Raw genomic sequence first — 113,672 nt, forward strand, 5'->3', positions numbered from 1 at the left:
GAATATCGCGGACTACTTCGCGGCCCTTGCTCACTGTTTTCAGTGCGGCGGCGGTCAGCGGGATTTCGCGCTTGAGCTGATCCGGTGTGATCAGTGTCTCGTTGGAGGAAACGTTGAGGTCGTCAATCGGTAAATCAGCCATCGTGCTACTCATCAGGTCGCGTATGCCGGCCGCCAACGAACCCCGTGGGGCGAAGCCAGGCATGATTGAGCGAAACGGGGGACCGAACCTTAGCGCGTTAGGCCTTGCCGATACAATGGGCAAACGCCGCTTTATCGAGCCCTGGAGGTGGTTTTTAGTCAGTTTGGCCAGCCGGGCGTGGAATGCCACTATTTGCACCGCATCGGGCAGGCAAGGATAGTGTCCATCTTGATCCGGGAGGCTATGTTGAATCAGCTAGAACTCAGCGACTTTGATGTCGACCAGCAATTACTGCAGTTACCTGGCACTTCGTTGCTGATATTCACCAGCGTCGGTTGCGCGAGTTGTCGTTATGCCCGGCAGCAGTTACCGACTCTGGATCTTGCTCTGGAGCGAATATGCTGGATCGACGCGGCCGAAAGCGGCGGGGCGGTCACGCGTTATGAAGTGTTTCATTTGCCCGCGTTATTCGTCATTCGTGACGGGCAATTTTATGGGGCATTGCGTGCGTCATTGACCGAGGCCAGCCTGCGCCAGGCAATAGTGGAAGCCTTGGCGCGGCAGCCTGATGAATTGCCCTGAACGGTTTTGAACAGGAGAGTCATATGAGTCATGAGCTGAAGCGGCCACGGATCGGCATTATCGGCACGGGTGCTATCGGAGGCTTTTACGGTGTCATGCTGGCAAAGGCAGGGTTCGATGTGCACTTTCTGCTGCGCAGTGAATTCGATGCGGTGGTGCGGGATGGGCTGTGTGTAAAGAGCGCAGTGCATGGAGAGCTGGTGCTCAATCCGGTTCAGGCCTATTCCTCTGCAGCTGATATGCCGCCATGCGATTGGTTGCTGATCGGCGCCAAATCCACCAGCAATGCGGCGCTGACACCCGCGATCCTTCAGGCTGCCGCCCCGGGAGCCAGGGTGCTGGTCCTGCAGAATGGTCTCGCGGTGGAAGACAGCCTGCGAGCCGGGCTTCCTGATTCGCTGCACCTGCTGGGCGGTTTGTGTTTCATCTGTGTACATCGCTCTGGCCCTGGCAAGGTGGTTCATCAGGCGCTGGGTGGCGTCAATCTGGGGTATCACAGCGGGCCGGCTGCCGACGCGGCCGCTCGCCAGGCCATCGTCGAGCAAGGTGCGGGGTTGTTTCATGCAGCGGGTCTGGATTCCCAGGCCATGGTCAATCTTCAGCAGGCGCGCTGGCAGAAGCTGGTCTGGAATATTCCGTACAACGGTTTATCCGCGTTGTTGCAGGCCGGGACTGAAGCACTGATGACGGACTCGCATACCCGGGCGTTGATCCTGACATTAATGGATGAGGTCGTGCGGGGGGCCGAGGCCTGCGGTTATGTGTTGCCTGAGGGCTATGCCCATCATCTGTTCGCCATGACCGAGAAGATGCCGGATTATCAACCCAGCATGTATCTGGACTACAAAGAACAACGTCCGCTGGAGCTCGACGCCATCTATATCCAGCCTTTAAGGGCTGCAACGCAGGCGGGATGTGATATGCCGCATGTGCGAATGCTGTACCAGGCGCTTGCGTTTCTCGACGCGCGTAACAACCGGATCACATAGGGCTCGCGGCGTCCGCCGCCAGTGAAGCCTATGACCTAAACGGCTCGCAGGTAATTGCCGCCACACTCCTTGGGGCGCTGCTAAGCTGATTCCATCTCCGCCATTCTGGCTGTCCGGGAGGTCGTACATGATTCGTTCGATGCTTTATGCCACAGACCTCGGTCTGTACGCGCCTTATGTTATGCAGCACGCGCTGGCACTGGCTCGAACATTCAAGGCCGAGCTCTATGTGGTGCATGTGGTGGAGCCCTTCGGGTCGTTTGCCGAATCGGTACTACAGAGCTATCTGGATGAGGACGCGTTGAAGGATCTGCGCAGTCAGGGGTTGAGTTCAGTCATGGAAGGTATTGAGCAGAGAGTGCTTGATGGTTTTCGTGAAGAGTTGGGCGAAGATCATCAGGATCTGGCGCTGATCAGCACCGTGCGGGTGGTTCAGGGTGATCCGTGCGATGTGATTCTGGGACAGGCTGAAGAGCTCAAGGTCGATCTGGTGATCGTCGGCAGCCATTGTCGTGGGGCAGAGCCCACCACGCCGATCGGTCGCACTGCAGCGCGGGTTCTGCAGCTTTCGCAGGTGCCGGTGTATATGGTGCCGGGTTGTACTCAAAGCGTGCGCAGATTGAATGGTCCGGTCGAATAAAATCGAGCGTGCCTTTATCGCGCAAAGGTGATAAAAAGTTCTAGCTTTGTCGTTACTACCATTAATCCAGTTATATACCGTCGCTGATGCCCTTGGCGTCTTCCTGCTTTGAGGGATTCATATGAAGCTTCAACAACTGCGCTACATCTGGGAAGTGGCGCACCACGACCTCAACGTTTCAGCGACGGCTCAGAGTCTGTATACCTCTCAGCCTGGTATCAGCAAGCAGATCCGCTTGCTCGAAGATGAGCTGGGCGTAGAAGTTTTCGCTCGCAGTGGCAAGCATTTGACCCGTGTAACTCCGGCCGGCGAGCGCATTATCACCACCGCAGGCGAGATCCTGCGCAAGGTTGAAAGCATCAAGCAGATTGCCCAGGAATTCTCCAATGAGAAGAAAGGCACGCTGTCCATTGCAACAACTCACACTCAGGCACGTTATGCGCTGCCGCCGGTGATCAGCAATTTCATCAAGCAATACCCGGACGTGTCGCTGCACATGCATCAGGGGTCGCCAATGCAGATCGCGGAAATGGCCGCTGACGGCACCGTCGATTTCGCCATCGCCACTGAGGCGCTGGAGTTGTTCGGTGATCTGGTGATGATGCCTTGCTACCGCTGGAACCGTTGCGTCGTGGTGCCTCATGGTCACCCGCTGACCAAAGTGCCGAAGCTGACCCTTGAAGTGCTGGCTGAGTATCCGATAGTGACGTACGTGTTCGGTTTCACCGGTCGTTCAAAACTGGATGAAGCGTTCAGCCATCGCGGCCTGACGCCAAAGGTGGTGTTCACCGCTGCCGACGCCGACGTGATCAAGACTTACGTACGTCTGGGGCTGGGTGTAGGCATCGTTGCGAAAATGGCGGTCGACACCAAGCTGGACAGCGATCTGGTGATGCTGGATGCCAGCGATCTGTTTGAGTCGAGCGTGACCAAGATCGGTTTCCGTCGCGGCACCTTCCTGCGTGGCTTCATGTGCGACTTCATCGAGAAGTTCGCGCCGCACCTGACCCGCGAAGTCATGGCGAAAGCGATCCAGTGCCACAACAAGCAGGAGCTGGAGGAGCTGTTTGACGGCGTTGAATTGCCGGTGCATTGATCGGTAAGCTTTGAGGGATGAATGATCCTTGTGGGAGCGAATTTATTCGCGAAGACGGTGGCCCCGATGACGGATCTTCATCTGGAGCATTGGCCTCTTCGCGAATGAATTCGCTCCCACACAGACTGTGTGAAAACTACTGCGCTCGGCAATACTGCGTTAAAAACAGGCGAAAAATGCTCATTTAGAACACCTAGACTCCGCTTTTTCGCCTGTTTTTGCCTTGTCTTGCCGTCGCTCGCTACGTTTTCACACAGTCTGCACAGGTTATGTAATTACCCGACGGATTATCGTCACACCTTCGCGATCAGATTCCCCGAGTGCAGCCCGCATTCCTTCTGCGTGGCTTCCTCCCACCACCAGCGACCTTCGCGCTCGTGCTGGTTCGGCAGTACCGGACGCGTGCACGGTTCGCAGCCAATACTGATGAAACCACGCTCGTGCAGGCTGTTGTATGGCAGTTCCAGCATGCGGATATAACCCCAGATTTCTTCACTGCTCATCTGTGCCAACGGGTTGAACTTGTACAGGGTGCGCTCCGGGGTGGAGAACGCGCTGTCGATTTCCAGTGCTGCAACCTGGCTGCGAGTGCCAGGGCTCTGGTCGCGACGTTGACCGGTGGCCCAGGCTTTCACGCCCGACAGTTTGCGGCGCAGTGGTTCGATCTTGCGCACGCCGCAGCATTCGCCGTGACCGTCCCGATAAAAGCTGAACAAGCCTTTCTCTTTGACGAAAGGTTCGAGCTTTTGCTGATCAGGGGTCATGATTTCGATATCGATCTTGTAGTGCTCACGGACCTGTTCGATGAAGCGATAGGTTTCCGGGTGCAGGCGACCGGTGTCCAGGCTGAAGACTTTGACGTTCTTGTTCAGTTTCCAGGCCATGTCCACCAGCACCACATCCTCGGCGCCGCTGAACGAAATCCACAGCTCGTCACCGAAATGCTGGAAGGCCAGTTTGAGGATGTCCTGTGCCGACTTGTTGGCGTAGGTCGCGGCGAGTTCGGCGACATCGAAGGGTGTGCTCATCAGGCGGTTTCCTAAATATGGCGCTTAGGCGCTCGTAATGACGCGAATGTTAACAAAATCTTTCGACGGGTTGGCCGGTTCATCTCGCCGTTTACGGCATCGAACGGAGAATTCATCGTGGCGTCGAATCGCGATTTACACGTGTAGATGCATTTCGTAGGAGCTGCCGAAGGCTGCGAAGCATTCATCCTGACATACCTCCATCGCAGCCTTCGGCAGCTCCTACAGGATTAACGAGGCATCATTTTTTCCAGCGTATCCAGCAAAACCCGGACCTTGGTAAACGACTCCTGATACTCGGCCTCGCAATCGGAATCCGCAACGATTCCGCCACCGGCCCAGCAGGATATCTTGCCGTCCCTTGCCAGCAGACTGCGAATCGCGATGGAGCTGTCCATCTCGCCACGCACGTCGAGATACAGCAATGAACCGCAGTACAGGCCGCGGCGGGTAGGTTCCAGTTCATCAATGATCTGCATGGCGCGAATTTTTGGCGCGCCGGTGATGGAGCCACCAGGAAAGCTGCCTGCGATCAAGTCCAGCGCGTCGTGATGGTCTGCCAGCTCACCCACCACGCTGCTGACCAAGTGGTGCACGTTGGGGTAGCTCTCCAGGCTGAACAGTTCCGGCACTTTCACTGAGCCAATACGGCAGCTGCGCCCCAGATCGTTGCGTAGCAGGTCGACAATCATCAGGTTTTCCGCACGATCCTTGGTGCTGGACAGGAGTTCCTGCGCATAGGCCTGGTCTTCGGCAGTATTTGTGCTCCGGGGGCGGGTGCCTTTAATGGGCCGGGTCTCGACGTGGCCCTGGCTGACCTTGACGAAGCGTTCAGGCGAAAGGCTCAGTACCGCGTCGCCATCTGGCAGTGCCTGATAACCGGAAAACGGGGTAGGGCAGGCCTGCCGCAACGCGCAGTAAGCCGCCCACGGGTCGCCTTCGTAGCGGGCCTGGAAGCGCTGAGTCAGATTCACCTGATAGCAGTCGCCTGCGTGGATGTAGGCCTGGATGCGTTCAAAGGCTTCACGGTAAGCGCTGGCACTGATTGAGGTCTCGAACTGGCCGACGAGGGCGAAGAGGTTCGGCTCGGATGCGTGCTGAGCGCTGAACAGCGCAATCAGCCGTTGTCGCTCGGCGTCTGCAAGCGACGGGTGAAACACCAGTTGGCTGGTCTGCTGTTGATGATCGCTGATCAATGCCCAGGCATAGAGCCCCAGTCGTGCGTCGGGAAGTAGCAGGTCATCAAGCGCAGCGCCGGATTGTGTTTCCAGGCGGCGACCGAAGTCATAACTGAGGTAACCGATCAAACCGCCTGCGAATGGCAACTCACAGTCGGCTGGCAACTGCGCCTGGCCGAGGGCGTTCAAGCCATCACGCAAGCGCTGGAAAAATCCGCTGCCGGTTTCTGCGCTGTCCGGCACGAATGTTTGCACGGGCCAGGCGCTGAGCAGGTCGTAGCGGCCGCGGTCGGCAGTCGGCCTGCCGCTGTCGAGAAGAATGGCGCCCGGGGCGTGAAGGATGCGTTGGAAATAATCCGCTGGGTCGGCGCGATAAGGCAGCGAATAAAGTAAGCAGTCAGGCATTCGAGGGTGTCAGTTCGGAGCGCGGGACGGGGATTGTAGTCCTCCGTCGGGATCGCTCCTAGGGGGGGCGTCGTAATTGGGCTGTTACGAGTGTCGTTACGGAGTGGCTGAGTGCTCAGGGCACCTGCACGTGACCAAACAGCTCCTGAACAAACTGTACGCGCTGCTCCGGTGTTTCCTGTTCGCCATTGAGAGCCAATTGCTCCAGTCGCGCTTCAACTGCCTGGGTCCGGTGCGTCAGGCCGCAGTCGTTGGCGATCTGGATATTCAGGCCTGGGCGGGCGTTGAGTTCGAGAATCAGTGGTCCTTGCTCCTGATCCAGCACCATGTCGACGCCGATGTAGCCCAGGCCGCACAGCTCGTAGCACTCGGCGGCCAGCTTCATGAAGCCGTCCCAATTGGGCAATTGAACGCCATCCACGGCATTGGTGGTGTCCGGGTGTTTGGTAATGATGTTGTTCAGCCAGGTGCCACGCAGGGTTATTCCTGTAGCCAGATCGACACCGACGCCAATCGCGCCCTGGTGCAGGTTGGCCTTGCCCCCGGACTGCCGGGTGGGCAGGCGCAGCATGGCCATGACCGGATAGCCCATCAGCACGATGATGCGTATATCCGGCACGCCCTCGTAGCTGATGCTTTTGAAAATCTGATCCGGAGTGACGCGGTATTCGATCAGCGCCCGATCCCGATGGCCGCCCAGCGAGTAGAGCCCGGTAAGGATGCTCGACACCTGATGCTCGATCTCCGAGTGGCTGACGATGCGCCCGGAGACAGTGCGGTAGCGACCCTCGAAACGATCGGCGATCACCAGAATGCCATCGCCGCCAGCGCCCTGGGCAGGCTTGATCACAAAGTCGCTGCGGCCGCCAATGATCTCGTCGAGTTTTTCGATTTCCTTCTCGGTGGAAATAACCCCGTACATTTCGGGCACGTTGATGCCCGCGGCAATGGCTCGTTCCTTGGTGATGATTTTGTCATCGACAATCGGATACAGACTGCGCTTGTTGTACTTGAGCACGTAGTCGGCGTTGCGTCGGTTGATGCCCATGATGCCCCGGGCTTCCAGCGCCTTCCAGGTTTTCCACCAGCCGATCATTTGGCTTCTTCTTGCTTGGATTCTTCCTTGAGGAAGGCTTTGAAGCGAACCAGTTCAGTCAGGCGATAACCGCGATAGCGACCCATGGCCAGCATGAAACCCACCAGAATCAGCAGCACTGCCGGGAAGGTGAAGACGAAATAGATCAGCGCTGGCACGCTCATGATGATGTGCGCCAGGGAGGCCGCGAACAGCGTGCCGATAGCAACTTTCATGGCATGGCCGCCACCGCGCTCTTCCCAGGTGATCGACAGGCGTTCAATGGTCATGGTCAGAATCACCATCGGGAACAGTGCCACTGAAAGGCCGCGCTCCAGACCCAGTTTGTGGCTGAGCACGCTGATGGCTGCAATCAGCACCACCACGAATGTCAGGACCACTGACAGGCGGGGCAGCATTTGCAGCTTCAAATGTTCCAGATAAGAGCGTAACGACAGGCCGAGCGCGGTGATTACCGTGAACAGGATGATGCCGAAGCCAAGCTGGGTTTCCCTGAACGCCAGAGCGATCAGTACCGGGGTAAATGTACCGAGGGTCTGCAGGCCGATGAGGTTGCGCAGGACCAGAATGACCAGCACGCCGATCGGGATCATGACCATGATCATGAAGGTCTGCTGGGTTTCCAGCGGCAGGCCATACAACGAGTATTCGAGGAAGTCGGCGTCAGTGCTGGCATCGGTCAGCTGTGCCAGGCGAATCGCGTTCATCTCGCTGTTGTTGAGGCTGAACGTGACCAGGGCCTTTTTGCCACCCTCGACGCTGATCAGATTGTCGTCGCCGGTCCACCACAGCAGACGGTCATCAGGCAGGCCTTTTTCGCCGGTGTCCGGGTTGAAATACAGCCAGTCCTTGCCGTTGAAGCTGCGCAGCCAGAGTTCCGGGCTTTGCGGCTGGTCAGCCACGAGGCGAATGGTGTGGACCTTTTCCATCGGTACGTGGGCAATGGACAGCAGCAATTCGGTAATGCGTGCTTTGTTGGTGCTGGAGGTATCACCCGCCAGCAGCAGCTTGACGTTGTCATCCTTCAGGTTGTTGACCCGCTTGATGGCTTCAGTGATGAAGGTTTCAACGTCGGCCGAGTGTTGGCGGATGGGCGCGAGCAGTGCTTCGGCAGCGATTTTTTCCGGACCTTCGACAGGAATGCTGTCACGGAAGATCGGACCTTTGGTCTTTAGCCTTTCGCCGCTATAGCGCTTGGTCAGCACCAGGCGGTAATAGAGTGTCTGGTTGCCAGTGGCGCGACGTGCTGACCAGGTGACTTTGCGATTGCCATCGACCCGGTTGACGCTGACGCCGTAATTATTGGAAATGAAGCTTTCGTTGAGGCTGATGAAGTCACGCGCCAGTGGCGGTACGAACATCTGGACCTTCACCGAGTCCTTATTGTTGTTGGCTACGAATTCGACCTTGGCGTCGATATTCCACAAATCGTCGGTTTCATCCTCAGTCATGGGGATGCCGAGCGCCAGAATCTGATAGGCCGTGATCGCGATTCCCAGGGTCACCAGGACGCCGATCAGGATTTTCAGATGCAAAGTCAAAGAACGCATGGGTTTACTCGGTGGTTTGAGCAGTAATTTCACAGCCAGGCTTGCCCGCTGCGTACTTAAGGCTTGGGTCGACCAGCGCATCAAAGCGTTTTAGAGCCTCGGAGCCGATCAAAAGCGGATATTGGAAAGCACTTCTGTCCGTCAAGTTCACTTCAATGGTGCGTAAAGATGCACCCATGCACACATCAAGGCTGATCACCGGGCGCGCCGTGTACTTTTTTTCCTCATCCGCATCGTAATCATCGGCTCGTCGCTTGATCTTGCTGACCCTTGCCAGCGGCCGCTCGATGGGGTGCGCATGGGCATCATCGATCGCCAGATAGAAGCGCACCCAGGTCTCGCCATTGCGTTTGAAATGTTTAATGTCCCGAGCGCTCAGTGAAGCAGTCTTGGCGCCGGTGTCGAGTTTGGCGGCAACTTGCAGGTCGATATCGTTGAGCTGAGCGTATTCGTTCAGACCATAAACGGTCTTGTCGGCTGCCATGCCGTTGATTGATAGCAGAAGAAGGCAGAGCAGGGCGGGGAGGGCTTTGAGTGTCATAAATCCTGGCACATTGAGGGCTGTCATCCGGACATCGCCCTTGAGTCGTTTGTTGGCTGGCGCAGTGCTATTACTGACGATCAGTCGGGGCGGCATTCTAGCATGAAGGTGCGTCTCGCTCACTGCGATGATCCTGTGGGAGCCTGGCTTGCCCGCGATAAGGCAACCGCAATACCTGGATCTTTTGGTGCCCTTATCGCGGGCAAGCCCAGCTCCCACAAACTAGTGTGCTGTAAAGATATTGTCGACACTCTCAAGGTTTTCTTTGACTGGTGGATGATCTATAGCTACTTTTAGCTGAAATAATTCATATGGTGTCGACAATGTTGGATTCGGCCGCAAGCGCTGCTCCAGTGAGCGAAGACTCGGAAACCCTTTCCGAAAACGTCTTCCGTCGCATTCAGTCCGCCATCATCAAAGGTGAGATCGCCCCCGGCAGCAAGATTTCCGAGCCTGAACTGGCGCGCACTTACGGCATCAGTCGTGGCCCTTTGCGTGAGGCCATTCATCGTCTGGAAGGTCAACGGCTGCTGGTGCGGGTGCCGCATGTGGGTGCCCGTGTGGTTTCCCTCAGTCATGCCGAACTGATCGAACTTTACGAAATCCGCGAATCCCTCGAGGGCATGGCCTGCCGTCTGGCGGCCGAGCGCATGACTGCGGAGGAAATCGATGACTTGCGCCGCGTGCTTGAAACCCATGAGCGTGATGCCGCGTTTCAGGCCGGAGTCGGTTATTACCAGCAGGAAGGGGATTTCGATTTCCATTACCGGATCATCCAGGGCAGCGGCAATAAAACCCTGACGCAAATGCTCTGCGGCGATCTTTATCAACTGGTGCGTATGTACCGCATCCAGTTCTCCGCAACGCCCAACCGGCCTCGTCAAGCCTTCGCCGAACACCATCGCATTCTCGACGCCATCGCCGACCGTGACGGCGAGCTGGCCGAACTGTTGATGCGCCGCCACATCGGCGCCTCCAAACGCAATATCGAGCGGCACTATCTAGAGCAGTGTTCCCTGCAACAGCCTGCCCCAACCCGAGGTGAATAATGAATTCCAATAAAACCACTCCTGGTCAACGTTTTCGTGATGCGGTTGCCAGCGAGCATCCGCTGCAAGTGGTCGGCGCGATCAATGCCAACCATGCGTTGCTGGCCAAGCGCGCCGGGTTCAAGGCGATCTACCTGTCGGGTGGCGGTGTGGCGGCGGGCTCTCTGGGCATTCCTGATCTGGGTATCACCGGCCTGGATGACGTCCTGACTGACGTACGCCGTATCACCGATGTCTGCGATTTGCCTTTGCTGGTAGACGTGGATACCGGTTTTGGTTCGTCGGCCTTCAACGTGGCCCGCACCGTGCGCTCGATGATCAAGTTCGGCGCGGCGGCGATTCACATTGAGGATCAGGTGGGTGCCAAGCGCTGCGGCCATCGTCCGAATAAAGAAATCGTGACCCAGCAGGAAATGGTCGATCGCATCAGAGCGGCCGTGGATGCCCGCACCGATGACAGCTTCGTGATCATGGCCCGCACAGACGCGCTGGCGGTTGAAGGCCTGGAATCGGCCCTTGAGCGTGCGGCTGCGTGCATCGAAGCGGGTGCCGACATGGTCTTCCCCGAAGCCATCACCGAGCTGGACATGTACAAGCTGTTCGCCTCGCGGGTCAAAGCACCGATTCTGGCCAACATCACCGAGTTTGGCGCCACGCCGCTGTTCACCGTGGAAGAGCTGCGCAGCGCTGATGTGTCCCTGGTGCTCTATCCTTTATCGGCATTCCGCGCCATGAACAAGGCGGCGGAAAATGTCTACGGCGCGATTCGCCGGGATGGCAGCCAGAAAAATGTGGTCGACACCATGCAGACCCGCATGGAGCTTTACGACGCAATTGATTACCACACCTTCGAGCAGAAGCTGGATGCGCTGTTTGCGCAGAAGAAAGGGTAAGGCGCGACCACCCGGTAGGAGCCAACTTGTTGGCGAAGCGTCGGGTCTGACACCGCCTCGCCAACAAGTTGGCTCCTACCGGGAGCTCTGAGTTCTCAACGAATTGCCAAATCCCTAAAAAATCCAAAATTGGAGAGAGCAATGGCTGAAGCAAAAGTATTAAGCGGCGCGGGCCTGCGTGGTCAGGTTGCCGGGCAGACTGCTTTGTCTACCGTGGGCCAGACCGGTGCCGGTTTGACCTACCGGGGCTATGACGTAAAAGAGCTGGCTGCCGAAGCGCGTTTTGAAGAAGTTGCCTATCTGTTGTTGTATGGCGAGCTACCGACTCAGGCGCAACTGGAGGTTTATCTGGCGAAGCTGAAAAAGCTCCGTGACCTGCCGCCAGCGTTGAAAGAGGTCCTCGAGCGGATCCCCGCAGATACCCACCCAATGGACGTCATGCGCACTGGCGCGTCGATGCTGGGCACGCTGGAGCCGGAAACCGGCTTCGAGCATCAGCGCCATTCAACCGACCGCCTGCTCGCTGCTTTCCCGGCGATCATGTGTTACTGGTATCGCTTCAGTCACGACGGCAAACGCATCGATTGCGTGACCGACGAGGACTCCATTGGCGCGCATTTCCTGCATCTGTTGCTGGACAAGAAACCCAGTGACCTGCATCAAAAGGTCATGGATGTTTCGCTGATCCTCTATGCAGAGCATGAATTCAATGCGTCGACCTTCACGGCGCGGGTCTGTGCCTCGACCCTGTCCGATCTTTTCTCGTGCATCACGGCGGCGATTGGCACGTTGCGCGGTCCGTTGCACGGCGGCGCCAATGAAGCGGCCATGGAGATGATTCAGCGTTTTGACTCTGCCGAAGACGCCATCAAAGGCACCCTTGGCATGCTGGAGCGCAAAGACAAAATCATGGGCTTTGGTCACGCGATCTATAAAGAGTCGGATCCGCGTAATGAAGTGATCAAGGGTTGGGCGAAAAAGCTCGCCGATGAAGCGGGCGACACCGTGTTGTACCCAGTGTCTGAAGCCATCGACAAAACCATGTGGGAGCAGAAAAAACTGTTTCCCAACGCCGACTTCTACCATGCCTCGGCGTACCACTTCATGGGCATCCCGACCAAACTGTTTACGCCGATTTTCGTCTGCTCACGCCTGACTGGCTGGGCGGCGCACGTGTTCGAACAGCGAGCCAACAACCGCATCATCCGACCCAGCGCCGAGTATGTCGGCGTGGAGCAGCGCAGTTTTGTGAGCATCGAAAAACGCTGACCAGAACCCTTTTGTTGCTGACACAAACATTGAACCTGTAGGAGCTCACCGAGGTTACGAGGCCAGCGATGGCGATTTGTCTGACACACCGCTATCGCTGGCCTCGTAACCTCGGTGAGCTCCTACAGGATCGGGTTCAATTTGAATTTTGCATTTGTTTGAAAGAGCTTCTACAGAGCGGGATGTGTGTGCTGCCACTTACACGCTACCCGCCATTTTCTTGAATTTCCCGTGATTGAGGCCCAGCGCCATGAATTCAGAACACCGCAAACCCTTGCCCGGCACCTCACTGGACTACTTCGATGCCCGTGAAGCAGTCGATGCCATCAAACCCGGCGCTTACGACGGCTTACCCTATACCTCGCGAGTGCTGGCGGAAAATCTGGTGCGGCGCTGCGATCCGGCAACCCTGAGCGCATCTCTGGAACAGTTGATCGAGCGCAAGCGTGACCTGGACTTCCCGTGGTTTCCGGCCCGTGTGGTGTGTCATGACATACTTGGCCAGACGGCGCTGGTTGACCTGGCCGGCCTGCGCGACGCCATCGCTCTACAAGGTGGCGATCCAGCACTGGTCAATCCGGTGGTGCCGACGCAGTTGATTGTCGACCATTCTCTGGCGGTTGAGCATGGCGGTTTCGAGCCTGACGCCTTCGAACGTAACCGGGCGATTGAAGATCGCCGCAACGAAGACCGTTTTCACTTCATCAACTGGACCAAAAAAGCCTTCAAGAATGTCGATGTGATCCCGCCTGGCAACGGCATCATGCACCAGATCAATCTGGAGCGAATGTCGCCTGTGGTGCATGCACTGGAGGGCGTGGCATTTCCGGACACATTAGTCGGTACCGACAGTCATACGCCTCATGTGGACGCGCTGGGTGTGATCGCCATTGGCGTCGGCGGGCTTGAAGCCGAGAGCGTCATGCTCGGCCGGGCGTCGTGGATGCGCCTGCCAGACATCATTGGCGTTGAACTGGTGGGCAAACGTCAGCCCGGCATTACCGCAACCGACATCGTGCTGGCCGTGACCGAGTTTCTGCGGGCCGAAAAAGTCGTGTCTTCTTACCTGGAGTTTTTCGGCGACGGCGCTAATGCGCTGACCTTGGGCGATCGGGCGACTATCTCCAATATGACGCCTGAATTCGGCGCGACTGCGGCGATGTTCTACATCGATCAGCAAACCCTGGAATACCTGACCCTGACCGGGCGCGATCCCGAGCAAGTCAGGCTGGTCGAAATCTACGCTAAACAGACTGGTCTGTGGGCCGACAGTCTGAAAACCGCCGAGTACGAGCGGGTGCTGAAATTCGACCTGTCCAGCGTCGTACGCAATATCGCTGGACCCTCCAATCCTCATCGCCGGGTGCCAACTTCCGAATTGGCCGCGCTGGGAATTTCTGGCGTCGTAGAAAACGAGCCGGGCCTGATGCCCGACGGCGCGGTGATCATCGCGGCAATCACCAGTTGCACCAACACCAGCAACCCACGCAACGTGATCGCTGCGGGCTTGTTGGCGCGTAACGCCAATGCCGCTGGCCTGACCCGCAAGCCCTGGGTCAAATCGTCTCTGGCGCCAGGCTCGAAGGCGGTGCAGTTGTACCTTGAAGAAGCCAATCTGCTGCCGGAGCTGGAAGCCTTGGGCTTTGGCATCGTCGGTTTTGCCTGCACCACCTGCAACGGCATGAGCGGCGCGCTGGATCCGGTCATTCAGCAGGAAGTCATCGACCGGGATCTGTACGCCACGGCGGTATTGTCCGGTAACCGCAACTTTGACGGGCGCATTCATCCTTATGCCAAGCAGGCCTTCCTGGCGTCACCGCCCTTGGTGGTGGCCTACGCGATTGCTGGCACCATTCGTTTCGATATCGAGAAGGATGTTCTGGGCATCGACAAGGCAGGTAATCCGGTCACGTTGAAAGACATCTGGCCGACTGACGAGGAAATCGACGCGGTGGTCAAAGCCAGCGTCAAGCCGGATCAGTTTCGCCAGGTTTACATCCCGATGTTCGAGATCAAGGCCGACGACGGTGAGCGGGTCAAACCGCTTTATGACTGGCGTGCGCCAAGCACTTATATTCGTCGTCCGCCTTATTGGGAGGGCGCGCTGGCGGGGGCTCGTCCATTGAAAGGCATGCGTCCGCTGGCCGTGCTCGGCGACAACATCACCACTGATCACTTGTCACCGTCCAACGCGATCATGCTCGACAGCGCTGCCGGGGAATATCTGGCGAAAATGGGCCTGCCGGAAGAGGACTTCAACTCGTACGCGACGCATAGGGGCGACCATTTGACCGCGCAGCGTGCGACCTTCGCCAACCCCAAGCTGATCAACGAAATGGTGCTGATCGACGGCAAGGTCAAGCAGGGCTCGCTGGCACGTATCGAGCCGGAAGGTCAGGTCACGCGAATGTGGGAGGCGATTGAAACCTACATGGAGCGCAAGCAGCCGCTGATTATTATTGCGGGCGCAGATTACGGCCAGGGCTCCTCTCGTGACTGGGCGGCCAAAGGTGTGCGGCTGGCCGGTGTCGAGGCCATCGCCGCCGAAGGTTTCGAGCGCATACACCGCACCAATCTGGTGGGTATGGGCGTTCTGCCGCTGGAGTTCAAGCCGGGTGTCGATCGCCATACGCTGAGCATTGATGGCAGCGAAACCTACGACGTGATCGGTGAGCGCATTCCCCGCAGCACATTGACGCTGGTGATCCACCGCAAGAATGGTGAGCGAGTGGAGGTGCCGGTGACCTGCCGTCTTGATACCGCTGAAGAGGTGTCGATCTACGAAGCGGGCGGCGTGTTGCAGCGTTTTGCGCAGGATTTTCTCGAGGCGGCTACAGCCTGAAGATCGTGCATATCTTGATTTGGAATCAGATCAATTGTGGGAGCTGAGCTTGGTCTGGGCGGCATTCCGACGATCAGGCAGGACGCGATTCACTTTAGACCGCATATACCTTATCGCGGACAAGCCTCGCTCCCACAGGTTGGTTGCTCGCCTCGCGATTGCATGGAGACAAATTTTTATGGCAAGCGCACCACAAATAAAAATCCCCGCCACCTACATGCGCGGCGGTACCAGTAAAGGCGTGTTCTTCACGCTGGCTGACCTGCCCGAAGGCGCACAGGTGCCAGGTGCGGCTCGCGATGCGTTGCTGCTGCGGGTCATCGGCAGCCCCGATCCGTACGAAAAGCAGATTGACGGGATGGGCGCGGCGACTTCCAGTACCAGCAAGACGGTTATCGTGTCGCGCAGCACTCGCGCGGATCACGACGTGGATTATCTGTTCGGGCAGGTCTCCATCGACAAGCCCTTCGTGGACTGGAGCGGCAATTGCGGGAATCTCTCGGCAGCCGTCGGCCCGTTCGCCATCAGCAGCGGTCTGCTGGACGCCTCGCGGGTTCCCCAAAACGGCGTTGTCGTGGTGCGGATATGGCAGGCAAATATTGGCAAGACGATTATTGCCCATGTGCCCATTACTGACGGAGCGGTTCAGGAAACCGGCGATTTTGAACTGGACGGCGTGACGTTTCCTGCCGCCGAAGTGCAGCTGGAATTCCTCGATCCGGCGGCCGACGAAGAGGGCGGTGGTGGTTCGATGTTTCCTACCGGCAATCTGGTGGATGAGTTGGAGGTGCCAGGTGTTGGCACGTTCAAGGCCACGCTGATCAATGCCGGTATCCCGACCATTTTTGTTAACGCTCGAGACATCGGCTACAGCGGTTGTGAATTGCAAGGCGATATCAATGGCGACCCTAAAGCGCTGGCCATGTTTGAAGCGATCCGTGCCCACGGAGCGCTGCGCATGGGCTTGATCAAGCATCTGGAAGAAGCTGCAACCCGGCAGCACACGCCGAAAGTCGCATTCGTGGCAGAAGCTGCTGACTACATCGCCTCCAGCGGCAAGCCGGTAGCTGCCAGCAATATCGACCTGCTGGTGCGTGCCATGTCCATGGGCAAGTTGCATCACGCCATGATGGGGACGGCTGCGGTGGCCATCGGTACCGCAGCGGCGATCCCGGGCACGCTGGTCAATCTGGCAGCGGGTGGCATTGAACGTGAGGCGGTGCGTTTCGGACATCCGTCCGGCACCTTGCGGGTCGGGGCTCAGGCGCTGCAGAGCAACGGCGAATGGAAGGTCACCAAAGCCATCATGAGCCGTAGCGCGAGGGTGTTGATGGAGGGCTGGGTGAGGGTGCCGGGTTAGGCGAATGAGGTGCTGCAGGAGCGCGCTTGCCCGCGATGGCGTCAGATCAGTCAATTGATTTTTTGCTGACACACCGCCTCGCGTGCAAGCTCCTGCAGGCGGGCGGCGCGGGCCTACTTAAACCTGCGCTCAACCCCTTTCTCCACCAGCACTTTGGCCGAGATTTCTTCGACCGAGAAATGAGTGGAGTTGATGTGCGGGATGTTTTCCCGGCGGAACAGGCTTTCCACTTCACGAACTTCGAACTCGCACTGGGCATAGCTGGAATAGCGGCTGTTGGGTTTGCGTTCGTGGCGAATGGCGGTCAGACGATCTGGATCAATAGTCAGGCCGAATAATTTGCTACGGTGCTCCTTCAGCGCATTTGGCAGTTGCAGGCGCTCCATATCGTCTTCGGTGAGCGGGTAGTTGGCAGCGCGGATGCCGAATTGCATGGCCATGTACAGGCAAGTCGGAGTTTTGCCGCAGCGCGACACGCCCACCAGAATGATGTCTGCCTTGTCGTAGTAGTGCGTACGGGCACCGTCGTCGTTGTCCAGCGCGAAGTTCACCGCCTCGATCCGCTCCATGTAATTGGAGTTGTGGCCGATGGAGTGCGATTTGCCCACCGAGTAGGAGGAGTGTGAACTAAGCTCTTGCTCCAGCGGGGCCAGAAAGGTCGAAAAGATGTCGATCATGAAGCCGTTGGACGTCGCCAGGATCTCGCGGATGTCCTGATTGACGATGGTGTCGAAGATGATCGGGCGGACATCGTCCTTGTCGGCGGCATTGTTGATTTGTTGTACCATCGCCCGCGCTTTCTCGACGCTGTCGATATAGGGCCTGGTGAACTTGTTGAACGTAATGTTCTCAAATTGCGCTAACAGGCTTTGGCCAAGGGTTTCAGCGGTAATCCCGGTGCCGTCGGAGATAAAAAAAGCAGATCGTTTCATTTGCGCCTTTGGCCTTAAGCTGGTGACGATTGTTGGATATCATAGGCGCGCTTGCGGGCCCGAGTGGTTGGCATTCACAACTTTTTTCCAGGTTTCGGCTTGAGGCCAGGCCAGAACGCGTTCGGGGCCACGCGGTAGCGGGGCGACCCAGACTGAGCTTTTCCCAACAACAACACAGTTAGTGGAGAGATCACCTTGGTAGAGTACGTAGTTTCCCTCGATAAGCTCGGCGTCCATGATGTGGAGCATGTGGGAGGCAAGAACGCATCCCTCGGCGAAATGATCAGCAACCTTGCAGGTGCTGGCGTTTCGGTGCCCGGTGGCTTCGCCACTACGGCCCAGGCCTACCGTGATTTCCTTGAGCTGAGTGGTCTGAATGATCAGATCCACGCAGCCCTGGACGCTCTGGATGTCGACGATGTCAACGCGCTGGCCAAAACCGGTGCGCAGATTCGTCAGTGGATCATGGAAGCCGAGTTCCCCGAAAAGCTCAACGCCGAAATCCGCACTGCCTTTGCCGAACTGTCGGCAGGCAACCCGAATCTCGCCGTTGCCGTGCGTTCTTCCGCCACTGCTGAAGACCTTCCCGATGCGTCCTTTGCCGGGCAGCAGGAAACCTTCCTTAATATCCGCGGCGTTGAAAACGTCATCCGTGCGGCCAAGGAAGTGTTTGCCTCGTTGTTCAACGACCGGGCCATTTCCTACCGTGTTCACCAGGGCTTTGATCACAAGCTCGTAGCCTTGTCGGCGGGCGTGCAGCGCATGGTGCGCTCCGAAACCGGTACGGCAGGCGTGATGTTCACCCTGGACACCGAATCCGGCTTCCGCGACGTGGTGTTCATCACCGGCGCTTACGGCCTGGGTGAAACGGTGGTGCAGGGCGCGGTCAACCCTGACGAATTCTACGTACACAAGGGCACCCTCGCAGCGGGTCGCCCGGCCATCCTGCGGCGCAATCTGGGCAGCAAGGCCATCAAGATGATCTATGGCGAAGAAGCCAAGGCGGGGCGTTCGGTGAAAACCGTGGACGTCGAGCCTGCTGATCGCGCGCGTTTCTGCCTGACTGACGAGGAAGTCGCAGAGCTGGCCAAGCAGGCGATGATCATCGAGAAGCACTACAAGGCACCGATGGATATCGAGTGGGCCAAAGACGGTGATGACGGCAAGCTGTACATCGTCCAGGCGCGTCCTGAAACCGTGAAAAGCCGCGCCCAGGCGAATGTCATGGAGCGCTACCTGCTGAAGGAAACCGGCACGGTGCTGGTGGAAGGTCGAGCCATTGGTCAGCGAATCGGCGCAGGCAAGGTCCGCATCATCAGAGACGTGTCCGAAATGGACAAGGTCCAGCCCGGCGATGTACTGGTTTCCGACATGACCGATCCGGACTGGGAACCGGTCATGAAGCGCGCCAGCGCCATCGTCACCAACCGGGGCGGTCGTACCTGCCACGCGGCGATCATTGCCCGAGAGTTGGGCATTCCGGCGGTCGTGGGTTGTGGCAATGCCACGCAACTGTTGCAGGACGGTCAGGGCGTCACGGTTTCCTGCGCGGAAGGCGATACCGGTTACATCTTCGAAGGCGAGCTGGGCTTCGACATCAAGACCAACTCGGTCGATGCCATGCCTGAGCTGCCGTTCAAGATCATGATGAACGTCGGCAACCCGGATCGTGCATTTGACTTCGCTCAATTGCCTAACGCCGGTGTCGGTCTGGCGCGTCTGGAATTCATCATCAACCGCATGATCGGCGTGCACCCCAAGGCGCTGCTCAACTACGACAGCCTGCCTCAGGACATCAAAGACAGCGTCGACAAGCGCATCGCCGGTTACGACGACCCGGTTGGCTTCTATGTCGAGAAACTGGTCGAAGGCATCAGTACCCTGGCCGCAGCGTTTACTCCGAAAAAGGTTATCGTGCGCCTCTCGGACTTCAAGTCCAACGAGTATGCCAACCTGATCGGCGGCAAGATGTACGAGCCGGAAGAAGAAAACCCGATGCTGGGTTTCCGTGGCGCTTCCCGCTACATCAGCGAAAATTTCCGCGACTGTTTCGAGCTGGAATGCCGCGCCCTCAAGCGTGTGCGTGAGGAAATGGGGCTGACCAATGTCGAGATCATGGTGCCGTTCGTGCGCACGCTTGGCGAAGCCAGTCAGGTCATTGATCTGCTGGCCGAGAACGGTCTGAAGCGCGGCGAAAACGGCCTGCGCGTGATCATGATGTGTGAGCTGCCGTCGAACGCTATCCTCGCTGAAGAGTTCCTCGAGTACTTTGACGGTTTCTCCATCGGTTCCAACGATTTGACTCAGCTGACGCTGGGGCTGGACCGTGACTCCGGGGTTATCGCGCATCTGTTTGACGAGCGTAACCCAGCAGTCAAGAAGCTGCTGTCCAATGCCATTCAGGCCTGTAACAAGGCTGGCAAGTACATCGGCATCTGCGGTCAGGGCCCATCGGACCATCCAGACCTGGCCCGCTGGTTGATGGATCAGGGCATTGAAAGCGTTTCGTTGAACCCGGATTCCGTTCTGGAAACCTGGTTCTTCCTGGCTGAGGCTCAGGCCCCGGTCTGATGTGATTGAGTGGAGCCCCGGTTCATCTCAGTGAGCCGGGGCTTTTTTACGTTTACCACGGACGGTTTTCACACCGACCTTTGATTGTTTGAGCAATATGCAAAGCAGCAGCACTCTTTTTCCTGTGGCTTTGATCAGCGCAGAACGTTGTGGCGATTTGATCGAAGACGTTTACCGCCTCAAGCCCGCCAACAGTCCCGATTACAGCGTCGAAATTGCGGTGACCCGGCTGGGTCTGGTCGCGCAGCCTGATGTTCGCGGTGTGCCGGTCATTCTGATGCACGGCAGCTTTTCCAACCGGCGCTTCTGGTATTCCCCTAAAGGCATTGGCCTGGGTGCCTATCTGGCGCGAGCCGGTTTCGATGTATGGATCCCGGAAATGCGTGGTCACGGTCTGTCGGCGCGTAACCAGGCGTACCGTTCCAATCGTGTCGCTGATTACGCCCGCTATGACGTACCCGCCATTGCGGCATTCGTGCGGGAGCAGAGCGGGCAGATTCCGCACTGGATCGGCCATTCCCTGGGCGGCACCACTCTGGCGGCTGCGCTGGGCGGGCAGTATCTTGGCCCACCTGGTGCAGCCTCCGTTGCCTTGTTCGGCAGCCAGGTCAGTCGTGATTACTGGCCGCTGAAGATTCCGCCAGTGCAGTGGGCGGGGCGCATGCTGTTGAAGCCGTTCGAGCACATTTCGGGCCCGCGTTTCAAGCGGGGTCCAGAGGATGAGCCCATCGGTCTGGTGCTGGAAAGTATGCGTTGGCATGGAATGTTCGGCCGCTTCGGTGACCGCGAGACGGACTGGTGGGCAGGTTTGCCGGGCGTTGAAGTGCCGGTGCTTGCGGTTGCCGCCTTTGGCGACCATCAAGACCCGGTCTGGGCGTGCCGCAAACTCTTTGATCAGATTGGTTCGCAACAGCGCAAATTCCTCTGCCTTGGGCGTGAGCAGGGTTTCTCGCAGGATTTCGATCACGTACAGATGTTGGTCAGTAAAGCCGCCCAGCGCGAGGTCTGGCCACTGGTTACGCAATGGCTGAACGAAGGCTGCGTGCCTGTACAGGAGCTGTCACAAACGCCGATGGCCGTTGGCGAGTGACTTCGGCGTATTACACTGGGCGCAGATTGCGATTCCACAGGATGCGAAATGCAGTTCAGCTAAAGGTCGCTACGCTGGATACGTTTTGATCTTATGAGCTACGGTTCATAGGCAGACACATCATAAGACGCTGATCTTTCACTGACAGGAGTACCACCATGCATTACCTCACTCCCGACCTGTGCGACGCTTACCCGGACCTGGTTCAGGTTCTTGAGCCGATGTTCAGCAATTTTGGTGGCCGTGATTCATTCGGCGGCGAAATCGTGACCGTCAAATGCTTTGAGGACAACTCCCTGGTCAAGGAGCAGGCCGAGCTGGACGGGAAGGGCAAGGTACTGGTGGTCGACGGCGGCGGTTCGCTGCGTTGCGCGCTACTCGGTGACATGATTGCCGAGAAGGCCGCGCGCAACGGCTGGCAAGGTATGGTGATCTATGGCTGCATCCGCGACGTGGATGTTCTGGCGCAAACAGATCTGGGTGTACAGGCTCTGGCCAGTCATCCCCTGAGAACCAACAAGCGCGGTATCGGTGACCTGAATGTGGTGGTGACCTTTGCCGGGGTCACGTTCCGTCCAGGGGAATACGTATATGCCGACAACAATGGTGTGATCGTTTCACCGTCACCTCTGACAATGCCCGAATAAGCGAAGTATTAATGTTTGACGAAACAAACGCGCAGTGGGGGCTGGTTCATGCCCTCGTTTTGGATGGTAAAGGCGGGGCACGTTTCATCGCTCGGACCGAGCTGGATTGCCTGCAATTGCAGCCGCACGAAAGTGTCTGGCTGCATTGGGACCGCGGTCATCCGCAAACTCACACATGGCTGCGTACGGCCAGCGGTCTGAGCGAGTTCGCCTGCGACCTTTTGCTCGAGGAAAATACCCGGCCGCGCTTGCTGCCGCTGCCGGACGAAAAGCTGCTGCTGTTTCTACGCGGGGTCAATCTCAATCCCGGCGCTGAGCCGGAAGACATGGTCTCGGTACGTATCTTTGCCGCAGCTCAGCAAGTCATTTCCTTGCGCTTGCGACCACTGCGCGCCACGGACGAGCTGATTGAACAACTGAACGAAGGCAAAGGCCCTAAAACCGCGTCCGAACTGATCCTGTATCTCGCTCAATACCTGACCGACAAGGTTCAGGCGCTAGTGGGAGACCTCACCGAATCGGTGGATGAAGAGGAAGAAAAGATAGATGCCGACGAACGGTATACCCCTGATCATGGCAAAATGCTGCATATTCGTCGCCGGGCTGCGGGACTGCGGCGTTTCCTCTCTCCACAGAGGGAAATTTACGGGCAGTTAAGTCGCAGCAAGCTGCCGTGGTTCGTTGACGATGATGCTGATTACTGGAACGAGCTGAACAACAGCCTGACGCGTTATCTGGAAGAGCTTGAATTGACCCGCGAGCGAGTGGGGCTGGTGCTGGAGTCCGAAGACCGGCGTTTGCGGGAACGGATGAACCACACGATGTACCGCTTTGGCATCATCACAGCAATTTTTCTACCCATGAGCTTCCTGACAGGCTTGCTGGGTATCAACGTTGGCGGGATACCCGGCTCTGACAGCCCATACGGATTTCTGGTGGCCTGCGCATTGATCGTCGCGCTGGCTTTAGGGCAGTGGTGGTTGTTCCGGCGCTTGCGCTGGGTTTAGTGTTAAGTTTTTAAGGTGCGTCCAGGGACTGATTTGTGACTCGTCCGAATCAGCATGCGTCTTCACTGGACGTTACGAGAGGTGCCTATGCACGATCCGTTTGAAGAATCATTGCGCGACATGCTCAAGTCTTCATCCTCCAGCCGGGATGATGATGCATGCCTTGGTCGCGTACTGAAGACCGCCAATCGCCAGGTCGGCGCAGGTGTGTTGTTCAGTCTGCTGGGCCGCTGGACGGAAGCGATGATGATCGCTTTGAACAACGGCTCGGCCCATGTTGCACCGGTTTCACGTAAAAAGAATTCTACCGCTCGTCCTGTCGATAAGGCTGATTGAACATGGAATTGGATGTCTGGACCCAGAGTCTGGTTGCCGCAATGACCGCATTGTGGACCAAGGTTGCAATTTTCATCCCGAACCTGTTGGGCGCAGTTGTCGTCGTTTTGCTCGGTTTTGTTGTCGCCAAGCTGCTCGAAACCTTGCTGTCGAAGCTGCTCGCTAAAATCGGTCTTGATCGCTTGATGGCAGGCACTGGCCTGACCAAGCTGATCAGCCGTGCCGGCGTTCAGGTGCCAATTTCCACCCTGATCGGCAAGATCGTTTACTGGTTCGTGTTATTGACCTTTCTGGTAACGGCGGCTGGATCGCTTGGGCTGGAGCGGGTTTCCGCGACGCTGGACATGTTGACAGGGTATTTGCCGAAGGTATTTGGTGCTGCACTGGTGCTTCTGGTTGGGGTGCTACTGGCGCAACTGGTCAACGGCCTGGTGCGAGGCGGTGCCGAGGGAGTAGGGCTTGATTACGCTGCAGGCCTGGGTAGAGTCGCCCAGGGTCTGGTCATCATTATCAGTATTTCGGTGGCGATCAGTCAGTTGGAGGTCAAAACTGACCTGCTCAACCACGTGATTGTGATCGTTTTGATTACCGTTGGTCTGGCAATTGCGCTGGCCTTGGGGTTGGGAAGTCGTGAGCTTGCTGGCCAAATACTGGCAGGGATTTATGTGCGGGAGTTGTATCAGGTAGGGCAAGAGGTGCGGATTGGCGATGTTGAAGGGCAGATCGAAGAGATCGGTACGGTGAAAACCACGCTGCTGACAGACGACGGGGAGTTGGTTTCATTGTCCAACCGCGTTCTTCTGGAGCAGCGAGTGAGCAGCCGTTAAGCGGCTAACCTGCTACTCTATGCCGCCACAAATTGCCGTTTCAAAGGCAGTGGCGGCCATTGACCTGACTGTCGGCACGATTTGTTTTGAATAACCCTCAACCGCTATCGATGCGCTACGACCCGAGCGAGCTCTCTGATGAGGAGCTGGTCGCGCGCGCCCACGTCGAACTTTTCCATGTGACGCGGGCATACGAAGAGTTGATGCGTCGCTATCAACGGACACTTTTTAACGTCTGTGCACGTTATTTAGGGAACGATCGCGATGCAGATGATGTCTGTCAGGAAGTGATGCTTAAGGTGTTGTATGGCTTGAAGAATTTTGAGGGTAAATCGAAATTCAAAACATGGCTGTACAGCATCACTTACAACGAATGCATCACGCAGTACAGGAAGGAACGGCGTAAGCGTCGCTTGATGGACGCTTTGAGTCTGGATCCACTTGAGGAAGCGTCGGAAGAAAAGACGCCAAAACCTGAAGAACGGGGCGGACTTGATCGCTGGCTTGTGCATGTGAACCCGATTGATCGGGAGATTCTGGTCCTGCGTTTTGTTGCAGAACTTGAATTCCAGGAGATCGCAGACATCATGCACATGGGCTTGAGTGCAACGAAAATGCGCTACAAGCGGGCTTTAGATAAATTACGTGAGAAATTTGCAGGCATTACCGAAACTTAAGGCGATGCAAATATCTCTAACAACCAGGCAAGTTCTGATAGACTTGCCGACGAGTTGTCCCCTTATTGCGGGACTGCTTTACAATCACCAGATGGGGATTTAACGGATGAAACTGAAAAACACCTTGGGCTTGGCCATTGGTACTATTGTTGCCGCGGCATCTTTCGGCGCTCTGGCACAAGGCCAAGGCGCAGTCGAAATCGAAGGCTTCGCCAAGAAAGAGTACTACGACAGCGCCCGTAACTTCAAAAACGACGGCAACCTGTTCGGCGGCTCGATTGGTTACTTCCTGACCGACGACGTAGAAGTACGTCTGGGTTACGACGAAGTTCACAACGTTCGCAGCGATAGCGGCAAGAACATCAAAGGCTCCAACACTGCCCTTGACGCTCTGTACCACTTCAACAACCCGGGCGACATGCTGCGTCCGTACGTTTCGGCTGGTTTCTCTGATCAAAGCATCGGTCAAGACGCTCGCGGCGGCCGTAACGGTTCGACCTTCGCCAACATCGGCGGCGGCGCCAAGCTTTACTTCACTGACAACTTCTATGCCCGTGCTGGCGTTGAAGCTCAGTACAACATCGACCAAGGCGACACCGAGTGGGCTCCTAGCGTCGGTATCGGCGTAAACTTCGGTGGCGGCTCCAAGAAAGTTGAAGCAGCACCAGCTCCAGTAGCTGAAGTGTGCTCCGACAGCGACAACGACGGCGTGTGCGACAACGTCGACAAGTGCCCGGACACCCCAGCCAACGTTACTGTTGACGCTGATGGCTGCCCAGCAGTTGCCGAAGTGGTTCGTGTTGAGCTGGACGTGAAGTTCGATTTCGACAAATCCGTAGTCAAGCCTAACAGCTACGGCGACATCAAGAACCTCGCTGACTTCATGCAACAGTACCCACAAACCACCACCACTGTTGAAGGTCACACTGACTCCGTCGGTCCTGACGCTTACAACCAAAAACTGTCCGAGCGTCGTGCAAACGCCGTTAAACAGGTTCTGGTTAACCAGTACGGTGTTGGCGCTAGCCGCGTAAACTCGGTTGGTTATGGCGAATCCCGTCCAGTTGCTGACAACGCAACTGACGCTGGCCGCGCTGTTAACCGTCGCGTAGAAGCTGAAGTTGAAGCACAAGCTAAGTAATTAGCCTGCTTTACTCGCTTCAATAGAGAAGCCCGGCTTAGGCCGGGCTTTTCTTTGCCTGCGATTTGAGGGAAAAGATCAGGCCGTTTTGCTTGCTGCCAGATGCAGTAAATCCATCTCCGTTCCCGCCGCGACCGTACCAATCACCAGAATGGCCGGACTCTTCAATTCGAATAGCGCAGCATCCCGTTGCATCTCTGCCAGTGAGCTACGGCATTCCCGTTGTTGAGGCAGTGAAGCGTTTTCGATCATTGCCACCGGCATGTTCAGCGACATGCCGCCGCTGATCAGGCTGTCACGTATCTCTGCCAGTTTTGCTACGCCCATGTACACGACCAACGTTGTTCCCCCTTGAGCCAATGCTTGCCAGTTCAGGGTGCTGTCATCCTGAGTGTGAGCCGTCACCAGTGTTACGCCGCGACTGACGCCGCGCAGCGTCAGCGAGATACCGCATTGCGTCGCACCCGCCAGGCCTGCGGTTATGCCATTGACCAGTTCCACCTCAACCCCATGGGCCCTCAGCCAGTCGGCTTCTTCGCCGCCACGGCCAAATATGCAGGGGTCTCCACCTTTGAGTCGAACCACGCATTTGCCCTGGCGCACATAGCGAAGCATCAGCCGATGGATGAACGCCTGTGGTGTCGAGCGGCAACCGCCGCGTTTGCCGACTGCAATCACTCGGGCGGCTGGGCAGTGCTCCAAAACGGCGCTGTTGACCAGGTCGTCGATCAGTACCACATCCGCTTCTCGCAAAGCGCGTACAGCTTTGAGGGTCAGTAGCTCCGGATCACCTGGGCCTGCGCCGACCAGCCAGACTTTTGCACTCATGCCGTACACCTCATTAATTGACCGCGACGGCCGTCAGCAGTCGTTTGATTTCCGGCACACAGGAGCCGCACATCGTGCCGCAGCCCAGTTGTGCCTTCAGTTGACCCAGATCCAGACCTTTTTCGATGGCGTCGCACACCGCGTTTTCACTGACGTTCATGCAGTTGCACAACGTCTTGGTGCCGATTGCCTGGGTAGTGCTCGAACCGGGAGCGCTGCTGATCGGGGCAAGCAGCCAGCGGTGTAGCTCGTCATCGATCTCCTTTCCATCGAGCCACAAGCTTTGCAACCAGTCCCTGGCGAGCGTTTCCCCGCCTAGACGGATCGCGGTGACTCGACCTTGATCCAGACGAATGCGTTTGCTGATACCGCGATGGGCATCGTCATAAGCCAGCACCGGGCCGTGATCCAGCCCCAGTAAATGGTCAATCCGATCAAGCAGTTCTTGAGCAGGTGCTTCACCGCTGGCTGCACGCAGGGTAAGGGCAGAGCGCTCACGTCCGGCGAGACTCAAGCTGGTGTAAGGAAACTCGTCACACAGTGAGCGCAGGGCATCCAGTCGAAGTTGCACATCACCTTCTATCAGTACAAACAGTCGCCATGGCAGGTCGATCTTGTCGACGCGCACGCCAGAATGCTTCAGCTCAGGCTGTTTGGAGATGGGGTCAAAGGCTGGCTGTGTCAGGAGATTCACGCCGCCCTTGAGAAAACGATCACCCCAGTGCATCGGCATGAAGGCATGACCCGCCCGCAAGCCGTCATCGCTGCCTACCGGCACAATCACGCTGCCGCGTCGGCTTTTCAGGGTGACCAGATCACCGGATTGCAGTCGATAGCGATGCAGGTCTTCAGGGTGCAGACTCACTACCGCTTCGCTGACGTGACCGAACAGGCGCGCAGCGGTGCCGGTGCGACTCATGCCATGCCATTGATCGCGCAGACGGCCAGTATTCAGCGTCAACGGGAAGCGGCTGTCGCGCAGTTCTTTTGGCGCGCTGTACGGTTCGCTGATGAATCTGGCTCTGCCTGTTGGCGTCGGAAATTGGCCGTTCAGATAAAGCCGCGCCGTACCGCAGGTTGCTCCTGCGGGGAATGGCCATTGTTGTGGGCCATGCTGGTCGATAATGTCGTAGCTGATCCCGGACAGATCCAGGTCACGGCCTTGGGTCAGGAGCTTGTATTCGTCGAACAGCGCCTGGGGCGTCTGGAAATCAAAAAGCGCCTTCGCGTCAGGTTGCAGCCGAGCCTGGAGGCGTTGGGCGAAATCAACGGTGATCGCCCAGTCCGGCCTCGTCTCGCCGGGTGCGGCGATCGCTTTGCGTACGTGAGAAATACGTCGTTCGGAGTTGGTGACCGAGCCTTCTTTTTCGCCCCAGCTCGCGGCGGGTAGCAGCAGGTCGGCGAAGCGTGCAGTTTCTGTTGTTCGGAACGCTTCCTGCAGGACCACGAATGGACAGGTATTCAAGGCTTCGCGAACTCGAGTCTGATCAGGCAGCGATTGAGCCGGGTTGGTACAAGCGATCCATACCGCCTTGATTTTGCCGCTTTGCATCTGCTCGAACAGTTCGATGGCTGATAAGCCCGGGGTTTCCGGAAGTTTGTCGATCCCCCAGTACTGCGCCACTTCAGCTCGATGCTCGGCGTTGGCGGCTTCCCGATGGCCGGGTAGCAGATTGGACAGGCTGCCAGTCTCGCGGCCGCCCATGGCGTTGGGTTGGCCCGTAAGGGAAAAAGGCCCGGCACCCGGACGTCCAATTTGCCCAGTAGCCAGATGCAGATTGATCAATGCGCTGTTCTTGGCGCTGCCTGCAGTGGACTGATTCAGGCCCATGCACCATAGCGACAGAAAGCTCGGGGCCTGACCGATCCATTGCGCGCAGTCGTGCAGTTGTTGGCGCGAGATACCGCAGGTCTGCGCGACCATTTGCGGCGTGTAATGGTGCACCAGACTTTTCAGTTCGGCGTAGCCTTCGGTGTGCTGATCAATGAAATCCTGATCGACCCAGCCTTCCCACAGCAACAGATGCAGGATCCCGTGAAACAGCGCCACGTCTGTGCCGGGATTGATCGCCAGATGCATGTCCGCCAGATCGCACGTATCGGTTCGGCGTGGATCGATGACGATAATTTTCATGTCCGGGCGTTGGCTTTTCGCTTCTTCCAGGCGGCGAAATAAGATCGGGTGCGCGTAAGCCATGTTGCTTCCGACGATCATCACGCAATCGCTCAGCTCGATATCTTCATAGCTGCAGGGTGGAGCGTCTGCGCCCAGGCTGCGCTTGTACCCCACCACGGCGGAAGACATGCAAAGGCGGGAGTTGCTGTCGATATTGTTGGTGCCTACCAGCGCTCGGGCCAGCTTGTTGAACGCGTAGTAGTCCTCGGTCAGCAGTTGCCCCGAGATATAGAACGCAACGCTGTCAGGTCCGTGCTTGCGGATAGTTTCGGCAAATACATTAGCAGCGTGATCCAGAGCTGTGTCCCAATCCGTGACCGCTCGCGCAAGACTTTTGCTCAGGCGCAATTCCGGGTACAGCGCCCTGGCATTGAGGTCGCCCGTCAGGTGCAAGGTCGAACCCTTGCTGCACAGCTTGCCGAAGTTAGCCGGGTGCACGGGATCTCCGCTGACGCCGATGATGTTGCGTCCGTCATGTTCGATCAGTACGCCGCAGCCGACCCCGCAATAGCAGCAGGTGGATGCGGTGGTTTGCGTCGCGGGCGCCGGGATGCTGGTCAGGCGCATAGCGCGATGTCCTTTTGCGGCGTGGTGGCTTCGCCGAACATCAGTTGGTCACGTAGTCCGCTGATTGATTGCCGGCTGCGGATCAGGCGCAGATACCAGCCGCCGTCCATGGTATCGCCGTACAAGCAAGCGCCCACTAGCACGTTGTCTTTGATTACCAGTTTTTTATAGCGCCCGCTGATGGGGTCCAGCAAAGTGATGGTTTCGGTGCCTTCGCCACCCATGAAGTCCCCGGCAGAAAAAAGGTCAATGCCGGTCACTTTCAATTTGGTCGAAGTGACCGAACCTTTGTAGCGAGCGAAGCCCAGTTGCGCGAGATGATTGGCGCAGACTTTGGCTTGCTCGAACAGCGGTGCTACCAGGCCGTAGGCCGTACCGCGATGACTTGCGCACTCGCCGATGGCATAAATACGCGGGTCGTAGGTTTGCAGGGTGTCATTGACCAGAATCCCGCGATTGCAGGGCAGTCCAGCCAGTTCTGCCAGCTCGGTTGCCGGGCGAATGCCTGCTGCCATGACCACCAGGTCGGCAGGGATCACGTCACCATTTTTGAATTGCACGGCTTTCACCGCGCCTTTGCCGTTATCCAGCAACGCTTCGGTCTGCTCGTTCAGGCGAAAGTGCAGGCCACGGGATTCCAGTGCGGTTTGCAGCAATTGCCCGGCGGTTTTGTCCAGTTGGCGCTCCAGCAGCCATTTGCCGATGTGGACGACGGTCACGCCCATGCCGCGTATCTTCAAGCCGTTTGCCGCTTCCAGGCCGAGCAGGCCGCCGCCGATCACCACCGCATGTTTCCGCGTCTTGGCGGTATGAATCATGATTCGTGTGTCAGCGATATCGCGATAGCCGATCACACCGCTGAGGCCGCTGCCAGGCATGGGCGGCATGAAGGGCGTCGAGCCTGTGGCGATCAGCAGGCGGTCGTAATGCGCGACGGTGCCGTCGTCGGCAATCACCTGGCGTTTCGCGCGGTCGATTTTCACGACCCTGCGGTTGAGCAGCAGCCGAATGTTGTTGCTCAAGTACCATTCCAGATCGTTGAGCACGATGTCTTCGAACTTCTGTTCACCGGCCAGCACCGGAGACAGCATGATGCGGTTGTAATTGGGATGCGGCTCGGCACCGAACACCGTGATGTCGTAGAGCTCGTCGCTGAGTTTGAGCAGCTCTTCAAGCGTTCGAACTCCGGCCATGCCGTTGCCAATCATCACCAGCTTGAGTTTTTTCATTTTGCCTCCGAGAAGCCCGCGAGAGGGTGCTCGACAAATTCTGCACAAACAAAAAAGGCGTCCCGCTAGATAACTAGCGAGGACGCCTTTGTCCGGTCCCGTTCTCTCGGGAAGCTCAGCCTTCGTCTTTGAAGGCTGTAGCGATGTGAGTTGCTTGAGGATAGATATGCAGGGGTTGTGCCAGATAGAGCATGATGTGATGGCTAAACTGTGGGAGCAGGGCTTGCCCGCGATAGGGTTGGACTTTGTTCACTTTAGGCCGCTGCGACCTTATCGCGGGCAAGCCCTGCTCCCACAGGATGTATATCAACGAGTTGCTCACTTTGGTGCGAATTGCACCGTTGCAGGGCAATCACTGCTCAATGACGCATCAACCAGATAACCCCCACCAGATTCACCAGCAGTGAAACCAGTGCAACCGTGCGCCAGACTTTCAGCGGCTCACGCTCCAGCAGCGGCTGTGCGCGTTTCACCATTGGCCGGTGTTCGGCTTGTTCAAGCTCCAGCAACCATTGCTCTGCGGTTTCATAGCGCAGTTGCGGATCAGCTTGCAGTGCCTTGCTCAGATTGTGATCCAGCCAGTCGGGCAGGTCCGGGCGGTACCGGCTGGCTGGCGTGGGCGTACCGAAGCGTCGATGCTGGAATGCTTCGATTTCGCCGTACGGGTAATGCCCGGTCAGCAGGTAATAAAGGGTGACGCCCGCCGCGTAAATATCCTGCTGTGGAGTGGGTTCGTCGCCCTTGAACGCTTCAGGTGCAATGAAGCTTGGCGTGCCTGGCAACTCGCCCGGCATCAGTGTGGAGAGGCCGGGACAGTAAGCGAGACCAAAATCCAGCAGGCGCAACTCGCCGTTATCGTCGAGCAGCAGGTTTTCCGGTTTGATGTCCCGGTGGATGATATTGCGCCGATGCAGCAAGCCCACGGCACGCAGCAGTTGCGTGGCATGACCCAGCCATTGCGCCACGGAGACCGGGCCGTGCTCTTTGAATGATTGAGACAAACTGCGTCCCGGATGCTCACGCATCACGTAATACAGGTGTTGGCGATCTGGTACTGAATGGGTTTCAGGAAAGAAGCGTCCCGCAACCCGGCGCAAAAACCACTCTTCCAGCAGCAATCCCTGGCCCGCACCGGGTTCGTCATGGCGATTGCCTGGAAGTGTTTTCAGCAGCCAGTGCTGGCTTTGCGCATCGCTGACCCGATACAGCAGCGACTGTCGAGACTCGGCCAGCAGACTGTTTATCTGCCAGCCTTCGAAAGGTTGTCCGGGCTTTAGTACTGGCGGCAGCGGCCATTGTTGAAGCTGAATCAGCGCGTCGCCAAGGTCGTCCTGACCCAGCGCATCGACGCGAATCAGCACGGCGCTGGCGTTGTCCTGACTGCCAGCCAGATGCGCGGCGCTGACCAGCGTCTGCACGGCACGATCCAGATCCTCCTGTTCGGCGAGAATCGAGCGAATGCTGGCGTCCCCCAGCGTCGCCCAGACACCATCGCTGAGCAGCAGCAGGCGTTCGCCCTCACGCAGCTCGCCGTCCAGATAATCCATGACCACGTATTGATCCAGGCCCAGTGCGCGTTTGAGCACGTGCTGCATGTCGGGCTGTTCCCAGACGTGGTCTTCACTGATGCGTTGCAGCACTCCGTCGTGCCAACGGTAGGCGCGACAGTCGCCGACGTGGGCCAGCGTGAAGCGCCTGCCACGTAGCACCAGAGCGCTGAGTGTGGTTAGCAAGCCATTGGCCTGCAACCAGCGATTCTGCGCCAGCAGTAGCCGGTCAAGGGATTGGGCGACGCCCCAGGTTTCCGGCGTCGAGTAGTAATCCAGCGCCAGCGCTTGCAAGGTTGATTGCGCGGCGAGGGCGCCATCAACGCATTGACTGACGCCATCAGCAAGGGCAAACAAATAGCCCTTGCTGGCGGCAAGGGCCGGGGCCGGAGTCACCAGGCGCATCGCGTCCTGATTCTCCGCCCGCGGCCCACTGGCGCTGAATTGAGCCAGGCTCAGTTGCAAGCTCATCAAGCGACTCAGACGCGAGCAGCGGTTACTGCTGCCGAACCCCAGGTGGTTCTCCAGCGACGCTTGACGTTAAGCAGGCCGAACCACGCCAGTACGCCAAGAAACGCGAACAACCACAAGCCCATCTGATAATCACCGGTGTGTTGCTTGATCGAGCCCAGACCGGCTGCGAGCAGGAAACCACCGATGCCGCCAGCCATGCCGATCAAGCCGGTCATGACGCCGATTTCCTTGCGGAAACGTTGTGGCACCAGTTGGAACACTGCGCCATTACCGGCACCCAGACCGAGCATCGCTGCAACAAACAACGCCAGTGCCGCCCAGGAACTTGGCAAGTTGAAACCAACGGCCGCGATGCAGATAGCAGCCACCGCGTACATGCCCGCCAGGGTGCGGATACCGCCGAATCGGTCAGCCAGTGCACCGCCCAGTGGGCGCATCAGGCTGCCACCAAAGACGCAGGCTGCGGTGTAGTAACCGGCAGTGACTGGGCTCAGGCCGTATTGGTCGTTGAAGTAGCCGGGCAGGGCGCTGGCCAGGCCAATGAAACCGCCGAAGGTGACGCTGTAGAAAAACATGAACCACCAGCTGTCACGATCACCCAGCGCCTTGAGGTAGTCGCCCATGGACTTGGGTTTCGCCCGCTCCGGCGCATTACGTGCCATCAGCGAAAAAGCGATCAGGGTCAGGACCAGCGGGATGACCGCAAAGCCGAACACGTTGCTCCAGCCAAACGCCGCAGCCAGTACCGGAGCAATCAACGCGGCCAGCACGGTGCCCGAATTACCTGCACCGGCAATGCCCATCGCTTTGCCTTGATGCTCTGCTGGATACCACTGGGAAGCCAGCGGCAGCGCGACGGCGAACGATGCACCGGCAACGCCGAGGAACACGCCCAGCAACAGCGCCTGCTCATAGGTGTGAACGCCCAGATTCCAGGCAGTGAACAGTGCAAGTATTACGATGACCTGACCGATGATCCCGGCGGTTTTCGGCGACAGTTGATCTGCCACGATACCCATCACAAAGCGCAGCAGGGCGCCTGCCAGGATAGGCGTGGCCACCATCAGGCCGCGTTGTTGAGTAGTCAGTTGCAGGTCTGTCGCAATTTGAACGGCCATCGGGCCGAGCAGGTACCAGACCATGAAGCTCAGATCGAAATACAGAAAGGCGGCGAACAGGGTCGGTTTATGGCCGGCCTTCCAGAAGCTTGTATTCATTGAACACCTCATCTGCAAAAAGGAAGATCTGTTGTCTCGGGCACGGACCCGAAACGTAAGGGCTTGAAGCTGGAGAGACTTGCAGGTGGGGCGTCCATAACCTCGGCAGCACCACCGACCCCGATCACTGGGACCAAAACGCAAAAAACGCCGCAACCCGATTCGCGTTGGCGAAAGAGGTGTGCGACGTCTTTGTCGTAAAGTGGGGCAACCGCCGTTGGTTACCTGTGTTGATTAACTAGCAAAAGCTGGGCCAGATGGAAAAAACCTACCCTTCAACTCATTTTGGAATGCATTCCCTTGTGGGAGCCGGGCTTGCCCGCGATAAGGTTCACGCGATCTAAAGTGATTTTGCGTCCAGCCTTATCGCCGGGATGCCGCCCAGACCAATCTACGCTCCCTCAAATCCACAAAACTACGACTCACCCCAACAACTCACTCATCGCAATGATCTGCTCCGCCACCTGAATCAGTTTCTGCTGTTTGCTCATGGCCTGGCGGCGCATCAAGGTATAGGCCTCTTCCTCTTTGCACTCCTTCATTTTCATCAGCAACCCCTTGGCCAGCTCGATGCGTTTGCGCTCGGCCAGTTGCTGGTCCCGTGCCTGAAGTTGTGCACGCAAGGCCTGATCGCTCTCAAAACGGGCCATGGCCACATCGAGAATCGGCTGCAGCCGCTGGGCATGAATACCCTCGACGATGTACGCGCTGACACCGGACTTGATGGCCTGACGCATCACCCCCGGATCATGTTCGTCGGTGAACATCACGATAGGGCGAGGCTGGTCGCGACTGACCATCACCACCTGTTCCATTACATCGCGGCCGGGGGATTCAGTGTCGATCAGGATGACATCCGGGCGAAGCGCTTCAACCCGGGCGGGCAAGTCAATAATCAGCCCGGACTCGTCGATTACTTCAAAGCCCGCTTCACTCAGCGCGGCTTTCAGACGTCCGACTTTTTTTGCCGTGTCATTGATCAAGAGGATACGCAGCATAATCGTCAACTCCTCATTGAGTCACGGCGGCGGCCGCGTCGGCCATGGCGTGAAGCTTGAAGCTGCGGGCATAGCCAGCCGGGTCTGAACCATCCCAGACCTTGCCGTCGATCAGTTGGCTGCTGCGCATCGTTGCCGTCGGAACTGTTATGTCCAGTGCCTCCGCGGCCTGACGATAAAGCGCCAGTTGGTGAACGCCTTTGGCGACATTGAGGTAGTCCGGATCTTCACGCAGCAAACCCCAGCGGCGGAACTGCGTCATGAACCACATGCCGTCGGACAGGTATGGCAGATTGACTTCGCCATTGCCGTGAAAGCGCAGAGCGTGATGGTCTTGCCATTGGTTACCCAAGCCGTCGCGGTAATCACCCAGCAAGCGGGGTTCGATATAACTGGCGGGAGCGTCCAGATAGTCCGCGCCGCTAAGCAATTGCGAGGCGCTGCGACGGTTTTCGTCGCTGGATTCGATGAAGCGACTGGCTTCGAGTACGGCCATGACCAATGCCCGTGCGGTGTTGGGGTTCTGCTCGACAAATTCCCGGGTGCAGCCAAGCACTTTTTCCGGGTGGTTGGGCCAGATAGCCTGGGTGGTGGCGAAGGTGAAGCCCAGTTGCTGATCCACTGCACTGGCGCCCCAGGGTTCACCGACACAGAAACCATCGATACGACCGGCTTGCAGATGTTCGACCATGCGCGGCGGCGGAACAACCACGCTGGTCACGTCCTGCAAGGGATGAATGCCCTGGCTCGCCAGCCAGTAATAAAGCCACATGGCATGATTGCCGGTAGGGAAGGTCTGCGCGAAGGTCAGCTTTGTGCCGCTTTGGTGCACTTGCTGATCCAGCGCCTCAGGAGTGATCACGCCAGCTTCCTGTAGCGGACGCGATAAGTTGATGCTCTGACCGTTCTGGTTCAGTCCCATGAGCACGGCCATGTCGGTGGCTGCGCTGCCGCCAATGCCTAACTGCACGGCATAGATCAAACCGTAAAGACTGTGGGCCGCGTGCAGTTCGCCACTGACCAGCTTGTCCCGCAGGCTTGCCCATGAAGGCTGGCGCTTGAGGTTCAGGCTCAGGCCATAAGGCTGGGCGAAGCCTTGCGTAGCGGCAACGACTATGGAGGCGCTGTCTGACAGCGGCATGAAGCCGATATCCAGGCTGTTTATCTCTGGCGCATCGCTGCCAGCTACCCAGGCCAACGGGTTTCGTGTGGGTTCGTTCATAAGTGTCATCTGTCCTCTGCCACGACAACTGCGGGTGGAGCGGGCGTGCCCGAGCCAGGCTGGCAGAAATCTTTCATAAAAAAAGCGTCGTTCAATCCTTTGCCAAAAAGCAAAGACGGAACGACGCCATTGTCGATGCATCGGGCCCTCATTGGCACGCTGCTATTAGCTTAAGCCAAGCAAGCGATATGCCAGTGTCATGCTCACTTTGTCGTGGTGCAGTGGATCAGTTCCTGCAAAAGCATAGGTAATCTACATATCTTTTATGTGGGAGTTTGGTGTACATATCCATTACAGCTTTCACTGCTTCTATTGGTTGCGCTTTTACAGCGCCTCACTTTTGAAAGGAGCCGGAAGCCGGCCCAGCCAAAAGTAAGCAAAAGGCTCTTGCCCCACCACTAGGTGCCTCGCCTAGGCTCGGCATGCCCGTAATCCGACATTGCTGCGTGGGGCCGCCGCCACCGGCCATCCATGGCCTGAGGCGGCTAAACCGGCATCCTTGCCGGTTTGCCCCACGCAGCAATATCGAATTCCGGCCGTCGTGGTTTAACGGGGCGCCTAAGATCAAAATCAAAAGCAGATCAAAAGCAAAGCGATACAGAGGTAACACCCCGTACCGGTAGGAGCGAACTTGTTCGCGAGACGTCAGCACGGCCAACGCATTCGATGTCTGACACACCGCATCGCAGCCTTCGGCAGCTCCTACAGAAGCCCGGAAAGTTCACAAATCAGGACGGCTGTCAGGCCGCCGCGCTGTTGATTTTGATCTTAAGCGCCCCGTTAAACCACGCTGGCCGCCCGCAGATTCTGAACCGTGGGCAACCCGGCAGGACGCCGGGTTAGCCGCATTGGGCCATGGATGGCCCGTTGCGGCGGCCCACGGTTCAGGATCTGCGGGCGGGTACACCGAGTGACAGCGAGGTGCCGAGTGGTGGGGCAAAAACGTTTTGCTTACTTTTGCGTTTTTCAAAAGTGAGGCGCTGTAAAAGCGCAACCAATAGAAGCCATGACCGCGGTAACGGATATGTACACAAAGAATCGCTGCATGAATGACGTGCATATACCTATGCCAATCACAGCATCCCAATCAATCAGTTCATGCAAAAGCCTGCAGGCATGCCTCGCACGCAATCGCACAGACGTCTATAATCGCCGCCCTGAATTCAGCTTCTTACGAGCCGCGCCCGCCCATGTATAACCTGGCCCGCCAGTTACTGTTCAAACTTTCCCCGGAAACCTCCCACGACCTGTCGCTTGATCTGATTGGCGCTGGTGGCAGATTGGGCATCAATGGCTTGTTGAGCAAGGCGCCGGCGCGTCTGCCGGTGAACGTCATGGGCCTGGATTTTCCCAATCCGGTCGGGCTCGCTGCCGGTCTGGACAAAAATGGCGCAGCCATCGACGGGTTTGCCCAACTGGGTTTCGGCTTCGTTGAAATCGGCACCGTGACGCCGCGTCCTCAGCCGGGTAATCCCAAGCCACGGATTTTCCGTTTGCCGCAGGCTGAAGCGATCATCAACCGCATGGGCTTCAATAACCTGGGCGTTGATAACCTGGTGGCCCGGGTTCAGGCCGCCAGCTACAAAGGCATTCTGGGTATCAACATTGGCAAGAACTTCGACACGCCGGTCGAGCGGGCAGTGGACGACTACCTGATCTGTCTGGACAAGGTGTACGCCCATGCCAGCTACGTAACGGTCAACGTAAGTTCCCCCAACACCCCAGGCCTGCGTAGTCTTCAGTTTGGTGACTCGCTCAAGCAGTTGCTCGAAGCGTTGCGGGTTCGTCAGGACGCGCTGACCCAATTGCATGGCAAGCGTGTGCCGCTGGCTATCAAGATCGCGCCGGACATGACCGACGAAGAAACCGTCCTGGTTGCCGCTGCGTTGATCGAGTCAGGAATGGATGCGGTGATTGCCACCAACACCACCCTGAGCCGCGTGGGCGTCGAAGGCTTGCCCCATGGTGACGAGGCGGGCGGTCTGTCCGGTGCTCCAGTGCGTGAGAAGAGCACCCATACCGTGAAGGTACTGGCTGGCGAACTTTCCGGGCGGATGCCAATCATTGCGGCAGGCGGGATCACCGAAGGCAAACACGCGGCTGAGAAAATCGCTGCTGGCGCGAGCCTTGTCCAGATCTACTCCGGCTTCATCTATAAAGGCCCGGCGTTGATTCGCCAGTCGGTGGATGCTATCGCCGCGATGCGCAAATACTGAGGGCAAAAAAAGGGGCTCCTTCAAGGAACCCCTTGGGCTTGCGCCCGGCGCCCGGATGGGACGCTTCTGGTTTTGACACGATTTCAGAGATTTGATGGACTGATCGGAAGTTACCTGGTTATCCGACCGCGTGAAGTTCGTTGAGTCTGTGGATTCCCGCAGTGCCGGTCATACCGTCCCAGTTGTCGCCACGTCCTTCTCGCCAGCCATTGATCCAGGCTTGGCGTACCGACGGTAGAGTAAAAGGGCAAAGCTCACGGGATTTACCATGAACGCCGTACTGATATCCGCGTAAAAATGCTCTTTCCAACGGATCACGCTTAAGTCTTCTCATAGGGTGTTGCCCTCGTTTGTTGACTGTTATGTCCCTGAGACCTCATGTCGAGGTCGGGCAGAAAATTTTCTGCCGTTGGTACCCGCTGCCGGCGTCGCGGGCTTTGGTGTTCTCACCGTTGCGGTGACAACCTGTGGTGATTTCTAACCAATGGATCGAGTGCTGTGAATGATCGTTTTGTCATAAGCACGTCATATTTGTAATAACTGGAACATAAGCAAGCTTGTGTTTCAAAGTTGATTATTTCGGCAGCCCTGAACTGGCAAGGCTTGCAAGAAATGTTGCGACTGTTTCGCAACCGCAGATGATGGCCTGTTGCAAGTAGGCCTAAATCGACGAAGGGTCGCGATGTGACTTTTTATTGCGAAGGTCGTCGTGCTGAATAGTGGTTTTTAAATCTCCCTTGGCCATGATGGTCCAGGGATGACTGCCTTGATGACGTATAGGTTCATGAGGTGGTCTGGCACAAATTGTGTGCCGCGCAGGCGTTCTCCAAGAAAGACGCCTGTTTTAAATCTGGTCGGGCAATGCGTTGCCCGCCGCTTATGGCTAAAGCCCTGGAATACTCATGTCGGACCGTTACGAACTTTTCCTCACTTGTCCTAAAGGCCTGGAAGGGCTGCTTGCAGAGGAAGCCACTGCGCTTGGCCTCGAGGAAACCCGCGAACATACATCAGCCATTCGCGGCAGTGCCGACATGGAGACCGCTTACCGGCTATGCCTATGGTCGCGTTTAGCCAACCGCGTGTTGCTGGTGCTCAAGCGTTTTCCGATGAAGGACGCCGAAGACCTGTACAACGGCGTGTTGCACGTCGACTGGCACGATCACCTGGAACCGGACGGTTCGCTGGCGGTTGAGTTCAGCGGTCATGGTTCGGGCATCGACAACACCCATTTCGGCGCCCTGAAGGTCAAGGACGCCATCGTCGACAAACTGCGCATGCCTGACGGTTCGCGGCCTTCAGTGGACAAGCTGAACCCTGATCTGCGCGTGCATTTGCGTCTGGACCGTGGCGAAGCGATTCTGTCCCTGGACCTGTCCGGCCACAGCCTGCACCAGCGCGGTTATCGCTTGCAGCAGGGCGCTGCACCTTTGAAGGAAAACCTGGCCGCCGCAATTCTGATTCGTGCAGGCTGGCCACGCATTGCTGCTGAAGGCGGCGCGCTGGCTGACCCGATGTGCGGCGTGGGCACATTCCTGGTTGAAGCGGCGATGATTGCTGCCGACATTGCACCAAACCTCAAGCGTGAGCGTTGGGGGTTCTCGGCATGGCTCGGCCACGTGCCTGCCCTGTGGCGCAAGCTGCACGACGAGGCACAGGAACGCGCCGAAGCTGGTCTGGCCAAGCCTCCTCTATGGATTCGTGGTTACGAAGCGGATCCGCGCTTGATTCAGCCGGGGCGCAACAACGTCGAGCGTGCCGGTCTCAGCGAATGGATCAAGATTTACCAAGGCGAAGTGGCGACATTCGAGCCGCGTCCTGACCAGAATCAGAAAGGTCTGGTGATCTGTAACCCTCCGTACGGCGAGCGACTGGGCGACGAAGCCAGTCTGCTTTATCTCTACCAGAACCTTGGTGAGCGTTTGCGTCAGGCCTGCCTGAACTGGGAAGCCGCGGTATTTACCGGCGCTCCGGATCTGGGCAAGCGAATGGGTATTCGCAGCCACAAGCAATACGCTTTCTGGAACGGTGCCTTGCCGTGCAAACTGCTGCTGATCAAGGTGTTGCCTGACCAGTTCGTGACCGGCGAACGCCGGACTGCCGAGCAGCGTCAGGTTGAGCGTGAACACGTCGAGCCGGAAGACACCAGCCCGCTGGTGACCCCAGGCAAATACGAGAAGTACAACAAGAACGGTAACCCGATCAAACCGGCTCCAGTGGTGGTCGAGCAGCCGCGCTTGAGCGAAGGCGGGCAGATGTTTGCCAACCGCCTGCAGAAGAACCTCAAGTTGCTGGGCAAGTGGGTACGTCGCGAGGGCATTGATTGCTATCGCGTGTATGACGCCGACATGCCTGAATACTCGCTGGCCATCGATCTGTATCAGGATTGGGTACACGTTCAGGAATATGCTGCGCCCAAGTCCATCGATCCGGAAAAGGCCTCGGCTCGCCTGTTCGATGCATTGGCGGCTATCCCTCAGGCGCTGAATGTTGACAAGAACCGAGTGGTCATCAAGCGTCGCGAGCGCCAGAGCGGCACCAAACAGTACGAGCGTCAAAGTGCTCAAGGGCAGTTTGTCGAAGTCAACGAAGGCGGTGTCAAGCTGCTGGTCAACCTGACGGATTATCTGGACACGGGGCTGTTCCTGGATCACCGCGCCATGCGCATGCGTATTCAGCGCGAGGCTCAGGGCAAACGTTTCCTCAACCTGTTCTCGTACACGGCGACGGCCAGCGTACATGCCGCCAAAGGCGGCGCGCGCAGTACCACCAGTGTCGACTTGTCCCGGACGTATCTGGACTGGGCGCGGCGCAACCTGTCGCTGAACGGTTTCTCAGACAAGAACCGTCTGGAGCAGGGTGACGTCATGGCTTGGCTGGACGCCTGTCGTGAAGAGTACGACCTGATCTTCATCGATCCGCCGACCTTCTCCAACTCCAAGCGCATGGAAGGGATTTTCGACGTGCAACGTGATCAGGTGCAATTGCTGGATCTGGCCATGGCCCGTCTTGCGCCGGGGGGCGTGCTGTATTTCTCGAATAACTTCCGCAAGTTTGTTCTCGATGAAAATCTTGCACAGCGTTATGCCGTGGAAGACATCACCGCCCAGACCATTGATCCTGACTTCGCCCGCAACAGCAAAATCCATAAGGCGTGGAAAATCACAGCCAGATAATCGACCCGCACATCGATCCGTTCGCATTTGTGATGGATCGATGTGCAATCGGTACCGAGTCAGGCTAGGCAAAATACTGGCTAATAGCTATAAGTGAGCTACAGCCAGCGCGACGCTTCTCTATGCTGTGGCGTTGCGAGTGTCGAGTGATGCCTACAAGTCAGATTCGTCCCAGAATTCTCGGCTTTATCAATGAGCAGGCTTCTGCGTGGGTCGTTGCGGCATTCGCCTTTCTGGTGGGCGCCGCACTGACTGCAGTGTTGGCATTCGCCAACTCCGAATTTTATGAACGTCAATTGCGTCAGCGTTTCGACCTGTTGGCCAATGAGCGCTTCAGTCGCATTCAGGAACGGCTCGACGGCCAGGTTTATCGCCTGGACAGCTTGCGTCGTTTCTTCATGTTCTCCACGGCCGTTACCCGAGCTGAATTCAACGGTTTCGCCGATCCTCTATTGATCGGTACCGAGGCTTACTCGTGGGCGCCAAAGGTAACGAATGCCCAGCGTCGCCAGTTTGAACGGCAGACCGTCGCGGAGGGATTCCCGGGCTTTTCGATACGTGAAGTGACTCAAGAAGGCGTGCTTGAGCCAGCAAAATCAAGGTCTGATTACTTTCCGGTTCTGTTTACGCGTTCGCGCAGCACCGAGCCTTTACCACTGGGTTTTGATATCGGCTCCGAAAGCGTTCGCCGTAGCGCTGTTGATCTGGCGGGCAAGCTGGGCGCCATGGTCGCGACGCCGCGAATGAGTCTGGTAGGGCTGGAACCGGGCAACTCCAGCGGGGTACTGCTGCTGGCACCGGTGATGTCTTCCAGCGCCAGTCCGGTGGGAGAGGCTGCAGATGTCAGCGGTTACGTCATGGCACTCATCAGCCTCAGCAAGCTGATGACTGAGGGGCTACCGTCTCAGGACAACCTGACCTTGACCATGAGCGATCTCGCCTCGCCAGCCGAACCACAACTGCTTTATCAGTCGTCCATCCCCGCTGCATCCGGCGAGATACGCGTCAGTACCTTGCTGGGGCTGGCCAATCGTGACTACCTGCTGGAGATTCGGCCGACCGCGGCGTTCATGACAAGCAACCAGTCGCTGGTGGGAAGTGTGATTCTCATGGGCGGGCTGCTGAGCCTGCTGTTGAGTGCGTTGCTGTACAACCTGATTAGTCAGCGCCAGCGTGCCTTGCGTCTGGTGGACGAGCGCACTTCTGAACTGCGGCTGCGCGAGCGGCAATTGCGCGGTGCTCACGGACAACTCAGTAGCGTGCTGAACGCCGCTACCGACGTTGCGATTATTGCAACGGATCTTAACGGCGTTATCAGCACCTTCAATGTCGGTGCCCAGAAGATGTTGGGTTATCAAGAGGAAGAGGTGCTGGGTCAGCTTCAGCTCAAGGACCTGCAGATGCCGGCCGAGCTGGAAGCGCATGCTCAACATCTGAGTCAGGCTTATGGCTATCGGGTGACGGCCAGTCAGGCGATTTTCGTTGAGGCCGACGATGACGCCCCTCACAAGTCTCACGAGTGGACGTTTATCCGGCATGACGGAAGTTCGCTCGTGGTCAATATGCTTTTGACCGCGGTGCGCAACGAGCATGAGCAGTGGGTGGGGTATCTGGCTGTTTGTATCGATGTCACTGAGCGCAAACTGGTTTACGAAGCTCTGGCCGCACGTGACATGTTACTGAAGAAAATCAGCGCACACGTGCCCGGGGGGATTTTCCAGTTTCAGATCGATGCCAGCGGTGAGTCACGATTCAATTACATCAACGATGGCATGTGCGAACTGCATGGTATGACCCGTGAGCAAATGCTGCTTGATTTCAAGTCGGTGTTTGCCCGTGTTGATCCGCTGGATGTAAGACGTGTGAAAGACTCCATGCACGCTTCGGCGCAACACATGACGCCCTGGCAAGACGAGTATCGACTCAATGTTCCCGGGCATGGACTGCGGTGGGTACACAGCCACGCCATGCCGGAAGCACAGGCTGGCGGGGGCGTGGTCTGGCATGGATTCCTTTCCGAGATCACGGACATGAAACGCGTGGAGGAAGAGCTGCGCGCGATGTCAGTCACCGACGTGCTGACCGGCGCTTACAACCGGCGCTATTTCCAGGAACGCTTGAGCGCTGAGTTGGCGAGGGTCAATCGTCATGGTGGAGCCTTGTCATTGATCATGCTGGACATTGATCACTTCAAACGCGTCAATGATCAGCACGGTCATGCGGTTGGCGATACGGTGCTGCAGGTCATTTGCCAACGAATCACCACTCGCTTGCGCCGTAGTGACGTGTTCTGCCGTCTGGGTGGTGAAGAGTTCATGGTGCTTTGCCCGGGGAGTACTGCATTTGCGGCGCATGAACTGGCGATCCAGCTCTGGAACGTTCTGCGCAGCCAGCCGGTGGATGGCGTCGGTCTTGTCACCGCCAGTTTTGGCGTGGCGAGCTGGCGTGAAGGTGAGGATGCCGATGCGCTGCTGCTACGTGCCGACTCCGGTGTCTATGCCGCCAAACAGGCGGGACGGGATCGAGTGGAGGGTGAGAAGCAGGGGGAGGCGAGTGTGTGATTGGAAGGAGCAGGCTTACAGGTGCCAGCACATCGATATCTGAGCTGAAATGCATTTCCCTGTAGGCGCTAGCGAGCACCGCGAGGCAGCGATAGCGATCTGCCTGATGCACCGCCATCTCGGACTCGCGGTGCTCGTGCGCTCCTACAAAGTCATTTACTGCAATTCTTCACTGCTGCCGTATCGACACGGTGTTATCACCCAGCTTTGGCTGGCGATACAACTCGACCAGTACTTCATCGAGCACCGAAGACGCGCCCCACGGGCGTGGGTCGTTGAGGATGGCGACCACAGCCCAAGTGTTGCCGTTGCTGTCGCGACTGAAGCCGGCAATAGCGCGGACGTTGTTCAGGGTGCCGGTCTTGATGTGGGCTTCACCCAGTAGCGGGGTGCGTTTGAGGCGTTTGCGCATCGTGCCGTCCATGCCTGCCAGTGGCATCGAACTCATGAACTCTGCAGCGTAGGGGCTTTTCCACGCCGCCTGCAGGAGGATGGCCATTTCGCGGGCGCTGACCCTCTCATCCCTGGACAACCCCGAGCCGTTCTCCATCACCAGATGCGGTGCGGTGATGCCTTTCTTGGCCAGCCACTGGCGAATGACCCGCTGTGCTGCCTTGGCATCGTCACCGTCTGCATCATTGCGGAACTCTGAACCGAGGCTCAGGAATAACTGCTGGGCCATGGTGTTGTTACTGAATTTGTTGATATCACGAATGACTTCAACCAGATCCGGCGAAAAAGCCCTTGCCAGCAGCTTGGCGCTGCCCGGTACGACGTCTACCCGGTCTTTGCCCTGGATGGTGCCGCCCAGTTCCTGCCAGATAGCGCGCACTGCGCCTGCTGCGTAAGTCGGATGGTCGAGCAGCGACAGGTAAGTCTGCGAATTGCAGCCGTCACCGAGTTGGCCCGTAACGGTCACATTGACGGTGCCATCTGGCTGCGTGACCGGGTTGTAACGAACGTCACCGCACTGTTTGGACGCGATGGCTTTGACCTGATTATCGACGCGAATGGTCGCAATAGGCGGTTCCACCGAAACCATGACCTTGCCGCCGTCGTTACGCGTGATGAAGCGTAGCGCCTTGAGGTTGACCATCAGCGAGTCCGGTTTGACCAGAAACGGCTTGTTTCTATCGTTGCCGTCATCATCGAACACCGGCAATTGCGGTTGTACAAAGTGGCTGCGATCCAGTACCAGGTCACCGGTTACCTGTTGTACGCCATTGGCCCGCAGGTCGCGCATCAACAGCCAGAGCTTCTCCATGTTCAGTTTGGGGTCGCCGCCGCCCTTGAGGTAAAGGTTGCCGCGCAGTACGCCATTATTGAGCGTGCCATCGGTAAAGAATTCGGTTTTCCACTGGTGGGTTGGGCCCAGTATTTCCAGCGCTGCGTACGTCGTGACCAGCTTCATGGTCGATGCCGGGTTTACGGAGACGTCGGCATTGAATACGGTCGGGGTGCCTTGACCGTTGAGGGGTAGCATTACCAGCGACAAGGCGTCATTGCCCAGCTTGCTGGCTTTGAGTGCTTGCTGGACCTTGGGGGGGAGCGAAGTGTTGACGGGCGCGGCGTGAGCCGGCAAGGCCAGTGGCAATAGAAGGGTGGCAAAAAACAGTGGACGCAATGATTTGATCATTCAGTAACCCCTACAACAAAGACGGGACACGAGAGGGCATAGATGGATTCCCTCGACAAAAATAAAGATGACGTGAATACCAGTGGCTTCAAACAGTTTCGCGAACAATATGTAATACGTCTGAATTGAGCGGCATTATGCCCCAATCGTGGGCGACTTGGGTCCCGCCCAGGCCTCTGAATAAAGTATTTTTGTCATCGCAATGCATAATCAGCCCGCTATTGATGTCGCAGGCATTATCGCGCTGTGCCGGTTTTATGGGCATTTGCCTTTCCAAACTGATAAAGTGCGCCCCGATATTACTCAAGAGGATTGTTCCAATGGCCACTAATCGTTCCCGTCGTCTGCGCAAAAAACTCTGCGTGGATGAATTCCAGGAGTTGGGTTTTGAGCTGAACCTGGACTTCAAGGAAGACCTGGATGAAGAGGCGATCGACGCATTCCTCAACGCTTTTCTGACTGAAGCCATGGACGCCAACGGTCTTGACTACGTTGGCGGTGATGACTTCGGTCTGGTTTGCCTGGCAAAACGTGGTTCCGTCAATGAAGAGCAGCGCGCAGTCGTTGAAGCATGGCTCAAGGGCCGCAGCGAACTGACCAAGGTTGAAGTCAGCCCGTTGATGGATGCCTGGCATCCGGAAACACCGATCAATTCGGTAGCTTGATGTTCCCGCGGCGGGCTTCCGGCCCGCCGCTTTATTTCCCTCGTCACACGGCTCTGTTCAGAGCGTCTCGCAAAGCCTGCTCCAGATCGAGCATGGCGACCTCCATTGCTTGTTGAACATCCCTGATCTCCTGCTCTGCCGATGTCTCCTGGCATGCATCCTCTAATGCATCGCACGTTTCAATCACTCTGGTTGCCCGAATGATTCGCGCCGCACCTTTGATCCTGTGGGCAAGCTGGCACAACTCGTATTGATCTCCTGGCGCTTGCAGAGCCGTCAACTGATGCCGATCCTCCTCGGTGCTGCGCAGGAGTTGTTTGAGCAGGCGCTGAATCATTTCCGGACGTTCACCGGTAAGGGCACTGATACTGGCCATGTTGAATGGCGGTTGCGGTTTAACGGGTGGAGTCTGCTCGCTCTCGGTCAATGCGTCTCCCCGTGGATGAACGCTGCCTAGCCGTTCGCTCAGGGATGTGAGGCTGATTGGTTTGAACAGACAATCGTCCATACCCGCTTCACGACAGCGTTGTGTTTCTTCCGGTTGCGCATTGGCGGTAAAACCCCATATCGCACAGCGCTGTTGCCCGGTTTCATGCTCCTGGAGGCGGATGGCCCGTGTCAGGTCGTAACCATTCATGATGGGCATATTGCAGTCGGTCACGACCACATCGAAGTAACCCTCCAGCCAAAGCTGTAGCCCTTGCTCGCCCTGTTCTGCCACTGCACAGCGATGCCCGAGAAATTCCAGTTGCTGGCAAAGCAACAAGGAGTTGGCCGGATGATCATCCACCACCAGAATATTCAGCGTGGCGTTTGCCATGACAGGGTTATCAGGTTGCTCGCTCAGCGTCGCCAAAGGCTCCAGCGTGGTCAGGTTGAAAGTCATGTGAACCTGCGTGCCTTTACCCTGCTCACTGTTCAACTCAAGTGTGCCGCCCATCATTTCGCACAGGCTGCGGCAGATCACCAGCCCCAGACCTGCTCCGGTGCGCGCCTGTTGACCATTGTCGTCAGCCTGCGCAAAAGGTTCGAACAAGCGTTGCAGATCCTTCTCGCTGATACCTATGCCTGTGTCCTGAATACTGACGTGCAGCTGCAACTGTCGCGGATCTGTGTCGGTCTCGGTCTGCAAGGTGATTCTGATCTGGCCCTTTTCCGTGAACTTGATTGCATTACTGATCAGGTTCGAAAGGATTTGCTTGAAGCGTAACGGATCAATCAGCACGTCGGCGTTGATGCCACTGTCCAGATCGAGCAACAGGCTGAGGCTTTTTTGCCGGGCCAGTCCGTCGAATACTCGTACAACGGACTCGACCAGTTGGCGCAGGTTGGCGCGTTCCGGGCTCAAGGTCAGCCGACCGGATTCAATGCGTGCGATGTCGAGAATATCGCCAATCAGTTCAAGCAAATCCTTGGCCGAGCTGTAGGCAACCTCTACGGCAGGGCGGTCCATGTGGCCTTGATCGGCACGTTTGAGCGCCAGTTCGAGCATGCCAATCACAGCATTCATCGGCGTGCGTATTTCGTGACTCATGGTGGCCAGGAAGGTGCTTTTCGCACGGTTGGCGTTATCGGCCTGATCCTTGGCCGAGCGCAGGTCTTCGATCAGTTGTCGGCGTTCACTGATATCGATCCAGCCGCCAATAATGCCCTTTACTTCTCCCAGTGAGTCCCGAAAAGGCAAAATCCAGTGATAGATCGTCAGTTGCCGCTCTCCGATCTGCAACGTGCGGTCAAGAATCATGGGGTTGTTTGTCGCCATGACCAGTTGATAGTCGCTGGCGAATTCCCTGGCCTCGAAAACATTACTCAGAACGCCCTCAGTAACCCCTTTGTCGAGTACATCTTCACGTTGCGCGTCAAATGCCTTCAGGTAGCTGTCATTGCACATGCGCAGAAGGCCTTCACGGTCACGCACGTAGATAGGGTGCGGGCTGCCATTGACCAGTGCTCTCATGAATTCGAACTGATCGTTCAAAGCCCGCTCGGCCTGCTCGCGTTGTTTGATCTGGCGGCGCATGTAAGCGTTCCAGGCCAGCGAACCGAGTAATAACAGGCCAGCCCCCAGTACGATCTGATAAATCTGCCGCTGGTAATCCTGCCAGTTGCCGCCAGAAGGAGTGAAGGAGCGCCAGCGGTTGTTAATCGCTGCGAGTTCCTGCGGTGCGATGCTGGACAGCGCCTTGTCGAGAATACTGATCAACTCCGTGGCTTTTCGGGAAGTGGCCATAGCGATCAGCGCAGGTTTGTCGCCAACGGTCGTGGTTATTTGTAACCGGTTTTCAAATATTCCTGAGCTCAGGAAATAGTTGGCGCTCACCAGGGAGGTGATCGCCGCTTCGACCCTGCCTTGGGCAAGCATTTCCAGGGTCTGAAAGGGGTTATCGACTTCGATGGGGACTACCGTGGGGAACTCCCGCCGCAGGAAAGGCAGGATAGGGCTGCCCAAAGTGATTGCGACCCGCTTGCCACTCAATTGCTCAAGATTGATCGAATTCTCAGGCCATTTGCGCGTGATCAGTACGAATGAGTTGTCCAGGTAAGGCCGACTGAAACTGAATTGATCTTCCCGTTCTTCACTGGGAATCAGGGCGCTGATCAGGTCCGCCTGGCCCTGACTGACCTGACTCATCATATCGGCCATGGTGGGCGCCCGGGTAATCTCGAAACGCAAACCGGTGCGCAGGCGCACCAGTTCAAGCAAGTCGGCGGTTATTCCACGAAAGTTGCCGCTGGCATCAAAGAACGTCAGCGGCGCGTATGATTCGTTGATCACGACTCTGACGTTCGGGTGCTGTTCGATCCAGCGCTCCTCCCGGTGAGTCAATTGCAGCTTCTGGTCAGTCAGCATCAGGTCGCTGGCACCCCAGCGCCTGGAAATCGCGATGCGCTCTTCAACCGGAATGGCCTTGAGCGTGCGGTTGATGATATCCAGCAACTGATTGTTTTCACCATCGACCGCAAAACTGAAGCCGTCGGGTTCGTGTCTGCCGAAATTGGCCATCTGGATGTTGTTGAGGTACCCCTTGTTGATCATGTATTGGGTAGAAATAGTGTCTCCAAGAAAGACGTCTGCCTGATTGAAGGCAACGGCATTGATCGCGCTTTGAAATGACGGATAGGTTTTCAGCGCTGCGTTGGGATAAAGCTTCTGGATTTCCTCCGGTGGCAGGTAGTGGTAGACCATGCTCAGGCGCATTTCTGCCAGGCCATCGGTGAGCGAGCGTGTTTCACCGGTGCGGGTGACCAGCACCGGCTGATCCACCGCGTAGGGGGTAGAGAGCTTGATCTTCTGGTCTATCGCTTCGAACCCGTTCGCGCTGCCCAGCAAGTCGATCTGCCCGGTGCCAAGGGCAGCGATGGCCGCCTGCCTGGATTCAAAGCGAAGCACCTTGACCGGCAGATCCAGCGCTCTGGAAATGATGTTTGCGTAGTCGGCGGTGAACCCTTCGTAGTCGCGCCCGGTCAGCGTCATGTCAAATGGCGGATAGTCGGGAGCCGAAGTCCCCAGAATCAGCTCACGCTTATTGCGTATCCACTGCCATTGGGTCTTGTCCAGTTGCAGCTCCATATGCCCGATGCTGGAGCGGCCCAGCAGGGTGTAGAGTTCGGCTGCAGCGAAAGCGGCCTGACACCCCAGACTCAGGCAAAAGCTCATGGTCAGGATCAAATAGTACTTAAAGCGCCTGGACATCCTGTTCCTCACACTAGCGCGTTGCGTTTTGCCATTTCGATTAGTTCTACCAGGGTTTTGACCCTGAGTTTCTGCATCAGGCGTGTTTTGTAAGTACTGACTGTCTTGTTGCTGAGAAACATGCCCTTGGCAATTTCCTTGTTCGTTCTACCTTGGGCAAATAATTGCAGTACCATCAATTCGCGATCATTGACTAACTTGAACAGCTCTATTTCGCTGGGTTGACCGTTTTCTCCACTGGGTGGAGTGAGTGCCTGGCTTGGGAAGTAATTGTAGCCGGATAATACCGCTTTCACCGAACTGAGTAATTCGCTGAGATCTTCCTGTTTACACACATATCCCGCCGCGCCTGACTGCATGCAGCGAATCGCAAAAAGACTCGGTGTCTGAGAGGTCAGGACCAGAATTTTCGAATCAAGCCCCATCGAGTTGAAGCGGGCCAGTACCTCCAGGCCATCCAGCTTGGGGATGCTGATGTCGAGGATGATCAGGTCCGGCATGCATTCGCGGACCATTTGCATCGCATCCACACCGTTATCGGTTTCGCCTACGACTTCGTAGTTTTCATTTTCCAGAAGCATTCTAACGGCAAGGCGAATAACAGGATGGTCGTCGATGATAAAAACTGAGTTCATAATTCTATCCATAACAAGATGCGAGGAAAGGGCGCACCTTAGCTCAGATGTTCGGGCAGGCACATGAAGAGACCCTGCTATAGGTGATATATAGGAAAGTTCCTACAGTAATTAGAGTATTGGAGCACGTAGGAGCCTGTTTTTCTGATGCGTGATGTTTAATTCAGCGGTGGATTACTCTGATGAACGGAGGGCGATGTGTATGTTGTTTATTTCGCGCGGGAATTACCCTACACGTTGTTTATACGCTTTCGGTAGTTGTACTAGCGTAGTTCACTACAGCGTTAGAGTCTGCGTAGACGGGTAATGGCTTTCATCCCGCCATGCTTCAGCGGTTCAGCTTGCCGGAAAGCAGGGCTCCAGCAGTTGGGCAAGGTCAGCACCGTGCAGGGGTTTGCCAAGACAACCCAGCAGAGGCAGCCCGCGCTGAACCGCCAGGTGTTCGATGGCACGCAGTTGGGCGTTATCCAGCCCGCTGAGGACGATGGCGTAACGGGCCATGCCTTGCTGAAACGCCTGCTCTATGATGTCGAGTCCTGCGCCATCTGGCAGGCGCTGGTCGCAAATCAGCAGGTCATAAGGCTCGGCGGCTCGTTCTATGGCTTGCATGGCCTCGGTAGCAGTCAGGGCAGGAGTCAGTAAAAAGTAGCCCTGATTGTTCAGAATGATCTGTGTGGCAATCAGTTGGAAGGGATGATCTTCCACCAGCAGAATGCGTAATTTATGTTTAAACATCAGGAAATCCGGCAAGAGTTGTTGGCGGCCCGGATGCTGAGCCGACGCAAGGCTGCGACGACGGGCAGCATCGACAAGGCCTCGTGGGCGGGTAATGTAGAGGCGCCAGCGATGGCGGCTAAAGGGGCGGGAGTATCTGGCAGGTATTGAGCGCTTGCGATAAGACGATTCCTAAAAGGCTGTAGGAGACGTCCGAAGCTTTAAGTCGTATCAGGTAGATCCATCGTAGTAAATCAGCACCGTCGGCACCGCTGCGGCGATGACGGGCACACAGCACTGCTGCCGTCTGCTCCCTTGCAGGCGAGCGACGGCAACTGTTGACCTTTACATCGGGCTGGAGCGGCCGGTCATCTCCCGCGCCATTTCACTCGCGTAGCTGTCGGTCATACCGGCGATGAAGTCGATCATGCGCAGGAAGGAGGCGTGCAGAGGTGCCTTGGGATCCGGAGCGCTGTTGCCGAGCAGGTCCAGAATACGACGATGCTTGAAAGACGGCGTACGTCCGCCGAACTGCTCCAGAGCAGCACCACAGAACGCATTAAGCAGTATTTCAAGTGTTGTGTAGGCGCCGATTTCATGCAGCGTCTTGCGCTTGTCCTGGAATATTTTCTTGCGCGCCATGTCTTTGGCGCTCAGCACGCAGCGCTTGGCCGGGCCATGCATATGCTCGACCAGGTCACCACTCAGGGTGCCAGCCAGCAATGCGTCCTGTTGTTCGACGAAGGCCCGCGCCGCCGCGTTGGTCAAATGCTCGATGGCTTTGCCACGCAGGATTGCCAGTTTGCGTCGACGCGAGTCATCAGGCCCAAGTTGGCGGTAGGTATCAGGCAAATCATCGCCGACCAGCCCCAGAAGCAGCGCTTCGACCTCCGCATACTCCAGCAGCTCCATTTCCAGGCCATCTTCCAGATCGATCAGCGCGTAGCAGATGTCGTCCGCAGCTTCCATCAGGTACACCAATGGATGCCGAGCCCAGCGTTGCTCTTCAAGTTGCGGCAAGCCCAGTTTCTGGGCGATTTGCTCCAAAATAGGCAGTTCGCTCTGATAGCAGCCAAATTTGTGTTTCTTGTAGCCCAGAGAGTCGGCGTGGCGCGCCGTCCATGGATATTTAAGATAAGTGCCAAGGGTTGCATAGGTCAGCCGTGTACCGCCGTCGAACTGGTGATATTCCAGTTGAGTCAGAACGCGAAAGCCTTGGGCATTGCCTTCGAAATTGAGGAAGTCATTACGTTCGACCTCGCTCATTGCATCCAGCCAGCCACGGCCTGCAGCCTGATTGAACCAGTTGCGAATCGCGTCTTCGCCGGAGTGACCGAAAGGCGGATTGCCAATGTCGTGGGCCAGGCAGGCTGATTGCACGACCATGCCCAGATCACTGGGATCGCACCAGTCGGGGAGGGCGCTGCGCAGGGTTTCACCGACACGCATGCCCAATGAACGGCCCACGCAGCTGACTTCCAGTGAGTGGGTCAGGCGCGTATGGATGTGGTCATTGCTCGAAACCGGGTGCACTTGTGTCTTGCGCCCGAGGCGTCGAAAAGCGCCGGAAAAGATGATCCGGTCGTGGTCCTTGTGAAAAGGACTGCGTCCCAGTTCTTCCGGGCTGTGCAGGGTTTTGCCAAGTCGTTCGCGGTTGAGCAGGGTTTGCCAATCCAAGGCGTTCACTCCGTCGGTAAAGACTGCCTAGCTTCCTGATTCGGTGTCCCGGCTGCAAGGCTTTAAAAGCCAATCGCATCGACATCGATCAGGAGTATGCGTTGGTCGTTGTCGAAAAACTGCCCGGCGGTCAGGCAGTACTGGTTGGTCGTGGCGTCGCGATAGGTGTTGGACAGTATCAGGCGGCGTTCATGCCAGCCTTCTGCAAGCAAATGATAGAAATAGGGACGCCATGACCAGTTATGGCCTATGTAAGTCGCATCGGAATGCCATTCGCCGTTGCGCCACTCCAGATTGGGCGTGAGCTGGGTGCCATGCCGGTCGCATTGGTAGAAACGTAGCAACCAGGGGTAATCGTGCAGTTGCGGCAGTTGGTCGAGGGAACGCTGATCCCAACGCTGCAGAGCGGCCATCAACGAAGTCAGTTGCTGGCGAAGATCCATCACCCGTGCCCGCTCTGCGAGCTTTTTCTGCACATAGCAGTCGCGCAGTCGGGCGAATTGTTCGACGAACGCATCCTCATCGAAAAAAGCCTGCTCGCCTCTTGCAAACAGGAAGCCCTGTACATACCGCGCACCGCATTCGAGAGCGAAATGCAGTTCTGCCTCGGTTTCGACACCTTCAGCAATAATCCAGCAACCGGTTTTCTCTGCCATCTGGGCCAGTGCCTTCACGATATCGCTGCTGGGGCCGCCTTTAGCAGCAGCCTGAAACAAGCGCATGTCCAGCTTGAGAATGTCAGGTTGCAGCGCAAGCACCCGATCCAGTTGGGAGTAGCCCGCGCCGAAATCATCAATGGCAATTCGGGCGCCTGCGTCGCGATAGCGGCTCACGACTTCCGCAAGACGCTGGCTGTTGCCTTCCAGTTCAGTGATTTCAAAAACGATACGGCGTGGATCTACACCATTTCGTTGCAACTGCTTGAGGCTGGGCAGCGGCTGGCCAGGGCGCAGGAGAGAGATCCAGCGTGGTGAAATATTCAGGCTCAGAAACCAGTCATCAGGAGCCTGGTGAAGTCGACTCAGTGCGTCGTCCCGGATAATACGATCCAGGCGACGCAATGCAGCAGCAGGTACTCGCGGATCAGCGAACAACGGCCCGACAGATTTGAGTTGGCCGTCATCCTGAAGAACACGGCCCAATGCTTCAACACCAGCAATACGGCCAGTAGCGGTATCAATGAACGGCTGAAAGCAGGCAAGGGGTTGCCCATCAATCACATGGCCTCCTCAGTAAACTCGGCAGTTAACGGCAATAGAAACGGCGGTCAAAAAGGGCTGGTGAAACGGCTTTCAAGAAAGTATCCCACAACGAAATCGACGGCTTCAGTAGGACCCGAAGCCGTCGATTCAACCTGATGGGGGAGTGTTGCCTGCAAGAACGCAGCCAATTGCCACTAGTGTTTTCGGGAGGAACCCAGAGCCAGTCGAATAATCGGTAACAGACTTACACCGAGTTTGACGATGCGAGTGAGTCCGCCGGGACGTTTGCCTTTCGCGCCCTTGCCGCCCAGAAATCCGAGAAGCGAGACCACGCCCATACCCCACAAGGGAGCATGCTTGATGCCCAATGTACCTTGCCAGTCGGTAGTCATGCCGCGAACCCGACGCAACGGTAGCATCAGGTTCGTCGACTCCTGACGTATTTCCTGGCGGTGCATTTCCATGCGCAGGCGAACCAGGGCCTTGCGAAGTTCCCGGCGGGAATGTTTCTGGTGGGATTCAGGCAAGCTCATCGCATCAGTCGCTCACGGTCATTGGCCAGCTCTTCCAGGGTCGCATTGAACGGCGACGACTCGTCGAAAATGGCAGCTTTGAGGCGCAGGGCGCAGAACAACGCGCACAGCGTATAGAACACGCACAGACCAATGATGCCAGCCAGACGATAACTGTCCCACAGCACAATGAGCAGCAATGCAGACAAGCCGGTCAGCAGAAGCAAGGCGAACACTAATGCAAGGCCTGCGAATAGCAGCAGGCTCAATGTACGTGCTTTTTGTTCCTGCAGTTCGATGCCGAACAGTTCGACGTGGCTGTGCAGCAGCCCAAGGACCGCCGCACCCAGTCGCCGTGGCGAAGATGAGGTCTGGTCTGATGCCGGACCGGATTCAGTTCCCAGAGCCATATTCGTTAGCGCCTTGTAGCCAGCAGACCGATCAGGAAGCCAACGCCAGCAGCGATGCCGACTGATTGCCATGGGTTTGTCTGTACATAATCTTCGGTCGCAACAACGGCTGCCTTGCCGCGTTCGCGGAGGGATTCTTCAGTGAGCTTCAGGGTTTCGCGGGCTCGCACGAGGCTTTCATTGATCTGGCTGCGCAGTTCGTCAGCCTGAGCGCCTGCCAGTGACGCGGTGTGTTCCAGGAGCTTCTCCGTGTCGGCAACCAGTACCTGAAAGTCAGCCATCAAAATTTCCTGGGCGTTCTGTGCTGTTTGGCGTGCCATTTTTCTCTCCATTAAGTGCGTATGGGGTTTCGAGTACAGGGCGTTGCTGAAGGTTCACTTCAATGCTGCATGAAATCGTTGGACGGACCTGTAAGGCATTTTGCAGTGTGTTGGTGCGCCACCTTTTGACTGTGCGCTCATCAGGAGCGCAGGGTCTCCGGTACTTCTTTACCTCTACTGCTCCAGCGCTAGGTCCGAAGTTTCCATGATTTTTCCGGCTCTGTCTCGATAGGAATACCGGCAGGCGCGTCGTTTGGGCATTGCATTTAGATGCGAGGCACTGGCCTCAATCACGCGAGACTTGGCTATGCTGTCACCCGATACAGAATCGTGGGTTGCTGTCGGGTCGTTATTCTGGTGGCCTGCACGTATCAAGGACTGCTGGTCTGAGGAGTTGAGTGCCTCGGTAATTCATGGAAGTACTGACGCCGCGATTGGTGCTCGGGCATGGGCTGGAGGTGACATGGAGCGGCTGTATTCACTTCAAGGGCTAAGGGGCCTGGCGGTGCTGGGCGTAGTGCTTTTCCATATGACGGCTGTTGAATTGAAGTATTCGGGAGGCGACAGGCTGTTGCCTGGCTGGCTGGATTTCTTTCAATTAGGGGTCGACCTGTTTTTTGTCATCAGCGGCTTTGTGATGGTCATCGTCAGTCGCGGACGTTTTCAGAGCGGCGTTGAAAGCCAGCGGTTCCTGTTCAATCGCGTGTCGCGTATCTATCCGACCTACTGGCTGTATTTTTTCATTACGCTGGCGGTTTATCTGCTTCAGCCCGGAATGGTCAACAGTGGTCATGGAGAGTCGAACCTGTGGCTGTCTTTTTTGTTGTTGCCCAGTGACAAGGTTCTTCTGGTGATGGTGGCGTGGTCGCTGGTATTTGAGCTGTGGTTTTATCTGGTGTTCAGCGTCCTGCTGTTTTTCAAGGAGCGCTATTTACCGTGGCTGCTGGCAGTCTGGGCATTGGTTTTACTGGTGTTCAACACGCTGGAGGACTGGCAGGCGTACTCACCTGTTCTGGCAGTGGTCCTGCATCCTTATGCGCTTGAATTCATCGCAGGATCGTTACTGGCTCTGTTGTTTTACAGCCGACATAACGTGCGCATTCCCGACGCTGCGGTCTGGGGCTTGTTGGCCGGGGTATTGCTATTGGGTATTCCGGTCATCGGCCTGTATGGGTTGTTTGAAGGTCATGGTCTGACACGGATGCTGGTGGTCGGCCTGGTGTTTGGCCTGCTGGTGTTCACGCTGGCATTGCTGGAACGTCGTGAGCACGTGGCCATGTCCAAGGGACTGGTGTTGATCGGCGACATGTCTTACACCGTCTACTTGTCCCATTTGCTGGTGCTAGGGGTTATCGGACGTATCTGGCAGTTGCTGGGCGGTTGGCCCGAGACGCTGGCGGACAATATTTTCTTCACAGCACTGATGATGAGTGCGGTGCTATGTTACGGCTGGGTCGGTTATCGCTGTTTCGAGAAGCCGGTGCTGGATCGGGCCAATGCTTTTGCCCGTAAACACTTTCGAGCGCGCTCATCTGGCCTGGAGCGTGCGCAGTAAGATTTGGCGGCGTGCTACGTGTTGGAGTCACCGTTGGATATAACCCTCGTTTCACTTACCCCGTATGGCGGCATTACGGTCATGCTGCCGGCTGCAATCGTCATCACCGGCTGGCTCTGGATGACCCGCTCGCGTCGCTCGGCGCTGCTGTGGGTTGCCACTGTTTTTGCGGTCTACTCGATCGTAGCCGTCAGTAAAATCCTCTTTAAAGGCTGGGGCGTGGCGCTGGAAAGTCTCGGTATTTATGTGCTGAGTGGCCATGCGATGAATACGTGTCTGGTGCTCACTGTGGGTTTGAGTCTGATCGCCCGGCAGGTGCATCCGATGTTGAGTTGGCCTGCTGCAGCGTTTGGCATGGTAGTGGGCTGGCTGTTCAGTATTTACTGCGTCGCACCGTTCATTCATCCGTTGCCTGAAGCGATTGCCGGTGCGTTGCTGGGCTCTCTGGCGGCAGGCCTTTTTCTGCTGGGTCTGGAAAATTTCCAGCCAGGCCGGATTCCTTCTGCAGCTTTGGTGATTGGTTTGTTGTTTATTGCGTTCAATGCGACGACGCCCAAATACACGGCGGAGTCGATTCTGGATCGTATTTCAATGCGGATTTCCGGTGCAGGGCAAGTCTACAAAGCGCCAGAGTGGCGGGGCCCCGGGGAGACGCTTTGATCTGCTGGTTCATCCTCGACGACTATCACTGGCAGGCCTAAAATAAGCGCTCATTTTTCTGCGCAGAGGGTCATGCGTATGCCTCCTGAATGTCAGTTGTTTGGCACGTTGGGGTGTCATCTGTGTGAGGTTGCTGAAGCCGAGTTAATGCCGTTGGTGGAGCACGGACTATTGGTGGAGCTGGTGGATATCGGCGACAGCGAGCGGTTGTTTGAAACTTATGGTTTGCGTATTCCGGTGTTGCGTCGTGTCGATACCGGCGCGGAACTGGACTGGCCCTTTAGTACGGAACGGGTGGTCAGTTTTCTGTTGTAGGTTTTTAGAGTGTGATACGTGTGATTCTTGTGTACATATCCGTTACTGCGGTCAGGGCTGATATTGGTTGCGCTTTTACAGCGCCTCACTTTTGATAGAGCGCAAAAGTAAGCAAAACGCTCTTGCCCCACCACTTGGTCCCTCGCTGTCGCTCGGCATACCCGTAATCCGACATTGCTGGGTGGGGCCGCCGCCACCGGCCATCCATGGCCTGAGGCGGCTAAACCGGCATCCCTGCCGGTTTGCCCCACCCAGCAATGTCGAATTCCGGCCGGCGTGGTTTAACGGGGCGCCTGACATCAAAATCAAAAGCAGATCAAAAGCAGAGCGAAAACGGCGGGATCGCCTCGACCGGTAGGAGCGAACTTGTTCGCGAGACGTCACTACGACCAACGCATTCGACGTCTGACAAACCGCATCGCAGCCTTCGGCAGCTCCTACAGAAGCCCGCAAAGTTCACACATCAGGTCGGCTGTCAGGCCGCCGCGCTTTTGATTTTGATCTGAGGCGCCCCGTTAAATCACGCTGGCCGCCCGCAGATCTGAAACCGTGGGCAACCCGGCAGGACGCCGGGTTAGCCGCACCGGGCCATGGATGGCCCATTGCGGCGGCCCACGGTTTAAGATCTGTGGGCGGGCATCCCGAGCCTAGGCGAGGGACCGAGTGATGGGGTAAGAGCGTTTTGCTTACTTTTGTCTGGGCCGGCTTCCGGATGTTCAAAAGTGAGGCGCTGTAAAAGCGCAACCAATACCAGCCATCACCGCAACAACGGATATACCCCCATCAAGCCCCCAATCAAACACCCGCACACATATTCCGCGGAACTAATTCGCCGTCAAGCTGGTACAAGATTATGTACCACCTCCATCCCGGCAGGCTTTTTCAGGCTGCCTTGCACTTTTTCTCAGCAAATGGACGAATGATGAAATCTTATCTCTGGCTTGGCCTGATTGGCGCTTTTTCTCTGAACACCGCATTCGCCGAATCGGTGTCTGTACCGATGAATCTCGTGAGTGCAACGGAGGCGGCGAAGCCGATTGGCGAGGTCATCATCACCGAAACTGAATACGGCCTTCTGTTCACTCCCAACCTGACATCGTTGCCAGCCGGTGTTCATGGCTTCCACATCCACGAAAATCCAAGCTGTGAGACCGCCGAGAAAGACGGCGTAAAAGTCGCTGCCCAAGCTGCAGGTGGCCACTGGGACCCGAAAAAAACCGGCAAACATCTGGGCCCTTACGCCAACGGTCACCTGGGTGACCTCCCGGCCATTTACGTCACCGAAGACGGCATGGCCAACTACCCGGTACTGGCACCGCGTTTGAAAAAACTCAAGGACGTCAAAGGTCACGCGCTGATGGTTCACGCAGGTGCGGATAACCACTCCGACATGCCCAAGCCTCTGGGCGGTGGTGGTGATCGTGCTGCTTGTGGCGTGATCTGACACGTTCAGCTGATTAGCAGTGGCAAGGCTCTTGGGTGATAATGCGGCGCTGTTCACTCAAGAGTCTCCCACGAGCCCACGTATGTCCGAGTCTGCTTTTTCCGCTGCCAAGAGTCAGGCCAGTACCCTCTATTTACCGCCCGGAAAGTGGCTCACTGTACTGGATTGCCTATGTGCGCATTTCAGTGCAATCAGTCGCGAGCAGTGGCTTGACCGTATTGCCCGTGGACGGGTGCTGGATGCCGACGGCAAACCTGTCGATGTGGATCTGGCCTATCGGGAAGGGCTGCGGATTCACTACTTTCGTGAAGTGCCCAACGAAACGCCGATCCCGGTGCAAGAGTCGATTCTCTATGCCGACGAGCATCTGGTGGTTGCCGACAAACCACACTTCCTGCCGGTCACCCCTGCTGGGGAATACGTCGAAGAGACGCTTTTGCGCCGTTTGATCCGTCGCCTGGATAATCCCGATCTGGTGCCTTTGCATCGTATTGACCGTCACACAGCCGGGCTTGTGTTGTTCTCGGCCAACAAGCAGACGCGCTCGGCGTATCAATCATTGTTCCCGACCCGACAGATCGACAAGCGCTATGAGGCCATTGCGCCGGCATTGCCCGGTGTCGAGTTTCCTCGAGTGCATAAAAGTCGATTGATCAATGGCGAGCCGTTCTTTCGCATGCAGGAAGGCGAGGGCATCAGCAATACAGAAACCGCCATGGAGGTCTGTGAGCGCAACGGTGATCTTTGGCGCTACGCGCTGTATCCGGTCACCGGCAAGAAGCACCAGTTGCGCGTGCACATGGCCGCTTTGGGGGCTGGCATCTGCAATGATCCGTTCTACCCGAACGTGCTCAAGGATGCAGTGGACGATTACGCGAGGCCACTGAAATTACTCGCCCAAAGCCTGCGCTTTATCGATCCGGTCACTGGCCAGCAGCGGCAGTTTCAGAGTGAAATCCATCTGGACTGGTAGCGCTGCATTTTCTGTAAGACATAAAAAACCCGCACTTGGCGGGTTTTTTACGTTTGCTGCATCGGGCTCTGAGTTACAGATCCTTGACAGTACGCACCTGATCTTTGTTGACGCGGGTTTCTTTACCGTCGAGTTGCTTGAACTCGTAGAAGCCCGAATCTTCATCGTATTTCGGGGTGTCGACAGCCTGGATTTCCCGGCCATCGGTCAGGGTGATCACTGTCGGCGATGCACAGCCTGCGAGGGATGCCAGGCCCAGTGCGAGCAAAAAGGCAGCGGGAAGGGTCCGTTGTTTCATTACGGTGTCTCCTGATCGATTCTTGGTTAACTGACGTTTAAGACGTATCTGCTTGCAGCAAGTTCAAACAATATTAATTGCAGCCAAGGCCGGCCCTAGCCTGTGGTCTGGTTCAGCAGGTCCGGGGTATTGAGGTTGGCGAGACGGGGGTCATCGGTTTCACACTGTACAGCGACAGCATCCAGTCTCTCCATCACCTTGCGCGGGCTGCGTTCTCCGCTTTGCCATGCGGCTTCGAAAGCCTGTAAATGGCACGTCGGGATCACGCAGAGCAAGGGTTGCCAATGCTCGCCGCTACGCACCATCACCGGCTGTCGAGGATGCCTGAGGGCTGTTTCCCGCAGTTCCTGTAGCAGTGAATGGTCAATCAAGGGCACGTCGCAGGGCAGGATCAGAAGATGCGTATGGCGCGCCAGGGGCAGAGCAGCGCGAATACCGGCGAACGGTCCGTGAAACTCATCGTTGCCGTCCTGCACCAGTCGATCAGCATAAGCTGCGTATTGCTCCAGGTTGCGATTGCACGAAATGAGTAAGTCATCCGTCAGCGGGCGGGTCAGGCGATGCAGGTGCTGGATCAGCGGCTCACCGTTCCAGAGAATCAGACCTTTGTCCCGGCCACCCATGCGCTGCCCCTGACCCCCGGCCAGCAGCAGGATGGAGCAGGCGGGAAGGGTGATGGCATCTGGCATGAACGACTCGACCGAAGCAGTGGAATGGGGTGCTGTGATATAACACCGGCCTGTTTTCTCTTCAACTGGATAGAGCCATGAAAGCCAAGGCTGACACCCCTTTCGTACCGCTGAATATTGCTGTTTTGACGGTGAGTGACACCCGTACTCGCGAAACTGATACGTCTGGCCAGATGTTTGTCGATCGTCTCACTGAAGCCGGTCACAGCCTGATCGAGCGCGTGCTGCTCAAGGATGACTTGTACAAGATCCGCGCGAAGGTCGCTGGCTGGATTGCCGATGATGAAGTGCAAGTGGTGCTGATTACCGGCGGCACGGGTTTCACCGGCCGTGACAGTACGCCGGAAGCGGTTGCTTGCTTGCTGGATAAACAGGTTGATGGTTTCGGTGAGTTGTTCCGACAGATATCCGTGCCGGATATCGGCACTTCGACTATTCAGTCCCGGGCTCTTGCCGGTCTGGCCAACGGTACGCTGGTCTGCTGCCTGCCCGGTTCGACCAACGCAGTGCGCACCGGTTGGGACGGCATCCTCGCTCAGCAGCTGGACAACCGTTTTCGCCCCTGCAACTTCGTGCCGCATTTGAAGCAAGCCGAGCCTTGCGCAACACGTGGGTAATGCACCGATGAACAAGCCGTTGATGCCGGTCGAACAGGCCCTGGCGCGTTTGCTGGAAATGGCTGAAGCAGCGCCCGTCACTGAGTCAGAAACAGTGCCGTTGGCGCAGGGTCAAGGCAGGGTGCTGGCGCAGGACATGATTGCAACGCTGGACCTGCCACCGTGGCCCAACAGCGCCATGGACGGTTATGCCTTGCGCCTGTCTGACTGGAAAGGCGAACCGCTGGTCGTCAGTCAGCGGATTTTTGCCGGTCAGGCACCGGAGCCTTTGGCGCCTGGTACGTGCGCGCGGATTTTCACTGGCGCACCGGTTCCGGCGGGTGCCGACTGTATCGAAATGCAGGAAAACGCCGAAGTCTTCTCCGATCAGCGTGTGGGGTTCACCGAGCCTCTGCAGATCGGCCAGAACATCCGCCCCCAAGGTCAGGAAACCCGAACGGGTGACAAAGTCCTTGCTGCCGGCACGCGTCTTGGGCCTATCGAGCTGGGGCTGGCCGCTTCGTTGGGGCTGGCGGAGCTGCAAGTGATCAGGCGTGTACGGGTTGCCGTGCTCTCGACCGGCGATGAGCTGATCGAACCCGGTCAGCCACTGGGGCCGGGGCAGATCTACAACAGCAACCGCGTGTTGTTGTGCAGTTGGCTTAAAAGGCTGGAGTGCGATGTGATCGACGCCGGAATTCTGCCCGATGATCTGGAGAAGACCCGTACGGCATTGGGTGCGCTTAACGACGTGGACTTGATCCTGTCTACCGGCGGCGTTTCCGTGGGTGAAGCGGACTTCCTTGGGCACGCACTGCGCGAGGAGGGCGAATTGTCGCTTTGGAAGCTGGCAATCAAGCCTGGCAAGCCGCTGACGTTCGGGCATTTTCGCGGTGTGCCGGTGATCGGTTTGCCAGGTAATCCTGCATCGACGCTGGTGACCTTCGCCTTGCTGGCCCGTCCTTATCTGCTGCGTCGTCAGGGAGTGGCCGACGTCACGCCGCTGCAGTTTCCGGTACCCGCAGGCTTCGCCTGGACCAAACCCGGCAACCGCCGAGAGTATTTGCGCGGCAGGCTGGAGCAGGGACGGGCAGTGTTTTACAAGAACCAGAGTTCTGGCGTGTTGCGCAGCGCGGCCTGGGCTGATGGTTTGATCGAGGTTCGCGAAGGCAGCACCGTTGCTGAGGGCGATCAGGTCAACTTCATCCCCTTGAGTGAAGTGCTCGGCTGAATGGGTTTTTACCGGTCCGTATGGTCTATCCGCGAGGCATGAGCTACCCTCAAAAACGCTGACAAGTTGGGCATTTCGGTTTTCGCCCTGGAGTTTTGTTATGCCGTCTTTGAGAGTGGCTTGTGTCATCCCGACTTATAACGGGCGAAAGGACCTGGAGCGGTTACTGGATTCTCTGGCCACCCAGACCGCTGTCTTCGACACCCTGATCGTTGACTCAAGCTCCAGCGATGGAACGCTTGAGTTGGCTCGTTCGCGCTGCGCAAATGTAACGCGCATTGACAGCAAGGACTTCAACCACGGCGGCACGCGGCAGATGATGGTTGAGTTCAACCCTGATTACGACGTCTACGTCTATATGACGCAGGACGCGTACGTCGAGGATGTGCAGGCCATCGCCAACATACTGCTGCCTTTCGCCGATCCGAAAGTCGGTGCCGTGTGCGGGCGCCAGTTACCCCATAAAGACGCCAGCCTGTTGGCCCAGCACGCCCGTTTGTTCAATTACCCGCCGGTGTCACAAATCAAGACGCTGGACGATGCGCCGGTATTGGGTATCAAGACACCCTTCATGTCCAATTCGTTTGCGGCCTACCGCCGTGAAGCCTTGCTGGATATCGGTGGCTTCCCCCGGCATGTGATCTTGTCCGAAGACATGTACGTCACGGCGAAGATGCTGATGCGGGACTGGAAAGTGGCGTATGAAGGCTCGGCGGTGTGTCGTCATTCTCACAACTACACCATTTGGGAAGAGTTTCAGCGTTACTTCGATATCGGTGTGTTTCAGTCCCGCGAAGCCTGGATCTACGACACCTTCGGCGGCGTTGGCGGGGAGGGGATGCGTTACGTCAAATCAGAGCTCAGATTCCTCGGGCCTCGGCGCTTCCAACTCTGGCCGCTGTCGTTCATTCGCAACGCAGCAAAGCTGGTGGCTTACAAGCTCAGCAAGCAGGAAAAACACCTGCCTAAACGTCTGAAGAAAAAGCTCGGTATGCATGGTCGTTATTGGGATGGGCCGTATGGATAGAAGGGAAATGCATCCAGCCTCAGTTCGACGGGTTTGAATCGAATGTTCGCCGTGAATCAATAAAGCTTTATTCGTGCATTACATAGTCATCGCGGGCAAGCGCGCTCCTACCGTTTGATCGCATTCAGACGGTAGGAGCGCGCTTGCCCGCGATGACTATTTACCATTCAAATCAGGTCATGCAGCCTGTTCGGCCCTCTCAATCCTTCCCGGCTTCCTCTTCCTGCCTGTCCGCCTCGAACAGCTGAGACAGCTCTTTCCTGGCTTCCCGGGCGGTTTGCAGAACCTTGGCCGCGTCGTCATACACAAGATGCTGTGCTGCCAGAACCTGTTCATCGTGGCGTTTGAAGCGGCTGATACGCGCGTCCGCCTGCGTCTGGGTCAGGCCCAGGCCGATCAGTGTCCGCCGACTCATTTCCAGGCTGGAATAGAACGTTTCCCTGACGGCCTGTGCCCCAACATCGATCAGACGATGCACATGCTGCCGGTTGCGAGCGCGGGCGATAATCTTGATGTTCGGATACAGCTTGTTAACCAGCTCAGCAGTCTTGATGTTGATATCAGGATCATCCGTCGCAATGATGAAAAACTCTGCCTGCTCAACCTTGGCTGCGCGAAGGATTTCAGGGCGCAACGGATCGCCGTAGAACACTGGCACATTACCGAAGCTGCGTGAAAACTCGATGGACTCCACGGCAGTATCAAGGGCAACAAAAGGGATGTTCTGCGCGCGCAGAATCCGCGCAACGATCTGGCCCATACGGCCCATGCCTGCGATCACCACCCGCGGCGCGTCGGTGTTGATATCCCGGTACTCGTCCGGGACTTCCACCACGACCGGCTTGGGTTTGAGCCAGCGGGCTATGCCCAGTAATAACAGTGGAGTCAATGCCATGGACAGTGTGATGGTAAGTACCAGCGTGTCGTATAACTGAGCGTCAAACAGGCCTTGATCGCTGCCAATCTTGAACACCACAAAAGCGAACTCACCACCCGCAGCGAGCACGATGCCCAGTCGTAGCGCGCTTTGCTTGCCCAACCCGCCCGCCAGTCGACCGACAATAAACAGCAGCGGCAATTTGATGAAAATCAGTAGCAGTGTCAGGCCCAGTACGACCAAAGGTTCGCTGAGCAACAATCCGAGATTGGCGCCCATGCCCACGCTCATGAAAAACAAACCGAGCAACAGGCCCTTGAACGGTTCTATCTGCGACTCCAGTTCGTGACGGTACTCCGAGTCAGCCAACAGCAGACCGGCAAGGAAGGCTCCCAGTGCCATGGACACGCCCACCAGATCCATCAGCCATGCCGTGCCGATAACCACCAGTAAAGCGGTCGCCGTGGACACTTCCTGGATTTTTGTCTTGGCCACAATGCGGAACACCGGACGCAGCAAGTAGCGACCACCTACCACCACAATCGCAATGACGCCCAGTACCTCCAGGCCATGAGTCAGGCCATCGCTGGCACTGAGCTTGTCGTCTGTACCGGCGAGCAGCGGCACCATGGCAATCAACGGGATAGCGGCGATGTCCTGAAACAACAGAATGGCAAATGCCAGTCGGCCGTGAGGGCTGTTCAGTTCCTTGCGCTCGGCGAGACTCTGCAGACCAAAGGCCGTGGACGACAGCGCCAGTCCTAATCCCAGAACAACGGCAGTATTCAGTGGCTGGCCGAAGGCGAGCAGGGCAATCATGCCGATGACCAGCCCCGTCAACAGGACCTGCGCCATTCCGACGCCGAACACGGCTTTACGCATCACCCATAAACGCTTGGGTGACAGTTCGAGGCCGATGATAAACAGCAACAACACAACACCCAATTCGGAGATATGGCTGACGCTTTCGGGATTGCCGATCAACCCCAGCACCGACGGACCGATGATCACACCGGCGAACAGGTAACCGATCACCGCACCCAGTTGTAGCCGCTTGGCCAGTGGAACGGTCAAAACCGCGGCGAACAGGAACACGACTGCGGCCTGCAACAGGCTGCCTTCATGGGGCATGGTTGACTCCTTGCTAAACACGAATAGACCGAGTGGACGGCCTTAAAAGGGCGCTATTAAACCACGCGAATTGTAACCAGCGTTGTCCGGATGTGCTCTGGCATGGGCTGGAGAGCAATTGCAGGGAAGGCATTACGAGGAGGCTGGTTTGAGGATGCCGCTGTCAGGCCTGGCACATCAGCGTAAGATAGGTGCGCATTTGAGCGTAATGAATGCTGTCCACGAAGATTTCAGGAACCTTGCAATGACCAATAAACAACGTTTGATCTATTCGCTGCTGATCGCCCTCGCGGTACTGGCGATCATGCTGGGTCTTTCACACCTGCAAGCCAGTGGTGTCATCAGCGAGAAGACTTTCCAGTACATCGCTATCGCCGTTGCCGTTCTGGTCGTGGTCATCAACGGCGTGATACGTCGCAAGGTCAAGCGCTGAGGGCTTGCGTTCCGGATCATAGCCGGGCGGTCATTTCATTAAGCCGACTTGCCCGGTTCGTTGAGTAGTTCCATGGCCTGAGGGTGCAAGCTATAGCTTTTGTCCGGATTGAGAAAAATGACGCCTTCATCGCAGAGGCGTTTAAGTACTTCCCGCACGCTCAGGAAGGACAGCGGAATATCCAGCTTGAGCATTTGACTGTGCACACCACGCACGCCCAGAGGCTGACCCTCGCTGGTTGCCTGCAGCAGTGCATCCAGAACTTTCAACCGGACCAGGCTGGTCCGCAGCCCGAAGCTTTTAAGCAACTTGCGGATAGGTTCGTTGCCTTGGCGTTCTGTATCAGCGGCAGGCGCCTGTGCCTGCGCGGCAATGGCTGACTGGCGCAGCATCGTTCGGGTTGTGGTGGCTTGACGATTCAACATGCGCAAATTCCTTTTCAGGCTCTAAAAATGCTTGCCTCACTTAGTAAGACGTATGAGCGCTGCAAATCCTCAATCGTTTTTGAAAAAAACTTTACCGGGCATCGCTTCAACTGCTCTCCGGCTGAGCATTGCGCACTAAATTTCCCCGTCGTTCTTCGTCTTTAAGTGAGCCACAGCCCCTCCCGGCTGTGACTTTCTGTAAGCCAGCCATCAGGAGTCAGAGTGATCATTTTCAAGCGCGTGCCGACGTTGTGTATTTCCGGATTATTGTTTGGCCTGAGTGTCAGCGCTCATGCGCAGTTGCCCGGGCAACAGGCCAGCGTGGAAGTCCGCAGGACCACCTTTGGCGTGCCGCATATTCGCGCACAGAACGAGCGTGGCCTTGGTTATGGCATCGGCTATGCCTACGCGCAGGACAATCTTTGCCTGCTGGCAAACGAAGTGGTCACGGTTAATGGCGAGCGCTCACGTTACTTCGGTCCTGAGAATCAGACCTTCGAGAAGCGCAACAACATGGCCAGCGATGTGTTCTTCAACTGGTTGAATACGCCCACGGCCGTTGCAGCATTCTGGAAGGCCCAGACGCCCCAGGTCCGCCAATTGGTTGAAGGATACGTGGCGGGTTACAACCGGCTCCTCGCGGAAACACAAGCGGCCGGTACTCAGGTTGAATGCCTTAATGCGCAATGGCTGCGCCCGATCACTGTCGAGGATCAGGTCAAGCTCACGCGTCGTTTGCTGGTAGAAGGCGGTGTGGGGCGCTTTGCCGAGGCGCTGGCCGCCGCGACACCGCCTGCCGCCGCCGGTGCCAATACCGCCAGCCGGTCAATAGATTCAATGTCATTCGCCAGCGCCGCTGACCACGACAAGAACTTTGCACTCGAGCGAGGCAGCAATGCGGTGGCAATCGGGCGTGACCGGTCGGAGAACGGGCGCGGCATGCTGTTGGCCAACCCGCATTTTCCGTGGGTTGGCGGCATGCGTTTTTATCAGATGCATTTGACCATCCCCGGCAAACTCGACGTGATGGGCGCTGCTCTGCCCGGTTTTCCGCTGATCAATATCGGTTTCAGCCAGCATCTGGCCTGGACCCATACGGTGGATACCTCGAAACACTTTACGTTGTACCGCCTCAAGCTCGATCCCAAGGATGCCACTCGTTATATCGTTGACGGTCAGTCCCGACCGCTGAAAAAAGCCACCGTCACCGTTACTCTGACTGACAAGGACGGCAAGCCCCAACAGCAATCCCGTGAGATCTATCAGTCCGAGTTCGGTCCGGTGGTGCAATGGCCGGGCAAGCTGGACTGGAATCACAAATATGCCTACAGCCTGCGTGATGCGAACCTCGGCAATGACCGGGTCATTCAACAGTGGTACGCGATGAACCGCGCTCAAAGTCTCGCTGAGCTGAAAGGGGCGTTGCAGAAAATCCAGGGCACCCCCTGGGTCAACACCCTCGCGGTCGATGATCAGGGGCAGACGCTCTACACCAACTATTCAGTTGTGCCGAATGTCAGCCAGCAGAAGCTCGCCCAATGCAGCGATCCTGCTGCCGGGCTTGAGATGATTGTGCTCGATGGCTCGCGCAGTGCCTGCGCTTGGGATAACGACCCGACAGCGGCACAGGCGGGTATTTTTCCGGGTTCGGCGTTGCCAACCTTAAGCCGTAGCGATTATTTGCAGAACTCCAATGACTCGGCGTGGATGACCAACCCGGCGCAGCCGTTAACGGGGTTCTCGCCACTGATCAGCCGTGATGCCCAGCCCCTGGGCCCCCGCACGCGCTTCGCAGTGGATCGACTGACCAGCCTGCAACAGGCTGGCAAAGTTACCCTTGCCGACTTGCAGGCAATGGTCATGGATAACCGGGTTTATCTGGCCGAGGCGGGCGGGCTGCTGGACGATCTGCTGCAATACTGCGCAGGGTATTCCGGGGCGGATGTTGCGACGATCAAAAGTGTTTGCACGAGCATGAGTCAGTGGGACCGCAGCGCCAACCTGGAGGCTGGCATAGGCTTCGTGCATTTTCAGAACATCACCAAAGCGCTGCAAAGTGTGCCGAATGCCTGGCGTATTGCATTTGATCCGGCCAATCCGATCCACACGCCACGCGGGCTGAATATTCAACAGGCGGGTGTAACCGAAGCGCTGCATGCGGCGATGCTGGAATCGGCGGAACAAATGAGCAAGGCGGGTCTGAAGGCAGGCAGCCGTTGGGGAGATATTCAGGTTTCAACCGCGGGCACTCAGCAGACGCCGATCCATGGCGGCCCGGGCATCTTGGGCATATACAATGCGATACAGAGTGTTCCGCGTGGTGATGGCAAGCGGGAAGTGGTCAGTGGCAGCAGCTATTTGCAGGTAGTGAGTTTCGATGAGCGCGGCCCCCATGCTCAAGGATTGCTGGCCCCCTCTGAATCAACCAGTCCGGAGTCGCCGCACCGCCGGGACCAGACTGAGGCGTTCTCCAAAAAGCAATGGGCTGTATTGCCGTTCACCGAGCAGCAGATCCAGGCGGATCCGGCTTATCGGTTGCAGGTGATCAAGGAGGGGCAGAAGTAATCTCCAGGAGGAATATTCGATCAATCTGAATTGGAAAGAGATCCCTGTGGGAGCGGTGCTTGCCCGCGATAAGGCTGGACTCGATTTCCTTTAGGTCGCGCCCAGCCTTATTGTCGGAATGTCGCCCAGACCAAGCTCGGCCCCCACATCGGCCTGCTCCTGTCTGGGGATCGTCTAACTAACCCTTCGGCGTAGCACTCGGCCGTCTATTGATGACCTGATTGCCTTCGTTGTTACGGGTCACCGTCACGGGCAGGACCTTGGGCAGTGAAGCCACCAGACTCGCCATTTCCTGCGTGTTGTAACTACCGCCGATGCGGATTGCGCCGGTGGCGTTGTCGGCCAGCAGTATGGGTTGCGGCAGGTAGCGATTGATCAGCGGTAGCGCTTGCGCCAGCGGCAGATTGTTGATCACCAGCTTGCCATTGCGCCATGCCAGACTGTTGTCGTTGGCGTAGGTCTCGCTGATCTGTGGCTCGAAATCGCCGCTTTTGTAACTGGCCTGCATGCCGGGCTCAAGGCGATAACCGCTACCGGGTTGAGACGTGTCACTGACCACCTGGACCGACCCTTCGAGCAACATCACCCGAACCTGATCCTGATACATCCAGACGTTGAATTTTGTACCGGTGACCTTGACGCTGCCTTGGCCTGCCTTCACCACAAACGGATGTTGAGCATCGTGGCTGACCTCGAAGAACGCTTCGCCCTTGTCCAGCACTACGCTGCGCCGATCCTTGTAGTTGGCGAAGGTCAGGCGGGTTCCCAGATTCAACTCCACCCGACTGCCGTCAGCCATGGTAATCAAGCGGGTACTGCCGTCGGCTTCATAGGTGTCATAGGCATTGGGCAGCCAGCCCTGGTTCCATCCGATATAGCCTGCAACCGGCAATGCCAGGGCGATGACCGCAGCCGCTGCGGCATAACTGCGCCAGTTTTTACCGGGAGCTTTTGGTACTGCGCCAGTGAGCAACTTCGCGACGTTTTCGTGATGGGTGGGCAGAGGATTGACCGGTACAACCTGCTCGGAAATTTCCCAGATTTCCAGCATCGCCTGATACTCGACGGTATGCAGCGGATGAGCATCAAGCCACTGTTCGAATGCTCTGCGCTCTTCAGCGGTGCAATCGCTGGCGTGCATGCGCATGCACCAATGTGCTGCGGCATCGGTGACGGCGTCGTATTCGGCTTCGCTGAGAATTGGGTCGGTCATTGGCACTCCGGCTGTAGGAGCATTCTACATCTGCGCAGGAGCGGGGGAGAACAGCTATGGCCATTGAATATCAACACAGCAGGCCATTTTTTGGGTAATAGAGGTCAATTCGCGTTAACGCATTGTTTTAACACCCTATTGAATGCACAGCGGTATTAGACTGCCGATCTTCCAGTTAACCCCGTGGAGCCATGGATGAACGTGAGTATCGAACTAACCTCAAACCCCACCGACGAACAAGTGTCAGCAATCCTTACGCCATTGCGTGCCTATAACGTTGCTCAGGCGGGAGAGTCCGGAGCGGAGAAGTTTGCATTACTGGTTCGGGATGAACAAAGCAATGAAGTGCTAGGCGGATTGAATGGCAGCATCTTTTATCGATGGATGTTCATCGAGTTGCTGGCGGTGCCGGAGCAGGCCCGTGGTCAGGGGCTTGGTTCGCGTTTAATGACGATGGCGGAAGATCTGGCGCGGGAGAAAAATTGCGTGGGCATATGGCTCGATACATTCGATTTCCAGGCACCGGACTTCTATCGCGGTCTTGGTTATAGCGAGTGCGGTCAGATCAACGATTATCCACCCGGGCACACCCGTTACTTCTTCCAGAAGCGCCTCGATAACGTCGATTTACCCGCGTGATGTTTGCGCAGTAATGTGCGCAGGCGCGTGACGCAATACTTCATCGCTGGATAACGTGTTTAACCTGACGCCGGAGTTTCAAATGTCTGTACCTCGCGATATCGAAACCCATAATCTCAGTTTCAATGAGCTGGCTCAGGTGCTGCGACAGATATTCGTACGCCACGGAACGTCGGAAGAGGTAGCCGAAGTCCTTTCGCAAAACTGTGCGAGTGCACAGCGAGATGGCTCCCACAGTCACGGGATTTTCCGTATTCCCGGTTATTTGTCGTCGTTGGCCAGTGGTTGGGTCAATGGGCAAGCCGTGCCGGTGGTGGAGGATGTCGGCGCTGCATTTATTCGGGTCGACGCGGCTAATGGCTTCGCACAGCCTGCGTTGGCGGCGGCGACGCCTTTGCTGATAGAGAAAGTTAAAAGTGCGGGTATCGCGATTCTTGCCATTCGCAGTTCCCATCATTTTGCGGCGTTGTGGCCAGATGTCGAGCCATTCGCCGAACAGGGTCTTGTCGCGTTAAGCGTGGTCAACAGCATGACTTGCGTAGTGCCACACGGTGCGCAGAAGCCGCTATTCGGTACCAACCCCATTGCGTTCGCTGCACCGCGCGCCGGCGGACAGCCTATTGTGTTTGATCTTGCCACCAGTGCGATTGCCAATGGCGACGTGCAAATCGCCGCCCGTGCCGGACGCACTTTGCCAGCTGGCATGGGCGTTGATAGCGCCGGGCAGCCGACACTGGAACCCAAAGCAATTCTCGATGGCGGGGCGCTGCTGCCGTTTGGTGGCTACAAAGGGTCTGCGCTGTCGATGATGGTCGAACTACTGGCGGCGGGTCTCACCGGGGGTAATTTCTCGTTTGAATTCGACTGGTCCAGGCATCCGGGCGCCCAGACGCCCTGGACCGGGCAATTGCTGATCGTCATTGATCCTGACAAAGGCAGCGGTCAGCACTTCGCAGAGCGCAGCGAGGAGTTGGTCAGGCAGATGCATGGCGTCGGGCAGGAGCGCATACCGGGTGACCGGCGTTATGAGGAACGAGAAAAATCACTCGTGGAGGGTATCGAAATTTCTCGAACCGAGTGGGCTAACCTGCAAGCGCTCGCAGCAGCAACCGATCGCTGACAAAGCCGTTCGTCGCTCGCTGGCTTGCGTTATCCGCCTTATACAAATACTGTATGTTTAAACAGTAAATTGAAAAGAGGCGGTTGCCATGTCCCTTGAAAACGTTGCAAGCACTACCACTGATCACGCATCCATCATTGCCGGCATGAATGAAATGCAGCGTGAAGACTTCCTGGCACTGGCGGCCGCGCTTCGTCAGTTCAATGCCTATGAACCGCTGGTGTCGATGGCCATTGTTAACGCTCAGAACGCGGGTGATTACCAGGTTCGCCTTGCTGCAGACTGACTTCGCTTTCAGCGCGCGCCCTGGTCACGCTTTCAGTCACTGCGGCTGAGCGTGCATGTCGGCGTTTGCCATTGCGTATCAAGCGAAGCGCCACCAATGTGCCGAACATCGAGACCACGAACCAGCCCAGCAGAAAGTTCACCACCCTTGATTCTCCAGATTACGGCCGCAGGGATTTATACCACTCTCAGCAACTGATAATCAGGTAGCCAGACAGAATCGACGCAAGCCTGTCTTGATCAGCTATATATGAAACGTATATGCTTCGTATATTCCATACGAGGTGAATCATGGGGCTGGTCAAAATTTCTGAACATATGCACGCCAATATCCGTGCAGCGAGTGCGGCACTCAGTCGATCGATCAATGCGCAGGCGGAGCACTGGATGCGGGTTGGTATGTTGAGCGAGTTGCACCCCGGACTGAATTACAGTGATATCTGCCAGATGCTGATCCGTACTGAAAACGCCGATGGCGTCGTACTGAGTGCGCAGACCTACGATATCTCGCCTGTTGAATCGCAGCCGAAGGTGGCTTCTCGATGAGCGGCCCGGTCAGCATCAAAAGTGAAGCGGATCTGGTTCAGCTGCGAATTGCCGGCAGGTTGGCTGCCGACGTTCTGGCCATGATCACCCCGCATGTAAAGGCGGGCGTCAGCACCGAGGCACTGGACGATATCTGCAATGAATACATCGTCAAAGAGCTGAAAGTAATCCCGGCCAATGTCGGTTATCACGGCTTTACCAAGACCACCTGCATCTCACCCAATGCGGTGGTGTGTCACGGCATACCGTCCGCGTCCGACATCCTCAAGGATGGCGATATCATCAACATCGACGTTGCCGTCATCAACGATGGTTGGTACGGCGATACCAGCCGCATGTACTTCGTCGGTGAAGTCAGTCCGTTGGCAAAGCGTCTGGTGCACACCACCTACGAAGCCACTCGTGCCGGTATTCACGCGGTACGTCCCGGAGCTACGCTGGGCGATATCGGCCATGCAATCCAGACGGTGGCGCACCGTGAAGGGTTCAGCGTTGTTCGTGAATATTGTGGCCACGGGATCGGTCGTAACTACCACGAAGATCCTCAGGTGTTGCACTACGGTGCACAAGGAAAGGGCATGCGCCTCAAGCCCGGCATGGTCTTTACCATTGAGCCGATGATCAATGCGGGCAAGCCGGGCACCAAGACATTGCCTGATGGCTGGACAGTGCTAACCAGAGACTTGTCTTTGTCTGCCCAGTGGGAGCACATGGTCGCGGTCACGGAGACCGGCTTCGAGCTGCTCACGCCATGGCCAGAGGGTACTGGCGAATACCCGGAGATCTGACATGAAAAAGCCCGACCTGAAACAGGTCGGGCTTTTTACGTTCTAGCCCTGGACTTCAAAGGCTTTGGCAGCAACTACACCTGCCGAACTAAGCTTGATCGGGTAATTGAGCGAACGCCCCGGCTCGCCTGGTGAATCGACGCTGCCGTGGTGAATCAGGCCGCCTTGTTGCAAGTACTCCAGGGTGTCCGCGACTGCGTTCTCCCCCCTATAGTTGTCGAGTACTTCTTTACCCAAACCTGCCGGGTGGGCTTTCAGGAGTCGGGTGAGGACTTCTTTTTCAAGGTCTTTATCGATTGTCATGCTTACCTCGCGTTGCTGGTTGATGAGCGCTGCTTGGTAATTGGGACCGTCTCAAAATGGGTTCGTTTAGAGTTTCTCGTTCCTGGGTGTCTTTTTCCAATGCACCTGGGTTACGCCCCGTCCCTCTGCCTGCTTGAGCGCGACTCGAATAGGCCCTGTCGCAACATTGTCGCCTACCTGCCAAACCCCCGCGTGCAGTGTGGCAATGTGCAGCGCGTCGCTTTCGCATAGCTGTAATGCCTGATGGCAAAAGTGTCGAGGTTCACCGCGAAACTGGTAATGAATTTCAAAATCCGTCTGATCTTTCATCATTGCCCCTGCCTGTGTTGTCTAGGGATGCGTCTCTGAAAATGTGTACTTCCTGGGTACCTGAGAGCTTGAGCCGGGATTGTGTCCGACGTGCTACCCAATCATTTAGAGATCGATACAGGCTTGCAAAAGACTTCAAGCGGCCTTGAATCGTACTGCTGCTCCAGCTATCGCTTTTCTGATGTTTTGTCCCGAAAAGAGATACGGAGATTTACACCGAATTGAACATAGTTGTACAAAACTCCGATGAGTGGCGATGTGCTTTATGGAGTCGAGAGGGACTGCGCCTCAGGCAGAGGAGAGCATTGCTAACCGGGCAACCTGTCCTTCAGGTTGCCCGATTCAGGTAGGCCGCTAACGGGCTCTTGAGACGGTTTTTTCGCAGCTTTTCAGATCTACCGGGCCTACGAACTCGTTGGCTCGTCCCATCACACAGGCAATCTTCTGATTACGCTGGCGCTCCCAGCTTTCCACGGGATACGTCTTGTTCCAGGCCTGATAAAGCTGCTGGTCCTGACGCGACAGACGCAAGTTGTACTGCTTGCTCATATAGAAATACGTGCGCGCAATCATGCCGCGAATGGAAGGCCGTGGCATGACCTTTTTGGCCTTGAAATCAACCTGAGTCAGGCACGATCCGTACTGGCCCGTTTGGGCCGGAAGCCAGCCAAAGCTAAAATTGTTTCGATCGCCGTTGACCTCGCCAATGCTGGGCACAAGGTTGTGCAGGTCGGCTTCGGCTTGCTGGAAAATCTTGTCATTCTTCGTACAGTTTTTGCGTCCGCCGTTTTGCCAGCATTGACGCAAATGACCGATTTGCCATGCCGGAACGATGTGCTCCCATTCAATGCGCTTGGCGCGCGTGGCGTTCTTGCGTGGGACATAGCCGCAACCGGCGATATCAACCTTGTTGCCACTGTATTTACAGCCGCAGTAAAACTCCGTTGACTGGGCGGAGTAGAGGCCCCAGGCAATTTTTTTCGCCTGGCTGAAGGTATGTGGCGCTTCTGCGTGAACGTTGAATGGAGCGGTGAGGAGCAGGGTTGTACAAAACAGGGTAAGGATTCGCACCATCATGCCGTCAGTCTTCCTTCGGCACTGTCCAGAAAATGTGTATACCGCCATCATCCCGATAGGCGAGGGTTACGTTGTCGTTTTCAGCGATCTCTTCAAGCAACTGATTCCACTCGTCTTCGATTTCATCTGGCAGACGGAATATCAAGGCCGCCTTGGCTTTCTGTGCCGTAGGTGAATTGATGATCTTTTGTACTCTTACGCCCAAACGTTCGTAGGAGCTGGGTAGGGACTGAGTTGCTGCGCTGGATTTCGCCACGGAAAAGGTTCCTGGGTTGCTGTACGGGCATACAGTATTTCACTGTGGGCTATTTCGCAACTTCTCTGTAGGAAAACAGAACGGACCTGTAGGCATCACCGTCTGGCACTCAGCGTTAAAGAAAAAAACGGCGTAGCCGATTGTTGTGTCAGGACTCCATTAATTCAGGATGACAGTCATGACTATTTTCACCGTCGGTTTTTCAGCGCCTGCGTTCAGTATCAGTGCGGGAACGACCCCCAGCACAGATGCTGTTACTGAAGACGAGAAGAAGCTCGATACGACGTCGGAAGAGAAAAAAATCAGCGGCGACATTTCCGATCATCTGAGTGTCTCTTCCAAACGGCTGCTCAAGCGTCTGGCCGAATTGCAGGAGCAGTTGCGTGACTTGAGGGCGAGGATGCAGTCCGCAGAAAACGCTGCCTATTCGAATCTCGCGGCCAAAAACTCGGCGGTGTCCAGCTTTCAAAGTCAGATAACCGCGGTCACCGGATCGATCATGTTGATGTCCGCTTCGTTGTTCAAAGAACTCGACAGAAGTGGTGGCATGGACATTACGGTGTAATCGTTACTCGATTATTTAGCGCCGCGCTCCGTTCCGGGCGTTGACAATCGTCGCGCCGTTTCTCATAGTTCGTTTCTCGCAAACGTTTGCGCCATGATCGTCGATCAGGGGTGCGATACTTTGCCCGACACAATAATCATAAGATCGGAGTGTACCCATGAAGCTGCCATTTGCTGGACGCGTTCTTGCCGTCGCTATGCTCGCTGCTGTTGCCGCAACAACCTCCCTCCCTGCTTTATCCGCTGACTCCGCGGAAAAGCCCAAAGTCGCGCTGGTGATGAAATCCCTTGCCAACGAGTTCTTCCGCACCATGGAAGACGGTGCCAAGGCTTACCAGAAAGAAAACGCTGACAAGTTTGATCTGATCTCCAACGGCATCAAGGACGAATCAGACACCTCCAGCCAGATCCGCATTGTCGAGCAGATGATCGTTTCCAAGGTCAACGCACTGGTCATCGCCCCTGCAGACTCCAAGGCGTTGGTGCCGGTCATCAAGAAGGCGATGGACGCCGGGATCACGGTCGTGAACATCGACAATCAACTGGACCCTGAGGTGCTGAAAAGCAAAGGCATCAGTGTGCCTTTTGTGGGACCCGATAATCGTAAAGGTGCCAGGCTGGTGGGTGAGTACCTGGCTCGCGACCTGAATCCGGGTGATGAAGTAGGCATTATCGAAGGCGTTTCCACGACCACCAACGCTCAGCAGCGCACAGCTGGGTTCAAGGATGCCATGGAAGCCAAACAGATGAAGATTGTCTCGGTTCAGTCTGGTAACTGGGAAATCGACAAAGGCAACGCCGTTGCTTCGCAAATGCTCAATGCCCACCCGAACCTGAAAGCGCTGCTGGCCGGTAACGACAGCATGGCGCTGGGCGCTGTTTCTGCCGTGCGAGCGGCAGGCAAAAAGGATCAGGTCAAAGTAGTGGGCTACGACAACATCAAGGCTATCCAGCCCATGATCAAAGACGGTCGAGTGCTGGCGACGGCTGATCAGTTCGCCGCCAGGCAAGCCATGTTCGGTATCGACGCGGCCTTGAAAATTCTCAAGGGCGAAAAAGTCGAGACAGTGAATGGGGTCATCGAAACGCCGGTCACGCTGGTCACTCAATCCAAACTGTAACTCCTTCGTCGAATGACTGCATCTGCCCGTCCTGGGCAGGTGCACGGAGAGATTTATGTCCGTTTCAGCTCAAACTGCTGTGCTTTCTGTCAGCGGTATAGGCAAAACCTACGCGCAACCCGTACTTGGCGATATCGACCTGACGTTGATGCGCGGCGAAGTGCTGGCCCTCACGGGGGAAAATGGCGCAGGAAAAAGTACTCTTTCGAAAATAATCGGCGGTCTGGAAGCGCCCACCACCGGGCAGATGCAGTTCCAGGGCGAAAGCTATCAGCCGACCAGTCGAACCCAGGCAGAAAAGCTGGGGGTGCGTATGGTGATGCAGGAACTCAACCTGCTGCCCACGCTGTCCGTTGCTGAAAACCTGTTTCTCGACAACCTGCCGCGACGTGCCGGCTGGATCAACCGCAAGCGTCTGCGTGAAGATGCGACGCAGGCCATGGCTCAAGTAGGGCTGGATGCAATCGACCCGGATACATTGGTCGGTGAACTGGGCATCGGTCATCAGCAGATGGTGGAGATCGCCCGCAATCTCATCGGTGACTGTCGCGTGCTGATTCTTGATGAGCCGACCGCCATGTTGACGGCTCGGGAAGTCGAGATGTTGTTCGAGCAGATCACCCGCCTGCAGGCACGCGGCGTGTCGATCATTTACATCTCTCACCGCCTTGAGGAATTGCAGCGTGTCGCGCAACGTATCGCTGTGCTGCGCGATGGCAAGCTGGTGTGCGTCGACGCTATCGCCAATTACAGCAGCGAGCAGTTGGTGACGTTGATGGTCGGTCGCGAACTGGGTGACAAGATCGATCTGGGGGCGCGCCAGATTGGGGAAGTCGCACTGAGCATCAAAGGCCTGAGTCGGGGTGACAAGGTTCGGGATGTCTCGTTTCAGGTTCGCAAAGGCGAAATCTTCGGTATCTCCGGATTGATCGGTGCGGGTCGTACCGAGCTTATGCGCCTGATCTACGGTGCCGATCTGGCCGATAGCGGCACCATCGAGTTGGGTAGTCCGCTGCGCAGTGTTTCGATTCGTTCACCTGCCGACGCCGTTCGCCAGGGTATCGCGTTGATCACTGAAGACCGCAAGGGCGAGGGGCTTTTGCTGACCCAGTCCATCAGCGCCAATATCGCCCTGGGCAACATGGATGCAGTCTCGGCTGGCGGACTGGTCAAGGCTCAAGATGAGACGAGCCTGGCGCAACGGCAGATCGATGCCATGCACATCCGCAGTTCCGGTCCGGCGCAGTTGGTTTCCGAGCTTTCCGGTGGCAATCAGCAGAAGGTGGTGATTGGTCGATGGCTGGAGCGTGACTGTCCGATCATGCTGTTCGATGAACCAACCCGGGGCATCGATGTTGGTGCCAAATTCGATATCTACGGGTTGTTTGGTGAGCTGACCCGTCAGGGCAGGGCGCTGGTCGTGGTCTCCAGTGATTTGCGCGAGCTGATGCTGATCTGTGATCGCATCGGCGTGCTGTCTGCCGGACGCCTGATCGACACCTTCGAGCGCGACAGCTGGACCCAGGACGAACTGCTCGCTGCCGCATTTGCCGGCTATCAAAAACGCGACGCGCTGCTCAGTGAAGCCGCGCCGAGGACTGCTTGATGAAAACCTCCACCCCTTCACCGGCTTTGCCTTCACCGGCCAAACGCAGCGGCACCTATTTCGGCCTGGGGACTTATCTGGGCCTGGCGGGTGCTCTGCTGGCGATGATCGTGCTGTTCTCGCTGCTCAGTGACCATTTCCTTTCGTACAACACCTTCAGCACCATCGCCAACCAGATCCCGGACTTGATGGTGTTGGCAGTCGGCATGACCTTTGTGCTGATCATCGGCGGCATTGACCTGTCGGTGGGTTCGGTGCTGGCACTGGCGGCTTCAGCCGTCAGTGTGGCCATTCTTGGCTGGGGCTGGAGCATTATCCCGGCTGCATTGTTTGGCATGGCATGCGCCGCACTCGCCGGGACGATTACCGGATCCATCACTGTTGCCTGGCGGATTCCATCATTCATCGTGTCGCTGGGCGTGCTGGAAATGGCCCGGGGTGTCGCGTACCAGATGACCGACTCGCGCACGGCCTACATTGGCGACTCGTACGCCTGGTTATCGGACCCTTTTGCCTTCGGCATCTCGCCTTCTTTTGTGATTGCCTTGCTGGTCATTATTGTCGCTCAGGCGTTGCTTACCCGTACCGTATTCGGGCGCTACCTGATTGGCATTGGCACCAATGAAGAGGCCGTGCGGCTGGCGGGCATCAATCCCAAGCCTTACAAGATTCTGGTGTTCTCGTTGATGGGCCTGCTGGCGGGCGTGGCTGCGCTGTTCCAGATTTCCCGCCTGGAGGCGGCTGACCCTAACGCAGGCTCGGGCCTGGAGCTGCAAGTTATTGCCGCAGTGGTGATCGGCGGTACCAGTCTGATGGGCGGGCGCGGTTCGATCATCAGTACCTTCTTCGGTGTCCTGATCATCTCCGTGCTGGCGGCCGGGCTGGCGCAAATTGGTGCCACGGAGCCGACCAAGCGGATTATTACCGGCGCAGTGATTGTTATCGCGGTAGTGCTCGACACCTATCGTAGCCATCGCGCCAAGCGCCAGGTCTGATATGGCAACGATCAAAGATGTAGCGGCATTGGCCGGTATTTCCTACACCACGGTTTCTCATGTCCTGAATAAATCCAGGCCCGTGAGCGATGAGGTCAGGATCAAGGTCGAAGCAGCCATCAAGCAACTGGATTATGTGCCCAGTGCAGTAGCGCGTTCTCTTAAAGCCAAAACCACGTCGACTATCGGGCTGCTGATCCCCAATGGCGTGAACCCCTATTTTGCCGAGTTGGCACGAGGCATCGAAGACTACTGCGAGCGCAACGGTTTCTGCGTGATTCTGTGTAATTGCGATGACAATGCGGATAAACAGCGGGGCTATCTGCGCGTGCTGTTGGAGAAGCGCGTCGATGGGCTGATCGTGTCCTCGGTGGGCGGCGATCCTGGTCTGGATGGTGGCCTCGCCGGTGTACGCACGCCGATGGTAGTGGTCGACAGGGAGCTGGAGGGTATTGATGCCGACCTGGTGCGTATAGATCATGAACTGGGCGGTTATCTGGCAACCCATCATCTGCTGGGGTTGGGGCATCGACACATCGCCTGCATTCATGGACCGGCGCAAACCAGTGTGGCGCGACTAAGGCTGCGTGGTTACGAGCGAGCCATGGCAGAAGCAGGCATCAAGGTTGAGGCGCATTGGGTGATCGAAAGCGATTACACCAGTCCGGGAGGCTATCAGGCGGCTGTCAGCCTGCTGGAGGACAACCCGCCAACTGCCATTTTTGCGGGTAATGACATGATCGGGATTGGCGTGTTGCGCGCTGCGGCCGAGCGTAATTTACGCGTGCCAAAAGACTTGTCAGTGGTGGGGTTCGATGACATCGAAATGAGCCGCTATGTCTATCCTGCGCTGACGACCGTGGGTCAGTCGATTGTAGAACTGGGCGAGAGTGCCGCGCAGATGCTGTTGCGGCGCATCACCGGGCCCTTCGACGGCGTGACCGAGCAGCGTGTCGTGTCCCCAAGCATTGTGTTGCGTGAATCTACGGCGCCGCCAGCCACATAATGACGTTGAGTAAAAACTACCTCGAGTAAGAACGATGAACGTGAAAAACAATGCAGAGATGTCGCACGCCCAGGTAGTGGTGGTCGGCAGTTTGAATATGGATCTGGTTACGCGAGCGCAACGCCTGCCGGGTCCGGGGGAAACCTTGAGTGGGGATTCGTTTGCTACCGTATCCGGCGGCAAAGGCGCCAATCAGGCTGTCGCAGCGGCGCGGCTGGGCGCGCGCGTGGCGATGATCGGTTGCGTAGGGGATGACGCCTATGGTGAGCAACTGCGTGCCGCTTTACTGGCCGAGCAGATCGATTGTCAGGGGCTCACTACCGTGGTGGGTGTGTCCACCGGAATCGCTTCGATTGTGGTCGATGCCAATGGCCAGAACGCGATCATTATTGTTGCCGGGGGCAATGGCCAGCTGACGCCGGATATCACTGACCGTTTTGATGCGCTGCTCGGTGCTGCACAGGTGGTGATCTGTCAGCTTGAAGTGCCATTGCCCACCGTTGCTCATGTGTTGCGTCGAGCGCGTGAACTGGGCAAGACGGTCATTCTCAACCCTGCGCCAGCATCTGCTGCGTTGCCCGATCAGTGGTATTCGTTGATTGATTATCTGATCCCCAATGAAACCGAGGCAGCGATTCTGAGCGGTATTGCGGTGGACTCGCTGTCGTCTGCAGAGCGCGCAGCGCGGTCCCTTCTGGACGCGGGCGCAGGCAAGGTGATCATTACTCTGGGAGAGCAGGGCGCGTTATTGGCATCGGGGCAGGGCATGGAGCAGTTTCCTGCGCCGCGCGTGACTGCGGTCGACAGCACGGCTGCGGGTGATACATTTGTCGGCGGTTTCGCCGCGGCGCTGGCTGAAGGTCGCACTGAAGCCGAGGCGATTCGTTTCGCGCAAAAGGCTGCGGCGTTGTCGGTAACCCGAGCGGGTGCGCAACCTTCCATCCCTGATCGTGCTGAAGTACTAAGGTTTGACCCTACATGAAAAAAACACCCTTGCTGAATATCGCTCTTTCCCGCGTCATCGCGTCCCTGGGGCACGGCGATATCGTGATGATTGTTGACGCTGGCATGCCGATTCCGGCAGGCGTGGAGTTGATTGATCTGGCGTTGACTCGTGGGATGGTCGACTTCGCCAGTGCACTGGATACCGTACTGAGTGAAATGCAGGTCGAAAGCCATGTGCTGGCCGAAGAAATCATGTTCAAGAAGCCTCCCGCCCTGAGCGTTATCGAGGGCCTTAATCTGGATGGCGATCTGGGTGAGCAGCGGCTGCTCAGTCATGAGGCGCTCAAGGCCCTGAGCAAAAGTGCCAAAGCGATCGTGCGTACCGGTGAGTGCGAGCCATACAGCAACATTGCGCTGGTCGCCGGTGTGGTTTTCTGATTGTCCGTAAAGTCATTTAATCTGAACAGGGAGTTCGCTATGCAAGCATTGCCAATCATCAAACAGTTATTCCGGAGCCTGCTGCTTTTGTCCATTCTCAGTGCAAGCGTGGCCCAGGCCGCAGAAAAACGCGACTTGATCATCGATACCGATCCGGGAGCCGATGACGTGGTGGCGTTGCTGCTTGCACTGGCATCCCCCGAGGAGTTGAACGTTCTGGGGATTACGACCGTGGCGGGCAATGTGCGTCTGGACAAAACCTCTCGCAATGCACGACTGGCCCGCGAGTGGGCGGGGCGCGAAGAAGTGCCGGTATACGCCGGTGCGTCCAAGCCTTTGGTGCGTACGCCGATCTATGCGGAGAATGTCCACGGTCAGGAAGGTTTGCCCGGGGTGCCCGTGCATGAACCCAAGCAGGGGCTTGCCCAGGGTAATGCGGTGCAGTACCTGATTCACACCTTGCGCAAGGCCAAACCGCACAGCATCACCATCGCCATGCTGGGGCCGCAAACCAACCTGGCTCTGGCACTGGTACAGGATCCGGAAATCACTCAGGGCATCAAGGAAGTCGTCGTGATGGGCGGAGCGCACTTCAATGGCGGGAATATCACGCCGGTTGCCGAGTTCAACCTGTTCGCCGACCCTCATGCTGCTCAAGTGGTTCTGGCCAGCGGCGTCAAACTGACCTACCTGCCGCTGGACGTCACTCACAAAATACTCACCAGCGAGCAGCGTCTTGCGCAGATCGCCGCATTGAATAATCAGGCGGGCAAACTGGTCGGCAGTATTCTCAATGAGTACGTGAAGCTGGACATGACTCACTATGGTCTGCCCGGCGGGCCGGTGCATGACGCCAGTGTCATTGCCTGGTTGCTCAAGCCTGAGTTGTTCAGCGGCAGGCAGATCAACGTGGCTGTCGATAGCCGTGAAGGCATAGGTTTTGGGCAGACCGTTGCCGACTGGTACGACACGCTCGGCCGGGACAAGAACGTCTTCTGGGTCGAAAGTGGCGACGCGCAGGGCTTCTTCGATCTGCTGACCAGTCGCTTGTCACGCCTTAAATAAAGCCTCTCTGAGAAACCGGCAGGCGCTTGTTACGCCTTGCCGGTCTCGTTCGGGTAACGAGCAAGTACTTGCGTGATGAATGCCAGCGCGCCCTCTGTGCCCAACTCCTTTACCAGCAAGTCCACAGCAATGATCGCCAGCTCTTCCGGGTTGCCAGGGCTGTGTGATGAATGTCCCTGGTGCCATTTCGCCTTGATGTCTGCATCGATGGATACGACTGCCATTGCTGCCTCGTCTCGTCGTCTGAAAGGGAGATCCTTTACAGAGTGCGGCCTGGGCGGCCGAACGCCAGTTCCAGTAAAGCATTTCAGCCGCTGTTTGACACTGCAACCTACGGCGGTAACTCAGTGACGAGTCAGAACCCGGTGCATACGTACTCATGTTTTGTGACGATTTGCTGAGACGTGGCGCATCAAGCTCGGGCAGACTGCGCAGCGGTCTGTACTGATGGCCTGGAACTGGCCATGTGTTGCAACGAATGGGTTGCGGCGCTGTCGCAAGGATTCAGCTTATGTTTATCGGTCAAGGAGTCTGTATGCCGTGGAAAATCTCTTCAGTCGGGTTTGCTGTTGCGTTGTCGTTGCTGGCAGGGTGCAGCAGTACGTCTGAGTCAACAGCTCAAGAACCGAATGCTCCGGTTGCCAGTGGGCGCTGCGACGCCGCAGGTGCTCAGTTCGCCGTAGGTCAGCAAGCATCGGCTGCGTTGCTCGCCCAGGCCCGAGCCAAAGCAGGGGCGCAAGATGCCCGGTTCATTGGTGCCAACGATATGGTCACCCTGGAATACCGCTCCAATCGCGTCAATCTCAACACCGATGCCAATGGCAAGGTCGTGCGGGTCAACTGCGGCTAAGCCGAGCCTTTCCTGTACCCATAAAAAAACCCCGTCAGTGACGGGGTTTTTTTAGATCGCCTGGATTACTCCGCGCGAACCTGAGCAGCTTGCATGCCCTTTTGGCCTTTCTCAGCCACGAACGAAACGGTCTGGCCTTCTTTCAGGCTTTTGAAACCGTCGCTTTCGATAGCTTTGAAGTGTACGAACAGGTCGTCACCGCCACCCTGTGGGGTGATAAAGCCGAAGCCTTTTTCGTCGTTGAACCATTTTACGGTGCCGGTTTGGCGATTAGACATGGTGAATCTCCAAGAACATAATTTTTTCAGTGTACGTGTTGCTCAGGCCAACTGGGCACACCGGCCTATCATAGTCGAAATGTGGGAATGTAGAACTTTTTCAGTAAGAACTTTGAGCATTAACCGTAGGTAAACCCGGAATAACTTCTCTAAGTCACCCTGTTTCTGACGCTCAAAGTCACATTGAGTCGTAAGTAGACGGGGCTGAAAGGCTCGTATTTCAAGGCCTTCAGAGTTCGCTCTCAGTCATCCTGAAAACATGCCCCGCCTTACTTCGTGAAGTCATATAGATGAATTATTTTTTTGGCTGAGTGCAGTTTTTGGCGACCAGATCACTCATTTTTTTAGTTTGTTCAGGGGTTGGTGGCGGATTGGCATTACTCATTTTTTCAATTTCCGCACTGCTGAAGTTTTTGCTCACTTGCTCAGCGCCACACTCGCAATGGGATTTCGCTGAGGCTGCATCAAGCTTTTGTCCCGCGGTGGCCACGCAATCCTGGATGAACTTGGCTTTGGTTGGAGCGCTCATCGCTGCTTGAGCGCTGAGTGGCATTGCCAGGGCGATTGGGGCGAGCAGGGCGAGTAAACGTGTAAGCTTCATGGCGTTTTCCTTTATAGGGTTCAACGTATTTGCTGCAGGTTGCACAGCTATCTGACGATGAGTGTGGACGCCAGTTCAGTTTGAAAATTACGAGGCGAACGCGGATGCTGCAATTGATTGATCCTGCGTGCATGTGAATGGGTTGAGCTGTGATAGGATGCGCGTCCTTTATATCTGTCTGCGTCTGGCTGGTGTTCTTTTCGCCGTCGTTGTGCAGTTTTTATTTCAAACCAGTCATCTGGTTCGGTTCAAGGTTGGCCGCGAGGCTCCTGCCACTGTGAGGCAGGCATACCACCGGATCACGTACTGGCTCATCCCAACCCACGTGACCTTTGGTAGGGGTCACCACTAGGAGAGGAGGCGCCATGCCCACCATTACTCTTCCCGACGGCAGTCAACGCTCATTCGATCATCCGGTTTCCGTAGCCGAGGTCGCGCTTTCCATTGGTGCAGGTCTGGCCAAGGCCACCGTTGCCGGTAAAGTCGACGGTCAGCTGGTCGACGCCAGCGATCTGATCGAGAAAGACGCCACCCTGCAGATCATTACCCCCAAGGATCAGGAAGGGCTGGAGATCATCCGCCACTCGTGCGCCCATCTGGTAGGTCATGCGGTCAAGCAGCTGTATCCAACTGCAAAGATGGTCATCGGGCCAGTCATCGATGACGGCTTTTATTACGATATCGCTTATGAGCGCCCGTTCACGCCTGACGACATGGCGGCGATCGAGCAGCGCATGCAGCAGCTGATCGAAAAAGATTACGACGTCATCAAGAAGGTCACTCCGCGCGCCGAAGTGATCGACGTGTTCACTGCGCGTCACGAAGATTACAAACTGCGTCTGGTTGAAGACATGCCAGAGCAGCAGACCATGGGTCTGTACTACCACGAAGAATACGTCGACATGTGTCGCGGCCCGCACGTGCCGAACACTCGCTTCCTCAAGTCCTTCAAGCTGACCAAGCTGTCCGGTGCTTACTGGCGCGGCGATGCCAAAAACGAGCAGCTGCAACGGGTCTATGGCACCGCCTGGGCCGACAAGAAGCAACTGGCTGCTTATATCCAGCGCATCGAAGAAGCTGAAAAGCGCGATCACCGTAAAATCGGCAAGCGTCTTGGGTTGTTCCACACCCAGGAAGAAGCGCCGGGCATGGTGTTCTGGCATCCACAGGGCTGGACTCTGTATCAGGTGCTTGAGCAGTACATGCGCAAAGTGCAGCGCGAGAATGGTTATCTGGAGATCAAGACGCCGCAGGTGGTTGATCGCTCCCTGTGGGAGAAGTCAGGTCACTGGGCGAACTACGCCGATAACATGTTCACCACCGAATCCGAGAGCCGCGACTACGCAATCAAGCCGATGAACTGCCCATGCCACGTGCAGGTGTTCAATCAGGGCCTGAAAAGCTACCGTGAGCTGCCGATGCGTCTGGCCGAGTTTGGTGCTTGCCACCGTAACGAGCCGTCCGGTGCGTTGCACGGTATCATGCGCGTTCGTGGCTTCACTCAGGATGACGCGCACATCTTCTGTACTGAAGATCAGATGCAGGCGGAATCCGCGGCGTTCATCAAGCTGACCCTGGATGTCTATGCCGACTTCGGCTTCAAGGACATCGAGCTGAAGCTGTCGACTCGTCCTGAAAAGCGTGTGGGTTCCGATGAGCTGTGGGATCGCGCTGAAAGCGCGCTGGCATCGGCGCTCGATAGCGCGGGTCTGCCTTATGATCTGCAGCCGGGCGAGGGCGCGTTCTACGGTCCGAAGATCGAGTTCTCGTTGAAAGACTGCCTCGGTCGTGTCTGGCAGTGTGGTACCCTGCAGCTCGACTTTAACTTGCCGATCCGTTTGAGCGCCGAATATGTCTCCGAAGACAACAGCCGTAAACATCCGGTCATGTTGCACCGGGCGATTCTCGGTTCTTTCGAGCGTTTCATCGGGATTTTGATCGAGCACTACGAAGGTGCATTCCCGGCCTGGCTGGCGCCCACTCAGGCAGTGATCATGAATATCACTGATAAACAGGCAGATTTTGCCCTTGAAGTGGAAAAAACTCTCGCTGAAAGCGGTTTTCGTGCCAAGTCCGACTTGAGAAATGAAAAGATCGGCTTTAAAATCCGTGAGCATACTTTGCTCAAGGTCCCTTATCTCCTCGTGATTGGAGATCGGGAAGTTGAAATGCAAACTGTCGCTGTGCGTACACGCGAAGGTGCAGACCTCGGCTCGATGCCGGTCGCCCAGTTCGCTGAATTCCTCGCACAAGCGGTTTCCCGGCGTGGTCGCCAAGATTCGGAGTAATTACTATTAAGCGTGAAATGAGACAAGATAAACGAGCTGCACCGAAAGCCCCGATCAACGAGAATATCTCGGCACGCGAGGTTCGGTTAATTGGAGCTGAAGGCGAGCAGCTTGGGATTGTGTCAATTGAAGACGCGCTGCTTAAGGCTGAAGAGGCCAAGCTGGATCTGGTGGAAATTTCCGCCGATGCAGTACCCCCTGTCTGTAAGCTGATGGACTACGGCAAATCGATCTTCGAAAAGAAGAAGCAGGTTGCCGCTGCCAAGAAAAATCAGAAACAGATCCAGGTTAAAGAAATCAAGTTTCGTCCAGGGACGGAGGAAGGGGATTACCAGGTAAAACTACGCAACCTGGTACGTTTCCTGAGTGACGGGGACAGGGCCAAGGTATCGTTAAGATTCCGCGGTCGTGAGATGGCCCACCAGGAGCTGGGCATGGAACTGTTGAAGCGGGTTGAAGGTGACCTTCTCGAATACGGTTCCGTTGAGCAGCATCCTAAGATGGAAGGACGCCAGCTGATTATGGTCATCGCCCCGAAAAAGAAGAAATAACCACCAGGGCACGGCAGGCCTTGCGGTTATGTTTATCAACTGAATGCGGAGTATCCGAACATGCCAAAGATGAAGACTAAAAGTGGTGCAGCTAAGCGGTTTTTGAAAACTGCTAACGGCATCAAGCACAAACACGCTTTCAAGAGCCACATTCTGACCAAAATGTCGACCAAGCGTAAGCGTCAACTGCGCGGTAGCAGCTTGCTGCATCCGTCTGACGTGGCAAAAGTCGAGCGCATGCTGCGCCTTCGTTAATTTTGATCAAGAATATAGGAAGTAACTCATGGCTCGTGTAAAGCGTGGCGTCATTGCCCGTAAGCGTCACAAAAAAATTCTGAAACTTGCTAAAGGCTACTACGGCGCGCGTTCACGCGTATTCCGTGTTGCCAAGCAAGCGGTAATCAAGGCAGGCCAATACGCCTACCGTGACCGTCGTCAGAAAAAACGTCAGTTCCGCGCTCTGTGGATCGCTCGTATCAACGCTGGTGCTCGTATCAACGGTCTGTCCTACAGCCGTTTCATCGCCGGCCTGAAAAAAGCGTCCATCGAGATCGACCGTAAGGTTCTGGCTGATCTGGCAGTGAACGAAAAAGCGGCGTTTGCTGCGATTGTCGAGAAAGCTAAAGCCACCTTGGCCTAAGTCCCCGACAATCACCGGGCCTCAGTTTCTGAGGCTCGGTGTTAAACGTCATAAATAGGGGAAGAGCCTAAAAGCTCTTCCCCTATTTCGTATCTGGAGTCTGTACATGGAAAACCTGGACGCGCTGGTCTCGCAAGCTCTTGAGGCTGTGCAGAGCGCTGAAGATATCAATGCCCTGGAGCAAATCCGGGTTCAATACCTTGGCAAGAAAGGTGAGTTGACTCAGGTGATGAAGACCCTGGGGAATTTGCCTGCAGAAGAGCGTCCGCAAGTCGGCGCCCTGATCAACGTAGCCAAGGAGCGTGTCACAGAGGTTCTCAATGCCCGCAAGGCGCAGTTCGAGGAAGCGGATCTTGCCGCTAAACTCGCCGCCGAGTCCATTGACGTGACCCTGCCTGGCCGCGGCCAGACCTCAGGCGGTCTGCACCCCGTTACCCGTACTCTGGAACGCATCGAACAATTCTTCACCCACATTGGCTACGGCATCGCCGAAGGCCCTGAGGTGGAAGACGATTACCACAACTTCGAAGCGCTCAACATCCCAGGCCATCACCCGGCCCGGTCGATGCATGACACCTTCTATTTCAATGCGAACATGCTGTTGCGCACCCATACCTCACCGGTACAGGTCCGCACCATGGAATCGCAGCGTCCGCCGATCCGCATTGTCTGCCCAGGCCGTGTGTACCGCAGCGACTCCGATATTACCCACTCGCCGATGTTCCATCAGGTCGAAGGCCTGCTGGTTGATCGCGACATCAACTTCGCCGACCTCAAAGGCACAATCGAAGAGTTCCTGCGGGTGTTCTTCGAAAAAGAACTGGCCGTGCGTTTCCGCCCGTCTTACTTCCCGTTCACCGAGCCGTCCGCCGAAGTCGACATGGAGTGCGTGATGTGCAGCGGTAAAGGCTGCCGTGTCTGCAAACAGACTGGCTGGCTTGAAGTCATGGGCTGCGGCATGGTTCACCCGAACGTGCTGCGCATGTCCGGCATCGACCCTGAAGAGTTCTCGGGCTTTGCCTTCGGCATGGGCGTGGAGCGTCTGGCCATGCTGCGTTACGGCGTCAACGACTTGCGTCTGTTCTTCGACAACGACTTGCGGTTCCTCGCGCAATTTCGCTGAGGCGCTTCGCGGCAGCCCGCCAATGGCCGCTGTCGTAGAGCACCGGAGTCGCCCGTAACGCATTTTTTTGGAGAGCAGGATGAAATTCAGTGAACAATGGTTGCGCGGCTGGGTAAGCCCGCAAGTATCCCGCGACGAGCTAGTTGCCCGCTTGTCGATGGCCGGTCTTGAAGTTGATAGCGTCACCCCGGCCGCTGGTGTATTCAGCGGCGTGATCGTCGGCGAAGTACTGAGCACCGAGCAACACCCCGATGCCGACAAACTGCGCGTATGCCAGGTCAGCAACGGTTCGGAAACCTTTCAGGTCGTCTGCGGCGCTCCAAACGTGCGCCCGGGTCTGAAAATTCCATTCGCCATGATCGGTGCCGAGTTGCCGGGCGATTTCAAAATCAAGAAAGCCAAGCTGCGTGGCGTTGAATCCAACGGCATGCTCTGCTCCCAGTCCGAGCTGCAAGTGGGCGAGGGCAATGACGGTTTGATGGAGCTGCCAGCCGATGCGCCGGTGGGTGAAGACTTCCGTGTTTACCTTGAGCTGGATGATGCCAGCATCGAAGTGGACCTGACGCCAAACCGTGGCGACTGCCTGTCGTTGGCCGGTCTTGCTCGTGAAGTCGGCGCGCTCTATGCCATCCCTGTGGCTGTGCCGGCCGTTGCCGCTGTTCCCGTGACGCACGATGAAGTGCGTCCGGTTGACGTGTTGGCGACCAGCGCTTGCCCGCGTTATCTCGGCCGTGTGATTCGCAATGTCGACCTGTCGCGTCCAACCCCGTTGTGGATGGTTGAGCGTCTGCGTCGGTCCGACATTCGCAGCATTGATGCCGTGGTCGACATCACCAATTACGTGATGATCGAACTGGGTCAACCATTGCACGCGTTCGATCTGGCTGAAATCAACGGTGGCATTCGTGTCCGTATGGCAGAAGAGGGCGAGAAGCTCGTTCTGCTGGACGGCCAGGAAGTCAGCCTGCGAGCCGACACTCTGGTTATCGCTGACCACCAGCGCGCTCTGGCCATCGCCGGCGTGATGGGCGGGGAACACAGCGGTGTATCCAGCACGACTCGTGACGTATTCCTCGAAAGCGCGTTCTTCGACCAGATCGCCGTCGCGGGCAAGGCCCGTTCGTATGGCCTGCACACTGACGCTTCGCACCGCTACGAGCGCGGTGTTGACTGGCAGTTGGCACGCAAGGCCATGGAGCGAGCTACTGGCCTGCTGCTGGAAATCACTGGTGGCGAAGCTGGCCCCGTGATTGAAGCTGTCAGCGAGAAAGATCTGCCGTCAATCGCGCCGGTCACTTTGCGCGCCGAGCGTATCGAGCAGATGCTGGGCCTGAAAATGGACCCGGTCGAAATCGAAGGCTTGTTGACTGGCCTGGGCTTGACCGTTTCAGCTGCAGCGGCAGGGCAGTGGCGCGTAGAAGTGCCGAGTCATCGCTTCGATATCAGCCTTGAAGTCGACCTGATCGAAGAACTGGCTCGCCTATACGGCTACAACCGTCTGCCGGTTCGTTACCCGCAGGCGCGTCTGGCACCGCAAGCCAAGGCTGAAGCCCGTAGCGATCTGCCCGAGCTGCGTCGCCTGTTGGTCGCTCGCGGCTATCAGGAAGCGATCACCTACAGCTTCATCGATCCCAAGCAATTTGAGCTATTCAGCCCTGGCGCTGAGCCGTTGCTGCTGGCAAATCCGATCTCCAACGACATGGCCGCCATGCGCGCCTCGTTGTGGCCTGGCCTGGTCAAGTCTTTGCAGCACAACCTCAATCGTCAGCAGGATCGTGTACGTCTGTTCGAAAGCGGCCTGCGCTTCGTCGGTCAGCTGGACGGTCTGAAACAAGAGCCGATGCTGGCCGGCGTGGTCTGTGGCAGCCGTTTGCCGGAAGGCTGGGCACAGGGCCGTGATGTGATCGACTTCTTCGACGTCAAGGCTGATGTTGAAGCCGTTCTAGGCTTCGCCGGTGCGCTAGACGCTTTCAAATTCGTGTCTGGTAAACATCCAGCACTGCACCCGGGCCAGACAGCGCGCATCGAACGTGATGGTCGCGAAGTTGGCTATGTGGGTGCCATTCACCCTGAGTTGTCGAAAACCCTGGGACTGGATCGTCCGGTATTCGTTTTCGAGCTGATTCTGGCTGAAGTTGCACTGGGTAAAATGCCGAAATTCCAGGAGTTGTCGCGCTTTCCTGAAGTAAGACGTGACCTGGCGCTACTGGCTGATGAAGGCGTTGCAGCCACTGCAGTTCTTGACGTTATTCGAGAAAATGCAGGCGAATGGCTCACAGACCTAAGGCTATTTGATGTTTATCAGGGTAAAGGCATTGATCCGCATAGAAAAAGCCTTGCAGTTGGCTTGACCTGGCAGCATCCATCGCGCACTCTTAACGACGATGAGGTCAATGCGGCAACGCATAAAATCCTCACCTCACTCGAGGAAAGGTTAAACGCCACGTTAAGGAAGTAGCGTATGGGGGCTCTGACGAAAGCTGAGATGGCCGAACGTCTGTACGAAGAGCTGGGCCTGAATAAACGAGAAGCCAAGGAATTGGTCGAGCTGTTCTTCGAGGAAATCAGGCACGCTCTGGAAGATAATGAACAGGTCAAATTGTCCGGTTTCGGCAATTTTGACCTGCGAGATAAACGCCAGCGGCCTGGTAGAAACCCGAAGACCGGGGAAGAAATTCCTATCACGGCTCGCCGTGTTGTCACGTTCCGTCCAGGGCAGAAGTTGAAGGCCCGAGTTGAGGCTTATGCTGGAACCAAGTCATAACGACGAGTTACCGCCGATACCAGGCAAACGCTACTTCACCATCGGTGAGGTCAGCGAGCTCTGCGCGGTGAAACCGCACGTTTTGCGCTATTGGGAACAGGAATTTCCTCAGCTCAACCCCGTCAAACGACGCGGCAACCGCCGGTATTATCAGCGCGAAGACGTGCTGATGATCCGGCAGATCCGCGGCTTGCTCTATGAGCAAGGCTTCACCATTGGTGGTGCGCGGCTGCGTATGACCGCTGGCGAACCCAAGGATGAGACTCAGGATTACAAGAAACTGCTCCGGCAGATGATCGTCGAGCTGGAAGACGTTCTGGTGGTATTGGGCAAGTAGAAATCGCCCGGATACTTCCATAATTCAAAAGCTTAGGTTATATTCCTCGAAGTTTTCGCAGCATGGGAAACTGATACACGCCTAGTCGGGGCGTAGCGCAGCCCGGTAGCGCACTTGCATGGGGTGCAAGGGGTCGAGTGTTCGAATCACTCCGTCCCGACCATTTAATTCAATGAAAAAGCCCAGCTTTCACGAGTTGGGCTTTTTCATGTCTGCGAGATTTTCGAGCCTTCTCGATGCTCATCCTTCCTGCTCTTCAATTGTCAGCACCGAACCTCTTGAATCGGTTGCTGAGACCACGTCGGTGCCTCGTTGAAGTAATGTCCCAAACACTGGCATGATCTCGGCACTCAAAAAGTGAGAACCACAATTGTCTGAGAATCTTCCAGAGTTCGCGCTTCAAAGGGTGAGATTGAGGCCTGTCCGGCCGGCAGATTTGCCAGCGGTCTATGCTGGCTTGTCCGATCCTCAAGTCATCGCTCACTATGGAGTTTCGTACTCCAGCCTTGAGGCGACCGAGGTGCAAATGCGCTGGTTTGAGGAAATAGTTGCCGAACAAACGGGGGCTTGGTGGGCTATCGCGGAGTTTAAAAACGACTCAATAATAGGTGCCTGCGGTTTCAATGACTGGAGCCATGAGCATCGCCGCACAGAGCTTGGGTATTGGCTCATGCCTGCCTACTGGCGCCAAGGGCTATTGACCGAGGCTCTGCCTTCTGTGTTTCGCTATGCGTTCAATGCTTTGGGTGTTCATCGAATCCACGCTGATGTCGAGCCCGCCAACGCAGCGAGCTGCGCCTTGCTTCGCAAGCTCGGGTTTCATCTGGACGGAACTCTGCGGGACGTCGAGCTTAAAGACGGTGAGTTCTTGAGCCTGCATCAGTACAGCCTGCTGCGCACTGACTCAGCTGCCCAGGATTACTGTGATTAGCAGCATTAAAGCTTCATCTCCGCCGCCAGCCCCTAAGAGTAAATGAGGACAAGACTGACGGGTGGATTCGGGTGGTGATATAAAGTGCGGGTCGCTATGGCTGGCAGCGCGCTGGCGAATTTTTCTATTAGTAGGGAGTTAGTAATGTCGCCGATCAGGATGTCTGTCTTGTCGCTTTGTCTGGGCATACTGGGCTATACCGGCAGCACTTTGGCGAGCTCGGAGGATGAAAAGCAGCAGGGCCTTGTAGTCTTGGTTGCGATGGAGCAGGTCTGCAATAACGCGAACCCTGGTATGAAGAGCGATGTCGAGAACGCGATGGCATCGGATCCCACCATTGACGAGGCGACAAAGACGGAAGTGAGAAAAATCAAATCCGACCCTGCCTATAAATCTAAAGTGAGCAACACCGCTGAAAACTTGATTCACTCCCCGATGGGAGCTTATGTCGCCAAAGACCTGTGCAAGAACTACGGCGCGAAATGATCAATTTCATTCTGCGCTAGTGAATGGTTGACACAGGGCCCGGTTTCTCGGTGTGTACTTATCCGCATCGGTGCTGCATGTCAGAGGGCGAACCTCCGCCCGCCGTATTGGCTGCCCTGTGACAAGCTTTCGGGTAATCGGTATTTACGTTCCGGCGAGATTGCAGGCCGCTGCGCGCGCACTGAGAGTATCGGGTTGGCGTGGCGCTGGTTGTTTAGTTAGTAACGTCGAGGCTGTTAGCATGGGCGCTCATTAGAGTGTGGGAGTTGCTATGCGCCAAGTTGTTAAAAGGGCACTGAGCGTGATTGCATCAGAGAGCTGCGAGCGTGAATACACTGATGCGTTTGGGCAGTTGTCATTGAGTTTGGCGAGCAAAATTTGGCTGAGCGGCTGTTTGCCGATATTCCCGACTCTTTCTCATTCTAATGGTGAACGAAGTGATAGGGTATAAGGCAGGTGCTAAATCAGTTGCGGTTCACATCTTTTTGCTGCGAATGAAGAATTCAAGTGTCAGTAAAATGTCCAGGTCAGAAAGGGGTATCGCATGATAAATGCCATTGAAATCATTGAAGCCACGAAGGCTGCTTTTGCAGAAAGAGATGTTTATTTCTCGCTTGCTCAACTGCCACCAAACCTCGAGATTCCTGGTGAATGGCAGAATTTTGGGATTGCCTTTTCTGAAACGCCTTCATTTCCTCTTGCTTGGCGGGCATTCAGTGCTGACTTACCTTGGCTTACATCGCTACTGGATAGGTGCTTGCTTGGCACCGCTATTTTAGCGGGGTCGCCAACTGAATTATTATATATATTTCATGACGCCAATGGTCTTTATTACTACATAGGGGGTGAGCCTCTAGCCAACTCTGATACTCCCTCTGCTTTTGGCACTAGACTGTCGGAGTTTTATAAAGGAGTTCACAATGGATTTACCTTCTGCCCAGCGCGCTCTATGGGGCCACAAAAAATTTCCGATTGTACCTACATCTCTGAACTGATTGACGAAGAGAGCACAGACTTTGCGGCAAAATGGTTAACGATACTATCAAATGGGGGCGGAGATTACCTTGCTATAGATCTGAATAATCTGACTGATAGTAACGGGATTATTTGGTGGCATGAACAACCCATGGAACCAGAAACAGGAATGGACGTCTTCGGCGTTATGGATGCATGGATTTCAATTTTTCTCGAAGACACCTTGCTTCGCAATGATGTCCTCAAATATTAAGATCAGCTCCTGGCCTATTTTAGTTGCTCTATTTACTCAGACCTTCTTCAGAGGGGCCTGGTTTTCCTGAGTGCTGCGGGAGATAGAACTAACGTCAATATTCATTGAGCGCGCAGTTAATCAGTACCTGGAATGACGGGGGTAGGGCAGATACGAAAAGCCCACCGGTGAGTCGGTCAGTCCCTTGCAGCAATAGCTTGGGCCAGTTGAAGGTCTGACATCTGGGGTTGGCTAGCAGTCGAGCGGTAGCGCTGGACGGCCTGCTCAAAGCGCGCGCCACGGATATCGCCATCTGATCCAATGAAAGCGAGGGCATCTTCTCGAGCTGGTGTGAACAAGTCAGCAATTTTTTTGGACGATATTTCACTCCCCAAAACCGTCGCGTACGAACTCATGTAGACGTATTCAGCCGCTTCTACCTTAGCGACGATCAAGGTTGCCAGAGCCATCACCACAGCTTTCCATGAGGTCATTCTTCAGTACATCCATGCCTGTTTGGGGGCGGCACAATAGCATAGGCGGGTACTCGTCAGATACGAAAAGCAGGGCACTTGGCCCGGATCTTTTTACTTACAGGTTCCACCCTTTTTCCGCTCAGAATTTTGTAAAAGTCGTGACTGGACTGCTCAGTCTTGTTCAACCGCATCAGGGCATCCCCCAAACGGATCGCATCACTGCTGAGTCCTCAGCCAGCGGTGTGTTTTTCGGCGGGATTTCCCAGGGAAAAGGCAGCATGAAAATGCTTATACTAAAAACACGCTGCAATCGGACATGGAGCTTTAAAAGTGGGGCTTATTTTATCCGCGATCCTTACGCTAGGCGGGTTCATGCTCGGCGCCACCGTCATATATGAGTTGCCCGTCAGTCACGAAACCGGTACATGGCTTTTTGTAGGCTGGATGATCTTACAAACTGTCATCCTTCGTTACATCGAACTAAAGGTCACAGGTCGCTGATCAGCTACCTTTCCGGGGATGCAGATTGCATACTTGCTCCTTGGTAAAGAAGGGCATGACAGAACACAAGTGCGTCAAAAAGACTCAACGGCATGTCTGCCGTCGGGTCTGGCTAGCAAGTAAGATAAAGATGTTGTTTCATGCGGTCGAATTTTCAGGATTGTCAGACAATGAGACTGGACGAGCAGTATTTCGAGGATTTCCGGTGCATCGCCTGCAACGGCAACCCTTTTGATCCCAAAGATGGCACTACCAGCGGCCTGTTCGGGATTGAGGATCTGGTGGGCGAGCAATGTGCAGGGTGCGGCCATTCAATGAGTCTTGATGACCTGGAGGCCATGACTCATGCGGCAGAACTTCACATGATCAGGTCGCTGTTCTCTCCGGGCTGAAGGCCGCTGAAGTCGGCTAACTTCGATGGGCCGAGCGGGCTTTAGCCTTCCTTGCCAGCGCGAAGGGCTTGCCAACTGATGACCGAACTCACCCCAAGCCTTGTGAAAATTTTGGGGGGCAGCTTGCTGGGGCCGGGCGTGTTGCTGAAGTCATCCAGGAATCTGGACTTCATGCCGGTCGCCAACTCAGCCGCCATGACGCCAGCCAGCGTGCTTTTAACCGTTCCGAGGCCGTTTTCGCAACATGCTGAATACAGGTTTTCTTCTATTTCCCCGAATGCCGGCGCGCTGTTGCGGCTCAAGCACAGACGGCCCGCCCAACTGAATTCCAGCGGTGTTGACTTCAATTCCGGGAAGCGAGCGTCCAGAGAGAGTCGTTGCTCCCGGGCGACATCTGCGACGCGCTGAGGTGTCACTTGAATGCTCGGGTCATAGGTGAATTTGGTGCGGATTACGATCCGTGAAAGTCCATCTACCGTAATTTTACGAACGGTGGCGCCCATCGGGTCAGCCGGTAGAAGGGCCCAGCGCTCGCGTCCCGTCACCGCTTTTGCGAAATCATTGTGGTTGTAACCCGCGGTCATCGAGGCATACGTGAACACATGCAGCAAGCGTCCCTGGAAGTGTCCGAAGTCTTCGATGTGACCGTTCACGGCAAGAATAACCTTGGGCGCCGTCACTACGCCGCGATGTGAGCGCGCTGTCCAGTCATTACCCGAGCGGGACAGTTCGACGATAGGAGAGCGTTCGTAAAGGCTTATACGTTCATCAAGTCCGGCAGCCAGATCGCGGATGTATTGCGCAGGCTGGATCATCACGGCGCCGGGTGTGTAGATACCGCCGTGATAATAAGTGGACCCGGTAATGTCGCGCATCTGCGCGGCATCGAAGAGCTCGTAGTGCTCGCCAATGCCTTTGAGCGATGCTGCGTAATTGGCGTTCAGGCGTTCTCCACGTTCTGTAGCAGCAGCGTTGATCTTGCCCGAGGGATCAAAGGTTTCGCTGGCCATGCCGTAGTCGCGGGCAGCCTGCGCGGCGAAGTCGATGGCGAAGCGGTTCTGCGCGATTTCTCGTGCCGTCGCTGATTCGCCAGCCACTGAGTACTCCCCGGAGGAAAGGCTGTGGGGCACATCGATCATGAACCCGGAGTTTCTTCCCGCTGGCCCCGTGGCGATCTCGTGAGCATCGACGACCACGATTCGATCCTTGGGTCGTAGCTGTGTTAGCCGACGTGCCGCGGAGAGACCGGCGAAACCGGCCCCGATGATCAGCCAGTCTGCCGTCACGCTCCCATCAAGCACTTGCACAGGAGTAGCCCGCCTGGAAATAGCCTCCCAACCCGAAACACCGGTATCTACCGGCAAGCGTTTGATGGAATGTGTGCTCATTTGACGGTCTCATCAACCGACCGATCAGACACATCGATCCAGATGGTTTTGATTTCGGTGTATTGATCGTGTGCGAAAACCGATTTGTCGCGACCACCGAAGCCTGACTCTTTGTAACCGCCAAACGGGGTAGAGGCATCACCCTCACCGAAGCAGTTGACGGTGACAATACCTGCACGGATTTCACGGGAAAGCTTGATCGCCTTGCGCAAGCTGCCGGTGTAAACCGAGGCCGCCAGGCCGTATACCGTGTTGTTAGCCAGGGCGATCGCTTCAGAGATCGTATTGAAGGTAGTGACTGACAACACCGGCCCGAAAATTTCCTCCTGGAACAGTCGGCTGTCCCGTTCCACGCCGTCTACCACAGTCAACTGAACGAACGCGCCATCCTGAGTATCACCACCGTAGACGATGTCCAGATTGGCAGCGCTGGCGTAGTCCAGGTAAGACTTCACCTTGTCGAAGTGGTCGCTGCTGACCAATGCCCCCACCCGGTTCTGAGGGTCCAGCGGGTTACCCATTTTCCACTCGCGTATGTAGGCACCCATGCGTTCGAGCAACTGGTCTTTGACCGATGCGTGAACCAGCAGCCGTGACGTTGCCGAGCAGTTTTCGCCCATGTTCCAGAACGCGCCGTTGACCACCTGTTCGGCCACCAGGTCCAGGTCTTCGGCATCGTCCATAACCACCGCAGGGTTCTTGCCGCCGCACTCAAGCACCACGCGTTTGAGGTTTGAATCGGCCGAGTAATGCAGGAAGCGCCGACCGGTCGCGGTGGAGCCGGTGAAGCTCACCATGTCGACATCTTTGTGCAGGCCGATAGGCTCACCGACGTCTTTGCCGGTGCCGGTCACGATATTGAGCACGCCTGCAGGCACACCCGCTTCGAATGCCAGTTCGGCCACGCGCAAAGTGGTCAGGCTGGTCTGCTCAGCGGGTTTGACGATCACTGAACAGCCAGCGGCCAGCGCCGGGCCGATCTTCCAGGCGAGCATCAACAGCGGGAAGTTCCACGGCAGCACGCAGCCCACCACACCGATAGGCTCGCGCACCACCATGGTCAGCGCGTCGTTGCCCACCGGGGCCGTGTTGTCATACAGCTTGTCGATCAATTCGGCGTGCCAGCGCAAGGTATGAATGGTGTCGGGCACATCCACCAGTTGGCATTCGCGTACCGGCTTGCCGCTGTCCAGGCTTTCCAGTACGGCCAGTTCGTGGCGATTGTTTTCGAGCAGACGAGCGAACTTCAACAACACGGCTTTCCGGTCGCCGGGCGCAAGCAGCCTCCAGCGTCCATCATCGAATGCTTCTTTGGCTTTGCTGACCGCAATGTCCACATCCTCAGCCGTGCAGGCCGCCAGATCGGTGAGAAACTCGCCCGTTGCCGGGTTGGTCGTCGCCAGCGTGTTGCCAGAAACGGAAGGCTTGAATGCACCGTTGATGAACGCGTTGGAGGGAAATGAAATCGATTGGGCGATAGCGGCATATTCATCCGCGGTAAGAAGGTCACGCATGGCTGGCTCCTGATGTGATGTGTGCAACGGTACGCTTCACGTTGGCGATAACGGTTTGGAGGCTACGTTTGTCTTCGCCATTCAGAGGCCGCAAAGGCGCGCGAACATCTCCGACTTTCAGGCCGTTCAATTCACAACCAAATTTGATGCATTGCACGAACTTGCCGCCATCCAGCGCATTCATCAGCGGCATCATGGCCGACATGATCTGCCGACCCTTGTCGAAGTTCTTCTCGACCACGCAGGCTTCATACAGCGCCACATGTTCTCGGGGCAGAAAGTTTGAACCGGCACATACCCAACTTCTTGCGCCCCAGGCGAAAAATTCCAGTGCCTGATCATCCCAGCCGCAGGACAGTGCGATATGCGGGAATTCACGGGCGAGTAAATGCACCCGGCTCATGTCCCCCGAACTTTCCTTGATGGCCACCACGTTTTTTGATTTGCCCACGCGAGCCAGGTAGTCCTCGTTCATCTGTACGCACATGCGCCCCGGGTAGTTGTACAACATGATCGGCATGTTGGCGGCCCGATCGATGGTCAACGCGTGAATGGCGTTTTCCTGATCGGTCGGCAATGCGTAGGGGGGAGTGGTGACCAGAATCGCGTCGGCCTTGATTGCTTTGGCGTCCTTGGCAAACAGCACGGCATCTTCGGTACGAATGGCACCTGTACCAATAATCAACTGAACACGGGAACCAATAACTTCTTTGGCGCGGGCCGCAAGTTTCAGACGTTCCTCGGCGGTCTGCGCATAATATTCGCCTGTCGAGCCGCCAATAATAATGCCATGCACTCTGGCTTCGATAAGCGACTCCAGAACTTCCGGAAAAACAGCCCAGTCAATTTCGCCATCGGCTGTATGCGGTGTTACCGCAGGCGTATAAATACCTTCGAATCTCAAGAGGATTACTCCGAATAGTCATGGCTGGAAGAGCAATAAACGCGCGCGTTGTATTACTGCTGACGCGTTAAAGTTCCAGATTGTTGTAATGGCGCAGAGTTAAGAGGTGACTCAATAATGCCCTCTGAATATAAGGTCATCCTGAGTAGTTATTTATTATTGTCAGTCTTTCGGACAAGGCTGGCGGCGACTGTCTTAATCACCGCCATACTGTTATCCCACCGACTTCAGTTTTAGGGGAGCGGTGCCGCTGTCATCTTTAAGTCTGTCGAGCATGATGTCGCAGTACCAGTCGTCAAACTGACAGACGCCATTTTCGGCCTTCGAAGAAAAGGGTCCGGGTTCATAAGCCGGGGAGTTAACACCTACTTGTGCGCCTTCAACCAGCGTGCGGTCCTGATCATTGGTGGCGAGCCAGACTTTGGTCAGGCGTTCAAGATCGTAGTCGACGCCTTCCTGAGCCGTCTTCTTGACGATCCATTTGGTGGTCACCAGTGTTTCGTTAGGGCCAATAGGCAAGACGCGGAAACTCAGGGCGTGATCGCCCAGGAAATGATTCCAGGTAGACGGATAGTTGAAATACAGCAGCGCACCTATGTCTGCTTCGCCACTGTTGTCCAGCCTACCAGCGACTGCTGGTTTGCCATCCATGGTGTAGCTGACTGCACCGGATGACAGAGGGATGCGGGTAATGCGGAAGCGCCCGTCCTTATCCATGACCAGTTGGCTGGGCATGCCTGCGGCTTCACAGCGGTCCCAGTGAGCTTTTAGCTCCGGGTCATCACTGCCGCCGACGCCTGCCACCGACAGGTTTTCCACGAACGAATTCATCAGTTCGGGGTGGGTGCCGTCGCAGTGATAGCATTCGCGATTGTTTTCGAAGACCAGCTTCCAGTTGCCTTTTTCAATCAAGTTCGATTCGAAAGCGACCTTGCAGTCTTCCAGCAGATGAGGTGCGAGAAAGGGCGTCACTGCTTCCCTGAATGTGGAGAAATCAGGGGCGACGTCAGCCACACAGACATAGATGTAGGTGTTGACGATTTCACAATGCACTGGCTTGAGGTTGTACTGAGACTTGTCGAAATCGTCACCCATATTGCCTGCGAACAGCAGCCGACCGTCCAGCTCAAAAGTCCACTTGTGGTAAGGGCACACCAGCTTGGCGACTTTGCCTTTCGCCTCGGGACAAACCTTTGAACCCCGGTGCCGACAGGCGTTGTGGAACGCGCGAATCTCTCCATCCGCACCACGTACCACTGCAACCGGATACTGGCCAACCTGCAGTGAAAGATACTGCCCGGATTTTTCCAGTTCAAAGGTGTGGCCTGCGAAAATCCAGTCCTTGTGCCACAGCTGTTCAAGGTCTTGTTGATAGACATCCGGATCGCTGTAAAGCGCCCCTGGAAGTGCGTGTCGGGGTTTGCGTTGTGCAATAAGCTGAGAAACGGCTGATCTGATATTCACGTCCCACGCACTCCATTCGCTTCAGGCGCTGCTGTCCGGTCAGAAAGCAGCTGCCGATCATTATGGGTTCGAACCTCTGTATTGACCGTCACTTGAAGTTTTCAATGATGACGCGATGATCCTGACAAGCATCTGTAAACGGCCAACCGTTAGTTCTCCCGGCTTTTGTGAAGGTTACGTGTACAAATCGACGTTCAACAAGAAACTTTTAGGTCAGGCAATGCATAAACAAATGTTATCAATTGCGAGAGGAGGACGGGAAAACAGGGCAGGGGAAGTGTGCGAAGCGCAGAGTGTCGCAGGTATGTTTCAACTCCCTGACCGTGAGAAATCAGGGGTGATTGGCTTTGTCGCGGAGAGTGAAGGGATATTTAAAAGGCTTGTTACGTGAAATAGGCGAGCAGCCAGTCGCGCAATTTGCAGCACGCCCGGTCATTGGCCCGGTCTTCCCTGAACGCGAGGTAGTGTTGAGAATCCTTGTGGACCACTTCTTTCTGGATGGGGCGAACCAGTGCGCCGCTTTCAATCGATTCGGCTACCAGATGGCTCCAGCCGAGCGCGACGCCCTGGTTGGCCAGCGCCATATTGATCACCACGTTGTAGTCATTGGCACTGAAGACGTGAGGCCGGTCGTGCGGGCGTTTTTCTATATCGGTATCGTGAAAGGCAAGCCACACGCCCCAATCAACATGCTCCGCCACTTGCGAACGTCCGTAGGGGCTCAAGTTGAGTAGCGCACTGTCGCGCAAGCCTTCAAGCGTCGCGAGTTCCGGATGCTCATCGCGATACTGTGGCGTGCACACCGGAAATATCACGTCGTGAAACAGCGGGTAGTTGCGGTACCCGCTCTGCACGCTGGCGAATTTAGTGATGAAAATATCCGGCGTGACGCCAGGCTCCATCGAAAGAAAATTTTGTGTACTGATCAGATTCAGGTCGATGTCCTGGTTCTGACTGAAGAAACCCGGCAGTTTCGGTGAAAGCCACAGCGCAGCAAACGCCGCAGAGCAACACAGGGTCAGCTCTGACTTACCGGCCCTGTAAGCGCCGACCCGTTTGGCGGCCTGAGAGATGTTGACGAAGGACAACTGCGCTGCATCGAAAAACGCAGAACCGGCCTCGGTCAGCTCGACGGCTCTGCCGACCCTTCTGAACAGCTCAACGCCCAGATACGCTTCCAGCTCGCGAATCTGTCGACTGATGGCTGCCTGAGTAACGCACAGCGCCTCGGCCGCTCGGGTGAAGCTCTGGTATTTCGCGGCTGCTACGAAAGACTTCACTGCTTTGAGCGACGGCATCTTTAATAACGTGTTGTCGGGGTCGATGTGCTTAACCATAACCTAAGGTATCCATTTTTCTGGAAAACAGGTGTAGAGGGCTCGTGTCCGAGGCTGGCGGCCAGTGGCTCGCAGAAGCCTGCACCGCTGATAACCGCCGCTCCTTAGCCTTATGACAGGCGTAGACAGGCGCTGTCCACAAGGGACCTTCGAGAATGTCGTTTTTGGATAAGCGACGATCAATAACCTGACGTTATTGATTGACTGGACGAAATGTTGTTAGACGTTACAGGGCTAAGGTAATAACTTTGTCATCAAGGCTCTCGTCTCACTCAGAAGCCACTGACAACTAAATAATAATAAGAGGATTCAAAAATGTCTCATTTATCTCGTTCAAACGTTCTTCTGCTGCCATAACAAGTTCATTCTGATCGGTGATAGCCCGGGCTATTCGCCGAGCCTTTTAAAGCACTCGCGGAAGGAAGGGATTATGAGTCATGGTGACGAAATACTCTCGGTCAAGCATATTTATAAAGTCTTTGGTACCCAGCCAAAAGTAGCAATGGATATGCTAAAGGGCGGGGCGGATAAAAATGAAATCTTCAATAAGACCGGGCAAGTCGTTGGTGTATTCGACGCAACGTTTTCGGTAAAGCGTGGCGAGATTTTTGTCATCATGGGCTTGTCGGGTTCCGGCAAGTCGACCATGGTTCGTTTGTTCAATCGTTTGATCGAACCCACGTCAGGCACTATCCATCTCAACGGCAAGGAAATCACGGGGCTGTCCGATGCGGCGCTTCTGAATGTGCGTCGCAAGGAAATGAGCATGGTCTTCCAGTCGTTCGCGCTCATGCCGCACATGAACGTTATCGACAATGCTGCGTTCGGTCTTGAAGTGTCCGGTATCGACGAAAAAGAGCGCCACGACCGCGCCCGTAAAGCGCTGGAGCAGGTGGGGCTGACCGGGCATGAATACAGCTATCCGCACCAGTTGTCTGGCGGTATGCAGCAACGAGTCGGTCTGGCTCGCGCGCTGGCCAACGACCCGGCAATCCTGCTCATGGACGAGGCATTTTCAGCGCTGGATCCCCTCATCCGCCATGAGATGCAGGGCGAGCTTATACGCCTGCAGGCTGAGCAGCACCGGACCATCATTTTTATCTCCCATGACATCGAAGAGGCCATTCGTATCGGCCATCGCATCGCGATCATGGAAGGCGGACGCATTGTACAGATCGGCTCACCCCAAGAGCTGCTCTGCAACCCGGTGAACGATTACGTCAGGGCCTTTTTCAAGGGCTTTGATGCATCGAAGATTCTTCGGGCTGGCGACGTCGCGACCCTCAGTGCCGAACATCCGTACGAAGCAGACACTTCGCGGCCAACGCTGAATGTCGATATTCCGCTGCAAGACATCTTTCACATCGTCGCCAATGCCGTGCACCCCGTCGCCGTTCTGGATGGGCAGGGCGTGTTCAAAGGCACTATTTCCAAGAGCCTTCTGCTGCAGACAATGAGTCGTCACTGACAGTGTCAACCGGGCGAAACATCAGGCTCAGCTACTCAGGTATCCAGCATGTCCGATTTCAGCGTTCTTGATCCGTTCCAAAGCATCACTATCCCCTTGGGCCAGTGGGTCGAGGTAGTGCTCAACTATCTGGTGCATAACTTCCGTGAAGTGTTTCGATCCATACGATGGCCCGTGGATCAAATATTGAACGGTATTCAAAGTGGATTGCTATCGATCCCACCGACGATCTTCATCATCTTCGCCACGCTGCTCGGTTGGCAGGTGGGCGGTAAAAAAGTTGGAGCCCTCTGTTTCGTCACACTCACGCTTCTGGGGCTGATTGGCGTCTGGAATGACGCGATGACGACCCTGGCGTTAGTGCTCACGTCGTTGGTGTTTTGCGTAGTGATCGGTGTCCCGCTGGGCGTACTGTGTGCCCGCAGCGACCGCCTGGAAAGAATACTCAGGCCAGGGCTTGATGCGATGCAGACATTACCGGCGTTCGTTTATCTGGTGCCGGTAGTGATGCTGTTCGGGATCGGCAACGTACCAGGCGTTCTGGTCACCATTATCTTCTCGGTTGCGCCGTTGGTGCGCCTGACCAATCTGGGCATCCGCCAGGTCCCCGAAGACAAGGTCGAGGCGGCCCGGGCGTTCGGCTGTACACGGCGGCAGATGCTACTCAAGGTGCAGCTCCCGCTGGCTGCTCCCACGATCATGGCTGGCTTGAACCAGGCACTGATGCTGTCGCTGTCCATGGTTGTCATCGCCTCCATGATTTCTGTTGGCGGCCTTGGGTTGATGGTACTTCGCGGTATTGGCCGACTGGACATGGGGCTTGCCACCGTGGGCGGTGTGGGGCTGGTGTTATTGGCAATCTTCCTTGACCGGTTAACCCAGGCCATGGGTGAGCGCAGTAACAGCGCAGTCAAGGGTGAACGCTGGTACCAGACAGGGCCCGTTGGAATGCTGTTCAAACTTGGAAAAAAGACTGAAGCAAAACAGACCGGCGCACCTTTAAAAGACAACTAAGTGCCGGACGTTAATTGATCGCTGTACGCCTGCCCCTTATCCCCCTGCAAGGTAGATGACGATGAATGCTGAAAAACACAGTGTAAAAACAAAAATGATTCGTTGTATGGCCGCTCTGGCTATCGCCATAACACCGGCTTTTGCTACTGCTGCTGCTCAGGAACCTGGCAAGGGCGTATCCATCACACCGATTTTTCCAACCATTGCCGAAGAGCGATTCCGTGGTGAGATTGCCATGGCCGGGCTCAAGGATCTGGGCTACAGCGTGCAGCAGCCCAAGGAAACCGACTATCCGGCAATGATGCTCGCGCTGTCTTATGGTGATGCGGACTTTACCGTGCATGCCTGGGAGCAGTTGCACGCGTCGTTCTACGCCAAGGCGGGCGGGGATGACACCATGGTGAAAGTCGGCAACATCATGCCCGGTGTATTACAGGGGTACATGATCGACAAGAAAACCGCTGATCAATACAAAATCACTTCAGTCGAAGATCTCAAGAAACCGGAAATTGCCAAGCTGTTCGACAGCAATGGCGACGGGAAAGCCGACATGACAGGGTGCAACCCCGGCTGGGGCTGTGAGGTTGTCGTCGAATACCATATGCAGGCCTACGGCCTTGAAAAGACGGTCACCGACAACCGTGGCTCTTACTTCGCTCTGATGGCCGACACCATTGCCCGCTATAAAGAGGGTAAGCCAATCCTTTACTTCACCTGGGTTCCACAGTGGATCTCCACCGTACTGGTCGAGGGCAGGGATGTGGTCTGGCTAAGCGTTCCGAAGACCGACCTTCCAGGCGGGAAAAACGACGTCGACACCACTTACAAAGGCAAAAATCTGGGCTTTGCTGTGGACAACATTCGCGCGGTGCTGAACAAGGACTTTGCCGAGAAGAATCCGGTAGCGGTCAAGTTTCTGTCCGAGATGCAAATCACCACGGATGATGAAAGCGCTCAGAACCTGAAAATGCACAATGGCGAAAACTCTGCTGCGGATATCAAGCGCCATGCCGCTGAATGGATTGCCGCGCACCGGGCTGCCTACGATGGCTGGCTGGCAGATGCGCGAGCCGCCGCGAAGAAATAAGCCTTACCGATAAAGCCTCAGGCTGCCCATGTTCGGGCGGCCTTTTTTATACCCCGTTTAAATAAGGAGGGGTGTATGTCCCTTTATTCGTTCATTCAGCAATTCGACCTTGCCGACGTACCGCTTGAAACCCGCAAGCGGATTGAAACCTGTTTGCTCGATATTATCGGCGTCGCCGCCGCCGCGCGTGACAACCATACCAGCCATGTCCTGCAGGAGTTTGCGGTTGCCCATTACCCGGCGGCCACACTTTCCAGCCGCCTCTGGTTTGATGGCAGACCGGTCCACCCCTTGGGCGCAGCCTATGCGGGCGGCTTCAGTGTCGATAGCCTGGACGCTCATGAAGGACACTTCACGTCCAAAGGTCACGCGGGGGCTACCGTGGTTCCGGCAATCATCGCGCTGATCGATGCCTTTTGCGCCAGTGGCAAAAATATCAGCGGCGAAGAGATGCTCTGTGTATTGACCATTGGCTACGAGACGGCGCTAAGAGCCGGACGGGCCTTGATGGCGACCGCTGCGCAATATCATGCTTCGGGAGCTTTCGCCGGGATTGGAGTGGTGTGTGCTGGCGCCCGCCTGCTCAAGCTGGACGAGCAAACCTTTAGGCACGCCCTCGGTATTGCGGAATATTTTGGCCCGCGCTGCCCAATGATGCGCGTGGTGGATTACCCGTCGATGCTGCGTGATGCGCACGGCGCCGGCGCTCATGCGGGCATAAGTGCACTGCTCATGGCCCAGGCTGGAGTCACTGGTGCGCCCGCTGAAACCGTCGAATTGCTGGGAGGGCTCCCTTACTGGCAGGGCTTGGGCGAAAGCTGGGAAATCGACGAGCAATACTTCAAACCCTGGCCGGTCTGTCGCTGGGCCCAGCCAGCATTGACTGCCATGACGCAACTGATGAGCGAGCACCCAGAGATCGCTCCTGAAAATATCGAAACGATCCAGATTGAGACCTTTCATGAGTCAGTGCGTTTGCAGGGGCATTTTCCAGAAAATGCCGATGAAGCCCAGTATGCATTGGCATTTCCGGTTGCAGCCTTAGTCGCGCGTGGCCAGGTCACCGCGAGCGAAGTGACAGGAACAGCTATCGATGCCCCGGACATTCTGGCTGTCAGCAAGATCATCAACATCGCTGAAGCGGGTGATTTATCGGCGCGCTTTCCGGAAGAAATCCTGTCTCGGGTCACGGTTCAACTCAAAGACGGCAGGTGTATTTCCAGCCCGACGACATCGGCCAAAGGCGATCCGGCCAACCCAATGTCTGCCGCCGAGTTCATCGAAAAGTATCGGTTGTTTTCAGAGCAAAGCCTTGGGGTTTCTCGCAGTCGTTTGCTTGAGCAGGCAGTCGCCAGCCTGGCAGAAAAGCCTGATTGCGAAGGTCTGCTTAACCTTCTGTTGTCTCCCTGCACTGAAGCTGCGTACAAGTGAGTGCCTGGCCAAGGGGGGGGAACCGATGACCTACGTTTTTGAAAGCGTGCTCAGGGATCAGAACCTGCGTTATTCGTCCTCTGCAAAAAACCGGTCAAAGCCGCAGTCGGCAGTGCGCGTTGCCTTTATCCTGCTGGATAATTTTTCACTGATGTCTTTCAGCGGTGCCATGGACGCACTGGTGACTGCGAACCTGATGAGCGATTCACCGATTTTCGACATCCAGAAAGTCAGCCTCAAAGGCGATGCAGTCTTGAGTGATCTGGGGGTCGCCGTCCCCGTTGACCTGGAGCTTTCGGAACTGCGTAGTCGCCATGATTTGCTTGTTGTGGTCGGCGGCTTGCGTGTCGAGTTGAAAAGCAATCCGTGTCTGCGACGCAAGCTGATTGCCGCAGCAGCTTGCGGCACGAGCATGGGAGGGTTGTGGAATGGCGCTTACTTTCTAGCAGATGCCCGGGTAATGGACGGATATCTCTGTGCCTTCCACCCTGATGGCCGCGCAATGATGGCGGATACTTTTCCCAATCTGCGTATCTGTGACCGGAGTCATGTGGTTGATTCCGACCGGATGACGTGCGCCGGCGCGAGCAGTGCACTGCGAATGATGCTCGAGTACATGCGTGGCACCCAAGGCAGTTCCTTGACCCGGGCAGTGCAGGAAATTCTCGGGTGTGACGAGCATGAGTATGTCAGCGGTGTATCTACTGTGTCGGTGGACTCTGATCCGACACTGCCGCAATCCCTGAAGCTGGCGCTGGAGTTGATGCACAAGAACATAGAAGAGCCGCTAAGCCTCGATCATCTGGCTGCCTGTGCCGGAATCTCGAAGCGCCAGCTTGAGCGCCGGTTCTTTCGCTTTGTCGGTGCCGCCCCCGGTCGGTATTACCTGGAACTGCGATTGACCCGAGCCCGGCAGCTTGTCCTGCAGACCAATCGTTCCATCACCGATATCGCCATGGCCACCGGTTTTGTGAGCATGCCGCATTTCCACAAACGGTTTCGAGATTTCTTTGACGCCGCACCGGGCAGTTACCGGGCGACGTATGAGCTGCGCAAGCGAGCAGTTGTTTGATACGCGGGCAGGTGTTTTGGTCGTTGGGGGCGGATCGATTTCTGGGTCTATAAGTCTGTAGGATGCGTTAAAAGCTCATTCTTCCGAAGGCTATGGAAACCAACATGCACGCATCCAGCCCCGAGTCCCCCAGTCAAACCTCGCTCCGTAACCGACTTCAAAACGGCGTAATCGAACTGCCATTGCATTACATGCGCGGCGGTACGTCGACGGGTGTCGTCATCTGGGAGCCATTGTTACCCCGCGATGAAGGGCTGCGGGCGGAGTTGCTGCGGCATTTGATGGGCGTCCCACAATCTGGAAATCAGCCTGGTAATCGCCAGATCACCGGCCTCGGTCGGGGGCCTGCCACCAGTAATAAGGTGTTCCTGGCGAGGATCGAAGAAACACCGAAGGGGCCTCAGATAGTCAGCACCCTGGCGCAGCTAGCCAGTGATCACAGCGGCATCGACTGGAGTGTGAATTGCGGCAACATGTCGTCTGCGTTGCCGCTCTGGGCAATCGATAGCGGGCTGATAAAAGCGCATGCCTGCGGCGTCTTCGAGATTGAAATCAAGAACACCAACACTGGCGTGGTGACGCTGGCGCGGATGTATCGCGACGAACAGGGCCGTTTTATCAATGCTGAAATTCCGGGCGTCCACGGTGCCTTTCCCCGTGTCGATCTGTTTCTCCAGTCTCCCGTAGGCAACAAGACCGGTGCGTTTCTGCCGACGGGTAATGTGCTGGATACAATCAACGGACACGACGTTTCCTGTGTCGATGTCGCGGTGCCAATGGTGATTGCCGACGCGGCGAGTTTTGGCAAGACCGGTCATGAACCCGTCTCGGAGCTCGAAGCTGACCTGACGTTCATGGCACAGCTAAGGCAAGTCTGGATTGAGGCGGGGCTCAAAATGAAACTTCGTCGTCGCGACGGTGAGCTCATGAGCCTTGCAGATCTTGAGCGAAGCGAGACCATACCCAAGGTGTGCATCGTCGGCGCGCCGCGTCATGGCGGCAACATCGCCGTGCGTTACTTCACGCCTCAGACGGGCCATGCGTCGATGGCAGTTTCCGGAGGTTGCTGTCTTGCCGCTGCCTGCCTGCTTCCCGGAACAGTTGCCTATAAAGTCGCAGTGGGGATTGCTCAGCCTGGCGCTGAGTTTTCAGACATCGAAGTGAGTATCGAGAACCCGGCTGGCAAGCTGGATACGACGGTCAGTGCAAGAACCGAAGGCAGTCATATCGACGTCAAGGCCGCTGCATATCGCCGAAGTACGCAGGTCCTGATGCGCGGACATGTACCGTTGTATAGCGCGTCTGCCGGGTTGATTGAAGCATTGGGCGGGGACGCTCAAAGCCAGAGGCAATAAATCGCAGGCAAAAGAAAAGCCCGCGATGGGGATCAACGGGCTTAAAGTCATGAAGGAGCTGGGATAACAATACGAGGCAGGGCGTGAAAAAAGCGTGAACGTTTCGTGCAGATTTTTTCACATTCGCGCGCGTTCAGGCGTCACCGACCCTGGCCGTAGATACCATTCAAAATCACCAGTTCAAGCACCGCCACGATAATGCACAGGCTCACGAACCCTGCGCTGAACACACGCTTGCGGTTTGATGAGCCATCCCCAAGCCAGGATACATCCACGAAAAAGCTGACTATTATCAGGCAAGCCAGTAGCGCCCGATTCCGGGTCTTTTTCGTAAATTCTCCGGGTTCCCATTGAGTCATCTATTCAGTCCGTTCCAGCTTTAGCCTGGCGCAGATTCTACACCGTCAACAGTACCGTCTGGATTTGCTAATTCTCACCGGACCTATAGTTAAAATAATGTCATTGGGCAACAGACCAATGGGTTAGCATCACGACAACCACATGGAATGTGATTCTCACATTGAACAGGACTACAAGATGTCCATCAAAGCCTTCGTCCCGCTGATGTTGATAGCTTCGATGAGTCAGGCCGCGCCGACCGTGAAGGTTTTCAACTGGACGGATTATTTCGCACCGGACACGTTGAAAAACTTTCAGAAAGAAACCGGTATTGCTGCCACTTATGACACTTACGAGCGTAACGAGAAGCTGGACGAAACACTGAAGGCAGGACATTCCGGTTACGACATCGTGGTGCCGTCGAGTCATTTCCTGGCTCGGCAGATTCAGCGTGGCGACCTGCAGAAGCTGGACAAGAGCCAATTGCCCAACTGGAAAAACCTCAATCCGGTTCTGCTGCAAGCCTTGGCTGGCGTTGATCCAGGTAATGCTTATGCGTTCCCCTATTTGTGGGGCACGACGGGAATTGGCTATAACGCCGCCCAGGTCGAAGCGGTATTGGGCAAAGACATACCCTTGAACTCCTGGGATTTGATCTTCAAGCCCGAGAACATGAAGAAGCTGGCTCAATGCGGCGTTGCATTCGTCGACAGTGCGGCCAGTGTATTGCCGATCGCACTCAACTATCTGGGAGAAGCACCCGACAGTGCAAATGCTGCGGATTACCCGAAAGCCAAAGCGGCGTTGCTTGCGATCAGGCCTTATGTGCGCTACTTCAACTCCACCGATTACATAACGGATCTGGCCAGCGGCAAGATTTGTGTGGCAGTGGGGTACTCCGGGGACGTCATGCTCGCGCAGCAACAGGCGCAAGAGGCAGGTAAAGGCGTTGGCATCCGCTACATGCTTCCCAGGGAAGGCTCGCCGATGTGGTTTGACATGATGGCCATCCCTGCAGACGCACCAAACCAGAAAGCCGCCTATGCCTTCATGAATTACATACTCGACCCCAAGGTGATCAGCGGCATTTCAAACTATTTGCATTACGCGAACGGTAACGAGAAGTCCGAGGCTCTGGTCGAGGCCTCCGTGCACAACGACATCGCCATCTATCCCGATGCAGATACGCTCAGCACGCTGTTCCCCCTGCAGGCAATACCTCCAGATATCGAAGCGCTAAGGGTGAGCGTGTGGGCGCAAGTTAAAGCAGGTCAGTGATCAATCAGATCAGTGTCTGTTCTGCCGCACCTGTTGCATCAACCAGTCCCGAAAAAGCAGTGCATGCTGCTTCTGGGATTTACGCTCGGGGCTGACTACCCAATACGATTCCCCCGAGCGTACGGGGTCGCCAAACGGCATATGAAGTTCGCCGCATTGCAATTCCCGTTCAACATAGTGGATGGGCACCACCGCAAGCCCCAGGCCGCTGACGGCGGCACTGATGAGCATCTCGCTCTGAGAAAACCGGACGCCCTGAATCAATCCCGTCCCCACACATCCCGACGCTCTTAGCCATTGCAGCCACAGGCTGGGCCGACTTGCGTTTTGCAGCGTTGGTACTTTGGAGAAATCCAGTTGGTCATGCCGTTCACCCGGAGCAATCAACTTGGGCGAGGCCACGACCACCAGTTCCTCGGCAAACAACTCCAGCGCTCTGGCTTCTTTCCAGGCACCCGTTCCACGCATGATCGCGATATCGAAACGGCAGGTCTTGAAGTCCACGTTGGCCTCGATCGGGTTGACCTCGACGGGGATCTC

General features: G+C 56.4%; 107 protein-coding genes, 1 tRNA gene and 2 pseudogenes (2 of these 110 cut by a window edge). 65 read left to right on the top strand and 45 right to left on the bottom strand.

The features are described from left to right. A protein-coding gene (locus tag K3169_RS12360; RefSeq protein WP_027902234.1) for a 3-deoxy-7-phosphoheptulonate synthase crosses the window boundary here: on the bottom strand, positions 1 to 142 show its 5' end (the start). Its footprint begins 935 nt before the window's first position; 142 of the gene's 1,077 nt are visible here — the first part of the coding sequence; it begins with the start codon at positions 140 to 142; the stop codon falls past the left edge of the window. A 243-nt stretch (positions 143 to 385) separates the two neighbouring features. On the opposite strand from K3169_RS12360, the gene K3169_RS12365 reads away from it, so the two are divergent. The 4 genes from K3169_RS12365 (at position 386) to cysB (ending at position 3,449) form a co-directional block, all read left to right on the top strand. Beyond that, positions 386 to 724 carry a thioredoxin family protein gene (locus K3169_RS12365; RefSeq protein WP_049827144.1) on the top strand — a complete coding sequence of 113 codons (339 nt, stop codon included), beginning with the start codon at positions 386 to 388 and terminating at the stop codon, positions 722 to 724. A 23-nt stretch (positions 725 to 747) separates the two neighbouring features. After that, a complete protein-coding gene (locus K3169_RS12370) occupies positions 748 to 1,713 on the top strand; it encodes a putative 2-dehydropantoate 2-reductase (RefSeq protein ID WP_231677698.1) in 966 nt (321 codons plus the stop codon). Between the two features lie 127 nt (positions 1,714 to 1,840). Next, positions 1,841 to 2,353 (top strand): universal stress protein, encoded by a 513-nt coding sequence (locus K3169_RS12375; RefSeq protein ID WP_027902237.1) that lies wholly within the window; start codon positions 1,841 to 1,843, stop codon positions 2,351 to 2,353. 121 nt (positions 2,354 to 2,474) lie between these two features. Further along, a complete protein-coding gene (gene cysB, locus K3169_RS12380) occupies positions 2,475 to 3,449 on the top strand; it encodes an HTH-type transcriptional regulator CysB (protein ID WP_087265080.1) in 975 nt (324 codons plus the stop codon). A 293-nt stretch (positions 3,450 to 3,742) separates the two neighbouring features. Here cysB and K3169_RS12385 read toward each other — a convergent pair whose 3' ends face one another. The 5 genes from K3169_RS12385 to K3169_RS12405 form a co-directional block, all read right to left on the bottom strand. After that, positions 3,743 to 4,477, bottom strand: a complete 735-nt coding sequence (locus K3169_RS12385; RefSeq protein WP_027902239.1) for a phosphoadenylyl-sulfate reductase — start codon at positions 4,475 to 4,477, stop codon at positions 3,743 to 3,745. A gap of 230 nt (positions 4,478 to 4,707) precedes the next feature. After that, on the bottom strand, positions 4,708 to 6,060 hold the full coding sequence (pabB, locus tag K3169_RS12390) for an aminodeoxychorismate synthase component I (protein WP_255882043.1): 1,353 nt from the start codon (positions 6,058 to 6,060) through the stop codon (positions 4,708 to 4,710). Between the two features lie 115 nt (positions 6,061 to 6,175). Beyond that, positions 6,176 to 7,153 (bottom strand): alpha-L-glutamate ligase-like protein, encoded by a 978-nt coding sequence (locus K3169_RS12395; RefSeq protein WP_164706056.1) that lies wholly within the window; start codon positions 7,151 to 7,153, stop codon positions 6,176 to 6,178. Beyond that, positions 7,153 to 8,706, bottom strand: coding sequence for an inactive transglutaminase family protein (locus K3169_RS12400; RefSeq protein ID WP_231667884.1), 1,554 nt, complete (start codon positions 8,704 to 8,706; stop codon positions 7,153 to 7,155). Before K3169_RS12400 ends, K3169_RS12395 begins: the two co-directional genes overlap by 1 nt. 4 nt (positions 8,707 to 8,710) lie before the next feature. Beyond that, positions 8,711 to 9,247: an ATP-dependent zinc protease gene (locus K3169_RS12405; RefSeq protein WP_027902243.1), complete on the bottom strand. Its 537-nt coding sequence runs from the start codon at positions 9,245 to 9,247 to the stop codon at positions 8,711 to 8,713. 323 nt (positions 9,248 to 9,570) lie between these two features. Between K3169_RS12405 and K3169_RS12410 the strand changes: the two genes are divergently transcribed. The 5 genes from K3169_RS12410 to prpF all read left to right on the top strand — a co-directional run bounded on the left by K3169_RS12410 (position 9,571) and on the right by prpF (position 16,660). After that, positions 9,571 to 10,296 (top strand): GntR family transcriptional regulator, encoded by a 726-nt coding sequence (locus K3169_RS12410; RefSeq protein ID WP_122397582.1) that lies wholly within the window; start codon positions 9,571 to 9,573, stop codon positions 10,294 to 10,296. Then, complete coding sequence (prpB, locus tag K3169_RS12415; RefSeq protein WP_231677696.1) at positions 10,296 to 11,189, top strand: methylisocitrate lyase; 894 nt, start codon at positions 10,296 to 10,298, stop codon at positions 11,187 to 11,189. The genes K3169_RS12410 and prpB overlap by 1 nt, the downstream gene beginning before the upstream one ends. A 141-nt stretch (positions 11,190 to 11,330) precedes the next feature. After that, positions 11,331 to 12,458: a 2-methylcitrate synthase gene (prpC, locus tag K3169_RS12420; RefSeq protein ID WP_231677695.1), complete on the top strand. Its 1,128-nt coding sequence runs from the start codon at positions 11,331 to 11,333 to the stop codon at positions 12,456 to 12,458. 250 nt (positions 12,459 to 12,708) lie between these two features. Further along, positions 12,709 to 15,300: a Fe/S-dependent 2-methylisocitrate dehydratase AcnD gene (gene acnD, locus K3169_RS12425; RefSeq protein WP_263271739.1), complete on the top strand. Its 2,592-nt coding sequence runs from the start codon at positions 12,709 to 12,711 to the stop codon at positions 15,298 to 15,300. 178 nt (positions 15,301 to 15,478) lie between these two features. Next, complete coding sequence (gene prpF / locus K3169_RS12430) at positions 15,479 to 16,660, top strand: 2-methylaconitate cis-trans isomerase PrpF (RefSeq protein ID WP_263271740.1); 1,182 nt, start codon at positions 15,479 to 15,481, stop codon at positions 16,658 to 16,660. A 113-nt stretch (positions 16,661 to 16,773) separates the two neighbouring features. Here prpF and K3169_RS12435 read toward each other — a convergent pair whose 3' ends face one another. Both K3169_RS12435 and K3169_RS29600 read right to left on the bottom strand, forming a co-directional pair. Then, entirely contained in the window at positions 16,774 to 17,592 is an 819-nt protein-coding gene (locus K3169_RS12435; RefSeq protein WP_027902742.1) for a pyruvate, water dikinase regulatory protein, read from the bottom strand. Positions 17,593 to 17,631: 39 nt separating this feature from the next. After that, complete coding sequence (locus K3169_RS29600; protein ID WP_049827198.1) at positions 17,632 to 17,841, bottom strand: hypothetical protein; 210 nt, start codon at positions 17,839 to 17,841, stop codon at positions 17,632 to 17,634. Between K3169_RS29600 and ppsA the strand changes: the two genes are divergently transcribed. From ppsA to K3169_RS12475, 8 genes are all read left to right on the top strand, one after another. Beyond that, positions 17,788 to 20,163 (top strand): phosphoenolpyruvate synthase, encoded by a 2,376-nt coding sequence (ppsA, locus tag K3169_RS12440; RefSeq protein WP_099268661.1) that lies wholly within the window; start codon positions 17,788 to 17,790, stop codon positions 20,161 to 20,163. The two genes, K3169_RS29600 and ppsA, sit on opposite strands and share 54 nt — an antisense overlap. Before the next feature lie 97 nt (positions 20,164 to 20,260). After that, positions 20,261 to 21,253, top strand: a complete 993-nt coding sequence (locus tag K3169_RS12445; protein WP_027902740.1) for an alpha/beta fold hydrolase — start codon at positions 20,261 to 20,263, stop codon at positions 21,251 to 21,253. A 158-nt stretch (positions 21,254 to 21,411) separates the two neighbouring features. Next, positions 21,412 to 21,900 (top strand): ribonuclease E activity regulator RraA, encoded by a 489-nt coding sequence (rraA, locus tag K3169_RS12450; protein WP_122397575.1) that lies wholly within the window; start codon positions 21,412 to 21,414, stop codon positions 21,898 to 21,900. A gap of 11 nt (positions 21,901 to 21,911) precedes the next feature. Beyond that, positions 21,912 to 22,907: a zinc transporter ZntB gene (locus K3169_RS12455; RefSeq protein WP_122704648.1), complete on the top strand. Its 996-nt coding sequence runs from the start codon at positions 21,912 to 21,914 to the stop codon at positions 22,905 to 22,907. 87 nt (positions 22,908 to 22,994) lie between these two features. Beyond that, positions 22,995 to 23,243 (top strand): hypothetical protein, encoded by a 249-nt coding sequence (locus K3169_RS12460; protein ID WP_027902737.1) that lies wholly within the window; start codon positions 22,995 to 22,997, stop codon positions 23,241 to 23,243. A 2-nt stretch (positions 23,244 to 23,245) separates the two neighbouring features. Beyond that, complete coding sequence (locus tag K3169_RS12465; protein WP_231677691.1) at positions 23,246 to 24,070, top strand: mechanosensitive ion channel family protein; 825 nt, start codon at positions 23,246 to 23,248, stop codon at positions 24,068 to 24,070. Between the two features lie 86 nt (positions 24,071 to 24,156). Further along, positions 24,157 to 24,747 (top strand): RNA polymerase sigma factor SigX, encoded by a 591-nt coding sequence (gene sigX, locus K3169_RS12470; RefSeq protein WP_027902735.1) that lies wholly within the window; start codon positions 24,157 to 24,159, stop codon positions 24,745 to 24,747. A gap of 106 nt (positions 24,748 to 24,853) precedes the next feature. Continuing rightward, positions 24,854 to 25,888 (top strand): OmpA family protein, encoded by a 1,035-nt coding sequence (locus K3169_RS12475; protein ID WP_099268666.1) that lies wholly within the window; start codon positions 24,854 to 24,856, stop codon positions 25,886 to 25,888. A 78-nt stretch (positions 25,889 to 25,966) separates the two neighbouring features. Here K3169_RS12475 and cobA read toward each other — a convergent pair whose 3' ends face one another. The 7 genes and pseudogenes from cobA to K3169_RS12510 all read right to left on the bottom strand — a co-directional run bounded on the left by cobA (position 25,967) and on the right by K3169_RS12510 (position 36,146). Next, the gene (gene cobA, locus K3169_RS12480) at positions 25,967 to 26,716 is read right to left on the bottom strand and encodes a uroporphyrinogen-III C-methyltransferase (RefSeq protein ID WP_231677690.1); all 750 of its coding nucleotides are present in this window, start codon (positions 26,714 to 26,716) and stop codon (positions 25,967 to 25,969) included. 13 nt (positions 26,717 to 26,729) lie between these two features. Continuing rightward, the gene (locus tag K3169_RS12485; RefSeq protein ID WP_263271745.1) at positions 26,730 to 29,459 is read right to left on the bottom strand and encodes a nitrate reductase; all 2,730 of its coding nucleotides are present in this window, start codon (positions 29,457 to 29,459) and stop codon (positions 26,730 to 26,732) included. A gap of 29 nt (positions 29,460 to 29,488) precedes the next feature. Further along, positions 29,489 to 30,688 (bottom strand): annotated as a pseudogene (locus K3169_RS12490) (NAD(P)/FAD-dependent oxidoreductase); the annotation flags it as partial. 359 nt (positions 30,689 to 31,047) lie between these two features. Continuing rightward, on the bottom strand, positions 31,048 to 32,706 hold the full coding sequence (locus tag K3169_RS12495; RefSeq protein ID WP_122397363.1) for a bifunctional protein-serine/threonine kinase/phosphatase: 1,659 nt from the start codon (positions 32,704 to 32,706) through the stop codon (positions 31,048 to 31,050). Between the two features lie 8 nt (positions 32,707 to 32,714). Then, entirely contained in the window at positions 32,715 to 33,926 is a 1,212-nt protein-coding gene (locus K3169_RS12500) for a nitrate/nitrite transporter (RefSeq protein ID WP_122397362.1), read from the bottom strand. Positions 33,927 to 34,348: 422 nt separating this feature from the next. Further along, positions 34,349 to 34,924 carry an ANTAR domain-containing response regulator gene (locus K3169_RS12505; RefSeq protein WP_027902728.1) on the bottom strand — a complete coding sequence of 192 codons (576 nt, stop codon included), beginning with the start codon at positions 34,922 to 34,924 and terminating at the stop codon, positions 34,349 to 34,351. A 13-nt stretch (positions 34,925 to 34,937) separates the two neighbouring features. Next, positions 34,938 to 36,146: a CmpA/NrtA family ABC transporter substrate-binding protein gene (locus K3169_RS12510; protein WP_231677688.1), complete on the bottom strand. Its 1,209-nt coding sequence runs from the start codon at positions 36,144 to 36,146 to the stop codon at positions 34,938 to 34,940. 1,190 nt (positions 36,147 to 37,336) lie between these two features. Here K3169_RS12510 and K3169_RS12515 point away from each other — a divergent pair. Further along, positions 37,337 to 38,362: a quinone-dependent dihydroorotate dehydrogenase gene (locus K3169_RS12515; protein WP_122396962.1), complete on the top strand. Its 1,026-nt coding sequence runs from the start codon at positions 37,337 to 37,339 to the stop codon at positions 38,360 to 38,362. A gap of 118 nt (positions 38,363 to 38,480) precedes the next feature. Here the strand turns inward: K3169_RS12515 and rmf are convergent, their stop codons facing one another. Further along, positions 38,481 to 38,696, bottom strand: coding sequence for a ribosome modulation factor (gene rmf, locus K3169_RS12520; protein ID WP_002553055.1), 216 nt, complete (start codon positions 38,694 to 38,696; stop codon positions 38,481 to 38,483). A 568-nt stretch (positions 38,697 to 39,264) separates the two neighbouring features. Between rmf and rlmKL the strand changes: the two genes are divergently transcribed. Continuing rightward, positions 39,265 to 41,535 carry a bifunctional 23S rRNA (guanine(2069)-N(7))-methyltransferase RlmK/23S rRNA (guanine(2445)-N(2))-methyltransferase RlmL gene (gene rlmKL / locus K3169_RS12525; protein ID WP_231673015.1) on the top strand — a complete coding sequence of 757 codons (2,271 nt, stop codon included), beginning with the start codon at positions 39,265 to 39,267 and terminating at the stop codon, positions 41,533 to 41,535. A gap of 149 nt (positions 41,536 to 41,684) precedes the next feature. Further along, positions 41,685 to 44,096, top strand: coding sequence for a diguanylate cyclase (locus tag K3169_RS12530; RefSeq protein WP_263271794.1), 2,412 nt, complete (start codon positions 41,685 to 41,687; stop codon positions 44,094 to 44,096). Between the two features lie 169 nt (positions 44,097 to 44,265). Here K3169_RS12530 and dacB read toward each other — a convergent pair whose 3' ends face one another. After that, the gene (gene dacB, locus K3169_RS12535) at positions 44,266 to 45,732 is read right to left on the bottom strand and encodes a D-alanyl-D-alanine carboxypeptidase/D-alanyl-D-alanine-endopeptidase (protein ID WP_099268675.1); all 1,467 of its coding nucleotides are present in this window, start codon (positions 45,730 to 45,732) and stop codon (positions 44,266 to 44,268) included. 88 nt (positions 45,733 to 45,820) lie between these two features. After that, positions 45,821 to 46,060, bottom strand: a complete 240-nt coding sequence (locus K3169_RS12540) for a hypothetical protein (protein WP_263271797.1) — start codon at positions 46,058 to 46,060, stop codon at positions 45,821 to 45,823. Between K3169_RS12540 and K3169_RS12545 the strand changes: the two genes are divergently transcribed. Beyond that, positions 46,053 to 46,397, top strand: coding sequence for a YggL family protein (locus K3169_RS12545; protein ID WP_027898748.1), 345 nt, complete (start codon positions 46,053 to 46,055; stop codon positions 46,395 to 46,397). The genes K3169_RS12540 and K3169_RS12545 overlap by 8 nt on opposite strands. Before the next feature lie 43 nt (positions 46,398 to 46,440). Here K3169_RS12545 and K3169_RS12550 read toward each other — a convergent pair whose 3' ends face one another. The 8 genes from K3169_RS12550 to K3169_RS12585 all read right to left on the bottom strand — a co-directional run bounded on the left by K3169_RS12550 (position 46,441) and on the right by K3169_RS12585 (position 55,561). Further along, a complete protein-coding gene (locus K3169_RS12550; RefSeq protein WP_122395423.1) occupies positions 46,441 to 50,091 on the bottom strand; it encodes a transporter substrate-binding domain-containing protein in 3,651 nt (1,216 codons plus the stop codon). Between the two features lie 8 nt (positions 50,092 to 50,099). Further along, positions 50,100 to 50,726 carry a response regulator transcription factor gene (locus tag K3169_RS12555; RefSeq protein WP_027898746.1) on the bottom strand — a complete coding sequence of 209 codons (627 nt, stop codon included), beginning with the start codon at positions 50,724 to 50,726 and terminating at the stop codon, positions 50,100 to 50,102. Positions 50,727 to 51,062: 336 nt separating this feature from the next. After that, complete coding sequence (locus K3169_RS12560) at positions 51,063 to 51,461, bottom strand: response regulator (protein WP_122395424.1); 399 nt, start codon at positions 51,459 to 51,461, stop codon at positions 51,063 to 51,065. Between the two features lie 324 nt (positions 51,462 to 51,785). Next, on the bottom strand, positions 51,786 to 53,117 hold the full coding sequence (locus K3169_RS12565) for a deoxyguanosinetriphosphate triphosphohydrolase (RefSeq protein ID WP_027898744.1): 1,332 nt from the start codon (positions 53,115 to 53,117) through the stop codon (positions 51,786 to 51,788). Positions 53,118 to 53,179: 62 nt separating this feature from the next. Continuing rightward, the gene (locus K3169_RS12570) at positions 53,180 to 54,337 is read right to left on the bottom strand and encodes an EAL domain-containing protein (protein WP_122395425.1); all 1,158 of its coding nucleotides are present in this window, start codon (positions 54,335 to 54,337) and stop codon (positions 53,180 to 53,182) included. A gap of 176 nt (positions 54,338 to 54,513) precedes the next feature. Continuing rightward, positions 54,514 to 54,852, bottom strand: coding sequence for a hypothetical protein (locus tag K3169_RS12575; RefSeq protein WP_027898742.1), 339 nt, complete (start codon positions 54,850 to 54,852; stop codon positions 54,514 to 54,516). Then, positions 54,849 to 55,241: a phage holin family protein gene (locus K3169_RS12580; RefSeq protein ID WP_027898741.1), complete on the bottom strand. Its 393-nt coding sequence runs from the start codon at positions 55,239 to 55,241 to the stop codon at positions 54,849 to 54,851. Before K3169_RS12580 ends, K3169_RS12575 begins: the two co-directional genes overlap by 4 nt. A gap of 5 nt (positions 55,242 to 55,246) precedes the next feature. Further along, positions 55,247 to 55,561, bottom strand: coding sequence for a YqjD family protein (locus K3169_RS12585; protein ID WP_027898740.1), 315 nt, complete (start codon positions 55,559 to 55,561; stop codon positions 55,247 to 55,249). A gap of 463 nt (positions 55,562 to 56,024) precedes the next feature. Between K3169_RS12585 and K3169_RS12590 the strand changes: the two genes are divergently transcribed. The 5 genes from K3169_RS12590 to K3169_RS12610 all read left to right on the top strand — a co-directional run bounded on the left by K3169_RS12590 (position 56,025) and on the right by K3169_RS12610 (position 60,508). Further along, entirely contained in the window at positions 56,025 to 57,116 is a 1,092-nt protein-coding gene (locus K3169_RS12590) for an acyltransferase family protein (RefSeq protein ID WP_122395426.1), read from the top strand. A 33-nt stretch (positions 57,117 to 57,149) separates the two neighbouring features. Then, the gene (locus K3169_RS12595; protein WP_317633760.1) at positions 57,150 to 57,776 is read left to right on the top strand and encodes a hypothetical protein; all 627 of its coding nucleotides are present in this window, start codon (positions 57,150 to 57,152) and stop codon (positions 57,774 to 57,776) included. Between the two features lie 78 nt (positions 57,777 to 57,854). Next, entirely contained in the window at positions 57,855 to 58,091 is a 237-nt protein-coding gene (locus K3169_RS12600; protein WP_027898737.1) for a glutaredoxin family protein, read from the top strand. A gap of 922 nt (positions 58,092 to 59,013) precedes the next feature. Then, a complete protein-coding gene (sodC, locus tag K3169_RS12605) occupies positions 59,014 to 59,535 on the top strand; it encodes a superoxide dismutase family protein (RefSeq protein WP_027898191.1) in 522 nt (173 codons plus the stop codon). Positions 59,536 to 59,617: 82 nt separating this feature from the next. Further along, positions 59,618 to 60,508, top strand: a complete 891-nt coding sequence (locus K3169_RS12610) for a pseudouridine synthase (RefSeq protein WP_122395538.1) — start codon at positions 59,618 to 59,620, stop codon at positions 60,506 to 60,508. A 73-nt stretch (positions 60,509 to 60,581) separates the two neighbouring features. On the opposite strand, the gene K3169_RS12615 is transcribed toward K3169_RS12610, so the two are convergent. Beyond that, positions 60,582 to 60,806 (bottom strand): YgdI/YgdR family lipoprotein, encoded by a 225-nt coding sequence (locus K3169_RS12615; RefSeq protein ID WP_027898189.1) that lies wholly within the window; start codon positions 60,804 to 60,806, stop codon positions 60,582 to 60,584. Positions 60,807 to 60,901: 95 nt separating this feature from the next. Further along, on the bottom strand, positions 60,902 to 61,495 hold the full coding sequence (gene mobA, locus K3169_RS12620) for a molybdenum cofactor guanylyltransferase MobA (protein WP_122395539.1): 594 nt from the start codon (positions 61,493 to 61,495) through the stop codon (positions 60,902 to 60,904). Between the two features lie 77 nt (positions 61,496 to 61,572). On the opposite strand from mobA, the gene moaB reads away from it, so the two are divergent. The 3 genes from moaB to K3169_RS12635 all read left to right on the top strand — a co-directional run bounded on the left by moaB (position 61,573) and on the right by K3169_RS12635 (position 64,349). Continuing rightward, a complete protein-coding gene (gene moaB / locus K3169_RS12625; RefSeq protein WP_027898187.1) occupies positions 61,573 to 62,112 on the top strand; it encodes a molybdenum cofactor biosynthesis protein B in 540 nt (179 codons plus the stop codon). A gap of 7 nt (positions 62,113 to 62,119) precedes the next feature. Continuing rightward, the gene (glp, locus tag K3169_RS12630) at positions 62,120 to 63,322 is read left to right on the top strand and encodes a gephyrin-like molybdotransferase Glp (protein ID WP_231674817.1); all 1,203 of its coding nucleotides are present in this window, start codon (positions 62,120 to 62,122) and stop codon (positions 63,320 to 63,322) included. A 100-nt stretch (positions 63,323 to 63,422) separates the two neighbouring features. Beyond that, a complete protein-coding gene (locus K3169_RS12635; protein WP_231674816.1) occupies positions 63,423 to 64,349 on the top strand; it encodes a glycosyltransferase in 927 nt (308 codons plus the stop codon). Positions 64,350 to 64,548: 199 nt separating this feature from the next. Here K3169_RS12635 and K3169_RS12640 read toward each other — a convergent pair whose 3' ends face one another. Further along, the gene (locus tag K3169_RS12640) at positions 64,549 to 66,357 is read right to left on the bottom strand and encodes a monovalent cation:proton antiporter-2 (CPA2) family protein (protein ID WP_099268684.1); all 1,809 of its coding nucleotides are present in this window, start codon (positions 66,355 to 66,357) and stop codon (positions 64,549 to 64,551) included. Between the two features lie 244 nt (positions 66,358 to 66,601). Between K3169_RS12640 and K3169_RS12645 the strand changes: the two genes are divergently transcribed. Next, the gene (locus K3169_RS12645; protein ID WP_027898664.1) at positions 66,602 to 66,790 is read left to right on the top strand and encodes a hypothetical protein; all 189 of its coding nucleotides are present in this window, start codon (positions 66,602 to 66,604) and stop codon (positions 66,788 to 66,790) included. A gap of 38 nt (positions 66,791 to 66,828) precedes the next feature. On the opposite strand, the gene K3169_RS12650 is transcribed toward K3169_RS12645, so the two are convergent. Continuing rightward, complete coding sequence (locus K3169_RS12650; RefSeq protein WP_099268685.1) at positions 66,829 to 67,215, bottom strand: Fe2+/Zn2+ uptake regulation protein; 387 nt, start codon at positions 67,213 to 67,215, stop codon at positions 66,829 to 66,831. A gap of 222 nt (positions 67,216 to 67,437) precedes the next feature. Between K3169_RS12650 and K3169_RS12655 the strand changes: the two genes are divergently transcribed. Next, on the top strand, positions 67,438 to 69,780 hold the full coding sequence (locus tag K3169_RS12655; protein WP_122395542.1) for an acylase: 2,343 nt from the start codon (positions 67,438 to 67,440) through the stop codon (positions 69,778 to 69,780). A 178-nt stretch (positions 69,781 to 69,958) separates the two neighbouring features. Here the strand turns inward: K3169_RS12655 and K3169_RS12660 are convergent, their stop codons facing one another. Beyond that, on the bottom strand, positions 69,959 to 70,993 hold the full coding sequence (locus K3169_RS12660; protein WP_231674813.1) for a FecR family protein: 1,035 nt from the start codon (positions 70,991 to 70,993) through the stop codon (positions 69,959 to 69,961). 195 nt (positions 70,994 to 71,188) lie between these two features. Between K3169_RS12660 and K3169_RS12665 the strand changes: the two genes are divergently transcribed. From K3169_RS12665 to map, 5 genes are all read left to right on the top strand, one after another. Further along, positions 71,189 to 71,632 (top strand): GNAT family N-acetyltransferase, encoded by a 444-nt coding sequence (locus K3169_RS12665; RefSeq protein WP_122395544.1) that lies wholly within the window; start codon positions 71,189 to 71,191, stop codon positions 71,630 to 71,632. 82 nt (positions 71,633 to 71,714) lie between these two features. Continuing rightward, on the top strand, positions 71,715 to 72,752 hold the full coding sequence (locus K3169_RS12670; RefSeq protein ID WP_122395545.1) for an Ldh family oxidoreductase: 1,038 nt from the start codon (positions 71,715 to 71,717) through the stop codon (positions 72,750 to 72,752). Between the two features lie 88 nt (positions 72,753 to 72,840). After that, positions 72,841 to 73,038, top strand: a complete 198-nt coding sequence (locus K3169_RS12675) for a hypothetical protein (RefSeq protein ID WP_027898670.1) — start codon at positions 72,841 to 72,843, stop codon at positions 73,036 to 73,038. 290 nt (positions 73,039 to 73,328) lie between these two features. Next, positions 73,329 to 73,583 carry a ParD-like family protein gene (locus K3169_RS12680; RefSeq protein ID WP_027898671.1) on the top strand — a complete coding sequence of 85 codons (255 nt, stop codon included), beginning with the start codon at positions 73,329 to 73,331 and terminating at the stop codon, positions 73,581 to 73,583. Beyond that, positions 73,580 to 74,371 carry a type I methionyl aminopeptidase gene (map, locus tag K3169_RS12685; RefSeq protein ID WP_099268690.1) on the top strand — a complete coding sequence of 264 codons (792 nt, stop codon included), beginning with the start codon at positions 73,580 to 73,582 and terminating at the stop codon, positions 74,369 to 74,371. Before K3169_RS12680 ends, map begins: the two co-directional genes overlap by 4 nt. 42 nt (positions 74,372 to 74,413) lie before the next feature. Here the strand turns inward: map and K3169_RS12690 are convergent, their stop codons facing one another. From K3169_RS12690 to K3169_RS12705, 4 genes are all read right to left on the bottom strand, one after another. Beyond that, entirely contained in the window at positions 74,414 to 74,674 is a 261-nt protein-coding gene (locus tag K3169_RS12690; RefSeq protein WP_122395546.1) for a hypothetical protein, read from the bottom strand. A gap of 66 nt (positions 74,675 to 74,740) precedes the next feature. Then, positions 74,741 to 74,983 (bottom strand): DUF6555 family protein, encoded by a 243-nt coding sequence (locus tag K3169_RS12695; RefSeq protein ID WP_099268946.1) that lies wholly within the window; start codon positions 74,981 to 74,983, stop codon positions 74,741 to 74,743. Positions 74,984 to 75,337: 354 nt separating this feature from the next. After that, entirely contained in the window at positions 75,338 to 76,060 is a 723-nt protein-coding gene (locus tag K3169_RS12700; RefSeq protein ID WP_255879508.1) for an endonuclease, read from the bottom strand. A 4-nt stretch (positions 76,061 to 76,064) separates the two neighbouring features. Next, the gene (locus K3169_RS12705) at positions 76,065 to 76,316 is read right to left on the bottom strand and encodes a DUF1654 domain-containing protein (protein WP_027898675.1); all 252 of its coding nucleotides are present in this window, start codon (positions 76,314 to 76,316) and stop codon (positions 76,065 to 76,067) included. Positions 76,317 to 76,494: 178 nt separating this feature from the next. On the opposite strand from K3169_RS12705, the gene K3169_RS12710 reads away from it, so the two are divergent. The 8 genes from K3169_RS12710 to K3169_RS12745 all read left to right on the top strand — a co-directional run bounded on the left by K3169_RS12710 (position 76,495) and on the right by K3169_RS12745 (position 84,056). Further along, positions 76,495 to 76,881, top strand: a complete 387-nt coding sequence (locus K3169_RS12710; RefSeq protein WP_263271803.1) for a hypothetical protein — start codon at positions 76,495 to 76,497, stop codon at positions 76,879 to 76,881. 157 nt (positions 76,882 to 77,038) lie between these two features. Next, on the top strand, positions 77,039 to 78,001 hold the full coding sequence (locus tag K3169_RS12715; protein WP_027898676.1) for a sugar ABC transporter substrate-binding protein: 963 nt from the start codon (positions 77,039 to 77,041) through the stop codon (positions 77,999 to 78,001). A 55-nt stretch (positions 78,002 to 78,056) separates the two neighbouring features. After that, the gene (locus K3169_RS12720) at positions 78,057 to 79,607 is read left to right on the top strand and encodes a sugar ABC transporter ATP-binding protein (protein WP_263271804.1); all 1,551 of its coding nucleotides are present in this window, start codon (positions 78,057 to 78,059) and stop codon (positions 79,605 to 79,607) included. After that, positions 79,607 to 80,602, top strand: coding sequence for an ABC transporter permease (locus K3169_RS12725; protein WP_027898678.1), 996 nt, complete (start codon positions 79,607 to 79,609; stop codon positions 80,600 to 80,602). Before K3169_RS12720 ends, K3169_RS12725 begins: the two co-directional genes overlap by 1 nt. Position 80,603: 1 nt before the next feature. Then, complete coding sequence (locus tag K3169_RS12730) at positions 80,604 to 81,608, top strand: LacI family DNA-binding transcriptional regulator (protein WP_099268695.1); 1,005 nt, start codon at positions 80,604 to 80,606, stop codon at positions 81,606 to 81,608. Between the two features lie 34 nt (positions 81,609 to 81,642). Continuing rightward, positions 81,643 to 82,590 (top strand): ribokinase, encoded by a 948-nt coding sequence (rbsK, locus tag K3169_RS12735; RefSeq protein ID WP_263271805.1) that lies wholly within the window; start codon positions 81,643 to 81,645, stop codon positions 82,588 to 82,590. Then, entirely contained in the window at positions 82,587 to 82,991 is a 405-nt protein-coding gene (gene rbsD, locus K3169_RS12740) for a D-ribose pyranase (protein ID WP_027898681.1), read from the top strand. Before rbsK ends, rbsD begins: the two co-directional genes overlap by 4 nt. Positions 82,992 to 83,030: 39 nt before the next feature. Continuing rightward, a complete protein-coding gene (locus K3169_RS12745; RefSeq protein WP_263271808.1) occupies positions 83,031 to 84,056 on the top strand; it encodes a nucleoside hydrolase in 1,026 nt (341 codons plus the stop codon). 29 nt (positions 84,057 to 84,085) lie between these two features. Here K3169_RS12745 and K3169_RS12750 read toward each other — a convergent pair whose 3' ends face one another. Continuing rightward, the gene (locus K3169_RS12750; protein ID WP_027898683.1) at positions 84,086 to 84,280 is read right to left on the bottom strand and encodes a hypothetical protein; all 195 of its coding nucleotides are present in this window, start codon (positions 84,278 to 84,280) and stop codon (positions 84,086 to 84,088) included. Between the two features lie 311 nt (positions 84,281 to 84,591). Between K3169_RS12750 and K3169_RS12755 the strand changes: the two genes are divergently transcribed. Continuing rightward, entirely contained in the window at positions 84,592 to 84,906 is a 315-nt protein-coding gene (locus K3169_RS12755; RefSeq protein WP_027898684.1) for an I78 family peptidase inhibitor, read from the top strand. A gap of 65 nt (positions 84,907 to 84,971) precedes the next feature. Here K3169_RS12755 and K3169_RS12760 read toward each other — a convergent pair whose 3' ends face one another. Continuing rightward, positions 84,972 to 85,184, bottom strand: a complete 213-nt coding sequence (locus K3169_RS12760) for a cold-shock protein (protein WP_007905882.1) — start codon at positions 85,182 to 85,184, stop codon at positions 84,972 to 84,974. 295 nt (positions 85,185 to 85,479) lie between these two features. After that, positions 85,480 to 85,785 carry a hypothetical protein gene (locus K3169_RS12765; protein WP_263271812.1) on the bottom strand — a complete coding sequence of 102 codons (306 nt, stop codon included), beginning with the start codon at positions 85,783 to 85,785 and terminating at the stop codon, positions 85,480 to 85,482. Positions 85,786 to 86,150: 365 nt separating this feature from the next. Between K3169_RS12765 and thrS the strand changes: the two genes are divergently transcribed. The 12 genes from thrS to K3169_RS12825 all read left to right on the top strand — a co-directional run bounded on the left by thrS (position 86,151) and on the right by K3169_RS12825 (position 96,133). After that, entirely contained in the window at positions 86,151 to 88,073 is a 1,923-nt protein-coding gene (gene thrS, locus K3169_RS12770; protein ID WP_027898686.1) for a threonine--tRNA ligase, read from the top strand. Then, complete coding sequence (gene infC, locus K3169_RS12775) at positions 88,073 to 88,624, top strand: translation initiation factor IF-3 (RefSeq protein ID WP_176469887.1); 552 nt, start codon at positions 88,073 to 88,075, stop codon at positions 88,622 to 88,624. The genes thrS and infC overlap by 1 nt, the downstream gene beginning before the upstream one ends. 60 nt (positions 88,625 to 88,684) lie before the next feature. Further along, the gene (gene rpmI, locus K3169_RS12780) at positions 88,685 to 88,879 is read left to right on the top strand and encodes a 50S ribosomal protein L35 (protein WP_002553160.1); all 195 of its coding nucleotides are present in this window, start codon (positions 88,685 to 88,687) and stop codon (positions 88,877 to 88,879) included. Positions 88,880 to 88,907: 28 nt separating this feature from the next. Then, positions 88,908 to 89,264, top strand: a complete 357-nt coding sequence (gene rplT, locus K3169_RS12785) for a 50S ribosomal protein L20 (RefSeq protein WP_007905879.1) — start codon at positions 88,908 to 88,910, stop codon at positions 89,262 to 89,264. Between the two features lie 106 nt (positions 89,265 to 89,370). Then, the gene (pheS, locus tag K3169_RS12790; RefSeq protein WP_027898688.1) at positions 89,371 to 90,387 is read left to right on the top strand and encodes a phenylalanine--tRNA ligase subunit alpha; all 1,017 of its coding nucleotides are present in this window, start codon (positions 89,371 to 89,373) and stop codon (positions 90,385 to 90,387) included. Between the two features lie 79 nt (positions 90,388 to 90,466). Further along, positions 90,467 to 92,845 (top strand): phenylalanine--tRNA ligase subunit beta, encoded by a 2,379-nt coding sequence (pheT, locus tag K3169_RS12795; protein ID WP_231674806.1) that lies wholly within the window; start codon positions 90,467 to 90,469, stop codon positions 92,843 to 92,845. Between the two features lie 3 nt (positions 92,846 to 92,848). Beyond that, complete coding sequence (ihfA, locus tag K3169_RS12800) at positions 92,849 to 93,151, top strand: integration host factor subunit alpha (protein WP_002553164.1); 303 nt, start codon at positions 92,849 to 92,851, stop codon at positions 93,149 to 93,151. After that, the gene (locus K3169_RS12805) at positions 93,132 to 93,488 is read left to right on the top strand and encodes a MerR family transcriptional regulator (protein ID WP_027898690.1); all 357 of its coding nucleotides are present in this window, start codon (positions 93,132 to 93,134) and stop codon (positions 93,486 to 93,488) included. Before ihfA ends, K3169_RS12805 begins: the two co-directional genes overlap by 20 nt. A gap of 86 nt (positions 93,489 to 93,574) precedes the next feature. Beyond that, positions 93,575 to 93,651: transfer RNA gene (locus K3169_RS12810), tRNA-Pro, on the top strand. A 243-nt stretch (positions 93,652 to 93,894) separates the two neighbouring features. Then, positions 93,895 to 94,419, top strand: a complete 525-nt coding sequence (locus tag K3169_RS12815) for a GNAT family N-acetyltransferase (RefSeq protein ID WP_263272278.1) — start codon at positions 93,895 to 93,897, stop codon at positions 94,417 to 94,419. Between the two features lie 144 nt (positions 94,420 to 94,563). Continuing rightward, a complete protein-coding gene (locus K3169_RS12820; protein ID WP_263271822.1) occupies positions 94,564 to 94,905 on the top strand; it encodes a hypothetical protein in 342 nt (113 codons plus the stop codon). Positions 94,906 to 95,449: 544 nt separating this feature from the next. After that, entirely contained in the window at positions 95,450 to 96,133 is a 684-nt protein-coding gene (locus K3169_RS12825) for an SMI1/KNR4 family protein (RefSeq protein ID WP_263271824.1), read from the top strand. A 176-nt stretch (positions 96,134 to 96,309) separates the two neighbouring features. Here K3169_RS12825 and K3169_RS12830 read toward each other — a convergent pair whose 3' ends face one another. Continuing rightward, positions 96,310 to 96,606, bottom strand: a complete 297-nt coding sequence (locus K3169_RS12830) for a DUF2388 domain-containing protein (RefSeq protein ID WP_263271826.1) — start codon at positions 96,604 to 96,606, stop codon at positions 96,310 to 96,312. 653 nt (positions 96,607 to 97,259) lie between these two features. Between K3169_RS12830 and K3169_RS12835 the strand changes: the two genes are divergently transcribed. Further along, positions 97,260 to 97,481, top strand: a complete 222-nt coding sequence (locus K3169_RS12835) for a hypothetical protein (RefSeq protein WP_027898694.1) — start codon at positions 97,260 to 97,262, stop codon at positions 97,479 to 97,481. Between the two features lie 41 nt (positions 97,482 to 97,522). Here the strand turns inward: K3169_RS12835 and K3169_RS12840 are convergent, their stop codons facing one another. From K3169_RS12840 to K3169_RS12860, 5 genes are all read right to left on the bottom strand, one after another. Continuing rightward, positions 97,523 to 98,869, bottom strand: coding sequence for an NAD(P)/FAD-dependent oxidoreductase (locus tag K3169_RS12840; protein WP_263271827.1), 1,347 nt, complete (start codon positions 98,867 to 98,869; stop codon positions 97,523 to 97,525). Then, positions 98,866 to 100,383, bottom strand: coding sequence for an aldehyde dehydrogenase (locus K3169_RS12845; RefSeq protein WP_263271828.1), 1,518 nt, complete (start codon positions 100,381 to 100,383; stop codon positions 98,866 to 98,868). The genes K3169_RS12840 and K3169_RS12845 overlap by 4 nt, the downstream gene beginning before the upstream one ends. Next, positions 100,376 to 101,287 carry a dihydrodipicolinate synthase family protein gene (locus K3169_RS12850; RefSeq protein ID WP_231667130.1) on the bottom strand — a complete coding sequence of 304 codons (912 nt, stop codon included), beginning with the start codon at positions 101,285 to 101,287 and terminating at the stop codon, positions 100,376 to 100,378. Before K3169_RS12850 ends, K3169_RS12845 begins: the two co-directional genes overlap by 8 nt. Positions 101,288 to 101,500: 213 nt before the next feature. Then, positions 101,501 to 102,751 (bottom strand): aromatic ring-hydroxylating oxygenase subunit alpha, encoded by a 1,251-nt coding sequence (locus K3169_RS12855; protein ID WP_231674801.1) that lies wholly within the window; start codon positions 102,749 to 102,751, stop codon positions 101,501 to 101,503. A 383-nt stretch (positions 102,752 to 103,134) separates the two neighbouring features. Then, positions 103,135 to 104,088, bottom strand: a complete 954-nt coding sequence (locus K3169_RS12860; protein ID WP_099268708.1) for a LysR family transcriptional regulator — start codon at positions 104,086 to 104,088, stop codon at positions 103,135 to 103,137. Between the two features lie 430 nt (positions 104,089 to 104,518). Here K3169_RS12860 and K3169_RS12865 point away from each other — a divergent pair, with 430 nt between their 5' ends. The 7 genes and pseudogenes from K3169_RS12865 (at position 104,519) to K3169_RS12900 (ending at position 113,132) form a co-directional block, all read left to right on the top strand. After that, on the top strand, positions 104,519 to 105,556 hold the full coding sequence (locus K3169_RS12865) for a glycine betaine/L-proline ABC transporter ATP-binding protein (RefSeq protein WP_263271831.1): 1,038 nt from the start codon (positions 104,519 to 104,521) through the stop codon (positions 105,554 to 105,556). Between the two features lie 45 nt (positions 105,557 to 105,601). Next, positions 105,602 to 106,570 (top strand): annotated as a pseudogene (proW, locus tag K3169_RS12870) (glycine betaine/L-proline ABC transporter permease ProW); the annotation flags it as partial. A gap of 106 nt (positions 106,571 to 106,676) precedes the next feature. Then, positions 106,677 to 107,657: a glycine betaine/L-proline ABC transporter substrate-binding protein ProX gene (gene proX, locus K3169_RS12875; RefSeq protein ID WP_231667128.1), complete on the top strand. Its 981-nt coding sequence runs from the start codon at positions 106,677 to 106,679 to the stop codon at positions 107,655 to 107,657. Positions 107,658 to 107,732: 75 nt separating this feature from the next. Then, entirely contained in the window at positions 107,733 to 109,088 is a 1,356-nt protein-coding gene (locus K3169_RS12880; RefSeq protein WP_263271832.1) for an MmgE/PrpD family protein, read from the top strand. A 25-nt stretch (positions 109,089 to 109,113) separates the two neighbouring features. After that, positions 109,114 to 110,160 (top strand): GlxA family transcriptional regulator, encoded by a 1,047-nt coding sequence (locus tag K3169_RS12885; RefSeq protein WP_231674798.1) that lies wholly within the window; start codon positions 109,114 to 109,116, stop codon positions 110,158 to 110,160. 104 nt (positions 110,161 to 110,264) lie between these two features. Then, on the top strand, positions 110,265 to 111,515 hold the full coding sequence (locus K3169_RS12890) for a PrpF domain-containing protein (protein ID WP_263271833.1): 1,251 nt from the start codon (positions 110,265 to 110,267) through the stop codon (positions 111,513 to 111,515). A gap of 537 nt (positions 111,516 to 112,052) precedes the next feature. Next, a complete protein-coding gene (locus tag K3169_RS12900) occupies positions 112,053 to 113,132 on the top strand; it encodes a polyamine ABC transporter substrate-binding protein (RefSeq protein WP_263271834.1) in 1,080 nt (359 codons plus the stop codon). A gap of 9 nt (positions 113,133 to 113,141) precedes the next feature. Here the strand turns inward: K3169_RS12900 and K3169_RS12905 are convergent, their stop codons facing one another. Next, a protein-coding gene (locus K3169_RS12905; RefSeq protein ID WP_263271835.1) for a LysR substrate-binding domain-containing protein crosses the window boundary here: on the bottom strand, positions 113,142 to 113,672 show its 3' portion. It continues 366 nt past the right edge of the window; 531 of the gene's 897 nt are visible here — the last part of the coding sequence; its start codon lies off the right edge, out of view — the gene reads right to left on this strand; the stop codon is at positions 113,142 to 113,144.

It is taken from the genome of Pseudomonas phytophila (assembly GCF_025643095.1).
Lineage (GTDB): Bacteria > Pseudomonadota > Gammaproteobacteria > Pseudomonadales > Pseudomonadaceae > Aquipseudomonas > Aquipseudomonas quasicaspiana.

Excerpts from the sequence above, each read along its gene's own strand:
- dacB (WP_099268675.1), bottom strand. The coding sequence starts at position 45,732 with ATGATCAAATCATTGCGTCCACTGTTTTTTGCCACCCTTCTATTGCCA.
- K3169_RS12555 (WP_027898746.1), bottom strand. The coding sequence starts at position 50,726 with ATGAACTCAGTTTTTATCATCGACGACCATCCTGTTATTCGCCTTGCC.
- map (WP_099268690.1), top strand. The coding sequence starts at position 73,580 with ATGAGCGGCCCGGTCAGCATCAAAAGTGAAGCGGATCTGGTTCAGCTG.
- K3169_RS12730 (WP_099268695.1), top strand. The coding sequence starts at position 80,604 with ATGGCAACGATCAAAGATGTAGCGGCATTGGCCGGTATTTCCTACACC.
- K3169_RS12760 (WP_007905882.1), bottom strand. The coding sequence starts at position 85,184 with ATGTCTAATCGCCAAACCGGCACCGTAAAATGGTTCAACGACGAAAAA.
- K3169_RS12670 (WP_122395545.1), top strand. The coding sequence starts at position 71,715 with ATGTCTGTACCTCGCGATATCGAAACCCATAATCTCAGTTTCAATGAG.
- K3169_RS12715 (WP_027898676.1), top strand. The coding sequence starts at position 77,039 with ATGAAGCTGCCATTTGCTGGACGCGTTCTTGCCGTCGCTATGCTCGCT.
- K3169_RS12465 (WP_231677691.1), top strand. The coding sequence starts at position 23,246 with ATGGAATTGGATGTCTGGACCCAGAGTCTGGTTGCCGCAATGACCGCA.
- K3169_RS12485 (WP_263271745.1), bottom strand. The coding sequence starts at position 29,459 with ATGCGCCTGACCAGCATCCCGGCGCCCGCGACGCAAACCACCGCATCC.
- rpmI (WP_002553160.1), top strand. The coding sequence starts at position 88,685 with ATGCCAAAGATGAAGACTAAAAGTGGTGCAGCTAAGCGGTTTTTGAAA.
- K3169_RS12660 (WP_231674813.1), bottom strand. The coding sequence starts at position 70,993 with ATGACCGACCCAATTCTCAGCGAAGCCGAATACGACGCCGTCACCGAT.
- K3169_RS12805 (WP_027898690.1), top strand. The coding sequence starts at position 93,132 with ATGCTGGAACCAAGTCATAACGACGAGTTACCGCCGATACCAGGCAAA.
- K3169_RS12900 (WP_263271834.1), top strand. The coding sequence starts at position 112,053 with ATGTCCATCAAAGCCTTCGTCCCGCTGATGTTGATAGCTTCGATGAGT.
- K3169_RS12545 (WP_027898748.1), top strand. The coding sequence starts at position 46,053 with ATGGCCACTAATCGTTCCCGTCGTCTGCGCAAAAAACTCTGCGTGGAT.
- K3169_RS12585 (WP_027898740.1), bottom strand. The coding sequence starts at position 55,561 with ATGGCACGCCAAACAGCACAGAACGCCCAGGAAATTTTGATGGCTGAC.
- K3169_RS12835 (WP_027898694.1), top strand. The coding sequence starts at position 97,260 with ATGAGACTGGACGAGCAGTATTTCGAGGATTTCCGGTGCATCGCCTGC.
- K3169_RS12550 (WP_122395423.1), bottom strand. The coding sequence starts at position 50,091 with ATGTCCAGGCGCTTTAAGTACTATTTGATCCTGACCATGAGCTTTTGC.
- K3169_RS12370 (WP_231677698.1), top strand. The coding sequence starts at position 748 with ATGAGTCATGAGCTGAAGCGGCCACGGATCGGCATTATCGGCACGGGT.
- K3169_RS12840 (WP_263271827.1), bottom strand. The coding sequence starts at position 98,869 with ATGAGCACACATTCCATCAAACGCTTGCCGGTAGATACCGGTGTTTCG.
- rbsD (WP_027898681.1), top strand. The coding sequence starts at position 82,587 with ATGAAAAAAACACCCTTGCTGAATATCGCTCTTTCCCGCGTCATCGCG.
- K3169_RS12635 (WP_231674816.1), top strand. The coding sequence starts at position 63,423 with ATGCCGTCTTTGAGAGTGGCTTGTGTCATCCCGACTTATAACGGGCGA.
- ihfA (WP_002553164.1), top strand. The coding sequence starts at position 92,849 with ATGGGGGCTCTGACGAAAGCTGAGATGGCCGAACGTCTGTACGAAGAG.
- K3169_RS12365 (WP_049827144.1), top strand. The coding sequence starts at position 386 with ATGTTGAATCAGCTAGAACTCAGCGACTTTGATGTCGACCAGCAATTA.
- K3169_RS12690 (WP_122395546.1), bottom strand. The coding sequence starts at position 74,674 with ATGACAATCGATAAAGACCTTGAAAAAGAAGTCCTCACCCGACTCCTG.
- K3169_RS12650 (WP_099268685.1), bottom strand. The coding sequence starts at position 67,215 with ATGTTGAATCGTCAAGCCACCACAACCCGAACGATGCTGCGCCAGTCA.
- K3169_RS12600 (WP_027898737.1), top strand. The coding sequence starts at position 57,855 with ATGCCTCCTGAATGTCAGTTGTTTGGCACGTTGGGGTGTCATCTGTGT.
- rplT (WP_007905879.1), top strand. The coding sequence starts at position 88,908 with ATGGCTCGTGTAAAGCGTGGCGTCATTGCCCGTAAGCGTCACAAAAAA.
- K3169_RS12885 (WP_231674798.1), top strand. The coding sequence starts at position 109,114 with ATGACCTACGTTTTTGAAAGCGTGCTCAGGGATCAGAACCTGCGTTAT.
- K3169_RS12615 (WP_027898189.1), bottom strand. The coding sequence starts at position 60,806 with ATGAAACAACGGACCCTTCCCGCTGCCTTTTTGCTCGCACTGGGCCTG.
- K3169_RS12385 (WP_027902239.1), bottom strand. The coding sequence starts at position 4,477 with ATGAGCACACCCTTCGATGTCGCCGAACTCGCCGCGACCTACGCCAAC.
- K3169_RS12435 (WP_027902742.1), bottom strand. The coding sequence starts at position 17,592 with ATGAAACGATCTGCTTTTTTTATCTCCGACGGCACCGGGATTACCGCT.
- K3169_RS12495 (WP_122397363.1), bottom strand. The coding sequence starts at position 32,706 with ATGAGCTTGCAACTGAGCCTGGCTCAATTCAGCGCCAGTGGGCCGCGG.
- cobA (WP_231677690.1), bottom strand. The coding sequence starts at position 26,716 with ATGAGTGCAAAAGTCTGGCTGGTCGGCGCAGGCCCAGGTGATCCGGAG.
- rmf (WP_002553055.1), bottom strand. The coding sequence starts at position 38,696 with ATGAGAAGACTTAAGCGTGATCCGTTGGAAAGAGCATTTTTACGCGGA.
- K3169_RS12410 (WP_122397582.1), top strand. The coding sequence starts at position 9,571 with ATGTTGGATTCGGCCGCAAGCGCTGCTCCAGTGAGCGAAGACTCGGAA.
- rraA (WP_122397575.1), top strand. The coding sequence starts at position 21,412 with ATGCATTACCTCACTCCCGACCTGTGCGACGCTTACCCGGACCTGGTT.
- K3169_RS12610 (WP_122395538.1), top strand. The coding sequence starts at position 59,618 with ATGTCCGAGTCTGCTTTTTCCGCTGCCAAGAGTCAGGCCAGTACCCTC.
- acnD (WP_263271739.1), top strand. The coding sequence starts at position 12,709 with ATGAATTCAGAACACCGCAAACCCTTGCCCGGCACCTCACTGGACTAC.
- K3169_RS12405 (WP_027902243.1), bottom strand. The coding sequence starts at position 9,247 with ATGACACTCAAAGCCCTCCCCGCCCTGCTCTGCCTTCTTCTGCTATCA.
- K3169_RS12765 (WP_263271812.1), bottom strand. The coding sequence starts at position 85,785 with ATGAAGCTTACACGTTTACTCGCCCTGCTCGCCCCAATCGCCCTGGCA.
- sodC (WP_027898191.1), top strand. The coding sequence starts at position 59,014 with ATGAAATCTTATCTCTGGCTTGGCCTGATTGGCGCTTTTTCTCTGAAC.
- K3169_RS12825 (WP_263271824.1), top strand. The coding sequence starts at position 95,450 with ATGATAAATGCCATTGAAATCATTGAAGCCACGAAGGCTGCTTTTGCA.
- K3169_RS12640 (WP_099268684.1), bottom strand. The coding sequence starts at position 66,357 with ATGCCCCATGAAGGCAGCCTGTTGCAGGCCGCAGTCGTGTTCCTGTTC.
- K3169_RS12755 (WP_027898684.1), top strand. The coding sequence starts at position 84,592 with ATGCCGTGGAAAATCTCTTCAGTCGGGTTTGCTGTTGCGTTGTCGTTG.
- K3169_RS12675 (WP_027898670.1), top strand. The coding sequence starts at position 72,841 with ATGTCCCTTGAAAACGTTGCAAGCACTACCACTGATCACGCATCCATC.
- K3169_RS12745 (WP_263271808.1), top strand. The coding sequence starts at position 83,031 with ATGCAAGCATTGCCAATCATCAAACAGTTATTCCGGAGCCTGCTGCTT.
- K3169_RS12680 (WP_027898671.1), top strand. The coding sequence starts at position 73,329 with ATGGGGCTGGTCAAAATTTCTGAACATATGCACGCCAATATCCGTGCA.
- K3169_RS12590 (WP_122395426.1), top strand. The coding sequence starts at position 56,025 with ATGGAGCGGCTGTATTCACTTCAAGGGCTAAGGGGCCTGGCGGTGCTG.
- K3169_RS12880 (WP_263271832.1), top strand. The coding sequence starts at position 107,733 with ATGTCCCTTTATTCGTTCATTCAGCAATTCGACCTTGCCGACGTACCG.
- moaB (WP_027898187.1), top strand. The coding sequence starts at position 61,573 with ATGAAAGCCAAGGCTGACACCCCTTTCGTACCGCTGAATATTGCTGTT.
- prpC (WP_231677695.1), top strand. The coding sequence starts at position 11,331 with ATGGCTGAAGCAAAAGTATTAAGCGGCGCGGGCCTGCGTGGTCAGGTT.
- K3169_RS12560 (WP_122395424.1), bottom strand. The coding sequence starts at position 51,461 with ATGTTTAAACATAAATTACGCATTCTGCTGGTGGAAGATCATCCCTTC.
- K3169_RS12665 (WP_122395544.1), top strand. The coding sequence starts at position 71,189 with ATGAACGTGAGTATCGAACTAACCTCAAACCCCACCGACGAACAAGTG.
- K3169_RS12455 (WP_122704648.1), top strand. The coding sequence starts at position 21,912 with ATGTTTGACGAAACAAACGCGCAGTGGGGGCTGGTTCATGCCCTCGTT.
- K3169_RS12750 (WP_027898683.1), bottom strand. The coding sequence starts at position 84,280 with ATGGCAGTCGTATCCATCGATGCAGACATCAAGGCGAAATGGCACCAG.
- proX (WP_231667128.1), top strand. The coding sequence starts at position 106,677 with ATGGCCGCTCTGGCTATCGCCATAACACCGGCTTTTGCTACTGCTGCT.
- prpB (WP_231677696.1), top strand. The coding sequence starts at position 10,296 with ATGAATTCCAATAAAACCACTCCTGGTCAACGTTTTCGTGATGCGGTT.
- K3169_RS12515 (WP_122396962.1), top strand. The coding sequence starts at position 37,337 with ATGTATAACCTGGCCCGCCAGTTACTGTTCAAACTTTCCCCGGAAACC.
- pheT (WP_231674806.1), top strand. The coding sequence starts at position 90,467 with ATGAAATTCAGTGAACAATGGTTGCGCGGCTGGGTAAGCCCGCAAGTA.
- K3169_RS12860 (WP_099268708.1), bottom strand. The coding sequence starts at position 104,088 with ATGGTTAAGCACATCGACCCCGACAACACGTTATTAAAGATGCCGTCG.
- K3169_RS12725 (WP_027898678.1), top strand. The coding sequence starts at position 79,607 with ATGAAAACCTCCACCCCTTCACCGGCTTTGCCTTCACCGGCCAAACGC.
- K3169_RS12510 (WP_231677688.1), bottom strand. The coding sequence starts at position 36,146 with ATGAACGAACCCACACGAAACCCGTTGGCCTGGGTAGCTGGCAGCGAT.
- K3169_RS12580 (WP_027898741.1), bottom strand. The coding sequence starts at position 55,241 with ATGGCTCTGGGAACTGAATCCGGTCCGGCATCAGACCAGACCTCATCT.
- K3169_RS12445 (WP_027902740.1), top strand. The coding sequence starts at position 20,261 with ATGCAAAGCAGCAGCACTCTTTTTCCTGTGGCTTTGATCAGCGCAGAA.
- K3169_RS12710 (WP_263271803.1), top strand. The coding sequence starts at position 76,495 with ATGACTATTTTCACCGTCGGTTTTTCAGCGCCTGCGTTCAGTATCAGT.
- K3169_RS12820 (WP_263271822.1), top strand. The coding sequence starts at position 94,564 with ATGTCGCCGATCAGGATGTCTGTCTTGTCGCTTTGTCTGGGCATACTG.
- thrS (WP_027898686.1), top strand. The coding sequence starts at position 86,151 with ATGCCCACCATTACTCTTCCCGACGGCAGTCAACGCTCATTCGATCAT.
- cysB (WP_087265080.1), top strand. The coding sequence starts at position 2,475 with ATGAAGCTTCAACAACTGCGCTACATCTGGGAAGTGGCGCACCACGAC.
- glp (WP_231674817.1), top strand. The coding sequence starts at position 62,120 with ATGAACAAGCCGTTGATGCCGGTCGAACAGGCCCTGGCGCGTTTGCTG.
- pabB (WP_255882043.1), bottom strand. The coding sequence starts at position 6,060 with ATGCCTGACTGCTTACTTTATTCGCTGCCTTATCGCGCCGACCCAGCG.
- K3169_RS12700 (WP_255879508.1), bottom strand. The coding sequence starts at position 76,060 with ATGATGGTGCGAATCCTTACCCTGTTTTGTACAACCCTGCTCCTCACC.
- K3169_RS12375 (WP_027902237.1), top strand. The coding sequence starts at position 1,841 with ATGATTCGTTCGATGCTTTATGCCACAGACCTCGGTCTGTACGCGCCT.
- K3169_RS12505 (WP_027902728.1), bottom strand. The coding sequence starts at position 34,924 with ATGCTGCGTATCCTCTTGATCAATGACACGGCAAAAAAAGTCGGACGT.
- K3169_RS12720 (WP_263271804.1), top strand. The coding sequence starts at position 78,057 with ATGTCCGTTTCAGCTCAAACTGCTGTGCTTTCTGTCAGCGGTATAGGC.
- K3169_RS12695 (WP_099268946.1), bottom strand. The coding sequence starts at position 74,983 with ATGAAAGATCAGACGGATTTTGAAATTCATTACCAGTTTCGCGGTGAA.
- K3169_RS12845 (WP_263271828.1), bottom strand. The coding sequence starts at position 100,383 with ATGCGTGACCTTCTTACCGCGGATGAATATGCCGCTATCGCCCAATCG.
- K3169_RS12460 (WP_027902737.1), top strand. The coding sequence starts at position 22,995 with ATGCACGATCCGTTTGAAGAATCATTGCGCGACATGCTCAAGTCTTCA.
- K3169_RS12645 (WP_027898664.1), top strand. The coding sequence starts at position 66,602 with ATGACCAATAAACAACGTTTGATCTATTCGCTGCTGATCGCCCTCGCG.
- K3169_RS12530 (WP_263271794.1), top strand. The coding sequence starts at position 41,685 with ATGCCTACAAGTCAGATTCGTCCCAGAATTCTCGGCTTTATCAATGAG.
- mobA (WP_122395539.1), bottom strand. The coding sequence starts at position 61,495 with ATGCCAGATGCCATCACCCTTCCCGCCTGCTCCATCCTGCTGCTGGCC.
- K3169_RS12830 (WP_263271826.1), bottom strand. The coding sequence starts at position 96,606 with ATGACCTCATGGAAAGCTGTGGTGATGGCTCTGGCAACCTTGATCGTC.
- K3169_RS12475 (WP_099268666.1), top strand. The coding sequence starts at position 24,854 with ATGAAACTGAAAAACACCTTGGGCTTGGCCATTGGTACTATTGTTGCC.
- K3169_RS29600 (WP_049827198.1), bottom strand. The coding sequence starts at position 17,841 with ATGCTCCACATCATGGACGCCGAGCTTATCGAGGGAAACTACGTACTC.
- K3169_RS12865 (WP_263271831.1), top strand. The coding sequence starts at position 104,519 with ATGAGTCATGGTGACGAAATACTCTCGGTCAAGCATATTTATAAAGTC.
- rbsK (WP_263271805.1), top strand. The coding sequence starts at position 81,643 with ATGAACGTGAAAAACAATGCAGAGATGTCGCACGCCCAGGTAGTGGTG.
- K3169_RS12500 (WP_122397362.1), bottom strand. The coding sequence starts at position 33,926 with ATGAATACAAGCTTCTGGAAGGCCGGCCATAAACCGACCCTGTTCGCC.
- rlmKL (WP_231673015.1), top strand. The coding sequence starts at position 39,265 with ATGTCGGACCGTTACGAACTTTTCCTCACTTGTCCTAAAGGCCTGGAA.
- K3169_RS12575 (WP_027898742.1), bottom strand. The coding sequence starts at position 54,852 with ATGAGCTTGCCTGAATCCCACCAGAAACATTCCCGCCGGGAACTTCGC.
- K3169_RS12400 (WP_231667884.1), bottom strand. The coding sequence starts at position 8,706 with ATGCGTTCTTTGACTTTGCATCTGAAAATCCTGATCGGCGTCCTGGTG.
- K3169_RS12890 (WP_263271833.1), top strand. The coding sequence starts at position 110,265 with ATGCACGCATCCAGCCCCGAGTCCCCCAGTCAAACCTCGCTCCGTAAC.
- pheS (WP_027898688.1), top strand. The coding sequence starts at position 89,371 with ATGGAAAACCTGGACGCGCTGGTCTCGCAAGCTCTTGAGGCTGTGCAG.
- prpF (WP_263271740.1), top strand. The coding sequence starts at position 15,479 with ATGGCAAGCGCACCACAAATAAAAATCCCCGCCACCTACATGCGCGGC.